Here is a 113,964-nt window from a genome sequence, read left to right as displayed (position 1 = left end):
CAGCGGCGCCCCCATTGGGTTGCAGCAGGAGTTCGACGAGCTCAACTTCGAGATCACCGACGGCAAGGGCAATCCGAAGATCGACATGGCCGCGCATGTGCGTTTGGCCTCACCCGAGCATCTGGGCGGCATCGAGATCCTGCGTCGCGGTTACAACTTCACCGACGGTTCGGATGGCGTCGGCCACCTGGACGCGGGCCTGTTCTTCATCGCATTCGTGCGCAGCCCCGAGAAGCAGTTCATCCCCATGCAGCGGGAACTGGCCCGCAAGGACCTGCTCAACGAATACATCACCCACACCGGGACGGCTGTCTTCGCCTGCCCGCCCGGGCTGCGTGACGGTGACACCTCGGGTTACTGGGGTTCGACACTCTTCGAGTGAGGTACAGATCAGTTGACGCGCAACACCCGAATCCTGCTGACCGCATTGGTCATCGCGTTGATGGCCGTCGGCGTTCTCGTGTACCAGTCAGTTCGCGATCGTGGTACGCCACCGCAAGCTGCGACCGCCGACGCCGGCCAGTTGGTTCGCGATAACAGTCACCGACTGAGCTCCGTGCCGGACAGTGCTGCCACCTTCGTGGAATTCCTCGATTTCGAATGCGAAGGCTGTCGCGCGGTCTACCCGGCGATCGAGCAACTGCGATCCGAGTACGGCGATCGGGTGAACTTCGTCATCCGGTACTTCCCCATGGGCGCGCACTACAACGCCGAACGGGCGGCGCGCGCCGTCGAAGCCGCGGCCCAACAGGGCAGGTTCGAGGCGATGTACAAGAAGATGTTCGAGACCCAAGGCCAGTGGGGCGAGCAACAGACCCCGGCCGACGAGGTATTCCGTGGCTTCGCAGGAGAACTCGGCCTCGATCTGGCGGCATTCGACAAGGTCTACCGCGACCCCGCCACCGCTGCCCGAGTCCAACTCGATGTGGCCGACGGGCGCGCACTGGGTGTGCAGGGAACGCCGACGTTCTTTCTCGACGGCGAGCGCATCCAGCCACACAGCCTTCAAGAGTTGGCCACCGCGTTCGACCGGGCACTGGCCGAATAGCTGTGCCCCGCAGTCTTGATCACCCGGTGGGCCCGAGCAGGATCTGGCTGAGCCGGGTGGTCGTGGCGACCCCGTCGTCGTAGCCGCCCTGCCCGTTGAGCCCGTTCATGATGGCCAGCGTGTAGCGCTGATTGGGTCCGGCGAAGCCGACCGAGTTGACGACCCAACCCCCTTGTTCCTGCGACCACCCGTTCTTGTTGCCGGGACTCATCGACGGCCCGGCACCCCACACGCCCCACTGCTGTTCACTGCCGACCCGTTGCATCTCGGCCGCCACGGCGGCCGCATCGGGCGCATTCAGTTGGGTCAGTGTGTAGTTCATCAACCGGTCGAGATCGTTGGTGGTCGATTTCTGGAAACCCCAGTACGGGAACATGTCACCGAATCCCGGTTGCGGCCGCAGGTCGGTCATGCCGTAGCGCGGGAAGCCCGCATTGAACGCCTTGTGATCCGGGCCGCCGTAACGGGTCCACAGCGAATCTGCCGCATCGTTGTCGGAGTCCCGCAGCATGTTCACCATGAGCTGCCGATCATTACCCGACATGCGCAATGCCCCGGCACGCTCCCGAGTCAACAGGTCGACCACCATCGCCAGCTTGATGGTGGAAGCGGTCCAGATCATCTGGTTGGCATTGGCGTTGGCGTAGCGCGTACCCGCGCCTCGGTCGCGCAGGACGTACCCGACGGTGCCGGGCCGCGACGCCAGGTAGGCGTCCGCCGCCGCGATGCGTGAACGCAGGTCACAGCCCGTGGCCGTGCAGTCCGCAGCGGCTTGCGGAGCAACCATCCCCAGACTGAGAACCAGGACGACGGCAACGACCCGCAGTACCCGCATCGCCTCACCGTAGAGGCGACCGATCCGATCCAGCGGGCGCCACGCCCAACGTTCCCAGTTTCGCCGTGGTCAATATTTTCTAGGTTGCCAGCAAAATCCTCCACCCCTTAGCAACTCCGCATTCAGCCCACTCGATGAAGGGGGTCGACACCGGTCGAAATTCCGATATCGCAAATACGATTGCAGTGATTAAGTTAATTACGCAACCAGAGCTATCTGCACTTATACCGTCATATGTGCTGGTCACAATGCATGCAATTCAAGTCTGCATGCCAGGTACCTATTTTGGTTAATAATAAGATTCGCACCGGCAACTGCAGATAGAGCAATCTCAAATTGTTGCATATGCAACCAATCGGCGCCGTCACCCCATCGACTGACGTCGCAATCGAAGTTTGCCGCCTTAGAGTTCCCCCCTGAGTAGCTGAATTTTTCCTGAGAGGGGCAGGCATGGGGAAGCATCGTCACAACAAGGTCACCAGGGCGGCCGTCGCCGGCACGGCGATCGCCGCGGCAGTCGGGGTGGGGCTGACGCCAACAATCGCGGACGCAGCCACCTATGTGGTGGGGTTGCCGAGTTGGATCCCGTCCACCGGTCTGACGCAATTGCCGTCGGACCCGGACGCGGTGACCGATGCGATCCTCGACGATCGCGAGAACACCGCGGGCCTGGTGGGCTGGGGGCTGGGTACCACGTTCACCGCAGAACAACTGGCCCCGGTGTGGGTGAAGTGGTTCAACCCGCTTGATGTGGGATCGGCGAGTCAGACCACCACCACCGGCGGGAACTGGTCGGGGTTCCCTCCGAAGTTCAACCCGGCATCGGGCACCGTCACCGGACGGGACTGGACCCAGGGGCAGTGGGTATCACCGAGTTCGCTGGACGGAATCGACCTGGGCGCGTTGGCCGCGTACACGGCAGGCGGCGGCGACCTCACCGCGGCGCTCGCCCCGCTGGTGAACTGGACGGCCTACCTGTCGAACACCAATTTCATCGGCTACGGCGACGGTGCCATTGCGGTCGGGGCGGGCTACCAGAACTTCATCGACCAGGCCCGCGCCGGCGATCTGGAAGCCGGCCCCGCCCTGACCGGACCCCGCAAGATCGTCTTCGCCGACCCCAACGATCCCGTCACCAAGGACGTGACGAAGGCGTTCGTCAAGGTGGACGCGGCGACGTACATCGGAATCCAAACCGCACCGGGCGTCTGGCTGCTGCTTCAGCCACTGTCGGCAACCGACTATCCCGAGGCAACCGATCTGCCGACCCTCGACATCACTCCCGGCGGCGTCATCGACGTGACCCTCCTGACGGTGAACCTCCTGCGCAACCCGGGCCGGCCCAACGGCGGACTCTACTCACGGTTTGCGCCGATCTATCAGGAGATCACCGGCGTCAACCCGGTGACGCCCGAGCGCCAGGACGTCCTCCCCGAGGGGATGGAGGGACTCAGTCTCTCCGACCTCAGCTTCGACGACCTGGGCAATCTGGTCGCCGTAGCGGAATCGCTCGACGGCCAGCCCATCGTGTTGACGATCCTCAAGACCGACACCACCTGGGAGTACGACCTGCTTTCAGATGCACCGGTCACGGGAAGCCCGGTCGCATGGGCGAATTCGGCGATGGCGGCGCTGTTGCCGCTCACGCTGGGAGCGTCGCTGCTCGACGGGTCGGGCGTCGGCGCCAAGCTGTACACCGCACCCGACGGCACGATCTACACCACGATCACCCAGGAGCAGTTGCCACTGCTGGCGCCCGCCCGCCTGGTCGCCGGATTGCTCAGCGTCGCAACAGGTGAGGACGTCAACACCCCGGTGGCCGACGCCCTGGAGCCGCTGCTCAAGCTGCTGGTCAACACCAGCTACACCGACGCGGTGCGCAATGAGGACGGCTCCTGGACCCGCACTCTGGACCAGATGCACGTCCCGACGCTGTTCGGCACCCAGACGCTGACCCGCGAGCAGGCCGCCCTGCTGGCCGGCGACCTCCTCGCCGAACTGGGCCGGGGTGTGGGCTCGGAGTACACCGACATCGTCCAACGCGTCACCAACCGCACGGTGACTTTCCTGGAGGACAACGACATTCAGGTACCCACCGAGATCAAGACGGTCGCCGCCAAACTCGCCACCGAGCCCGGCAAGGCGATCCGGACGGTCAGCCGCCAGATCGGCGACGACGTCAGTAAGGTCCTCACCGGAATCGAGGCCAAGCTGCCCGAGGGCCCCGCGCCACTCAGCCAGCAGCAGCTCGACAACCTGCAGCGGCCGGTCGGCAAGGTGTTGGCCGCGGCCAACGACGCGACCGGCGGCGTGGTGTTCGACGGGGCCACTGCCGCTCTCAACGACCCGATCGGCGTGGTGACCAAGACCGGCAAGGACGTTGAGACCACGGTCACCAAACAGGTCACCAAGACCCAGAAGAGCCTCACCCACGCGCAGGAACGGGCCAACAAGGTCGCCGACAAAGTCAAGCAGGGTGACCTCAAGGGTGCGGTCAAGCAGGTCGGCGAGAACGTCAAGAACCGGGTCGACCGGGTGAAGAAAGACATCAGCAACGGCGTCAAGAAGGTGAGCGGCAAGGACAAGAACGACAGCTAGTCGGACCGTCAAAGTTTTTGACGCTCAGGCAGATGCGCCCCTCCACCAGGAGGGGCGCATCGGTCTGTGTTACGAGCTCGGCAGACGGAGTCGGAACGCCGTCAATCGCCGGGGTGACCCTCCTCGTCGGGTTCCGACGCTGACTCGTCCTGCTCGGCTGAATTGTCCTCGGCTGAATCCTCGACCACCGCACCCGGCCAATAGGACCGCCACTCATCCTCGGTGATCGACCCCAACTGCGCCACGTCGAGTTCCTCGGGAACGTCTTCACCCCGGCGGCCGGCGGCAACGTCGGACTCCACCAACCGCACGGTGTCCATGAACTCCAAAACCGCACTGCGCAGGTCATTCTCAGCGTCAGTATCCGCCGCGATCACCACCGACGTCAGCGCCGCGGGCACCAGGTCGGCGGGCAGACCGGCCTGGGCCACCCGGGCCAGCACCTTCTGTGTCAGCGCCAGCGCCGGCTGCCCGGTGGGCACGTCGTCCATGGAGGACGCACGGGCCTTCACCTTCTGCTCCTGGGCCTTGCGTTCCTCCCACTGGGCCAGCTGCTCGTCCAGCGAAATCGATTCTCCGGCAAGCACTGCCGGCACCCGATTACCGAGCTTGCGGACAAGCGAATCGGCAACATCATCGATGTTGAACGGATGCACGGGCGCATCCTCGGCGATGCGGGCATGGAACAGCACCTGCAGCAGCACATCGCCGAGCTCTTCGCGCAGCTCGTCGGCGTTGCCGCCGCGGACCGCGTCGAACACCTCGTAGGTCTCCTCCAACAGGTAGCGACGCAACGAATCGTGGGTCTGTTCGCTCTCCCACGGCCCGTCGGTGCGCAGCCGGTCCATCATCGCCACGGCATCCACGAGCCGCTCCCCCGCCTGCGCCTGCGGGGCCGCGATCAACCGGTCCCCCGCCGCCAAGCGGGCCTTGACCGCCGGATGCTCGGGATCCGAAGACAACAGCACCGGCGCCGGGTCGCCCTCGTCGTCGCCGTAGATGGGCCGGGCCGCGGGCAACGTCCACGGCACCTTGATCGGCATCTCCTCGGTGTACTGCACGTCGCCGGTCAGGAATTCGATCGCTTCGACCGGGACCAGCGACGGGCGGCGGGGATCAACCAGAACGACAGTCACGGTCACACCTCCCCAGTTACCTGCGAGAACTTCGTTATATCAACATCTGACTGGCCTTTGCCATGGAGAACCAGCACCAGACCGGCAACCATTTGGACAATGTCGAGGTCGCGTATCCGCGGCGAGCCGATGCTGTCGCTCTCGCGTGGGATCGGCACCTGAACCACCGAGGTGGTGGCGCGGTAGTGCGCCCCCGGGTACATCCGCTTGAGCCGCAACTGCGCGGAATCGGGCAGCACCAGCGGTGACAGCTTGATCGTCGACGCCGACACCGCGCCGATCTCGGTGATGCCGTACTCCCGGCACAGCAACCGTAGCCGCGCCACCGCGACCAGGCGCTGCACCTCGACCGGAAGCGGACCGTACCTGTCGACGAGTTCGTCCACGACGGCTCGCACCGCGTCTTCATCCGAAGCGGCGGCCAACCGCCGGTAGCCCTCGAGCCGCAACCGGTCACTGCCGATGTATTCCGGCGGCAGGTGCGCATCGACCGGCAGGTCGACCCGTACTTCTTTCGTTTCTTGTGGCGTGGCAACGGTTTTTCCGTCCGCGACGGCCCGGTAGGCCTCTACGGCCTCTCCGACCAGCCGCACGTAGAGGTCGAAACCCACCCCCGCCACATGGCCGGACTGCTCGGCGCCCAGTACGTTGCCCGCACCGCGGATCTCCAGGTCCTTCATGGCCACGGCCATACCGGCACCCAGCTCGTTGTTCTGGGCGATCGTGGCCAGCCGGTCGTAGGCGGTCTCGGTCAGCGGCGAATTGGGTGGATAGAGCATGTAGGCGTATCCGCGTTCACGGCTGCGCCCCACCCGGCCCCGCAGCTGATGCAGCTGCGACAACCCGAAGGTGTCGGCCCGCTCGACGATCAGCGTGTTGGCGTTCGAGATGTCCAGGCCGGTCTCGACGATCGTGGTGCAGACCAGGATGTCGTACTCACGGTTCCAGAAGCCCTCGACGGTCTTCTCCAGCGCCTCCTCGTTCATCTGCCCGTGCGCCACAACGACCCTGGCTTCGGGCACCATCTGACGAATCCGCGCCGCGGCCTGGTCGATCGTGCGGACCCGGTTGTGGATGTAGAACACCTGCCCGTCGCGCAGCAACTCGCGGCGCAACGCCGCGGCCACCTGCTTGTCGTCGTGCGGCCCGACATAGGTCAGCACCGGGTGACGCTCCTCGGGCGGGGTGAGGATCGTCGACATCTCGCGGATACCGGCCAGGCTCATCTCCAGGGTGCGCGGGATCGGCGTGGCACTCATGGTGAGCACGTCGACGTGGGTGCGCATCGACTTGATGTGCTCTTTGTGCTCGACGCCGAACCGCTGTTCCTCGTCAACGATGATGAGGCCCAGGTCTTTCCAGGTCACACCGGTCTGCAATAGCCGGTGCGTCCCGATCACCACGTCGACCGACCCGTCCTTCATGCCCGCCAACGTGGTGCGTGACTCCGCGGGATCGGTGAACCGCGACAACCCCTTGACCGTCACCGGGAAACCCGCCATCCGGTTGGTGAAGGTCTGCAGATGCTGATCGGCCAGCAGCGTCGTCGGCACCAGCACCGCGACCTGTTTGCCGTCTTGGACGGCCTTGAACGCCGCCCGCACCGCGATCTCGGTCTTGCCGTAGCCCACGTCACCACAGATCACCCGGTCCATCGGAACCGGTTTCTCCATATCGGATTTGACCTCGGTGATGGCGGTCATCTGGTCGATGGTCTCGGTGAAACCGAACGCATCTTCCATCTCGTTCTGCCATGGAGTGTCGGGGCCGAACGCATGCCCGGGCGCCGACTGACGTTTGGCGTACAGCGCCACCAGTTCGCTGGCGATCTCCCGAACTGCCTTGCGTGCCTTGGTTTTCGTGTTGGCCCAATCGCTACCGCCGAGCTTGGAGAGCGATGGCGCTTCGCCGCCCACGTACCGCGACAGCTGGTCCAGCGAATCCATCGGCACGTAGAGGCGATCCGATCCGCCGCCCCGCTTGGCCGAGGCGTACTCCAGAACCAGGTACTCGCGGCGCGCTCCGCCGACCACCCGCTCGGTCATCTCGACGAACTTGCCGATGCCGTGCTGATCGTGCACCACGAGATCGCCGGCGGTCAGCGCCAGCGGGTCGACGACGTTACGCCGCTTGGCCGCAAGCCTTTTGCCTTCCGAGGACGTCACCCGGTTGCCGGTCAGATCGGTCTCGGTGATGATGACGAGGTTGGCCCCCGGCAGCACCACACCGTCGTGCATCGGACCCTTGAGCACGCCGACCACACCGGCTTTGGGCGCGACTCCCGGATCCAATACTGCTGCGGGCGTGTCTGATTCGCCGAGCTGCTCCACCACGCGTTGCGCAGTTCCGGCACCCGGGGTGACCACCGCAGCGTATCCACCGGTGGCCACGTGGGCACGCAGCATCGCGAAGATCTCGTCGAGGCTCTGCTGACTACGCGCCGAGGGCGACGGCCGCAGGTCGAGTTCGGTGGCCTTGCCGTCGGGCAGCTGGCTCAGGGTCCACCACGGGTGTCCGCCGGCGACGGCGTCTTCTCGCGCCTGCGCGAACGGGACGAACCCGGATGCCCCCAGCGCCTCGATGTCGATGGGGGCATCCCCGCCGACCGCGGCCGTCGACCACGAGGCCTCCAGGAATTCCCGCCCGGTCTTGATCAGGTCGCCCGCCCGGGTGCGCACCTTCTCCGGATCGCACAACAACACCGGGGCGCCCTCGGGCAGGTGGTGTGTCAGCGTCGTGGGCTGCACCGAATGCAACAGCGGTAGCAGCGCCTCCATGCCGTCGACCGGGATTCCCTCGGCGAGCTTGGCCAGCATCTCGGGCACGCTGCCCGGCACGCTGTTCTCGTGGGTGGGGTGTTCTTGAGAGAGCACCGCGGCGCGCTCACGCACCTCGGCGGTCATCAATAGTTCACGGCACGGCACAGCGACCACGTTCTGCACCGGAATCTCGGGGATCGAACGCTGGTCGGCGATCGCGAACATCCGTATCTCGGAGATCTCGTCGCCCCAGAACTCCACGCGTACCGGGTGCTCCGCAGTGGGCGGGAAGATGTCGAGGATGCCGCCGCGGACGGCGAACTCCCCGCGTTTACCGACCATGTCGACGCGGGTGTACGCGAGGTCGACCAGGCGCGCGACCACGCCCTCGAACTCGGCCTCCGCGCCGACTGCGAGGGTGACCGGTTCGGTACTCACCACGTCGGGGGCCATCGGTTGCAAAAGGGATCGGGTGGTGGTGACCACCACCCGCAGTGGCGGGCCCAGCGTCTCGTCGTCGGGATGAGCGAGCCGGCGCAACAGCAACAACCGGGCGCCGACCGTTTCCACGCCCGGCGACAGGCGCTCGTGCGGCAGCGTCTCCCAGGACGGGAACAGCGCGACCGCGTCACCGAAGACGCCGCGCAACTCGGCGGTCAGATCGTCGGCTTCCCGGCCGGTGGCGGTGACCACCAGCAACGGCCCCTGCTGGGCCAGTCCGGCGGCGACCAGCACGCGGGCGCTGGCCGGGCCGACGAGTGCGAGATCTGCGGGCCGGTCGACGGCACGGCGAAAAACGTCCTGCAGCGACGGATCGGTTAATGCCAGCTCAACGAGACCCGCAATCGGGGTCTGGACATGGTTGTACCCCGGTGCGGTCATGATGTCGCCATTCTACGGGGCCGGGAATTCGGCTCCGTCCCGATCTGCCCCGGGCGATCATGGAGCGATGGTGCGTGTGGCGGTGGCGGTCGTATCGGTCCTGACGGCAGTGCTGGCCGGGTTGTGGCTCGCCACCCGGGAGGCCCCGCACACCGCGATTGCGACGCACCTGGGGCCTGACGGTGTGCCCGACTTCGCCGCTTACCCCGCCGTGGATCCGGCGCACTACGTCCTGCGTGAGGGTCAAGGTTTTCCGATGCAGGGGTTTCGCACCCCCGACGGCTTCGTCTGTATGACCACCCAGCACCGGGCGATGTACGCCCTGGACTGCCGTGGGCCGTTCGTCGGGGCGCCCGATGACGCCAACCTCGCGCATCTGTTCAGCTACGGCACCGTCAACGGCGCGATCCCGATGAGCTTCACCCACACCGATGCTCCGCTCAGCCCCGTCGACGGCCTGCGCGAGGACGAGGCGCCGATGCTGCCCGCCGGTCAGCGCTTCGAGGTGGGCAACGCCACCTGCATCCACACCGACGACATCTTGTTGGCCTGCCGGATGGCCGATCCCGTCAAGGGCAACGGGTTCGTCGCCACCGGTACCGGTACGACGACGTTCGGCCGGTCCTGATTTTGGCGCGTCGAGCCGCCTCCGGCTGCTGCTAGCGTTTTCACGGCAATCTTCCAGACAGGAGCAATGATGGGCGGAAACCGCCGATGACCGTCACCATCCCGGTGGTCACCGCCAGCAATCCGACCGCATTGTCTGATGGCGCAAACCAGTTACAGGGCAAGATCGCTCCGCTCGACGGGCTGATCAACACCCAACGCAATACCCTCACCGATCTGAGCGGCAGCTGGAAAGGCACCGCGGCCACCGCGGCGCAGGCGCGCGGCAACAAGAATCTGGGAGAGCAGGAAGGTCTCCGTACCCGCCTGCAGAACATCCAGGCCGCACTGCGATCCGGCGGCACCAACCTGACGCCGCTGCGCACCGAGATCCTCGACGTCGCCAAACAGGCGATGAGTCTCGGCGCAAACGTCGGCAACGACGGCAATGTCACGGCTGCGGGATCGAGCAAGCTGATGACACCCAAGCTGGCCGCCGCGTACACCTCGACACTCAAAGCCCTTCTGCAGCAGTTCGATTCCGTCGACAAAGCGACTGCGAAAGCAGTCGAACAAGGTGCGTCGAGCAGTGAACCGCGGGCGGGCAACATCATGGACGATGCGGCGGCGTCACCGTTCAAGCGTGACCTCGACAGCCTCAAACCGCCCGACGGCGCCACCGACACCGAGGTGAATCAGTGGTGGGATTCGCTCAGCGAAGACGAGCAGAACCGGATCATCACCGAACGGCCGGAATGGGTCGGAAACCTTGACGGGGTGCCCGGCACCGCTCGTGACGCGGCCAACCGGAACCGGTTGGCGACCTTGCGCAACGATCCGGACCTCACCAATAAGGAAAAGGACACCATCGCCGCGATCGACGAAGCCCTGTCCAAGGACGACCGACAGCTGCTGGTGCTCGATTTCGACGGCGACGAACCCAAGGTTGCGGTGGCGATCGGCAATGTCGACACGGCCGACCACGTCAGCGTGTACGTGCCCGGAACCGGTTCGGTGACCTATGACAAACCCGACGAGGGCAACGATCTTCCCACCTACGTCGAGCAGTCCGAATGGCTGAAGAGCGAGACCGAGCGGGTGCTGGACAAGGCGGGCAAGGGCAACGAGACCGTCGCCACCGTGGCATGGCTTGGCTACGAACCGCCGTCCAATGTCGCCCAGGCCGGCAACGCCCACTACGCCGACGACAACGCGCCCGAACTGGCGTCGTTCATCAACGGTCTGGACAGCTCCCGCGACACCGATCCACATCTCACCGTGCTCGGGCATTCCTATGGTTCGACCCTCGCGAGCGAGGCACTGCAGCGCGGCACCGCCACCGACGATGTCGTGTTCATGGGCTCGCCGGGACTGGAAACCGACGTGTGGCAGTTCGCCAGCCAGACCACACCGTCGGATCTGCATCTGACCGAAGGGCACGTATTCGTCGAGCACGCCAAGGACGATGCCGTCGCCAACCTGCGCCGATACGGTGCCACGATCCCGTCAAGCCTGCCCGGGTTCACCGACCTGTCCACCAACTCCGAGACCACGGCGCTGGGCCCACGCGAGGAGTCGACCGGGCACAGCCAGTACTCCTTCCTGAACACCACCGCTCTCTACAACCAGGCTGTGGTCGTGGCAGGGTTGGGACAGGACGACAACTACGTGAAGGTGGAGGATTGATGTGGCGTCTGGTGATCACGCTCTTACTGGCCGTCGCGTTGACCGGCTGTGGTGCGATGTTTGAGTCCGAGTACACAGGTCCCGCCGAGGGCGACTACGGCTTCGGCACGCCAAAGGAACTCGGCGCCTTGCTGTCCCGCCGCGACGCCGAAGAAGTCCTCGCCGACCGTGACCGGATGATCACCGAGGTCACCACCGAACTATCGCGGATCGTGCCGGGCTCGACCTGGCTACCGAACCGCGATGAACGCAGCAGTGAATGTGGTGAATTCGGATCCACCGACGGCGAACGCTATTTCGGCCGCAACTGGGTCTCGAAAGTCCCCGTGCCGGCGGCGCTCTGGGACCGGGCATCGCAGGCCGTCATCGACATCGCCGCCAGGCACGGCTACACCGACGTCACCGGGCGCACCGAAAACCCCGTGGGCGACGAGTCGACCGATCTGACCATCGCCGACAGCGAGGGTGGCCGGTTGTCGTTCGGCTCACAGGTCAATGCCGTTCTGCAGGTCGTGACGGGCTGCTATCTCACCGCCGAAAACAAGCGACTCGCTCGCGAGGCCGCGCCGAAGTAACCGGTCACCGTCAAGATTGAGCGGATCGGTGTCAAGGGATCGTCAAGCCCACTGACAACCCGGCCGGCGCGGTCCACGTTGGAGTCATGACCCTGCTGGACATCCTGCCTTCGCTGCGCTGCAGCATCCGACCACGACTCGATCCGAACATCTGGCCGCTGACCACGGGTGTCGACGAACTGGGCCGGATCACCGTCGGTCGGGTGGCACTGACCGACATCGCCGACGAGTACCGCACCCCGGCCTACGTGCTGGACGAGAACGATTTCCGGACCCGCGCCAGGCGCTACCGGGCGGCGCTGCCCCAGGCCGCTGTGGTCTATGCCGGCAAGTCGCTGCTGACCACCGCCGTGGCCCGCTGGGTTGCCGAGGAAGGTCTCGGTCTGGATGTGTGCTCGGCGGCCGAACTCGCCACTGCGTTGGCCGGCGGGGTCGACCCGGCGCGCATCGTGCTGCACGGCAACGCCAAATCCTGTGACGAACTGCGCAATGCGATCGACGTCGGTGTCGGCCGCATCGTGATCGACTCCCCGATGGAGATCACCTACCTGGCCGGGTTGGTCCGTCGGCCCCAGCAGGTACTGATCCGGGTCACCCCCGACATCGACATCCACGGGCATCGAGCGGTCACCACCGGGGTGACCGATCAGAAGTTCGGCTTCGCCCTGGCCGACCGCCGGGCCGCCCGCGCCGCCGCCCGCATTCTGGCCACTCCGAACCTCGAACTGGTCGGTTTGCACTGCCACATCGGTTCGCAGATCAGCGATCCCGCGCCCTACGGCGAGGCTGTGCACCGGCTGATCGGCGCGATGGCCGATATCCGTACCGAACACGGCGTACTGCTGACCGAGCTCAACATCGGTGGCGGCCATGGGGTTCCGTATGTCCGCGGGGACGCGGCCCTCGATGTGAGCGCATTCGCCACGGTCGTCGACGACGCATTGACCACAGCCTGTGCGGCCGAGCGATTTCCACGACCGCGGCTGGTCGTCGAACCCGGTCGGGCCCTCAGCGCCCGGGCGGGCGTGACGTTGTACCGGGTGTGCGGGGTGAAGTCCCAGCCGGGCGGGCGCACGTTCGTCGCGGTCGACGGCGGCATGAGCGACAACCCTCGGGTCGCGCTGTATGGAGCGAAATACACTGTCGCCCTGGCAAATCGTCATCCGCTGGGCCCGACCACCGTGGCCACTGTGGTCGGCCGGCATTGCGAGGCCGGTGACGAGATCGTGCGCGATGCCGAGCTGCCCGCCGACATCCATGCCGGCGATCTGCTGGCAGTGGCCTGCACCGGGGCCTACCAACACAGCATGGCTTCGAGCTACAACATGGTGGGCCGCCCACCCGTGGTGGCGGTGCGCGACGGCGCTTCGCGAGTGTTGGTACGTCGTGAGACGACCGCCGACCTGCTCTCGCGGGATCAGGATTGAGCGCTTGCGCGAAGACCCGTCAGTTACGTTGGCCCGCCCCGCTCGGCAGCATCCTTGATCCGGGCAAGCCGACGTTCCCAACCCGCCGCGATTCCGTCGAGTCGGCGTGCCAGCTCGCTGAGCCGAGCTCCCACCGCCTCGTATTTGATCTCCCTCCCGGCCCGGGTGGCGACCACCAGGCCGACCTCGGTGAGCACTTTCAGATGTTTGGCGATGGCCTGGCGGCTGATCGGCAGCTCGTCGGCCAGTGCCGACGCGGACGCGGGCCGACGCCCGAGTGCCACGAGAACCTGCCAGCGGCTGTCGTCGGCAAGCGCAGCGAAAACCTGTACCGGCGAGGCATTCTCATGCATCGGCGGCGGCCCCCACCAGATACTTCCGGGCGAGGCCCAGCTCGACCGGCCAGCCGCCACTGTGATCGTCGAACCGGGATCGGCGGTCGGCCTCAGGCTCGTCGAGCGAGGCGAACCCACTCTCGACGACACGAAGCACCACGCCGGTCGCCGCCGGGGTGATCCAGAATTCGACGAGGGTGGATGAGCTGCCCACGTCGTCGGCGTCGATGTGCCACCGGAAGGCCGCATAGCGCGGCTCATCGAGTGTGACGGTTCGCAAGGCGAACCTGCCGTGTGTGGGGTCGGTGACGATGGCGACGTCGCCGTCACGTTCGATGCGGTGTTCGGTGATCCGCTCCTCGTTGATGTACCAACCGGGTTCGCTCACCAGATCCCAGACGCGTTGCGCCGGCGCGTCGATGGCGATCTCATGCTCGATGCGGTCGTAGTCGGTGGTCATGTCGCGTTCCTCTCGGCCGAATTATTGCAACCCGAGGGTTGCACATGACTGCCCGATATTGCAACCCTTAGGTTGCAGTTACCCGGGCTACTCCTCGTGCAGGACCGGATCGGACTCGAGATGCGTCAGCCCGTTCCAGGCCAGGTTGACCACGTGCGCGGCCACCACTTCTTTCTTGGGCTCGCGCACGTCGAGCCACCACTGCGCGGTCATCGACACCGAACCGACCAGCGCCTGGGCATACAGCGGCGCCAGGTCCGGGTCGAGTCCGCGGCGGGAGAAATCCCCGGCCAGGATGGAGGACACCTGATTGACCGCATCGTTGAGCAACGTGGCGTAGGTCCCCGAGGTGATGGCCGCCGGCGAGTCGCGGATCAGGATGCGGAAACCGTCGGTGCGTTCCTCGACGTAGGTCAGCAGGGCCAGCGCCACCCGTTCGACCCGCACCCGGGACCGGTTGTTGGTCAGCGACGAGGTGATCCCGTCCAGCAAGGCCGACATCTCCCGGTCGACAACAACGGCGTAGAGGCCTTCTTTACCGCCGAAATGCTCGTAGACCACGGGTTTGGAGACGTTCGCGCGCTGGGCGATCTCCTCGATCGAGGTCCCCTCGTAGCCTCGTTCGGCGAACAGCGACTTGGCGATCTCGATGAGTTGTTGTCGTCGTTCGCTACCGGTCATCCGGGCCCGGGGGGCCCGCACTTCCTTCTCGGGTGCTGCCACGTATATCAGGCTAGACCGTTCGACTAGAGTCTCTCCCGGACATTCCGTCGTGGTGTAATCGGCAGCACCTCTGATTTTGGTTCAGATAGTTCAGGTTCGAGTCCTGGCGACGGAGCTCAAACTTCCGCGAGCGACCGCAATTTGACACTAGGGACGGCGTGTCGGCGTACAGACCCGGTCGCTCGCCGGAGAGGAGAACATGACCGCACCGATCGAGTCCGCAGTCGTCGTACTGGCGGCAGGCGCCGGAACCCGGATGCGCTCGGACACCCCCAAGGTGCTGCACACCCTGGCCGGCCGCAGCATGCTCAGCCACGCCGTGCACACCGTGGCCAATGCCACCGCCCGACATCTGGTGGTCGTCCTCGGCCACGACCGTGAGCGCATCGCCCCCGCCATCGACGAACTGGCCGACAAGCTGGGCCGCACCATCGACGTCGCGATCCAGGATCAACAGCTCGGCACCGGCCACGCCGTGGCCTGCGGCCTGAGCGCACTGCCCGACGAGTTCACCGGCACCGTCGTCGTGACCTCCGGTGACGTCCCCCTGCTCGACGCCGACACCCTGGCCGGGCTCATCGAATCCCACAGCGCGCAACCGGCCGCGGTCACCGTCGTCACCACCACCGTGCCCGACCCCACCGGTTACGGCCGCATCCTGCGCACCCAGGACAACGAGGTCATCGGCATCGTCGAGCAGGCCGACGCCACCGAATCGCAACGGGCCATCCGCGAGGTCAACGCCGGCGTGTACGCCTTCGACATCGTCGACCTGCGCTCGGCGTTGAGCCGGCTGAGCTCGAACAACGCCCAGCAGGAGCTCTACCTCACCGATGTCATCGCGATCGTGCGCCAGGACGGCCGGACGGTGCGGGCCATGCACGTCGACGACAGTGCGCTGGTTGCCGGCGTCAACGACCGGGTGCAACTCGCCGACCTCGGCGCCGAGCTCAACCGCCGCATCGTGGCCCGCCATCAACGCGCCGGTGTGACGATCGTCGACCCGGCCACCACGTGGATCGACGTCGACGTCACCATCGGCCGCGACACCGTCGTGCGCCCCGGCACCCAGCTGCTGGGGACCACCGAGATCGGCGCCGGCTGCGAGATCGGTCCGGATTCCACGCTGACCGACGTCGAGGTCGGTGACGGCGCATCCGTGGTGCGCACGCACGGCCAGCTCGCCGTGATCGGCGCGGGCGCGACCGTCGGTCCGTTCACCTACCTGCGGCCGGGAACGATCCTCGGGGCCGAGGCCAAGCTCGGCGCGTTCGTCGAGACGAAGAACTCCACGATCGGTACCGGCACCAAGGTGCCGCACCTGACCTACGTCGGCGACGCCGACATCGGCGATCACAGCAACATCGGGGCCTCCAGCGTGTTCGTCAACTACGACGGCGAGAACAAGCACCGCACCACCATCGGCTCCCACGTGCGGACCGGTTCCGACACCATGTTCATCGCCCCGGTGTCCGTCGGCGACGGCGCGTACACCGGCGCGGGCACCGTACTGCGCGACGACGTCCCACCCGGCGCGCTGGCGGTTTCGGACAACGCCCAGCGCACCTTCGAGGGCTGGGTGGAGCGCAAGCGTCCGGGCTCTGCCGCCGCCGAAGCTGCCCGCAAAGCCCGCGGCGAGGGCGACTGAGCCGAAGCCGCCGAGCAGGAAGACACGCCCCGGCCTCGACAACCCGTCAACGCCTCGGCGTGCAGGGATCGGAGGGTTCCGACTCCCCCGGTCGGCGGCAGGACAGCCTGGCAATCCGACGTTTCACGTTGGCAATCTGGTAACCCGGCTACGAACTACCGGAAACGCTACGTACGATTGCCCCGTATCGATCCCCAACCGCGAAGGCAGCCAAGTGGCCACGGACTGGACCGACAATCGAAAAAACCTGATGCTGTTCTCGGGGCGTGCGCACCCCGAGTTGGCGGAGCAAGTGGCCAAGGAACTGGGTACCGAGGTCACGGCGCAGACCGCCCGCGACTTTGCCAACGGCGAGATCTTCGTCCGGTTCGACGAGTCCGTGCGCGGGTGCGACGCGTTCGTACTGCAGAGCCATCCTGCGCCACTGAACCAGTGGCTCATGGAGCAGCTCATCATGATCGATGCGCTCAAGCGCGGTAGCGCCAAGCGGATCACCGCGATCCTGCCGTTCTACCCGTACGCGCGGCAGGACAAGAAGCACCGCGGCCGCGAGCCCATCTCGGCCCGCCTGGTCGCCGACCTGCTCAAGACCGCCGGCGCCGACCGCATCGTCTCGGTCGACCTGCACACCGACCAGATCCAGGGCTTCTTCGACGGCCCCGTGGACCACATGCGCGCCCAGTCGCTGCTGTGCGGCTACATCGCCGACAAATACAACGACTCCGACGTGGTCGTGGTGTCACCGGACTCGGGCCGCGTGCGTGTCGCCGAGAAGTGGGCCGACTCGCTGGGCGGCGTGCCGCTGGCCTTCATCCACAAGACCCGCGACCCGCTGGTACCCAACCAGGTCGTGTCCAACCGGGTGGTCGGCGACGTCAAGGGCAAGACCTGCATCCTCACCGACGACATGATCGACACCGGCGGCACCATCGCCGGCGCGGTCAAGCTGCTCAAGGAGGACGGCGCCAAGGACGTGGTGATCGCCGCGACCCACGGCGTGCTGTCCGACCCGGCCGCCCAGCGCCTGGCCGATTGCGGCGCCCGCGAGGTGATCGTCACCAACACGCTGCCGATCACCGACGACAAGCGGTTCCCACAGCTGACCGAACTGTCCATCGCGCCGCTGTTGGCCAGCACCATCCGCGCGGTGTTCGAGAACGGTTCGGTGACCGGGCTGTTCGACGGGTCGGCCTGATGGCTGAGCCCGATGGGCGGCCCGCCGCCGTGATCTACCACAATCCGAAGTGCTCCACCTCGCGCAAGACACTGGATCTGTTGCGCGAGAACGGGATCGAGCCTGAGGTTGTGCAGTACCTGAAGACACCGCCGACGCGCGACGAGATCGCCGCGCTGATCGAAGCTGCGGGAATCGATGTCCGCACCGCGGTACGCAAGCGTGAATCCCTTTATGCCGAACTGGGTTTGGCCGATGCCTCCGACGATGAACTGCTCGATGCGATGGCTGAGAACCCGATCCTGATCGAGCGGCCGTTCGTCGTCACCGACAAGGGCACCAGGTTGGCCCGGCCGATCGATTCGGTGCGCGAGATTCTGTGAAACAGCTGCTCGCCACGGCCGGCGCACTGGCGGTGCTGGTCACCGGTTGCGGCGCCGAAACGCCTGACTACAAGTCGCTCTGGACCACGAGCTCGACGACTCCGGCCGCCGCCCCCGACAAGCAGCCGGTGCCGCTGTGGAAATTCCTGGAGGAATCCGGTGTCGTCGGCGAGTCCATCGCACCCGAGAAGATCCCCCGTCTGACGGTGACCATGCCGAGCCCACCGGGATGGCATACCTACAACAATCCGAACCTGGCCCCAGGCACCCGGATGATCGCCAAGGGGGACACCTACCCCACCGCGATGATGCTGGCGTTCGCCCTGCACGGTGACTTCGACATCCCCAAGGCCCTTGCCGACCACGGCTACGCCGATGCCCAACTGTCGGAAAACTTCAAGCAGCTCAACGCATCCACCGCGGACTGGAAGGGCTTCCCGTCGGCGATGATCGAGGGCAGCTACGACCTCAACGGCAAGCGCATGCAGAGCTACAACCGTGTCGTCATCGCGAATGACGGGCTGCAGCCCCCGCAGCGGTATCTCATCCAGCTGACCGTGACGACCTACGCCGATGAGGCTGCGGCACAGGGGCCGGACATCGAGTCGATCATCGCGGGCTTCAACATCGCCAAGAAGTGACGGAGCCACCCGTAGGGTGGTCAGCATGAGTGGATGGACCAGCGCCGACCTGCCCTCGTTTTCCGGCCGCCGGGTGATCGTCACCGGCGCCAACAGCGGGCTGGGCCTCGTCACCGCGCGTGAGCTGGCCCGCGTCGGCGCCAAGGTCACCGTCGCGGTGCGCAACCTGGAGAAGGGCACCGCAGCCGCCGAGACGATGACCGGTGGGCAGGTCGAGGTCCGCAAACTCGACCTGCAGGATCTGGCCTCGGTGCGCGAGTTCGCCGACACCGTCGAGAGCGTCGACGTACTGGTCAACAACGCCGGAATCATGGCGGTCCCGCTGAGCCGGACCGTCGACGGCTTCGAGAGCCAGATCGGCACCAACCATCTCGGGCATTTCGCGCTGACGAATCTGCTGCTGCCCAAGATCACCGATCGGGTGGTGACGGTGTCCTCGTTGATGCACATGTTCGGGAAGGTCAGCCTGCAGGACCTGAACTGGAAGGCGCGGCCGTATTCGGCGTGGCTGGCTTACGGTCAGTCCAAGCTGGCCAACCTGATGTTCACCTCCGAGTTGCAGCGCCGGCTGACGGCCTCGGGGTCGCAGGTGCGCGCGCTGGCCGCCCACCCCGGCTATTCGGCCACCAACCTGCAGGGCCAGACCGGCAACAAGTTCGGCACGCGGATGATCGCGACCGCCAACCGGGTTTTCGCCAGCGATGCGTCCTTCGGCGCCCGGCAGACGCTGTTCGCGGCGTCCCAGGACGTTCCCGGAGACAGCTTCATCGGGCCGCGGTTCGGCCAGTTCGGCCCCAGCCAACCGGTCGGGCGCAGTCCGCTGGCCCGGCGGGCGGACACCCAGAAGGCGCTCTGGGAGCTGTCCGAAGGACTCACCGAGACGGCATATCCGCTGTAGGGGCGGCTGGGCGATCTCAACCGGATTTTGGGGCGACCTGCGTCGTTTGCTACCCTGACCTGGCGTCACGGCGAGGGTGGACCTTCTGGACCACCGTTATCGGCGGGAACTTCTGTAAGTGTTGTGACCCTTGCCGTGCTGACGATCTGACCGCAGTACCGCAACTAGAGGAGCAACACCATGGCCAAGGCCGCATCATCCAAGAACGTCCCCAACAAACTGACCGCCGCCGTGCGTACCCGCACCGGCAAGGGCGCCTCGCGCCAGGCCCGCCGCGACGGCAACGTGCCCACCGTGCTCTATGGCCACGGCAGCGACCCCCAGCACCTGGAGATCAACGCCCGTGAGTTCGCTGCCGTGCTGCGCAACTCGGGCACCAACGCCGTGCTGACCCTCGACATCGAGGGCAAGGAGCAGCTCGCCCTGACCAAGGCGCTGGACATCCACCCGATCCGCCGCAACATCCAGCACGCCGACCTGCTCGTCGTGCGCCGTGGCGAGAAGGTCCACGTCGAGGTCACCATCGTCATCGAGGGTGACGCCGTCCCGGGCGCCCTGGTCACCCAGGACACCAACACCATCGAGATCGAGGCCGAGGCTCTGTCGATCCCCGAGCACCTGACTGTGTCGATCGAGGGCGTCGAGGCCGGCACCCAGATCCTGGCCGGCCAGGTCGAGCTGCCCGAGGGCGTTTCGCTGGTGTCGGATCCCGAGCTCCTGGTGGTCAACATCGTCGAGGCTCCGAGCGCTGAGGAGCTCGACTCCGAGGGCTCCGGCGAGGCTGCCGCGGCCCCCGCCGAGGAGCCGGCCGCCGAGGCTCCCGAAGCCTCCGAGTAAGCACCCTTTCGATGGCCGAGCCGCTGCTGGTGGTGGGCCTGGGAAATCCCGGGCCCGCCTACGCCAAGACCCGGCACAATGTCGGGTTCATGGTGGCCGATGTGCTGGCCGCCCGCATCGGCTCGGCCTTCAAGGTGCACAAGAAGTCCGGCGCCGAGGTGCTCACCGGTCGGCTCGCAGGAGCCCCGGTGATACTGGCCAAACCTCGGTGCTACATGAACGAGTCCGGCCGCCAGGTCGGACCGTTGGCCAAGTTCTATTCGGTGCCGCCGGGCCGGCTCGTGGTCGTCCACGACGAGCTCGACATCGACTTCGGACGAATCCGGCTCAAGGTCGGCGGCGGCGAGGGTGGTCACAACGGGCTGCGTTCGATCGCATCAGCATTGAGCAGCAAGGACTTTCAGCGAGTCCGCATCGGAGTGGGCCGCCCGCCGGGGCGTAAGGATCCGGCGGCGTACGTGTTGGAGGCATTTTCTGCCGCCGAACGGGCCGAGGTGCCAACGATCTGCGAGCAGGCCGCCGATGCCACCGAGCTGCTGATCGCCGAGGGCCTCGAGCCGGCCCAGAACACCGTCCACGCCTGGTGATGCAGCGAGACCGACCACGGCGAATCGCACCCGGGGTGCAAGGATTTCCCTCTCGGTCGTAAAGAAACCGTTCAGGTCCGACACGAGCGTGTGCGCAGCAGGTACACCCGAAGTATGAGATCGGACATGCTCGAAGTGTTGTCGATGATGGCGGCGCCGGTCGCGATTCTGTTGATGTTGCGCGGCTACGTCATTCGGCAGAACCGGATCGCCGACGCGGCCGAACGCATTGCGCGCCCGACTGCTCCATAACCACCACGAGCGGGCGTGTCAGGTAGGACACGCCCGCTCGCGGGTGCTGGTGGTGCTGCTGCGACGATTCGCTAGCGGCGACGGCCTCCGGGCATTCCGAGCCACGGGATCACCGGCTGATTGGCCGGTGGCGCGACGGTGCCAGGCCGCGCCTTGATCGATGTGCTGCCGTTGGTCGTGCAGATGGTCTTGGTGGCCGTGTCCTGGCACGTCGGCCGAGCGGCCGCCGTCGGCGCCGAAATCACCGACGCTGCAGCCAAACCCACCATCACGAAGGCCAACTTGCCGCGACCTGTCATCATGGCCCTCCCCTTCCGGGCTACCACCGCGATACCAGAATGGTCATGCGCTGAGCCGCTCATCAGGGGCAGGCCGATACGACGACGGGGGAATCCGCATCGAGCGGGGTGTTGTTCGCCGCCGCACGATTGAAGGCGTCCTCACGGGCCGCCTCGACGGTGGCGCCGGCACCACCGGCGACCGCCCAGTTGCTGTCGCTCGCGACCGACACGATGCAGAGGTTGTCGTTGGTCACCTCATCAGCGGTGCAGTCCAAACCGCCCGCGTTCTCACAGGCCGCGATCACCGCCGCCGAAGCTTCCTCGCTGGTGTCACCGGTTGCGGTGAAACCAGCCAGGGCGCCGTCGAATTCGCCCGTGCCGACAGCGGCGAATATGTCTTCGGGATCTTCGACGTATCCGCCGGGACCACCCGCCCACGCGGTGCCCGCGGTAATCCCGGCAGCGATGACACTCGCACCCAGGATCGCCGAAACCCATCGGGATTTGACCATGCCGGTCCTCTCGTCAAATTAGTTTCGGCGTCAGAATACAACGGTCGGACGCCATTCACCGGCCGAGAAACAGATGATTTAGTGCCGTTCTACGACGCTGAACGGCAAAAGGAACCCGTCGCGTTGCGGCAGAACACAACCCGACCCGTTTCGGCGACGCACGCGCGCGGCGCCGCAGACGGCTACGTGACCAGGGAAACCGAGTTGGCGCGACGCAGCTTGCCCGAGGGAGTCTTCGGGATACTTCCGGGCCCGAGCACCACGACGTTGCGCGGACGCATATCGACCTCGGACACCACCTCGTGCGCCACCTGATGCTCGATCCGGCGCACCTCGGCCGGATCCTGCCAGGCGTTGGACTCCACTGCGACAGCGAAGGTCTCACGCGAGTGCCCGGCGTCCAGGCGCACCGCCACCGCGCAGCCGGGACGGACGCCGTCCACTCGGCCCGCCGCTCGTTCAATGTCCGTCGGGTAGATGTTGCGCCCGGCCATGATGATCACGTCCTTGACGCGACCGCACACGACGACGTTGCCCTCCTCGGTGATGTAACCGAGGTCGCCGGTGTCGTACCAGCCGTGCTCATCCTGGGCCGGCAGGAAGCCGCCCATAGTGAGGTAGCCGGGGGTCAGCGATTCGCCGCGCAGCTCGATGACGCCGACGCCGCGGGCCAGCATGACGTCGCCGTGCTCGTCGACGACGCGGGCCTCCAGGTCCTTCAGCAGCGGACCCAGTGAGGCCAGTCGGCGGGTGTTGCCCTTGGTGGCGGGCACGGCTTGCCGCAGTGCGGCCAGCAGGTCGGCATCGACCTCGTCGACCACCAGGCCCGCGTTGCACGGGGAGAACGACACCGCCAGGCAGGTCTCGGCCATGCCATAGGCCGGCAGGATCGCCGAGGACGGCAGCCCGAACGGCTTGCCCGCGTCCAGCAGGTCCTCGACGTCGGCCGGCTCCACGGGCTCGGCACCCGAGAGCGCGAACCGCAGCGTGGACAGGTCGAAATCACCGGGCTTGGCCTGGCGGCGCAACCGCTTGGCAAACAACGCGTAGGCGAAGTTCGGCGCCGCGGTCATGGTGCCCTTGTACTTGTCGATGAGCTTGGCCCACAGCAGCGTGTCGCGCAGGAAGTCCATCGGCGTGACCTTGACGAGCTCGGCGCCGAAGTACATCGGGATGGTCAGGAAGCCGACCATGCCCATGTCATGGAAGCAGGGCAGCCAGCTCACCATGACGTCCTTGTCGACGTCGTACTCGGCACCGATGAACATCGCCTCGGCATTGGAGTGGATGTTGCGGTGGGTGATCTGCACTGCCTTGGGCGACCCGGTGGAACCGGAAGTCAGCTGCATCAGCGCCAGATCGTCCTCGCCGGTTTCCACCGGGTCGATCGGGTCGGCCGCCAGCAGGTCGGCGACCTTGACCACCTTGATGCCCTTTTCCTCCAGCACCGGGATGGCGACGAGGAACGGCTCGGAGACGACGACGGCGTCGGCCTCGATCATGCCGATCACGTTCATGGTGTCTTCGGCCCACACCGCCAGGTCGGTGCGCGGGGTCGGCTGGTGGAGCATCGTCAGGCTCGCGCCGCGCATCCACACGCCCTGCGCCGTCGGCGCGATCTCGACGGGGAAGCCGGCCAGCACGCCGACGGCGTCGCCGTGACCGATACCTGCGGCGGCGAGGCCGCCTGCGATACGTCGGGCCCGCTCATGAACCTCGCCCCAGGTGTGGCGAACCGGCTCGTGCGGTTCACCTGTCACCATGCCGCGCTTGCTCTCACGAGCGTTGCGGTACATCTTCTCGGTGAATCTGCTCACGACGACCTCCTTGGCTTCCGCGGCCCCGACACCGGCGGCAGTGCGCCAGGTGCAGTTGCCCGGTTATCCATGCTCCGCCCGCTGTGCACCGCTTGTGGGTAGGCGCGCGCACACGATTGGGGAGCAGTTATGTCTCGAAAAGGTGATGCTCCAGGACGTGCTGTACGTCTGGGCGACCACCCACCGTCGTAGACGGCGGGCGTACAAGTCGCATTCGATGCAAGATCGCTAGCATTCACCGTCGATCATCTTAAGAGACCCTTAAGTAACTGCCAAACCCTCGCGTTAATTGAGGTCTGCGTCACACTCTCAGGCCGACGTCGACGGCGTGGACCGCACCGTTTTCCACTCAAGGGCGGTTCCGGCACAAATCCGCAGCCCTGGGATAGAAAACGGCGAACGAAGGCGATGCAGGCTCGCGTCAGGGCGACGTCGACGGCTCCGGAACAACCCGGGCACCGCTGACGGGGCCGCTGGCCACCCGCACCGTCCGGCACACGCCGGCACCGGCCAATTCCGTACCCACGTCCACCGCAGACGTCGACGATGAGCACAGGAACGCACACGTCGGGCCCGAACCGGACACGATGCCGGCCAGGGCGCCGGCGTCCACTCCCGCCCGCAAGGTCCGGCGCAGGTCCGGGTACAGGCTGAGCGCGGCCGACTGCAGGTCGTTGCCCAGCAGTGGGGCCAGTTCGGCCGGATCACCGGATGCCAACGCGGCCAGCACGGGCTCGGGCTCCTCGGTCCGAGGCGGGCCGCCCGTCGAGGTGTCCGCGCGCAGCCGATCCAGCTCGCCGAACACCTTCGGGGTGGACAGGCCTTTGCGTGCGAACGCCAGCACCCAGTGGAAGGTGTTGCGGGCCAGCACCGTGGCCAACTCCTCACCGCGGCCGGTACCCAGCGCGGTACCGCCGTGCAGCGCAAACGGGACGTCACTGCCCAACCGGGCGGCCAGAGCGTGCAGATCGCGTCTGGGAACCCCGAGCTCCCACAGCGTGTTCATGGCCACCAGCACCGCGGCCGCGTCGGCGCTTCCCCCGGCCATGCCGCCGGCCACCGGGATCGACTTGTCGATGCTGATCGCCACGTCCGGTGCCCGGCCCACATGCTCGGCCAGCAGTTCGGCGGCACGCCAGGCCAGATTGCGCTCGTCGGCGGGCACCGACTCCACGCCCTCACCCTCGACCGTCAGCGACAGCATGTCGGCATTGCGCACCGTCACCTCGTCGAGCAGCGACACGGCGTGGAAGACCGTGGTGAGGTCGTGGTAGCCGTCGTCGCGCACGTCGCCGACGGCCAGGTAGAGATTCACCTTGCCGGGAACGCGCACGGTCACCGAACCGGTGGGGACCCACTCGGAGGCGGTACTGCCGTCGGATGCTGACACGGCCACGACACTATCGCCGTCCACCCACGGTTGTCGGTGAACTTAGGCTGAGACGGTGCCCTCACCCGAGGTGGAAATAGCGGGATACACCGCGACGAAGGTCGTGGGGTACGGCGGCTCAGCCGTCGTGTATCAGGCACGCGATCCCGACGGGGCCATCGTCGCGCTCAAGATTCTCGATGACCGGCACCGCAAGCCCGCCCAGTTGGCCCGGCTGCAACGCGAGTTCGATTTCGCCCGTCAGCTCACCCATCCGAACGTCATCGCGGTGCACGCGGCGGGTCCGGGCTGGCTGGCGATGGAACTCCTCGGCGGCGGCACGGTGAACAACCTGCCCGGCATCCCCGAACGGCTCACCGCACTGACCCAGATCGCCGGGGCACTCGATCACACCCACCGATGCGGCATCGTGCACTGTGACGTCAAACCCGCCAATATCCTTGTCGATCAACCATTTTCGAGAGCAGTGCTGATCGATTTCGGAGTGGCACACTCGATGGCCGCAGACGTGGCCGCCAAGCTGGCCCACGACCATTCCCGGATGAGCCTCGACCCGGCCCGCCGCATCACCCGCCAGGTGCACCGTCCGCCCCCGGATATCCAGGCGTCACTACCCTATTCGGCACCCGAGCTACTCAGTGGCCGGACCCCGTTGAGGGCAACGGACCAGTACGCACTCGCCTGCACGACGGTCGAGTTGCTGACCGGATCGCCGCCGTTCTCCGCGGATACCGCAACAGCCCTGATCGATCATCAGCTGTACAGTCAACCGCCACGAATATCGCAGCGGTGCAACTGGATTCCACCTTCGGCAGACTCGATCATCACCAGGGCGATGGCGAAGGACCCGGAACGGCGACACGACTCATGTTCGGAGTTCGTCAGCCTGATCACCGAGGCGCTCACGCCCCCAACGTGAAGAAGATCGCGAGATTATCGGATAATCTCGCGATCTTCTTCACATTCGGCGTTCCTCAGACGTGCCGTGCGGCCTCGACCTCGGCCGCACCCTCGCCCTCGGCTTCCTTGGCCCGCTGCAGCAGCCGGACGAAGTCGGCGATGCCGAGCGTCTCACCACGGCGCGACGGGTCGATGCTGGCGGCCAGCAGCCGCTTCGCCGACTCGTTGCCCGAACCCGCCCAGTCGGCGAACGCATTACGAGAGGTCTTGCGCCGCTGCGCGAATCCGACGTCGATGAGCTTGAACACCTCATCACGGAACTCGGCGTCGGTCGGCCAAGGCGATGTCTCGTACCGGTCGATGCGGACCAGCCCGGAGTACACCCGCGGGATCGGCCAGAACACCGTCGGCGACACCATCCCGTGCCTGCGCACGTTTCCGTAGAAACGCGCCTTGGCACTGGGCACGCCGTAATCCTTGCCACCGGGGTCGGCCGCCAGACGCTCGGCCACCTCGGCCTGCACCATGACCATCACCGTGCGGATCGACGGGAACTCGGCCAGCAGGTGCAGCAGTGCGGGCACCGCCACGTTGTAGGGCAGGTTCGCCACCAGCGCCGTCGGCTGATCGGTCAGATCGGACGGCATCAGCGTCAGGATGTCCTGGTTGATCACCGTGAGCCGGTTGATCTCGCTGTGGGAATGATCGGCGATGGTGGCCGGCAACTGCTTGGCCAGCACCGGGTCGATCTCCACTGCGGTCACCCTGGCGCCACGGTCCAACAGGGGCAGAGTCAGCGACCCGAGACCGGGTCCGACTTCGAGCACATGGTCGTTCCGGTGGATCCCGGACGCCGACACGATGCGTCGAACGGTGTTGGCATCATGAACGAAGTTCTGGCCAAAGGCCTTGCGTGGTCGAAAGTCGATTTCTTTCGCCAAGCGTCGTATCTCGGTCCGCCCGAGCAATCGAATAGTCAGCGCGCCCCAATCCTCCCACTACACGTAGGCCAAGCTCCCCATCCCTGCCGGGCCTGCGTCACCGTAGCAATCGCAATCTGCTCTTCTCTTGTCGCCAGATCGGCCCTCGGAGCATACCGCAGACCACCCTGTCGCTCCCAGGTGTTTTGGTCGAATTGGACGCCACCGTAAAATCCGTTACCAGTGTTAATGGCCCAGTTACCACCTGCTTCGCACTGCGAAAGCGCGTCCCAGGTACCGCCGTTGGAAACCGGGGGAACTTCGGTTCCGGGCTTTGCTCCGACCCGCAGGACGCCGTCCCGCGCCGGGTCGATCACGACATTGGCTACTGGCAGCCTGCCGGTCTCCACGCCGTTCACCTTGGCCACCGCGAAGGTCACGTCCTGGGTGCCCGGGGCGCCCGGATCCTCGACGACCTGGCGGCTCATGTTCATGGTGACGTCTTCGATGCGCTGATTGCCGGGGGTCAGCGGAACCCGCTCGGTGACCTTCTCGATGCGCATGCGGGTCACTTCGACCTGCATACCCTCGGTGACCGGGGTCGATGGGGCCGGAACGACAGTGTCGTTCTGCTCCAGCGGCGCCCCCGCGGCGGCCAGCAGACCGGCCACGTTGGGCGCAGCCAGATGCACTGTCTGCACGGTGCCGCCGTCGTCGATCCGGACGGTCTTGGCGCTCACCACCGGCAGTGCCATACCCCCGAGGGGCACCCGGCTGCCGCGGGACGCCGCGGCCGGTGCCTTGTCGGTCAGCTTCAGCTGTGCCAGGGCCTCGTCCACGGTCGAGGCGGTGGTCCACACCTGCTTGCTGTCATTGCCGTCCAACGACAACTGCAGGGGCCGGCTGCGGCGCAGAACGATGGTGTCGGCCTGGTGCACGGACTCGTCGGCCGAGGGGTAGAGATCATCGCGATCGCCCACCGAGAAACCGTTCTCCTCGACCACATCGATCACCCGCGACTTCATGGTCGTCACGGTCATCGGCGCACCGTCCACGCTCAGGGTGACGGTCTTGTGCGATCCGACGGCGTAGCCGCCGGCCGCGGTCAGCGTGACCAGCAGGGCTCCCACCACGCCTCGCAACAGCGGCGATCGGGATTCATGAAGTTTGTTGAGCGCGTCCATACCATCCGCTTTCGGCCAGGACGGCATGGTTCACCGCCGGCGGTTGAGCTTTGATCACAAGACGGTAACGAAAAGGTCTAGCTCCGGCAACTAGGCCGGGCCACTCCCGTTAAGTCCGTACACCCGCGCCGCAGTGGCTGCGGTCTCGGACGCGACCTCTTCGGCGGGCCGCTCCAGCAACTCTGCGAGTGCCCGCACAGTGTATGGCAGGCAGTACGGCTCGTTCGGTGCGCCGCGAAACGGATGCGGGGTCAGAAACGGCGCGTCGGTCTCGACCAACAGCTGGCCCGGCGGGATCAGTCGAGCGGCTTCCCGCAGCTCAGCGGCGTTACGGAAGCTGACCGTGCCGGAAAGGCTCAACACCCAGCCCGCCTCGATGCAGGTGTGAGCCATCTCCGGTCCCGACGAAAAACAGTGGAAGATCACTTTCTCGGGCGCCCCTTCGGCGCGCAGCACGTCGAGCACCTCGGCATCGGCATCCCGGTTGTGGATCATCAACGGCTTCCCCATGCGCTTGGCCAGGTCGATGTGCCAGGCGAATCCCTCGCGCTGCTCGGCCGGCGTCGCACAGCCGTCCAACCGGCCCGGCCAGTACAGGTCCATCCCGGTCTCCCCGACCGCCACCACACGGGGATGGGCGGCCAACCGCTCCAACTCGGCCCTGGCCGCGTCGGTGAGCACATTGGCCCGGGTGGGATGCAACGCGACCGCCCCGAACACCCGTTCATCGGCCTCGACGGCCGTGGTCACCCAGCGTGCCGAGGCCAGATCGTCGGCGATGGTGACCGCCTGGCCCACCCCGACGGCGGCGGCGCGATCCATGATCGCGCGCACGTCTTCAGCAGTCTGCGCGCCGCAGGCATCGAGGTGTGTGTGCGCGTCGACCAGCGGAGCCAACGGCTCCGGAACCGGCGGCTTTTCCCTGGCTGAGCGTTTGGACCCCACCGCCACACAATAAGGTGGAGTCCAAATGAGTGAGCCTTTCTACATAACTACGGCGATCGCGTATCCCAACGGTGCGCCGCACATCGGGCACGCCTACGAGTACATCGCCACCGATGCGATCGCCCGGTTCAAGCGACTCGACGGCTTCGACGTGCGCTATCTGACCGGCACCGATGTGCACGGCCAGAAGATGGCCGAGACCGCGGCTACCGAGGGCATCTCGGCGGCTGAGCTGGCCAACCGCAACTCCGATGTGTTCCAGCGGCTGCAGGAAAAGCTCAACATCTCCTTCGACCGGTTCATCCGTACCTCCGACGCCGACCACTACGAGGCGTCCAAGGAGATCTGGCGCCGGATGAACGAGGCCGGCGACATCTACCTGGGCGCCTACTCCGGTTGGTACTCGATCCGCGACGAGCGGTTCTTCGCCGAGGACGAGACCACCGTGGGACCCGACGGCACCCGCACCGCGATCGAGACGGGCACGCCGGTCACCTGGACCGAGGAGCAGACCTACTTCTTCCGGCTGTCGGACTACGCCGAACGACTGCTGGCGCACTACCAGGCCCACCCCGAGTTCATCGGCCCCGACGTGCGGCGGAACGAGATCGTCAGCTTCGTCTCGGGCGGGTTGAAGGATCTGTCGATCTCGCGGACCACGTTCGACTGGGGGGTTCCGGTCCCCGACCACGCCGACCACGTGATGTACGTGTGGGTCGACGCGCTGACCAACTACCTCACGGGGGTGGGGTTCCCCGACACGTCAGCCGAGGCGTTCCAAAAGTACTGGCCCGCCAAGCTGCACATGATCGGCAAGGACATCATCCGGTTCCACAGCGTGTACTGGCCGGCATTCCTGATGTCGGCCGGGATCGCCCTTCCCGAGCGGGTCTTCGCGCACGGCTTCATCAACGTCAAAGGCGAGAAGATGAGCAAGTCGCTGGGGAATGTGGTCGACCCGATTGCCCTGGTCGATACCTTCGGCCTCGACCAGGTGCGCTTCTTCTTCCTGCGTGAGGTGTCCTTCGGCCAGGACGGCAGCTACAGCGAGGAAGCCATCATCGGGCGGATCAACGCCGACCTGGCCAACGAACTGGGCAACCTGGCCCAGCGCTCGTTGTCGATGGTGGCCAAGAACCTCGGCGGCCTGGTTCCCGACCCTGGCACGTTCAACGACGATGACACCGCCCTGCTGAGTGCGGCCGACCGGCTCCTAGAGCAGGTGCGGACGCACTACGATGTGCCGGCGATGCACCTCGCACTTGAATCGATCTGGTCCGTCCTCGGCGCGGCGAACCGCTATTTCTCCGCCCAGGAACCGTGGGTGCTGCGCAAGTCCGACGATTCGGCTGACCAACAACGGTTCGGTACGGTGCTATACACGACGCTTGAGGTAGTGCGGATCGCAACGCTGCTCACGCAGCCGGTGATGCCGGACTCGACGGCCAAGCTGCTCGACCTGCTCGGCCAGCCGTCCGACGCACGCGACTTCGACTCCATCGGTACCCGGATCAAGCCCGGTACCGAATTGCCCGCTCCGACAGGGGTTTTTCCCCGCTACCAGATGGACTGACATGGCTGTACTACACGAGAAACTGCAGACGATCTACGAAGAGGTTGCGCAACGCAACCCTGGTGAGAAGGAGTTCCACCAGGCCGTCATCGAGGTGCTGGACAGCCTCGGACCGGTGGTGGACAAGCACCCGGACTACGCCGACGGGGCCATCATCCGCCGGCTGTGCGAGCCCGAGCGCCAGATCATCTTCCGGGTCCCCTGGGCCGACGACTCCGGTACCACGCAGATCAACCGGGGTTTCCGCGTCGAATTCAACTCGGCGCTGGGACCGTTCAAAGGCGGCCTGCGGTTCCACCCGTCGGTCTACCTGGGCATCGTGAAGTTCCTCGGCTTCGAGCAGATCTTCAAGAACTCGCTCACCGGCCTGCCGATCGGCGGCGGCAAGGGTGGGTCGGACTTCGACCCCAAGGGCCGCTCGGACGCCGAGGTGATGCGGTTCTGCCAGTCCTTCATGACCGAGCTGTACCGCCACATCGGCGAGTACACCGACGTCCCGGCCGGCGATACCGGAGTCGGGACGCGTGAGATCGGTTACCTGTTCGGCCAGTACAAGCGGATCACCAACCGCTATGAATCCGGCGTCCTCACCGGCAAGGGTCTGACCTGGGGCGGGTCCCAGGTCCGCACCGAGGCCACCGGATACGGCACGGTGTTCTTCCTCAACGAGATGCTCAAGGCCGCCAGCGACACGGTCGAAGGCAAGCGGGTGGTGGTGTCCGGCTCGGGCAATGTCGCGATCTACGCCATCGAGCAGATCCACGAACTCGGTGGCATCGTGGTCGCGTGTTCGGATTCCAGCGGCTACATCGTCGACGAGAAGGGCATCGACGTCGGGCTGCTCAAGGAGATCAAAGAGGTCCAGCGCGGCCGGATCGCCGACTACGTCGAGGCCAGGGCGGGCGCGGCCCGGTTCGTTGAAGGCGGCAGCGTGTGGGAGGTGCCGTGTGACATCGCGGTCCCGTGTGCCACGCAGAACGAGATCAACGGTGACGAGTCCGGCTACCTGATCAAGAACGGCTGCCGTTTCGTCGCCGAGGGCGCCAACATGCCGTGTTCACCGGATGCGATCAAGAACTTCGCCGACGCCGGAGTGATCTTCGCCCCGGGCAAGGCCGCCAACGCCGGCGGTGTGGCCACCAGCGCCCTGGAGATGCAGCAGAACGCCTCCCGGGACTCCTGGACGTTCGTCGACACCGAGAAGCGGCTGGAAGAGATCATGCGCCGGATCCACAACCGGGTCCTGTCGACCGCTGAAGAGTACGGCCAGCCGGGCAACTACGTGGCCGGCGCCAACATCGCCGGGTTCATCCGGGTGGCCGACGCGATGCTCGCCCTGGGCCTGGTGTAGTGATCTAGACCACACTCCCGGGGTGGCTGTCACAACGGCAGCCCGCGCGGTGTCTTGAGGGCACAAGCCTTTCGAGAGGAAACACCATGAACGCGCAGAACACACACGTCGTCGTGATCGGCGGCGGTTACGCCGGGGTACTGGCGGCCAACCGGCTGCAGGGCACACCGGGGGTGGCTGTCACGCTGGTCAATCCGCGGCCCGAGTTCGTCGAGCGGATCCGCCTGCATCAACTGGTCGCCGGCAATCACGACGCCACAGCGGCCTACGACACGTTGTTGGGCGCCGGGGTGCGGCTGCTGGTCGACGGCGCCGAGCGCATCGACGCCGACATCCGGCAGGTACAGCTGACGTCCGGCGAGGTGCTCGATTACGACTATCTGGTCTACGCCGTCGGCAGCACCGGCGGAGTGCCGGCCTCGGTGCCCGGAGCCGCGGAGTTCGCTTATCCGCTTTCGGAACTGGAACAGGCTCGGCGCCTGCGCACCCGACTGCAGGATGTGCCGATGTCGGCACCGGTGGTCGTGGTCGGAGGTGGGCTGACCGGCATCGAGGCAGCCGGTGAGCTCGCCGAGGCGGGCCGCCAGGTCACGCTCGTCACCGATGTGGTCGGTGCCTCGGTGGGTACAGGCGCCCGTCGCTCGATCGTCAAGGCGCTGACCGAGCTCGGTGTCTCGATCATCGACGGACCCGAGATCCTGGTGTCCGGCGTCGAAGCGGATGCCATCACGCTGGCCGACGGCAACCGGCTGCCCAGCACGGTGACGGTGTGGACCACCGGCTTCGGGGTCCCCGGCCTGGCTGCCGCGAGCGGACTGCGTACCGATGAGCTGGGCCGGTTGCTCACCGACGAAACCCTGACCAGCATCGACGACGCGCGCATCGTGGCCGCCGGCGATGCGGCCTCACCGTCGGGAGTTCCCCTGCGAATGAGCTGCCAGTCGGCAGGCCCGTTGGGCGTCCAGGCGGCCAACACCGTGCTGGCCCGGATCGCGGGCGCCCCGGCACAGCCCATCAATCAGGCGTTCGCCGGGCAGTGCGTAAGCGTCGGCCGCAAGGCCGGGACGGTGCAGCTGTGCCACTCCGACGACAGCCCGCGCCGGGTCTTCATCGGTGGGCGGACCGGCGCGTACTTGAAGGAACAGGTCTGCCGGGCGACGCTGACGTTCCTGGGCAAGGAGGGCGTGAAGCCAGGCTCGTACTTCTGGTTCAAGGGTGGCAACCGAGCGCGCCAGCTGGCCGAGGCGCAGAGCGAGACACTGGTCCGATGAACACCCCCGGCGCAGGCAACTCGAACGAACACGCCGAACGGTTCACCCTGCTACGACCGTTGTTGTTCACCATCGCCTACGAGATCCTCGGTACGGCAACAGAATCCGATGATGTCCTGCAGGAGAGTTACCTGCGCTGGGCCGAGGTCGATCTGGACACGGTCCGCGACACCAAGGCATACCTGGCCCAGCTCGTCACCCGCCAGGCCCTCAATGCCCTGCGCGCCTCCTCGCGGCGCCGCGAGGACTACGTGGGCCCCTGGCTGCCCGAGCCGTTACTGCTGGACGAGCGTGACGCAGCAGCCGATGTGGTGCTGGCCGAGTCGGTTTCGATGGCCATGCTGGTGGTGCTCGAGACACTGACCCCGGATGAGCGTGCGGTGTTCGTGCTGCGCGAGGTGTTCGGATTCAGTCATGACGAAATCGCTTCGGCGATCGGCAAATCCAGTGCCTCGGTGCGTCAGATGGCACACCGGGCCCGCAACCATGTGCAATCGCGACGCAAGCGGTTCGACCCGGTCGACCCACAGGTCTCGACAGAGATCACCGAGCGGTTCTTCGCCGCCACCACCACCGGCGACATGAACGTGCTGTTGGAGTTGCTCGCGCCGGACGTGGTGTGGACGGCCGACAGCGACGGTAAGCGCAGCGCCGCGCGGAGACCGGTGATCGGGGCCCAGTCGGTGGCCAAGCTGGTGATCGGTCTCATGCGGTTCACCGAGCAGGGCGGCCGCTTCGAGCCGACGACATACAACAACGCCCCCGCGTTCAAGCTGTACCTCGAAGACAGCTTCGAGGGCGTGATCACGGTCGAAGTCGCCGACGGCAGGATCACCCACTTCTACGCGATGCGCAATCCGGACAAGCTGACCGGTATCGACATCCCGCGGGTGATCAGCCGCTGAGGTTCTGCCACGCTGATGGCATGCGGATCGAGCGACTCGGCGCGCTGGGCGACGCCTCGGCGGTGCTGTGTGGCGTCGCCGAGGCAGGCCGGGCCGCGGGCCTGGCCCCGCCGGCCGCGCTGATCGGTGACTGGTTCTCCTCACGGGCGGTGATCGCACCGTCGGTGGCGGCTACCCCCGTCGTGCCGGCCGCCGCGTTCGAGGTGGCACACGATGCCTCGGGGCCGGCCGGCTCGGTCGGGGGCGGGTGGTTCGGTTATCTCTCCTACCCCGATCCCGGGGCCGACGGCACCCCGCCGCGCATCCCGGAGGCCGCCGGCGGCTGGTCGGACTGCGTGCTGCGCCAGGACTCCGAGGGTGTCTGGTGGTTCGAAAGCCTCAGTGGTGCAAGCCTTCCCGAGTGGCTCACAGCCCTGCGGCTGACGACTCCGTCGGCCTGCGCCATCGCCTGGACGGCGCCCGACCGCGACGATCACCGCCGCGGCGTGCTGGCCTGCCTGGAGGCCATCGCGGCCGGCGAGGTGTACCAGGCCTGTGTCTGCACCCGCTTCATCGGCCACCTCGACGGCGAGCCGATCGACTTCTTCGGCGAGGCGGTGGCCCGGACCGCACCGGCGCGGGCCGCCTATGTGGCCGGCGACTGGGGTGCGGTGGCCTCACTGTCGCCGGAGTTGTTCCTGCGCCGGTCCGGTACGGCCGTGGCCTCCAGCCCGATCAAGGGCACGCTGCCGTCCTCGGCCGACCCGGCGGACCTGCTGGCCTCGGTCAAGGATGTCGCCGAGAACGTCATGATCGTCGATCTGGTCCGCAATGACCTGGGCCGGGTGGCGACGACGGGCAGCGTGACGGTGCCCGAGTTGCTCGCAGTACATCCGGCTCCCGGGGTATGGCACCTGGTGTCGACCGTCACCGGTGAGGTGCCCGCGCAGGTGCCGATGAGCGCACTGCTGGACGCCACGTTCCCGCCCGCCTCGGTGACCGGCACCCCGAAGCGAAGGGCCCGCGAACTGCTCCGGCAGTGGGAGCCGACCCGGCGCGGAGTGTATTGCGGCACAGTCGGATTGGCGTCACCGGTGGCCGGTTGCGAGCTGAACGTGGCGATCCGCACCGTCGAATTCGACGCCGGCGGGGCGGCAGTCCTCGGCGTGGGTGGCGGTATCACCGCCGATTCCGACGTCGACGCGGAATGGGATGAATGCCTGCACAAGGCATCGAGCATTGTGGCCCGGTCCGAACACCGTCAGTCCCGGGCGCGCAGCACCGCGTCGTAAAGCTCCCGTCGGGACGGTGACCCCGGGTTCGCGGCGATCACCTGGGCGCAGGCATCCTTGACGCGGGCGCCGTCGGCCACGAGCTCCTCGACCTCGGCCACCAGGTCGGGCAGTTCGACGGTCGGGGTGCCTCCGGCCAGCACCACGGTGATCTCCCCCAGCACGCCTTCGGCGGCCCATTCCGCCAGTTCGGCCAGGCTGCCGCGGCGGATCTCCTCATGTGTCTTGGTCAGCTCACGGCACACCACCGCACGCCGCTGTGGTCCCAGGACCTCGACCGCGTCACGCAGGGTCTCGTCCAGTCGTCGCGGGGATTCGAAGAACACGGTGGTGCGCGGTTCGGCGGCCAGCGTCTGCAGCCAGGCCAGCCGCGCCACGTGTTTGCGCGGCGCGAAGCCCTCGAAGCAGAACCGATCCGAGGCCAGTCCGGACACCGCGAGCGCCGTCGTCACCGCGCTCGGGCCGGGCAGGCAGGACACCGGCAGATCCGCCTGGGCGCAGGCCGCGACCAGGCGGTAGCCGGGGTCGTTGATCAGCGGCATGCCGGCGTCGCTGACCACGAGTACCGTCGCCCCCGCCTCGATCTCGGAGACCAGACCGAGCACGCGGCTGGCCTCGTTCTGGTCGAAGAAGCTCAGGATCCGGCCGGACGGTTGCACGCCCAGCGATTGGGCCAGCGCACGCACACGCCTGGTGTCTTCGGCCGCCACGATGTCGGCCGTCGCCAACGCCTCGATGAGACGCGCAGAGGCATCCGAGGGCTGGCCCAGTGGCGTGGCGCCGATCAGTAGTTTGCCGGGTGTCACGACCGACAGCCTACGATCGCTTGCGTGACCGCCACCGCCACCGCTACGCCGACGGCTGGTCGCCCGGTCCCGCTGATCAGCCCCGCGCCGCTGATCCCGGCCGCGGATTTCGGTCCGACCGACCGGCTGCAGGGCTGGTTGATGACGGCCGTCATCACCGGGATGGCCGCGATAAGCCGGTTCCTGAATCTGGGCTCGCCGACCGATGCCGGCACCCCGGTGTTCGACGAGAAGCACTACGCGCCGCAGGCCTGGCAGATGCTCCACAACCACGGCGTTGAGGACAACCCGGGCTACGGGCTCGTGGTGCACCCGCCCGTGGGCAAGCAACTGATCTCGATCGGCGAGGCACTGTTCGGCTACAACGGGCTGGGCTGGCGGTTCTCCGGGGCCGTGTGCGGTGTTCTGATCGTGCTGCTGGTGGTGCGGATCGCGCGCCGGATCAGCCGCTCCACCCTCGTCGGCGGGATCGCCGGACTGCTGCTGATCGCCGACGGGGTCAGCTTTGTCTCGGCCCGCACGGCGCTGCTGGACGTGTTCCTGGTGGTGTTCGTGGTGGCCGCGTTCGCGTGCCTGATGGTGGACCGCGACGACGTCCGCGAGCGCATGTACAACGCGTTCATGGAGGGCCGGATCGCCGAGACACCGTGGGGCCCTCGGCTGGGCGTGCGGTGGTGGCGGTTCGGTGCGGGGGTACTACTCGGCCTGGCCTGCGCGACGAAGTGGTCGGGGCTGTACTTCGTGGCGTTCTTCGGCGTGATGACGCTCGTGCTCGACGCGGTGGCGCGCAAGCAATACCACGTGCAGGCGCCGTGGCGGGGCATGCTGCGCCGCGATGTGGGGCCGGCCGCCTACGTGTTCGGGCTGATCCCGATCGCGGTGTACCTGGCGTCGTACGGACCGTGGTTCGCCTCGGAGACGGGCATCAACCGGTACGAGGCCGGCCAGTCCATCGGTGAGAACGGCATCATCCCGCTACCCGATGCGCTGCGCTCGCTGTGGCATTACACCTATGCCGCCTACCATTTCCACTCCGGGCTGACCAACGCCGACGGCAACCATCACCCGTGGGAATCCAAACCCTGGACCTGGCCGATGTCGTTGCGGCCCGTGCTCTATGCGATCGACAACCAGGATGTGGCCGGCTGCGGCACGCAGTCGTGTGTGAAAGCCGTGATGCTGGTGGGCACTCCGGCGATGTGGTTCATCGCGGTGCCGGTGCTCGGGTGGGCGCTGTGGCGGGCCGTGGTGCGGCGCGACTGGCGCTACGGCGTGGTCCTGGTCGGCTACTCCGCCGGTTTCCTGCCCTGGTTCTTCGATATCGACCGGCAGATGTACTTCTTCTACGCCACTGTGATGGCACCGTTCCTGATCTTGGCGATCGCGCTGATCCTCGGCGACATCCTGTATCAGCCAAGGCAGAACCCCGAGCGTAAAACGTTGGGGCTGCTGGTGGTCTGCTTCTACGTGGCGCTCGTGATCGCGAACTTCGCGTGGCTGTACCCGGTTCTGACGGGTATTCCGATCTCACAGTCGACCTGGAATCTGGAGATCTGGCTGCCCAGTTGGCGATAGTTCGCGGGGGTGTGGCGGCCCGGCGCCGTGGCGGCCCGGCGCGGTGGCGGGGCGGCGCCGCTTTCTACCTGTGGGCTGCAAAACCCTGCGCAGAACAACCCCCAGGTCGAAAACGACGAGCAAGGGTGGGTGGGCGGCAACCCTCAGGTCGAAAACGACGAGCAAGGGTGGGTGGGCGGCGACCCTCAGGTAGGAAACGACGAGCAGGAGTGCGCCGGCCGCGACCATGGCGTAGAAAACGGCGAGCAAGCAAGCCCTAGAGCAGGTCCCGCGCGGCCGGGCAGGACATACACCGCGGCCCGCCGCGCCCCGTGCCCAACTCCGAAGCCTCGATCGGCAGTACCTCGATTCCCGAATCCGCCAGCCGTGCGTTGGTTTCCACGTTGCGCTCATAGGCCACGACCACACCCGGCGCCAGGGCCAGGGTGTTGTTGCCGTCGTCCCATTGCTCGCGCTCGGCGGTGACCGGGTCGAGTCCGGTGTCGATCACGCGCAGTTGCTCGATTCCCATCGCATCGGCGGCCGCCTGGACGAAGGGTATTTCGTCGTCGATCCGGATCCCGGCCTCGGTGCGGTGGATGGTGAACGCCGACAACGAGTCCACGATGTTGGGATACATCACCACCGCGTCGACGTCGACCATCGTGCACACGGTGTCCAGGTGCATCTGGGCCCGCTCCTGCTGGATCGGCACCGCAAGCACCGTATGAGCCAGGTCGTCATCGAACAGGCTGCGCGCCAACGCTTCGGCCCCGGCCGGTGTGGTCCGCTCCCCCACCCCGACCGCCACCACGCCGGGTCCCAGCAGCAGCACGTCGCCGCCTTCGACGGGCGCCGAACGCGACTCATAGGCCCGCCGGACCCCGAGGAAGCGCGGATGATGGGCGTAGATCAGATCGGTCAGCGAGGTCTCGCGCACCCGGGCCGGCAGGGCAAGCGAGGTGATGGCCACCCGCGGCCCGATCCAGAACGACGAATCCCGGGTGAACAGAAGATTGGGCAGCGGCTCGATCACGAAATCGCCGTCGTGGTGCATGCGGCGCACGAGCGACAGTTCGGCACCGTGGAAGGGCACCTCGTTGAAGGTCATGCCTGCCATCAGGATGTGTGCCAGATCGGCCGGCGCCAGGGCCCGCAGGTAGGCCGAAAGTTCTTGAGCCAGTGGCACACCGAGACGCCGGGCATCGACGGCAGCGGATATACCGTGCATGCGCGCGGCTCCGCTGTCCAGCGCTTCGGTCAGCAGATCGGCCAGCAGCATCACCTCGACCCCGCGCGAACGCAGCACGTCGGCGAAGGCGTCGTGCTCACGTTGCGCCCTGGCCACCCAGGGCAGGCCGTCGAACAGCAGGGCGTCGTTGTTGCGTGGCGTCAGCCGTTGCAACTCCGGCCCCGGCCGGTGCAGGATCACGGCGCGCAGGGTGCCGACCTCGGAATTGGAACCGAACGCCGCAGTGTCCACCCCATGACGTTAACTCAACTATGGTTGAGGTGTATGGAGACGCACGAGTTAACTCCTGGCGAGATGGCCCAGCGCAGCGGCGTGGCGGTGTCCGCACTCCACTTCTATGAGCGCGAGGGCCTGATCGCCAGTCGCCGGACCTCGGGAAACCAGCGGCGCTACGCACGCGAGACGCTGCGCCGCGTGGCATTCATCCGGATGTCGCAACGCCTGGGCATTCCACTGGCCCGGATCCGCGAGGCACTGGCCGGCCTGCCCCCCGACCGGGTCCCGACCAGCAAGGACTGGGCCAAGCTGTCGGCCGGCTGGCGCCAGGACCTCGATGACCGCATCCTGCACCTACAACGGTTGCGCGACAACCTGACCGGCTGCATCGGCTGCGGCTGCCTGAGCCTCAAAACATGCCTGCTGACCAACCCCGGCGATGTGCTCGCCGAACGTGGCCCCGGGGCCTCCCGCCTCTAACCCAGTCGAACGTCTGTGCGATACACTCGCGCGCATGGAGCTGGCGTTGCAAGGCTCACTGTTCGAGCACGCGGAGCGTCGTCGACTCGGCAATGATGCCTGGGTGGAGCTGCGCTCGGGCTGGTTGCCCGATGCCGACTCGCTGTTCGAGGAGTTGATGGACGGGATCCCGTGGCAGTCCGAGGAACGCGAGATGTACGACCGCGTGGTGGCGGTACCGCGGCTGGTCAGCTTCCACCATCTGATCAACGAGGCGGTGCCGCACCCCCGGCTCAAGCAGATCCGGCGCAGGCTCAACGACACCTTCGGCGGGGAACTCGGCGAACCGTTCACCACCGCGGGCCTGTGTCTGTACCGCGACGGCAATGACAGCGTCGCCTGGCACGGCGACACCATCGGCCGCAGCCGCACCGAGGACACCATGGTGGCCATCATCGGGCTCGGTGCGACAAGGGTTTTCGCGCTGCGTCCCCGCGGCGGCGGTCACGCGCTGCGGTTACAGCACCGCCACGGCGACCTGCTGGTGATGGGTGGGTCGTGTCAGCGCACCTGGGAGCATTCGATACCGAAGACCACCAGCCTGGTCGGACCGCGCATCAGCATCCAGTTCCGCCCGCACGACGTGCGCTGAGGGGCGGTCGGCCACCGGGCTAGCCTCTGACGCTGGCGACCGCGGCGCTCAGCAGGTCGCGGGCCCGCTTGTCGTCCACCGGAGCAACCGGCTTGTTCGGCTCCACCAGCGGGTTGGCCGTGACGATCACCGTGAACGTGTCGAAACTGGCGACGTAGTTGTACAACTCACCGGTGCGTTGCTGGCCACCCATCGCGGTCTGCACGATGCGGTGCGTTCCCGTCGTGCGTGCCCCGTCGATCTGCGGCGCCTCGACCACATCCACCTGTCCACGAATCCCGGGGCCCAGGAACTTCACCTGCTTGCACTCATCGCCGGGAACGTTCAGCGGGACCGGCTCCGAGGTCTCCAGTGCCATCACGATGAACCGGTTACCCGCGCCTTCGGCCGTGGTGGCCGCCACGTTGCCTTGCAGCCCCTCGGGCAGGGACTGGCCCTCGGCGAACTTCGCGCAATCGGCGGGTTCGACCTTCACCCCGGGTGGCATCTTGTGCGGCGCCAGCTTTTTCGGGTCGATGCCGGCCGGGGCGACGTCGGTGACCTTGAATTCCGGCCCGAAGCTGGAGCGCACCTTGGCGACGTTGGCGATGTCCGCGTCAGCGGAGGTCGACTGGTCCGATTGACCGCAGGCGACCAATCCGGTGGCGCAGGCAACGACGACACCTGCGGTGGCGAGTAAGACGTTACGGTTCTCCATCGCTGGTTAACATACCTGGGACGACCGACTCAGCCGCGTAGCGCCGAAACCGATTTCACCAACAGGTCGGCGGCGAATGCGGGATCGAGGGCGGGATTCGGTGAGCCGGGATCGGTGACGACGCTGACGAACACGTGATACCCGCCGACCAGATCCGCCGTGAATGTGTCGGCGTGGGATCGGGTCTCGGTGCCGCCTTCGACGACCGTGGTGACAGCGGTGGACGTGCCGTCGGTCACCGCATCGTCGATCGGCGGGGCCATGACGGCGGTGACGGTCCCGACGGAATGCCCGCCCGACACACTCCACTGCTCACACCGTGGTTCGCTGCGATCCGCGGGTACACCCGGCCCGAGCTTGACCACGCCGGCGTACACGATGCCGCCCGGCCCCGACGCCGACCAACCTCGGGTCGGCTCGACCTCGCGGGCGGCCAATGCAGCGCAGGCCGCGGGGTCGGCCCGCCAGTCCGGCCCGAATCCCCACAGCGACACCGGGGTCGCACGAGGGTCGATGGCCACCACTTCATAGCCGGGCGGCAGGTCCTGGCGCACCCGGTCGATCCGGGCCGGGTTCACCGTGGCGACATTGCGGGAGGCCTGGGGCCCCGACGATGTCGGTGTCGGTTCGGGCGCGGGCTGCAGCCCGCAGGCCACCCCGCAGGCCAGCGTGCACACCAGGAGAACCGTCGCGACGGCGAAAAGGCGCACGGCGTGTTGATACCACAGCCCTGGTTTGCTGTCGAGGGTCGTCGCAGGGAATACGACAAGTGTTGCGATACAGCGGAATTTAATCGAGGCAGGAGTGGTTGGCACCAGCATGTACGGACTGACGGGAGCTGTGCTCGCCGGTGCCGCATTGTCGGCCCTCGCCCTGAATTTTCCCGCCCCGACCCTGGCCGCCCCGTCAGGGGTCGGGTCCGCGCAGGACACCGCCGACGACTTGGAGCGTCAGGGTTTCGACGTCGTCATCTACCGGGCCGGCACGGAAGCGCTCGATCGCTGCACCGTCTCATCGGTACGGCCGGCGCAGGTTCTGCGGCAGACGGTGTATCTGTCCGCAATCTGCTGAGATTGTCCCTTCCGGCAACATCGCCGAACACTTCCCTGCGCAAAGAGATGGCATCCCGGGAGCGGGGCATCTGCCAGCTAATATCCAGAAAAGCGTTTATCGTGCAGATGAGTTGCGCCTCGCCGGGGCGTCCAACCGATTGGAGACCGATGACCACCTCTATGCGGGCCGGTGGGATCGCTGTCGCTGTCGTCTCACTCGGGGTCGCACTCGCCGGCTGCGGTGACAAGACGGTATCCGGCACCGCCACCGAGGCGACCGGGAGCAGCGAGACAAGCACCGCGCCAACCAAGACCGAGGACACGCGCACACCCACGGCCGGGCACCAGTACACGATCGTGGACTACATCCGCGACAACAAAATCACTGAAGCCCCGGTGCACCGGGGCGATCCGGGCACCCCCACAATGGACCTGCCGATTCCCGACGGCTGGGCGGACGCGACCTCGTCAGCTCCCGAATGGGCTTGGGGTGCAATCGTATCCACCGATCCAGCGTTCGCAGACGACCCGCCGTCGATCATCGCGTTGATGTCCAGACTCACCGGAGATGTCGACCCGGCCAAGATCCTGGAGTACGCACCGAACGAGATCCGGAACCTGCCGGGTTACCAGAACCAGGGTGACGGCTCAGCAGGAGAGTTGAGCGGGTTCGACTCCTACCAGATCGGTGGCACCTACGTGAAGGACGGCGCCACCCGGTTGATCGCCCAGAAGACCGTGGTGATCCCCGGGTCGGACGGGCTGTTTGTGTTGCAGTTCAACGCCGATGGCACCGAGGATCAGATGGGTCCACTGATGGATGCCACCTCGGCGATCGACGACCAGACGGTCATCACACCGTAGGCGCCTGCCGCGAGAAGGCCGACGCCGCAGCCACCTGCTCAGGCGCCGGGCGCACTCCCGTGTAACGCTCGAATTGTTCGGCGGCTTGCAGTGCGATCACCTCGGCGCCGGTGATGACCGGCAGCCCCGCCGCCCGGGCCGCGGTGATCAACGGGGTTTCGGCCGGCATCGCCACGACGTCGACGACTGCGCGGGCTGCCTCGATGGTCGCGGGCTCGAATGCGCTCCGATGCTCGTCGGGACCATCGGCCATCCCGATCGGGGTGACGTTGACCAGGATGGGTGCGGTCAACGCGCCGACCTGCGGCGCAAAGCCGTAGCCGAGCATCCCGGCCAGTTCACGCCCGGCTTCCATATTGCGCGCGATGACAGTTCCGTTACGGAAACCCTTGTCCCGCAAGGCTGCACCGACGGCCTTGGCCATGCCGCCACTGCCGCGGATCAGCACCGCATCACTCGGGTCCAACCGATCGACGAGTTCCTGCACCGCCAGGTAGTCGGTGTTGGAGGCGACCAGGCGACCGCCGGGCACCGACAGGTCGTTGACGATTGTGTTGACCGCATCGATGGCCAGTGCCGACGGTTCGACCTCGTCGACGAGGTCCATGACGGCCTTCTTGAACGGCATCGACACCGAACAACCACGGATGCCCAACGCCCGCACCCCGCCGATGGCCGCGGCGATATCGGTTGTGGTGAAAGCCTTGTAGAGGAAATCCAGGCCGAGTTGATCGTAGAGATAGTTGTGGAACCGGGTGCCGATGTTGCTGGGCCGTGCCGCCAGCGAGATGCACACGAGCGTGTCTTTGGTCAATGGCGGCCGGCGGCCACTTATCGGTGACCTCACTGGTTCACCGACCGGATCACCTGCCGGGTCACGTCCTTGATCTTCGCCGCCAGTTCAGGGTCCAGGCTCAGCGTGTCGACGGCGGGCACCGGGACGTCGGTGAGCACCACGCCGAGATCCTCGCGCTCCCACACCGCACCGAGCCGGTCCAGGATGCGCCGCATCGCATAGTTCTCACTCAGCACCCGTGCGGTAAAACGTTCAATCCCAAGGTAATCCGCAGATACCACCAGGGCATCCAGCAGAAAGGTCCCGATACCACGGCCCTGATAGTCGTCGCCGACGGTGAATGCCACCTCGGCGGTCGTCGCATGGTGACCCTCGCGGACCACACGGGCGTCGGCGACGACCGGGCCCAACTCGCCCTCGGTCATCACCCAGACGAAGTGATCGGCGTAGTCAACCTCGAAGAGATACTCCAACAGCGCCTTCGTCGGCTTACGCACGGATTGGAAACGCCGGTAGAGGGTTTCACTGGAGAACTCGACCGGCCCGTTCATGGTGCGCTCGACGTCGCCGGGCAGTACCGGGCGCAGATAGAACCAGTCGCCGTTTTTCACCTGCACCGGGATCGGCGTGATGGCCGAGGCCAGCCGCTGGCGCGCGATGCGCACCAGACGATCGAACATCCCGGGCATTTGCAGGAGGAACTCGAAGGCCGCGCGGTCACCGACCCAGCCCGTCACCGGCTCGATGGCCGTCACGGTGGCCGTGCGCGGCGCATCGCGTAGCAACGCGATCTCCCCGACGATCATCCCGGGCTCCAACTCGGCGACGACGTCCGGGCCGTCGGGCCCATCGTGGGTCACCTGGGTGCGCCCGGAGGCGATCAGCATGAACTTCAGGGCCGTGTCGTCCTGATGGATCAGGACCTCACCTGCCGGGGCCGACAACGGCCGCAGCAGGGCGGTCAACGGCGCCAGCGCCGACGGACGGCATCCGGCGAAGAATTCCAGTGCCGCCAGGTCGTCGGCACTGATCTCGCTCGGATCGGCCACGCCATCAGGCTACGGCGCTACCGCAGGCCCGGTCAGGGCTTGGCGAATCCCGCTTTCGCGAGCGCCTTTTGGCCGGCCTCACCGGTGACCAGGTCGACGAAGCGGTGCGCCAACTCGGCCTTCTCGGAGTCTTTGAGCACCGCGATGGGATAGGTGTTGACGGCCTGCGAGGCCTCGGGGAACGCCACGGCAGTGACCTTGTCCCCGGCTCCGGCGGCGTCGGTGACATAGACCAGGCCGGCGTCGGCCTGCCCGCTGGTCACCTTGCCGAGCACGTCGGTGACCGAGGGCTCCTCACTCACCGGGGACAGTGTGACCCCGGTGGCCTTCTCGACCTTTTCGGTGGCACCACCACACGGCACCGGTGGTGCGCACACCACGACGCTGGTTCCCGGCTTGGCCAGATCGGCGAAAGTCCTGATTTCCTTGGGGTTTCCGGGGGCGACGGCAATGGTCAGGGTGTTGGTGGCGAAGTTGACCGGGCCGCCCTCGACGAGACCCGCGACCACCGCCTTGTCCATGTTCCGGGTATCGGCCGAGGCGAATACGTCGGCGTCGGCGCCCTGCGTGAGCTGGGTGACCAGGTCCGAGGATCCGGCGAACGAGAACTCCACCGTGCTGCCCGGGTTGTCGGTCTCGAACTGCCCGCCGATCTCGGTGAATGCCGATTTCAGGGAGGCCGCGGCGAACACCGTGATCGAGCCGCCCTGGGCTGCACTCGAGGGTTCCGGGGTGTTCTCGGCCGAGGTGCAGCCACCGATCAAGGCTGTGGCGGCGAACGCACCGATGGCCAGGGCGCACATCCGGGCTCGGGTCATGACTGTCCTTTCGGAGTTTCCACGATGACGGTCGTGGCCTTGACCACCGCGACCGCGATGCTTCCGGGGGCCAGGCCGAGCTCACGTACCGACTGGCTGCTCATCAGCGACACCACGGTGAACGGGCCGCATTGCATCTCCACCTGGGCCATCACCTCGTCGGCGACGACGTTGGTGACCAGCCCGGCGAAGCGATTGCGGGCCGAACTGCCGATTCCGAGCGGATCCTTGGGCGCCGCAGCGGCGTTGGCGCGTGCGAACGCCGCCAGCGCCGCCCCGTCGACCACCTTGCGGCCGGAGCCGTCGAGATGGGCCGGCAGCGATCCGTCGTCGATCCAGCGCCGCACGGTGTCGTCACTGACCCCGAGCAGTTCGGCGGCCTCGCGGACCCGGATATCTGGCATCGCGTCAGCGTATCGACACCGCAGGCGTCCAACAACCGCAAATACCGAGTGATTGCGACATTGCATCCGCAGGTGCGGGTCTTGACCGCCAGCCCGCCAAATGCTAAGCAAGTGCTCAGCATTTGTGACGACGAAGGGAACCGCATGGCGCTGCAGACAGTTCTGGACGACCTCCGCAACCGACCCGGTACCGGCGAGGTGATTCCGGTCATCGACCCGGCGACCGAGGAGCAGGTCACCGAGTTCCGCGACTGCGGACCCGAGGCGGTCGACACTGCCGTCGCCGCCGCGAAAGCCGCCTACCAGTCCGGGGTCTGGACTGACATCCCGGCCCGCCAGCGTGCCAAGGTGCTGTGGAAGCTCGGCGATCTGATCGATGAGCACGCCAAGGAATTCGCCGAGCTGGAATCGCTGGACGCCGGGATGCCGCCGATGCAGGCCGAGATGATCGTCTCGACCTGTGCGGAGTTCTTCCGCTACTACGCGGGCTGGTGTACCAAGCTCAACGGCAGCAGCTACCAGGTGCAGATGGAAGGGGGCGTCAACAGCAATTACTCCAACCTGCACGCCTACACCACCAAAGAGCCGTACGGCGTGGTGGGCCTGATCTATCCGTGGAACGGCCCGCTGTTCAATGCCTGCGCCAAGATCGCCCCGGCTCTCGCCGCCGGCTGCTCCAGTGTCGTCAAGCCGGCCGAGGAGACCCCGTTGTCGGCCGTCTTGCTGGAGCGGCTCATCGGCGAGGCCGGCGTCCCCGACGGGGTGGCCAACTTCGTGATCGGTTACGGCGCCACCGCGGGCGCCGCGATCACCGCGCACCCCGATGTCGAGAAGGTCGCCTTCACCGGCTCCACCGAGGTCGGCAAGCAGATCATGCGGGACTCGGCGGACAACTTGAAGAAGGTGACCCTGGAGCTGGGCGGTAAGTCCCCGGTGCTGATCTATTCCGATGCCGACCTCGACATGGCAATCATGATGGCCTCGATGGGCATCTTCGTGCACTCCGGGCAGGGCTGCGTGTGCGGATCACGAATCTTCGTGCAGCGCAGCGTCTATGAGCGTGTCGTCCAAGGCATCTCGATGATCGGCGAGAACCTGGTGCTCGGCGGCCCCAAGGACGAGGGCGCCATGATCAGCCCGCTGGTCAGCCAGAAGCAGCTCGACCGCGTGCTGGGATACATCGACCAGGGCAAGCGCGACGGTGCCGAAATCGTTTCCGGTGGTTACCGATTGGACCGTAAGGGCTACTTCGTCAAGCCCACCGTGGTCACCAACGTCGACCCCGCCACCAGCCGCCTGTACAAGGAGGAGATCTTCGGACCCGTCGTCACCATCCTGCCGTTCGACGACGACGACGAGGCCATCGCGATGGCCAACGACACCGGCTACGGCCTGGCCGCCACGGTCTGGACCACCAACCTGGCCCGCGCACACAGCCTGGGCAAGCGCCTGCAGGCCGGCATGGTGGGGCTGAACTGCCAGTTGACGTTCGACCACAACGTGCCGTTCGGCGGCTACAAGCAGTCGGGCATCGGCAAGGAGTTCGGTTACGAGGGCATCGACGCCTATCTGAAGACCAAGTCGATCTGGGCCCAGCTGTAGCCGAACAACCCTACGGTCACACCGAGAACCGGATGGCGGCGAGCTCGAGGGCCTTGCCCTCGAGCCGCTGCCCCAGGTAGATCTCGGCCTGCATGAGCCGCTCGCAGTGCCACCGGATGTCCTCGGCGTGCTCTCGCGACGCCACGTAGCGCGTCGCCATGGTCGTCACGTCGATGCGGCGGGTGTCGCGCACCTTCAGATCCTCGGAAACCCGGAAATCCTCCTCTTCGGCGGCGGCGATGGCGTCGAGCACCTGCTCCACGGCCAGCCGGATGTCCCGGCAGCCGTTCTCGGCGATCTCAGAGGCCTCCCGCTGAATGTCGCCCTGCCTGCGGACCACCACGGCATCTGCGCTGACCCGCTCCCCCGCGGCTTCACTGGCGTCCCCGGACCACTCGGCACCACCCGGCGCGTGCACGTTCTGCCGGTGCCACTCGAACAGTGCTTCCGACTCGGCAGCCAATTGTCGCCAGCGCGCGGCAGCGTCTGCGAGATATGTTGTGTCCCAGTCTTCTAGCTGAGACCGGGTCAGCGCTCCACCAGGCTGACCCGCGTCGGGCAGATCATTCACATCAACTCCGCCAGGCCCCCGGCGTGTTGGTCGTCGACGGCGGCGTATTGCAGCGCAGCCGCAGACAGGTGTCCCGCCTGCGCGCTGACGCGCCCCGACTGGGAGGTTCGCGCGGTGATCACCGCGTCGTCCATCGCCGAGACGCCGGTGCTACTCGGGTAGCCCCCGGCATCGGGACGGGCATGCGATACCCCCAATTCGGCAGCGATCATCTCGCTGCTAGTGGCCCCCGCCCGAAGCGCCCCCGGGTCCACTCTCAGATCGTTTGCCATAGCAATCCCCCAACTGGCCAATCTGCTCCCCGAGGCTAACCGAACTGGCTGGGTTGAGCCCAGGGGCTGAGCAAGTATGCCACTGCGAACTGGCATCGACCAAGGGCGGGTTCCACGTGCGTCGGTCACCGATTGGTCATCAGCCGGCCATCGTCAAGCCCCCACTGACACTGAGGACTTGGCCAGTAATGAAGCTGGCATCGTCGGATGCGAAGAAGAGCACGGCCTTGGCGACCTCCTCCGGTTCCGCGAGCCGGCGGAACGGGATGGCCCTGATCAGCCCCTCACGGACCTTGTCGGGAAGCGAATGGAACAGCGGCGTGTCTGTCGGTCCAGGGCAAACACAGTTGACGTTGATCTGATGACGGGCCATCTCGCGTGCCAGCGACTTGGTGAAGGCGATCACCCCACCCTTGGTGCCGGCGTACACCGTCTCCCCCAGACTGCCCACCCGCCCTGCATCACTGGCAATGTTGACGATCTTTGCCGTATCTCCCGCGGCGAGGATCGCTTCGAGAAACGCGTGGGTGAGCCGGACGGGTCCGAGGAAGTTGACTGCGACCAACGACTGCCAGAGTGCGTCGTCGTTGGACATGAACGGCTCGACCCGGTCGAAGCCGGCGGCATTGACGATGACGCCGGGCGGTCCGTGTGCCGCCACTACCTCGTCGCGCAGTGTGCTCACCGCCTTCGGGTCGGCGAGATCGACCACGTAGGCGGTCGCCGTCGCACAGTTCTGCACGGTCTGCGCCAGGCCCGCTTCGTTGCGGTCGATTGCCGCCACGGTGGCGCCGTCCTCGGCCAGGGCGATCGCGATGGCCCGGCCGATCCCCGAGGCCGCACCCGTCACAACGGCCACTTTGTTCTCGAATCGCACTATCCGACCTCCCGATCTGCGGTGATGTGGACGCTACGGCCACTATCGGCCGACAGATCCAGAAAATCAACCGTTCGGTCGATAATTGACTTATGTGGTCGGAAAACCGTAGCTTCGGTTGAACCGCTAGCGCGCAACAGGAGGGACGCCCCCCATGGATTTCTCTGAGTACCAGCAGCTGACACTGACCCGCCGGGACAACGGTGTCCTACTGATCACGCTGAACCGGCCGGAGAAGTACAACGCCGCCGACGAGGGCATGCACACCGAACTGACCAACATCTGGAAGGACGTCGCCGCCGACCCGCAGACCCGGGTCGCGGTGATCACCGGGGCCGGCAAGGCCTTCAGCGCGGGCGGCGATCTGGCCATGGTCGAACGGATGGCCGGTGACTACGACCGGGTGTCTCACATGCTCGGCGAAATGGGCGATCTGGTCTACAACATGATCAACTGCGACAAGCCGATCGTGTCCGCGATCAACGGCGTCGCAGTCGGAGCCGGAGCCGTGGCCGCGCTGCTGGCAGACATCGCGATCATCGCCGAGGACGCCCGGATCGGCGACGGACACGTCAAACTCGGCGTGGCCGCAGGCGACCATGCCGCCATCATCTGGCCACTGCTGGCCGGCACGGCCAAGGCGAAGTACTACCTGATGACCGGCGAGATGATCGGCGGCCTCGAGGCCGAGCGTATCGGAATGGTCGCCAAAGCCCTTCCGCGCGAGGAAGTTCTGAACGAGGCGCTGCGGGTCGCCGACAATCTGGCGATCGGCGCCCAGCAGGCGATCCGGCTGACCAAGCGGGCGCTCAACAACTGGCTGCGCAATGCGGGACCGATCTTCGACCAGTCCGCTGCCTACGAGATGCTGACCTTCCTCGGACCGGACGTGGTGGAGGGCTATACCGCTCTGCGGGAAAAGCGCGCGCCGCGCTTCCCGTCGGCGCAGCCGCAGCAGGGCGGCTGACCGCAGCCGGATAGCGGTCAGTAGAACAGGCACAGGGCACGGTCGACGATCGCGGCACGCAGTTGCGCGCGGTCGTCGTCGTGCATCCCCGGTCCGATCCAGATCGAGGACTGGTTGAGAATGCCGTGCAGGCACTGCAAAGCGACATTGATGTCGGGACAGGTGAATTCACCCTCGGCCACACCGCGCTGCACCACCTTGCGGAATACCGCGTCGTGGCGGCGCCGCATGTCCTTCATCGGCTCGTCGAAAACCGACGGCCAGCCCCGCGGCCAGGAGAACACCGCGGCCACCTCGGGCGCGGTCTCGGTGAGGATGCGGATCTGCTCATCGATCAGGGCCGCCAGGTGATCACGAGCACCGACTTTTCCGAGGGCGTCCGCACGGGCCTCTAGCCGCTGCAACACTTCCTCGGTCAGGGTCTCCAGCGCAGCGGCAACCAGGGCATCCTTGGACGAAAAGTAGTGGTAGAGCGTGGCCTTGGCGATGTCGGTCCGCTCGGCGACATCTTCCAGGCTCATGCCCTGATAGCCGGATTCGGTGAGGATGCGGGTGGCCGTCTTGACGATCTCGGCCTTGCGTCGGTCGCGACGGCGCGCCACCCGACTGGAGCCCGCGGCCCGATCCTCCACGGCCTCATCCTAGCCCGGCGCGGTCGGCTACTCGACCGCATGGACGAACTGCACGTCGACACCCCGGGCGCCAATTTCGCTGACACTCGTCATTGACGACTGTCAGCAAAGGCGCGTACGGTGACCGCCATGAAGTCACCACCGGCGCCAGCCGTGGCTGAATCACCGGCCGGTGGCGTCCGGGAGGCGCGCCGGCTCGAAACCCGAGCGCGCCTGTTCGACGCTGCGCTGGCAGAGATTTCGCACCGCGGGTTGGCCGCGGCCGACGTCAGCGCGATCGCGGCCGCGGCGGGTGTCGCAAGGGGAACGTTCTACTTCCATTTCCCCACGAAAGAGCACGTTCTCATCGAGGCGGAGCGCAACGAGGAGACCCGGATCGTCCGCGAACTCGGTAACCCCAAGGGCGATCTCGAGTCGGTACTCACGCAGGTCGTCCGTCACGTCCTCACTGCTGAACGCCGATTGGGCGGAGCGGTTTTCCGGGACATGCTCGGACTGCATTTCTCCTCGACGCGTCCGGTCGAAGACGAGTTGGCGCAGCATCCGCTCGCGGAGTTTCTGATCGGGGTGATCAGCCGGGCCCAAAGAGCAGGGCAGGTGTCGCCTGACCGCGACGCGGGCGAACTCGCGACGTTCTTCCTCACCGGGCTGTTCGCCTTGCTGGCCACCGGGGTTTTCGACGCTGCACTGCTGAGCCGTTATGTCACAACGATTGTCAAAGGGATGGAGAACCGATGAATCGCACAGGCATCGAGGGCTACCGGGATTTCCTGGCCAGGCGTGACGGCGAAGCGGACCTGCTCAACAGGAAGTTGGCGAATCGGGAGCGATTCTTCGCCGAACTGGAGGAAAATCCCGTCCGCTCAGTCCATCCCGCCGACCGGACGGTCTTCCTTCGCAATCTCCGCCGCCGACGGCCGGAACCTGGCCTGGACCGCAAGATGCTGTTTCTGCTGGCGACCGCCAAACTCAATCAGGCAGAACGGTTCGGCGTGGGGCTCGGCGAAACTTACGGACGCAACAGCGACGAGAATCTGCCGCCTGAGAACGTCTACCTCGAACTCGAAGAGCACTATCACACCCGGCTGCTGGCATACGCGCTCGACGTCTTCGACCTGACCTTCCAGGTGGTCCCGCCGCCATTCGTGATGCGCCAGTTCGTCAAGACCGGCGTATTCCTCCCCCAACGGCTCGGCTTCATGTTCGTCGGGGCCGCAGAAATGGCCGGCTGCATCATGTTTGACGAACTGCGCCGTGCCGGCGCCGAACTCTTCGCCGACGAACCTCAAGTGGCCGAACGGATCGAACTGCTCTACAGCGAAATCCTCACCGATGAGATCGGCCATGTCGGCTACTGCGCGTCCCGCTGTACATCGGCCGAACGGGCGGTCATGCGCCGGGTTTACCCGCTCATCGGACGGCTCTTCGCCCGCCAAACCGCCGAAATCAGTCTGCTGATCGACCCCAAGGCGTTGCACGCACGCCTGGATCGGCCCTTCGATGTCGAGGAACTGACGGCCGGGCTCGACAACGAGACGTACCTCGTCACGCACCCGTGAGGCGAGGACTTGCCATCCAGCGCCTAAGACGGAGCGATCCGGGCACGGGCCACCTGCGCGGCCCCGTTTCCGGTGATCAACCAGAGAGTGGCGAGCTGCGCGATGAAATCGTCGAGGGACAGGTCGACTCCGCCGTTGACGAACTCCAGGATGGCATCCGCCGTCCCACCGACGATGAACGCCGGTGTCACCTTGGCCAGGGGGTCTCGCTCCAGCTCGACGCCGTGCACTGTGCGCCCGTGGTCGATGAGTACGTCGGTCAGCCGGTGCATGACCGTGGTGCGGTGCGTATCGAGCTCGGGCGAAGCCGCCACCCCGCCGAGTAGGACGCGGGCGCGGCGCGGGTCGTCCACGAGAGCCCGCACTGCAGCAGAGACGCTCGCGAGGGCCTGAACCTCCAGTGGCTGCTGTGCGGCCGCGTCGGCCGCCTCAACGGTGGCGACGCGGACATTCTCGGCAATGTCGTCGACGACGGCGGCGGACAGCTCACCGAGGTCGGTGAAGCTCTCGTAGAAGTAACGCTTGTTGAGACCTGCTGCGGCACAGAGTTTCTCGACCGTCGCGCCGCGCCACTCTTTGCGCGTCATCAGGTCCATCGCAACATCCAGCAGACGCTCGCGCCGTTGCCGACGGCGAGCGTCCGCCGACTGGCCTCCGTAGGCGCGATTCGTCGTTGACACCACCTCGACAGTCTGGCACAGTCCCGTACCAGATATTAGGCACGATTCCGTACCAGATGCTTCCACCAGGAGAACCATGACAACCGCAGCCAAGGACACCGGCATCGACAATCAGGCACCGGACACGGCCCGCACCTCGGTGTTGAACGACTTGCGCGAGTTGGCCCAGACCGCACCAGCCCTGGCGCAGCGCCAGGGCTGGGACTACCTACAGGAACTCGGCACCGCGGGTCGCCGCGATCAACTCGCCGCGCTGTTCGAGCGGGGACACGCACCCGACGGACCGCACGGAGCCATGGAAGGTCTGATCGTCGGCAACCTCTTCGGCATTCCCGAGGCGTCCCTGGCGAATCCGCTGTTGAAAATCGACCCGACCTGGCGGGGAAAGACATTCGACACTGATACCGGCTTCAACCGCCTCGCGCCGATCGCCAAGTACGCGATGCGCGTCATCGCGCCCCTGTACCGCGGACTGCGCCGGGCCGGATCCGAGATGGTGGGATTCGAGTTCACCCACCGCATCGACACCGCGGCTATCCCGCCCTACATCAAGGTTCGGGCACTGGACTACAGCCCGGATGAGTACCGGAACCCCAGCGTGCGCACCTTCCCCATCAAACGGACCCGCGACGAAATCGTCGAACTGCTGCCCGGCCTCTATCTCGGGCGGGCCCTGCTGAACATGAACAGCGGCGAAGTGCGACCCATCGCATACTTCGCGCTGCGGGAGTTCACCGACGAGAGCGCGGGCCGATGATCGACCTCGACGGGGCCGTCGCATGCGTCACCGGCGGTGCGCGCGGTATCGGTCGCGCCACCGCGACGGCGCTCGTACAGCGGGGCGCAACGGTATGGATCGGCGACCTAGACACCGACGAGGCCGCACGCACCGCACGCGAAATCGGCGCGAAAGCAACCCATCTGGACGTCACCGACGAGTCGAGCGTCGCGGCGTTTCACCGTGCGGCATCCGCTGACGGACCGGTGGCGATGTTGGTGAACAACGCAGGCATTCAGCATATGGGCCCTTTCGTGGACCAGAAGCTCGCGGCGTACCACCAAGAGATCGCCGTCAATCTGACCGGCGTCGTCAACGGCATGCACGAGTTTCTTCCCGGCATGCTCGATCGCAATCACGGCCACATCGTGAACGTCGCATCGATGGCGGCCAAGGCGACCACTCCGGGCATGTCGGTGTACTGCGCCACGAAGTACGCGGTGGCGGCGTTGTCACGAGCCGTCCGCGCCGAAATCGCCCACACCGACGTCACCATCACTACGGTCATGCCTACCGCAGTCCACACCGACCTGACCGCAGGAGTCACTCTCGACCTTCTCCCCACCCGGCAACCCGAGCAGATCGGAACCGTCATCGCCGACAGCGCACGCAACCCCGGACGCGAGGTCACCGTCCCGAAATGGTTGTCGCCATTCGGACTGCTGGAGGAAGCCACGCCGGAACCGGTGATGCAATTGTTCAAACGACTCGCCACCCGCAACGAGCCACCCGGCCATTTCGACGAAAACCGTCGCCGCGACTATCTCAATCGGATCGACGGATGACGACATTGTCCACATGCCTCGCGTCGCCGGCGAACAAACACCGCCTGCAAGCGTTCGGCGCCGCTGTCACGTCACGGTTTCCCAGCGGAGATCACCCGCTCGCCATGCCGCCGCGGGGATCGAACCTCAAGCCCGTCATGGGCAATTACGGATTCCCGTTCCTCGGCCATGTGTTGAGCTCGCTGGCCGACCCCCTGACCTTCGCCCGGGACCGGTACGAGCGCTACGGGCCGGTGTCGTGGGCCGGAGGCGTCGGCTTCCGCGTCGTCGGCCTGATGGGCCCCGATGCCCTCGAGACCGCATGGGTCAACCGGGACAAGGTGTTCTCCAGCACGCGCGGCTGGGCACCGGTCATCGGACCGTTCTTTCACCGCGGAATGATGTTGCTGGATTTCGACGAACACCGCGACCACCGCCGCATCATGCAGGCGGCCTTCACCCGCAGCGCGTTGGACGGCTACCTGGAACTGATGCGGCCGAGTATCGATCGCACGCTGCGTAATTGGCCCTCGACACCGGATTTTCCGTTCTACCCGTCCATCAAGCACCTGCTGCTCGAACAGGCCGCGGAGGTGTTCGTCGGTACCCACCTCGGTCCCGAAGCCGACCAGTTGTCGGCGGATTTCCGCGACACCGTCCGCGGAGGGCAGGCGCTGGTACGCGCGGATGTGCCCGGCGGGGTGTGGGCCAAGGGGCTACGTGCCCGGGAGCGGCTCGAACGCTACTTCGCCGAGCAGGTTCCCGACCGCCAGCGCGGCGACGGCGCGGATCTGTTCTCGATGTTGTGCCGCAGCGAGGATGAAGACGGCGCCCGCTTCACCCAAGCCGACATCGTGAACCACATGATCTTCCTGCTGATGGCCGCGCACGACACCACCGCCATCGCGCTGTCCATGCTGACCTATGAACTGGGCCGAAACCGGCAGTGGCAAGACGCGCTTCGCGAAGAGGCCCTCGCTCACCCGAATGACACCCCGACCGTGCTCGACCTCGACACCTATCCCCTGCTCGATGCCGCATTCAAGGAGATCCTTCGGATGTACGCTCCGGCCGGCGCGCTCTTCCGGCAGACCGTCCGCGACACCGAGATCCTCGGACACTTCGTCCCGCGCAAAACCCAGGTGGCCATCAATGTCTATGCCTCCATGCGGCTTTCCGACTGGTGGCCCGACCCCGACACGTTCAATCCGGAACGGTTCGTGAACAATTCCGAGTCCCGCGCCACGGTGAGCCGCTACGTGTTCGCACCGTTCGGAGGCGGGGCGCACAAGTGCATCGGCCAGCAGTTCGCCGATATGACGGTCAAGACGACCATGCACCAGATGCTGAGACAGTTCGAATGGAGCGTGCCTGACGACTACCGCCCTCAGCTGACCTGGGGCACCGGGCCGACACCTGCCGACGACCTACCGATCACCCTGCGATCGCGCGCGCTGACGTAGGCAACGTCTTCGACGCGAATCATGTCGCGTAGCGGTCGTGCAACTTGGTCAACGTGGACTCGATGCCCTTCGCGTTGCCCTTGGCGAAGCCCATTCGCTCGTAATACTTCAGCGTGTCCTTGATCGGCCCGGTGTCGCGGTAATCGAATGTCTCTGTCACGCGCGTGAGCGTGGGGGTGAGTGCGGTGAACTCCCAGCGCCAACGGTGCCCCGCCGGATGTCGCCATTCAAAGAGTTCGTTGGGTGTCACCGCGGTGACGACGCTGGTGATCCGGTAGGGCACCCCGTACATCCGCATCCCAGTCGTGAACTTCGCACCAGGGGCGATGTCATCCGGGCACGACACGTTGTCGCGGACGGTGCCCGAACCGTCGATCTCGTGGTGACGACGCGGGTCGGCGATCATGGCGAACAGTTCGGCTGCAGGGGCATTGACCTCCACGGAGCGGCTGACCTGATTCGGACCCGCGTCAACGATGCTGACGGTCATGGTGTGCCCTTCGATTCGCATTCACTGTTCGAGGACCAGTATGCGACGGTTCATCCTCGCTGAGGGATAAGAGAAAGACCCGCCGTCTCCGGCGGGTCTTTTGTATTCACACTTTGTGGAGCTAAGGGGAATCGAACCCCTGACCTTCTCGATGCGAACGAGACGCGCTACCAACTGCGCTATAGCCCCTGATACCGGAACGCAAGGCTACCAGCCACCGGCCCGGAACCGGAAACCGGCTGCGCTACTGCCCGGAAGCCCGCGGAAGATCGTATTCGCGGGCCGTCGACGCATACGACGTGTACGCCAGGTGCTCGAAGATCGGGTCCTCGTCATCGATGTCGAGCACCACCGCGCCGGGCCTACGCAGCCGCGCCGGCACCACGTCGAGCTTGTGGTCATCGGTGCTCTCCACGCCGAGCCGGGACCGCGCCATCCGTTGCGCGCGACGACGTCGCAGCTGTTCCTCGATGCGGGTCTGGCGGCGCAGGTAGGCCAGATAGAGCACGGTCAGTGTGGCCGCGCCGCCACACATCCACCAGGCCGACGGCGTCACCAGCAAGGCGGCGCCCGCCGAGAACAGGATCGTGGCGGCCAGCACGGCCAGCACGCGCTTGCGGAACTGGAACTTGCGGGCGGTGACCTCCGCGGAGGTCTTGGACTCGAACCGGCGCTGCCGGCTGGCACTCAGCGACGCGACGGGCGTCTCGGCCTGTTCCTCGTCGACCGGTTCGTCCTCGGCCTCGGGTTCCAGGCCCGACGAGTCGTCGACGTACTCGTACTCGTCGTCGGAAAGGGCGTCGGAATCCTCGGCCTCCTCGACATCCTCGAGATCCAGTGCGATGCGCTCGGTCTGGGCCTCCGACTCGACAGAATCGAACTCCGGCTCGGCTTCGACCTCAGGCTCGGTCTCGAACTCCAACTCGAGTTCGGGTTCGGACTCTTCCTCGGGCACGGCAACCGGTTCGGCTGTCTCGGCCATCGAACCGACGGGCAGTGCACCGGAATCCTCGTCGACGACGTCGACATCGAGGTAGTCGGGCTCGGGGGTCTCGACGCTCACCACCGCCGCGGCCACCACCACGGTGCGCTGCATGGTCGCGTGTACGTGCACCTCGACCGGTTCTTCATCCTCTTCGAAGTCTTCATCGAGCTTCTCGTCGAGGTGGTCAGCCGTGTGCTGCCAGTACGGATCGCTGTGATGCCCGGCGGCCGGGCCGCGTCGTAACCGTTGCGCGTTGCGGCCGCTGTTGAGCACTCGAGTCGCCAGGGCGACATCGCTGGTGCGACGCACCGAGTCGCGCTTGCTGATCAACATCGGAACGAGCACGAAAAGCCAGAGAACGACGAGGGAAATCCACAGCAGTGACTGGGGGATGCTTGGCATGACGCCTGCTCCTTTCCCCGTTCAGGCTAGGTCTGCGACCAGCGCATCCATGGGTGGCGCGCCGACACAATTACACACCTGTAATTCGATCGATACAAGCACCAACAGTCACATTTGCCACATTAGTAACAGCTGACGGAACCGAATTCGTCGAGATTGCTTCCAGGGCTGTGAATCCGGCGAAATCGCGACCGTGGGCGCAGCTTCAATGCGGCTTCAATGCGGCGCGTCGCGGCCGGGCATCCTCGCCGGTCGGCTCAGCACCAACTGGCGCGTCCGGCCGAAACCAGGGCCTGGGACGCCGAGTGCTTCAGCTCCTCCAACGTGACCGCCACCAGGAGATGGTCCCGCCAGGCACCGTCGACCTCGAGGTAGCGGCGCAGTAGGCCCTCCTCGCGGAACCCGACCCGGGCCAGCACGGCCCGGCTCGCGGCGTTCTCCGGACGCACTGTGGCCTCGACTCGGTGCAACTGCACCGCAGTGAAGGCGTGGTCGAGCCCCAGCGCCAGCGCACCCGTCGCCACCCCGCCGCCGGTCTTGTCACTGGCCACCCAGTAACCGATCCAGGCTGACCGCAGTGCGCCGTGGGTGACGTTGCCGATCGTGAGCTGGCCGGCGAACTCCCCGTCGAGCTCGATCACATATGGCAGCATCCGTCCGAGCCGGGCCTCGGCGCGTAAACCCGAGCAGATCGCTGGCCATGACGAAACCCCATGGCGGAGACTCCAATCCACACCGCTGACCGGCTCCCAGGGCTCAAGGTGAGCCTGGTCGGCCAACCGGATCCGGCTCCACACCGCGGCATCGCGCAGCCGCACCGGGCGTAGCCGCACCACGCCGGCCCGCACCCGCAACGGCCCGATCGGAACGGGCCAGCCCGGGTGAAAAGCACTGGAGCGCAGCCAGCTCATCCACATTGTCGATTCGTCACACCGTCATTCATCGAATGAAGTCTTATCAGCCGCGCTGAGCCAGGAATGCCACATCCACGGTTTCGCCGGTGCGGACCTCGTCGACCTCGCTCGGAATCACCACCAGACAGTTCGCTTCGGCGAGTGTGGCCAGCAAATGCGTCGACGCGCCGGGCGCCCCGCCCAGTGCCTGCACCAGGTATTCGCCGGTGTCCTGGTCGCGCATCAACTGCCCCCGCAGGTATCCCGTGCGCCCGGCCACCGAACTGATCGGCGCCAGCGTGCGGGCCTGCACCACGCGCCGCATCGGTGCGCGCTTGCCCAGTGACAACCGGATCAGCGGGCGCACCATCACTTCGAACACCACCAGCGCGCTGACCGGGTTCGCCGGCAGCAGGAAGACCGGCACGCGGTCGCGGCCGAGCTGCCCGAAGCCCTGCACCGACCCCGGATGCATCGCGATCCGGGCCACCTCCATCTCGCCGAGTTCGGCGAGGACGGTGCGCACCGATTCCGCGGCAGCCCCGCCCACCGCACCGGCGATGACCACGATCTCGTTGCGATTGACTTGGCCTTCAACGGTTTCCCGCAGTTCCGCCGGGTCGGTGCTGATGATGCCGACGCGGTTGACCTCGGCACCCGCATCCCGGCCCGCCGCGGCCAGTGCGTAGGAGTTCACGTCGTACACCTGCCCGGTTCCGGGGCTGCGGGACACGTCGACGAGTTCGCCGCCCACGCACATCACCGACAGCCTGGGCCGTGGATGCACCAGCACCCGGTCGCGTCCGACTGCGGCAAGCAGGCCCACCTGGGCCGGACCGATGATGGTGCCCGACCGCACCGCGACGTCACCGGGTTGCACGTCGTCGCCGGTGCGCCGGACATAGGCGCCCGAGCGCACGCTGCGCAGGATCCGGACCCGGCTCTCGCCGCCGTCGGTCCACCGCAGGGGAAGTACCGCGTCGGCCAGCGTCGGCATCGGCGCGCCGGTCTGCACGCGCGCAGCCTGCCGGGGCTGCAAGCGACTCGGGGTCCGTGCCCCCGCCTCGATCGACCCCATCACCGGCAGGCTGATCTCCCCGGCACCGTCGCCCACGGACAACACGTCGACGCTGCGCACCGCGTAGCCGTCGATCGCGGCCTGGTCGAATCCCGGCATCGGCCGTTCGGTGACGACCTCTTCGGCACACATCAGGCCTTGCGACTCGGCGATGGCCACTCGCACCGGCCGGGGCGCCACCGCGGCAGCCGCTACCCGAGCCTGCTGTTCCTCGACCGAACGCACAACACGCCTTCCTATCTACGGGCCGACGTGCCAGGGACCGGGCCAGCTCGTTGCTAGCCGTCCTGTCCGGTCAGACCCAACCGTTCGACCAACCACCGCCGCAAATCTGGGCCGTAGTCGTCACGTTCCAACGCAAAGTCAACCGCAGCCTTCAGGTAGCCGCCGGGATTTCCCAGGTCGTGTCTGGCTCCGCGGTGCACAACCACATGTACCGGATGCCCCTCTTCGATCAGGAGTGCGATGGCGTCGGTCAGCTGGATCTCCCCACCCACCCCGCGCGAAACGCGACGTAGTGCATCGAAGATCGCCCGGTCCAGCAAGTAGCGGCCGGCCGCCGCGTACGGGGACGGCGCATCTTCGGACTTGGGCTTTTCCACCATGCCCTTGACCCGCAGCACGTTCGGATTGGCTGCGTCGGGCACCGTCTCGACATCGAAGACGCCGTAGGCGCTGATCTCGTCCTCGGGGACCTCGATCGCGCACAGCACCGTTCCGCCGCGCTTGGCCCGCACCTTCGACATGGTCACCAGTACACCGGTGGGCAGCACCAGATCATCGGGCAGCAGGACGGCAACCGCATCCTCGTCGGGAGCCAGCGCACTCTCGACGCAGCCGACGGCATGTCCGAGGCCGAGCGGCTCGGCCTGCACCACCGACTCGACCTTGATCAGTGCGGGGGCGCGGCGGACCTTCTCCAACATCGTCTTCTTGCCGCGCGCCTCCAGCGTGCCCTCGAGCACCAGGTCCTCGACGAAATGCGCGACGACGCCGTCTTTGCCTTCCGAGGTGATGATGATCAGCCGTTCGGCACCGGCCTCGGCGGCCTCGGCAGCGACCAATTCGATACCCGGGGTGTCGACCACCGGCAGCAGTTCTTTGGGGACCGTCTTGGTCGCAGGCAGGAACCGCGTACCCAGACCGGCCGCGGGAACCACCGCCGTATAGGGAAACGGCACCTCAGGCGCCTTGTGAGACGTGCTCATCATTCACACACTAACGTCCGTTCTGAAAAGGTGGATGGCGTGACCCCGCCGACCAAGACCGAGTTGCGAGCTGGCGTTCTCCGTGCACGACGGGCCGTACCGGCCGACCTCCGCGACCGCGAAACGCTGGCCCTTTGCCGCTGGCTGCCCACCTTCGTCCGCGACGGGCAGACGGTGTGCGCCTACGTTCCGGTGGGTTCCGAACCGGGGTCGCCGGCCCTTCTGGACACCCTGTCGGAACTCAGTGTGCGCGTGCTGCTTCCGGTAGCCCGCAACGACGAGGACGGCCGCGGACTGCCGATGCAATGGGGCGCCTATCAGCCCGGCACGCTGGTGCCCGCCGAGTTCGGCCTGCGTGAGCCCCCGCCGCCGTGGTTGCCGGCCGGATCGATCGCCGACGCCGAGGTGGTGCTGGTGCCCGCCCTTGCCGTCGACCGCGACGGCAACCGGTTGGGCCGGGGCGCCGGCTTCTACGACCGCAGCCTGATCTACGCCTCACCCCTTGCGCGACTGGTCGCGGTGGTGCGGGACGACGAATTGGTCGACGCATTGCCCGCCGACGCGCACGACGTGCGGATGACGCATGCGCTGACGCCGTCGGGCGGGGTCGTGCAACTGGGCGCCCCCACCGGGAACTGAGCAGGACTCGTCGTCCGAATTGCCGCCCGGAGTTTCGTCGTCGGGCATAGCGTCAACCTTCTGACGTGATGTGAGCCACGTCACGCACACGCGAGAAGGGGGAGCGACATGGGCGAGACTCCGGTGCTGAACAAGGCGCTCAGTCAACGACAGCTGACGATGATCGCGATCGGCGGCGTGATCGGCGCCGGTCTGTTCGTCGGATCCGGCGTGGTGATCGGCGCGACCGGACCAGGCTCGTTCATCACGTATGCCCTGTCGGGCGTGTTGATCATCATGGTGATGCGCATGCTGGCCGAAATGGCGGTGGCCAATCCGTCGACCGGCTCGTTCGCCGACTATGCGCGCAATGCCCTGGGCAACTGGGCCGGTTTCTCGGTGGGCTGGCTGTACTGGTACTTCTGGGTGATCGTGGTGGGCTTCGAGGCCATCGCCGGCGCCAAGATCATTCAGTACTGGGTGCACGTCCCGATCTGGTTGACGGCGCTGCTGCTGTTGGTCGCGATGACTGCCACCAATCTGTTCTCGGTCTCGTCATTCGGTGAATTCGAATACTGGTTCGCCGGCATCAAGGTCGTGGCGATCCTGGCGTTCATCGGACTGGGCATGTGCTTCATCCTCGGACTGTGGCCGCACAAGGAGATGGACTTCTCCAATCTGACCGCGCACGGCGGGTTCTTCCCGTTCGGACCGATGGCCGTCACCGTCGGCGTCGTGACGGTGATCTTCTCGATGGTCGGCGCGGAGATCGCCACCATCGCGGCCGCGGAGTCTGCCGATCCCGAACGCGCTGTGGCCAGGGCCGCGAACTCGGTGATCCTGCGTATCGCGGTGTTCTTCGTGGGCTCGGCGTTCGTGCTCGTCACGATCCTGCCGTGGAACAGTGAGAACCTCGCCGCATCGCCGTTCGTCTCCGCATTCACCGAGATGGGTATCCCCTACGCCGACCACATCATGAACGCCGTGGTGCTCACCGCGGTGTTGAGCTGCCTGAACTCGGGCATGTACACCGCGTCGCGGATGCTGTTCGTGCTGGCCGCCCGCCGTGAGGCACCGCCGCAACTGGTCAGCGTCACCCGCCGCGGGGTTCCTGCGGCGGCGATCCTGACGTCCTCGGTGGTCGGCTTCCTGTGCGTGATCGCGGCGGCGTTCGCCGAGAAGACGATCTTCGCGTTCCTGCTGAACTCCAGCGGCGCCATCATCCTGTTCGTCTACCTGCTCATCTGCATCTCGCAGATCGTGCTGCGCTACCGAACCTCCCCGGGCCAGCTCAAGGTGAAGATGTGGTTGTTCCCGGTGGCGTCGATCCTCACCGCGGCGGCCATCGCGGCAATCCTGGTGCAGATGTACCTGCAGGAGGACGTGCGTTCGCAGCTGGTCCTGAGCTTGGCGTCGTGGGCCGTGGTGATCCTGCTGTTCCTGGCCAACCGCTGGTTCGTCGGGCGCCGGCCCGAAACACCCGAGCCTGAGCGGGCGGCCGGGGCCCCGCGTCCGCACCGGGTGTTGGTGCTGGCCAACGAGACCGTCGAATCCGATGAACTGCTCGACGAGTTGCGCCGCATCGGCGCGGACCGCGATGCGGTCTATCAGGTGGTGGTGCCGGCCAGTCCGATCGACACCGGGGCGGCCGCCACTCACGGCCCGCTCGACATCGCCGAAGCCACCACCCGCGCGGCCCAGCGCCGCCTCGATCACACGCTGGACACGCTGCACTCCGAGCATTTGCAGGCCGACGGGGAATTGGGTGACTACCGTCCGCTGCGAGCCCTGGCCAATGCCGTCGAGGGATTCCGGCCCGACCAGATCGTGATAGCGACTCTGCCGCCGGAGGATTCGGTGTGGCACCGGTTCGACGTCGTCGACCGGGCCCGCGCCGATTACCAGATCCCGGTGACCCACGTGGTGGCACGGGTGCGCACCCAGGAGCACGCGTCGTGACGATCCTCGCGGCATTCAGTGCGAGCCGGCACAGCGGCGCACCCCTGAATCTGGCCATCCAGCTCGCCCGCACCACCGGCGAGCGGGTGATCGCCGCGGCGGTGGTGGAGAGGGCTTGGCCGCCCCGGGACGACCCTGTCGAGGTCGAGTACCTGTCCTACGTTCGCGCCCAAGCCACCCAGGCGTTGCACCGCGCGGCAGCGGCGCTTCCCGCCGATGTCGGCGTCACCCAGGTGGTACATGAATCCACTTCGATCCCAACGGGTTTGATGGAGCTCGCCGATGCTCACCGGGTCACGCTGGTGACGGTCGGCTCGTCGTCGTCGGGCATGCTCGGGCGCGTCACGCTGGGAAGCGTCACCGAGCGCCTGGTGCACACTGCACGGGTGCCGGTGGCATTCGCGCCGCGCGGGTACCTGGAGACCGAGGGGCGGGTGCGCCGGCTCACCGCGGCTTACGGCGGAGAAGCCGACGTCAACGGGCTCATCCCGGCCACCGCTGAGTTGGCCGCGGCGTGGAACGCCACGCTGCGCATCGTCTCGTTCACGGTCCGCAACACCGCAGCGTTCGCCGGAACCATCGAAACCTCGGCCGAGGAGTTGGTGGTCCAGCAGTGGTCACGGCGAACCATCGCCGAGATCACCAAGCAGCTCAACGCTATTCGTGACCGGATGGCTGTTCCCGATGTCGACGTGGTGGTCGGTGCGGGTCACGACTGGAATGCCGCGGTCGAGAGCATCGGGTGGAATGCCGGAGACATGCTGGTGATGGGTTCGGGTGCGGCCGCGCCGAGCGCCCAGGTGTTCCTTGGCTCGGCGGCCGGCAAGATCCTGCGCCACTCACCGGTCCCGCTGATGATCGCGCCGAGCTACCGCCGCAGTTAGCAGTTGCCGAGCACCGCCTCCATGGCGGATTTCTCCTTCTCCGAAACCCACAGCTGGTAGGCAGCTTTCACCTCGACCTGACGGGCCACGAACTCACACCGGAACGCCACGTTGGGCGGCAGCCAACTGGCCGCATCGCGGAACGCCTTGTCGAAGTTGGGTTGCGCGGCCACCGCGATCAGGTTGCGTGGATCGTTCGCGAAGTCCATGCGCCGCTGCGGGTCCCAGGTCCGCGCCCCCTTGTACCAGGCGTCGGACAGCGACACCAGGTGGTCGATCTGCACGGTGCCCGAGGTGTCGGGCCCACGGGTGAAGGCGACCTCGGCTCCGGCGTACGGGTCATGCAGGACACCGGTGGCGGCGTAGCAGGTGCCGGGCCGGACGGTCAGCTGAGCCAGGTCGCGGCGCAGGATGTCGTCGCGTGTGTTGCAGCCGTTGTGGCCGAACTCGACGTTGACGTCGTCACTCCAGGCCGCACCGAAGCGGGATCGGGTGTAGTCGGTGTCGCGATCCCAGCCTTTGATCGGCAGTCCCGCCAACAGTGTGCGGGCGTGGTCGTAGCCGGGGGTCCGCTGCGAGGCGGGAAGCTGGGCCGAGACGGAGGGCTGCGGTTGGGCCATCGGCCGGGATGCCGAACCGGTCTCCCGCATGCGGGCCACCACCAGCACTGTCAGCACCGCCAGGATTACCGCCACCACAAGCACGACCGCTAATCTTCGGGTTCGCCGGCGCCGGCGGCCCGCGGGAATGACATGGCCCACGTAGCGGTTCTAGCACTTGAGCTTGTAGAGTGCTAACAAGTTTGACCAACTCGGAGGGTTTTCGTGCCTACCTATTCCTACGCGTGCACTGAGTGCGACAACCGGTTCGACGCGGTGCAGGCCTTCAGCGATGATGCGCTGACCTCCTGCCCCAAGTGCTCCGGAAAGCTGCGCAAGCTCTTCGGTTCGGTGGGCGTGGTGTTCAAGGGCAGCGGCTTCTACCGCACCGACAACCGCGAGTCGAGCAAGAGTTCATCCAACGGTTCGTCGGCCAAGAGCTCGGAAAGCAGCTCTTCGAGCTCGACTTCCGACTCGTCGTCCTCGTCTTCCACGAGCACTTCGTCTTCCTCGTCGAGCAACTCTGCCGCCGCCCCCGCCGCGGCCGCCTCCAGCTAGCCCGAGTTATCCACAGGGCGGCGAAGACGCCGTTCCCACCCGGCCGTCGCGCGCCTACCGTGGCGCCATGGCCGAATCTCTCAACCCGCCACCCTGGCATCGGTTGACTGCTGCCCGGCCCGATTGGACCCGCACGGTGGCCGCCCGCCGCGCCGCCGCGGCCGGATTGGTGCTTCTGGCGGCCGTCGCCGTCCTGCGCTCCGATCCCCATGGCGAGTACACCGAGATCGCGGTCGCGGCTCATGACCTGTCCCCCGGCGTCGCATTGACTGCCGCCGACGTCCGCCTCGAGCGGCGCAGCACCGCCACCCTGCCCGACGGCGCCCAGCGCGACGTGGCACCGGTGATCGGTGCGACATTGACCGCCCCGGCCCGTCGTGGCGAGGTGATCACCGATGTCCGGTTGCTCGGGTCGCGGCTGGCCGAATCGGCTGCGGGCCCCGATGCTCGGATCGTGCCGCTCAAACTCAGCGACACCGCGCTACTGGATCTGATCCGCGCCGGCGATGTGGTCGACGTGCTGACAGTCACGTCCGATCCGGACGACAGGCAACCGACCCGGCCGGTCGTGGTGGCCTCAGGAGCCGTCGTGGTGCTGGTTTCCGAGAAGCCACGCGGGGCCGGAGCGGGCAGCGATCGCGTGGCACTGGTGGCGCTGCCCGCCCGCTCCGCGAATGAGGTGGCGGCCACCAGCCTGGTGCAGGCCGTCACGCTGACGATTCACTGAATCCAGATTCGGCTGCCGGACAACCATCCAGCGGTTCGGCCAACTCCGTTACTGTTTGCTTGTCGCATCAAACACACACACCGCAGGGAGGGTCCGCAGCATGTTGAAGGGCTTCAAAGAGTTTCTGTCACGCGGCAACGTCATCGATCTTGCCGTTGCTGTGGTCATCGGCGCCGCCTTCACGGGCTTGGTCACCGCCTTCACAGAAAAGGTGGTGCAACCGCTGATCGACCGGATCGGCGCCGGCCCCGGCAACGAGTACGGCGTTCTCAAGATCTCGCTGGGCGGCGATCCCGAGACGTTCATCGACTTCAACGCCGTCGTGTCGGCCTTCATCAACTTCGTCCTGGTAGCGGCGGTCATCTACTTCGTCATCGTCCTGCCGTACAAGAAGCTGCGCGAGCGCGGCGAGGTGGAACAGGCCCAGGACACCGAGCTGAGCCTCCTCACCGAGATTCGCGATCTCCTGACCGAGAACGGCTCGGCCGGCAAGCACGTCACCGGTCCCGGCACGGGCCCCAGCCCGGACACCGCCAGGCACACGAGTGCCGACCGCGGCGACAAGTAGGCGCCCGTACGCAAAAGCAGCCCCTGGATTTCTCCAGGGGCTGCTTTTGTCGGGGCTAGAACGTGACGTTCATGTCCTCAGTTCATGTTCCAGGGCTCGCCGTAGGTGGTGACGCTGTCACCGGTCGAGGCGATCAGGCGGGCGAACGGACGCAGCAGCACGCCACCGGCCGCACCGGTCACCGTGCCGTGCGCGTTGGACACCGCCACACCACCGGCCGGACCCTTGACGTCCACCGAGAAGGTGGCCACCTCCTGGATACCGGGGCCGTTGCCCAGGTCGGCGCTGATCGACACACCCGGGAACAGGTTCGGCGTGATCACGGACTCCAGGCCGAAGGGCGGTCCGGTGATGTCACCGTCGTCGATCAGGATGTTGGGGGTGGTGTAGGAGAAGTTGATCCCCACACCCAGCGACCAGGGGAAGCCGATCTGGTAACCCAGCTCCAGGGTGCCCTCGAACTCATCGGCGCCCGGGCCCTCGACGTGGTACTTGGCCCGGCCGGAGTGGAACCACTCACGGGTCAGCCGGTTGCGGTCCAGGGGGAACACCCCGTTGAGGAAGGTGTCCCACTGCTGAACGGTCAAGGTCCGATCCTGGCCGTCGACCAGGCTCAGCTCATTGTCCAGACCCGCATGAGAAATGCCCGTGCTCGCAAACAGCGCCGCGATGGCTGCGACCATCACGACCAGCACCCGACTGAATGCCTTCATATTCTCCCTAGCTAATTCGCCGGCGATCCTGGAGGCCCACCGTTTGTGGTCGACGTCCCAGCCCGCAGACCGTACCGCCGTGCAAGACCAACACATGGGGTGGATCAGCAACTCCACATGTCGCTCTTACCTAATACACATCGTCGTTGACACGAGGAACATAACGGGAGGGCATTCCGGCGGCAACGCAAGCGCATATCGACATACGTGCATCGGTCCCGCCGATCAAAATTTGCTGACTACCCGCGGGGAGTCCGGCGTACAACACCATGACGCTGCGAGTGGGCCCGCGGGGGCAATGGTGTGGCAGCGTTCACCCAAACCACGCGCTGAGGCCCAGGCCACACCCAGATTTGGGATTCCTGCCCCAACAAGCCGTTCACCGATCACTGATGATGGGGAGGAATGTTGTTCCGCAGCCACCGGTCACGGTCGGCATCGTCGTCCGGCGAATCGGTGTCGCGTTCGTCAGGAGCGATGTCCGGTAGGGCCTCACCAAAGATCTTGTTAACTGCGTGACGGGACGACTTATTCACTTCCGGCATCGCGATTACCCCTTCGTGACGAAGCTCACATTTCAGGTCGGGTGATCTGCAAGCACCCGTTAACCTGCTCTTAACCAGCATGAACGGTGAGAGCCACATTCGCCAAAAAAAGAAACGGCGGCCGGTGGCCGCCGTTTCCTCACTGGGCTCAGATCTCCAAGCTTGACAGCTGGCCTATCACCTGTGCAGCCAGCGGCCCCAGTGTGGCCATACCGTCGCGCACTGCCGCACGCGACCCGGCGATGTTCACCACCAGCGTGCTGCCCGAGACTCCGCACAGGCCGCGGGACAGCCCGGCATCGACGATGCCGGCCGAAAGTCCCGACGCGCGCAACGCCTCGGCGATACCCAGTAGTTCGCGGTCGAGGATGTCGAGGGTGGCCTCCGGCGTCACATCGCGCGGTGTCACCCCGGTCCCGCCTACCGACACCACGAGATCGACGCCGCCGATCACCGCGGTGTTGAGCGCGTTGCGGATCTCGACTTCGTCCGCGGCGACCACCACGACACCGTCGACGACGAATCCGGCCTCACCCAACAACTCTGTGACCAACGGACCGCTGTGGTCCTCCTCGCCGTGTGCAGTGCGGTCATCTACGACGACGACGAGCGCCCGGCCCACCAACTCCCCTGCCTGTTCCATGCCTGCAACCGTATATCCGGCAGCAGACAACGGTGTAGCCAGACGCAGTGTGGCCATCTCGCCGGGTCCGGTCAGCATGCTCACTGTTCGGCCCTGCCGAGGGTGACCTCGATTGTCTGCGGCTTGCCGCCCTCGCCCAGGAAGGTCAGGGTGACCTTGTCGCCGGGGGCCTTGGACCGCACCGCCGCCACGAGCGCGTCAGCACTGCCGATCACCCGGTCATCGACCTTGGTGACCACGACGCCGCTGGGTAGACCTGCTGCCGCCGCGGCCCCGCCATTGGTGACCTCGACGATCTTGGCGCCGTCGCTGGTGGTGTCATTGCTGACCTGCACGCCCAGCGACGCGTGCGAGGCCGTCCCGTTCTGGATCAGCTCATCGGCGATCCGCTTGGCCTGATCCACCGGGATCGCGAAACCCAACCCGATCGAGCCGCTCTGCGCCTGCGGCGAATCCCCGCCCATGGTGGCGATCGCCGAGTTGATACCCACCAGCTCGCCGTTCATGTTGACCAGCGCGCCGCCGGAGTTGCCCGGGTTGATCGCGGCGTCGGTCTGGATGGCGTCGAGGACGGTGTTCTGGTTGCGGGCGTCGCCGCCGGCCGCGACCGGACGGTTCAACGCGCTGACGATGCCGGTGGTGACGGTGCCTTCGAGGCCCAGCGGGGATCCCACGGCCACGACGTCCTGGCCCACCCGCAGGTTGGCCGAGGAGCCGAGCGTGATGGGGGTGAGGCCCGAGACATCCTGCGCCCGCACCACCGCGATGTCACTGCTCGGATCGGTGCCCACCACGGTGAACGACTTGGTGGTGCCGTCGGAGAACGTCACCTTGGTCTGTGCGCCGGCCGGCACCGGTGCCCCGCCCGGTACCGGCGCGGGACCGGGCCCACCCGGCTTGGCGCCCTGCACGACGTGGTTGTTGGTCAGGATCAGGCCGTCGGCGGTGAGGATGATGCCGGACCCCTCCTCGGAGGCGCGGCCCAGGTCGGTCTCGAGCTTGACCACACTCGGCACCACCTTGGCGGCCACTTGCTCCACCGAGCCCGGCGGCAGGGCGGCCGCGGGAACAGTCGGTGCGGCGCCGAGGCCCGGCACGCCCAGGCGCGGGTGGTCGTCGTGCATGAGGCTGCCGACACCGCCACCGATGCTGGCTGAGACCACGGCCACCGCGAACGCCCCGGCCACCAGACCGGTCCTGGACCGCTTCTTCGCCGGCACCGGCTGCGGGTTGGCCGGAATCCGGTACGGGTCATAGGGCGCGCGGTAGGCCTGCTGTGGCGGCTGGTGCTGTTGGCTCTGGTGCTGTTGGTTCTGGGGTTGCTGCGGCGCCGACACCTGTTGCTGCTGCGGTTGTTGACGCGCATATCGCCAGTCGTACTGCTGTTGCTGATACGGATCAGGACGCGCACCGGCGTATCCGGGGGCGCCACCGGGATGCTGCTCCGGCTGCTGGGGGTACCTCGGGTGGTTCGTCATTGTGCTGCGTGCTCTTCTCTTGTAAAAGGTCCGCCGGCCAATCACGCCGACCCGGTCCGACCCGCATGTCCAACCCTCGCGTCCGTCACTTCGTCAAACGAGGTTGTGGCCACTTAGGTTGCCCAGATGGACTGAGAATCCACTTAGAGATTTCTGATCCACCCCTGACTGGTCCCCCGACCGACTTCACTCTCTCACTTTTCCTCCGCGCCGACGCTGCGCCCACCACCCACGCGGTGCAGGTGTGTCGTATCGGCATTGGAGATCGGCTGCCCCGGCAACACCATGTGAAATGAAGCCCCCGGTGGGGTGCCGCCCGGCACGGTCTCGTCGATACGTAGCGCACCGCCGTGCTTGAGCACCACCTGCTGGACGATAGCCAGTCCGAGGCCCGATCCCGGCATCGCCCTGGCTGCATCGGATCGGTAGAACCGCTCGAACACGAGCGCACGTTCCTGCGGCGGGATACCGGGGCCGCGGTCGGAGACCACCAGCTCGGCATGCGTCGGATCGACCTGATGCAACCGGACACCGACGCGTCCGCCGGCCGGACTCCACTTCGCGGCATTGTCGAGCAGGTTGAGCACGGCACGGCCCAGTCCGGGCGCATCGCCGAACACCTGCCAACCGACCACGTCGACCTCGAAGTCGATGTCGTTGCGGCGCCGCCGGACCCGCTCCAGGCTGCGGTCGACCACCTCGGACATGTCGACCGGCTCCGGGTTGATACCGCCCGCATCGTCGCGGGTGAGATCGACGAGATCGCCGACCAGGGTGGACAGCTCCTCGATCTGGGCGACCACGTCTGCCTGCAGCCCGTCCATCTCGTCCTTGGGCAGCGGTGGCGCCCCGGGAGCCTGTGAGGCCATCAACAGTTCGACGTTGGTGCGCAGTGAAGTCAGCGGCGTTCTCAGCTCGTGCCCGGCGTCGGAGACCAGTCGGGACTGGCGTTCGCGCGATTCGGCCAGCGCCCGCAGCATCATGTTGAACGCCTCGGTGAGCCGGGCCAGCTCGTCACTGCCGATCACCGGGATGGGCCGCAGGTCGTCGGTGCGGGCCACCCGCTCGGCGGCTTCGGTGAGTCTGCCCACCGGTCTGAGCCCGGCTCTGGCCACCGCTCCACCGGCCATGGCCGCCACCGCCACGCCGACACCACCGACGATGAGCAGCACCGTGCCCAGACGTCTCAGCACTTGGACCGTGGGCGCCAGGCTCTTGGAGATCAGCAGGGAGCTGCCGTTGGCCAGGTGGACCGCGAGCACCCGCTGATGATTGGCGGTGCGCAGGGACATCAGCAGCTCGCCCGAGATGACGTCCTTTTCGGCCTTGCCCAGCGGCAGCATCTGGCCCTGCTGGTTGGCCGTGTAGATCGAGCGGCCCGGGATCACCAGCATCGCGTTCACGTCGGAGTACGCGGTGCCCTCGATCGCCTTGCCGGGATCGGCGGCCAGCGATCCACTCTCGATGAGCAGCCGGGCACGGCTGTGCAGTTGGTTGTCCAGGTCGTCATAGAGCGCTCGGGAGACCACGGCGTAGACGGCGACAGCCATCAGGACGACCACCATGGCCACCATCGACATCGCGAGCATCATCACGCGCCAGCGCAAGGACAGCGAGCTGGTGTTCCGTAGGTTCACGGCGGCGAGCCGCCCAGAGTCAGTGGCGGTTCGCCAGGTATTTGCGTTGAGCGCCATCAAATCAGGGAGGAGTTTCACGCAGGACGTAGCCGACGCCCCGCACGGTGTGGATCAACCGGATCTCGCCTTCGGCCTCGGTCTTGCGGCGCAGGTAGCCGATGTACACCTCGAGGGCGTTCCCTGACGTCGGGAAGTCGAAACCCCAGACCTCCTCGAGGATCCGGCTACGGGTCAGCACCCGCCGCGGGTTGGCGATCAGCATTTCCAGCAGCGAGAACTCGGTACGGGTGAGGCTGATCTGACGTTGGCCGCGGGTCACCTCGCGGGTCACCGGGTCGAGGGTCAGGTCGGAGAACGACATCTTCTGCGAATCGGAGCCGTCGTCGCTGACGGTCCGGCGCAGCAACGCCCGCATCCGCGCCAGCAGCTCCTCCAGCGCGAACGGCTTGGGCAGGTAATCGTCTGCACCCGCATCCAACCCGGCGACCTTCTCGGAGGTGGTGTCGCGGGCGGTCAGCACCAGGATCGGCAGATCGTCACCGGTGCTGCGTAGCTGCCGGCACACTTCCAGGCCGTCCATTCGCGGCATCATCACATCCAGAACCACAGCGTCAGGCCGGTCATTGGAAATCGCCTCGAGTGCTTCGACCCCATCCTGGGCGAGCTCGACCGAATATCCATTGAAAGAAAGCGACCGGCGCAGAGATTCGCGCACAGCGCGATCGTCATCAACGACAAGTATGCGCACAGGCACAGTTTCAACCCGCTGTCTGAGAGAGGGCTGAGAGGCACGCCGCAAATTCACCGAGCGTTTCTCGAGCCCAAACCGGCTCCGAGCACGACAAAAAGCGCCATCGCGAGTGATGGCGCTTTCTGAAGAAGTGTCTGCGGGTCTAGCGCTTGTCGAGGTCGACCAGGCCGAGACGGGCGGCCTTGAGCAGACGGCGCGGCACCTTGTGCTGCTGACCGGCGACATTGACGCCGACGAGACCGGTGGCCTCGGCCTTCCACTGCGCGCGCCGGCTACGGGTGTTCGCGCGCGACATTCTGCGCTTGGGCACAGCCATGACGTGCATCTCCTTGCTTAGGGTTGTTACCGCGCGAACCGAATGAGCCCGCCGGCGGCGACGATTGGTTACAGAGTAACGGTTGACCTGGCGCTGCTCCAAAACGGTGGCCGCAGACCTACCGAGCCTGAGCTGGGACATACCGGCCACCTATTGACGCGAGACCAGCGGTACCCGATAACCTACCGGTTGGTTGGTTGGTATCCATTGTCAGCGTCGACAGGAGTACGTGTGCCTTCAGGGCCTGATGCAGTGCGCATCGGTAATTGTTCGGGGTTTTACGGCGACCGGCTGTCCGCGATGCACGACATGCTCACCGGCGGTGAGCTGGACTATCTGACCGGCGATTACCTGGCCGAGCTCACCATGCTGATCCTGGCCCGTGACCGGGCCAAGAATCCCGACCGCGGCTATGCCAAGACCTTCCTCACCCAGCTGGAGCAGTCTCTCGGGCTGGCCCTCGACAAGGGCGTGAAGATCGTGGCCAACGCCGGCGGGCTGAACCCGGCGGGGCTGGCCACCGCGGTCCGGGCCCTGGCCGAGCGCCTCGGCCTCGACGTCAACGTCGCCCATGTCGAGGGCGATGACCTGGTGGGCCGCGCTTCCGAACTCGGGCTGGGCACTCCCCTGGCCGCCAATGCCTACCTGGGCGCGTGGGGCATCGTCGACTGCCTGAATTCCGGCGCCGACGTCGTCGTCACCGGGCGCGTGACCGACGCGTCGGTGATCGTCGGGCCGGCGGCCGCGCACTTCGGCTGGTCGGCCACCGACTACGACGCGCTGGCCGGGGCCGTCGCGGCGGGTCACGTAATCGAATGCGGCACCCAGGCCACCGGCGGCAACTACTCGTTCTTCCGAGACATTCCAGATCTGGCCCGGCCCGGGTTTCCGATCGCCGAGATCTCCGCCGACGGCTCCTCGGTGATCACCAAACACGCCGGCACCGGCGGGCAGGTCAGCGTCGGCACGGTCACCGCGCAGCTGCTCTACGAGATCACCGGCGCCCGGTACGCCAATCCGGATGTGACGCTGCGCGTGGACTCTGTGCAGTTGAGCCAGGACGGCCCCGACCGGGTACGGATCTCCGGGGTGACGGGGGAAGCTCCACCCCCGACACTCAAGGTGTCGTGCAACAGCATCGGTGGCTTCCGCAATTCCGCCACCTTTGTGTTGACCGGCCTGGACATCGAGGCCAAGGCGCAGCTGATACGCAGCCAGCTGGAGGCCGGGATCAAGGTCCGTCCTGCCGAGCTGGAGTGGACGCTGGCCCGCACCGATCATCCCGATGCCGATACCGAGGAAGCCGCCAGTGCGCTGCTGCACTGCGTCGTCCGTGATGCGGATCCCAGCATCGTCGGACGCCAATTCTCCTCGGCGGGTGTGGAACTCGCACTGGCGAGCTATCCGGGGTTCACCACCACAGCACCACCCGGCGACGGTCAGATCTACGGCGTGTTCGTACCCGGTTACGTCGACGCCACCGAGGTGCCACACATCGCCGCGCATGCCGACGGCACCCGGATCGGTATCGCACCGGCAGCCGAAACACTCTCTCTGGCACCAGTTTCCGATCCGGTCCTGCCCGAGGAACTCCCTGCCGGACCCACCCGCCGCACGGCACTCGGCACGATCGCCGGTGCTCGCAGCGGCGACAAGGGCGGGTCGGCCAATGTCGGGGTCTGGGTGCGAACCGACGAGCAGTGGCGCTGGCTGGCCCACGCCCTGACGGTCGAGCGGATTCGTGAATTACTGCCCGAGACAGTCGATCTGCCGGTCACCCGGCATCTGCTGCCCAATCTGCGAGCCGTGAACTTTGTGATCGAAGGCATTCTCGGCCAGGGCGTCGCATACCAGGCCCGGTTCGATCCGCAGGCCAAAGGGCTGGGCGAATGGTTGCGCAGCCGTCATCTCGATATCCCGGAAAGGCTGCTGTGACCGGCATCTGGAATACCCCCGAACGCGAATCACTGCGCAAGACGGTGCGAAGTTTCGCCGAGCGTGAGGTGCTGCCCCACGCCGACGAATGGGAACGCACCGGCGAGCTGCCGCGCGAGCTGCACCACAAGGCCGGCGAAGCGGGACTACTCGGCGCCAACTTCCCCGAGTCGGTCGGCGGTGGCGGCGGCGACGGGGCCGACGCCGTGATCATCGGCGAGGAAATGCACTACTCGGGTTCACCGGGCGGCGTGTTCGCCTCGCTCTTCACCTGTGGCATCGCAGTACCGCACATGATCGCCTCGGGTGATGAACGCCTCATCGAGACCTACGTGAAGCCCACGCTGCGTGGGGATCTCATCGGATCCCTGGCCATCACCGAACCGGGCGGCGGCTCCGACGTCGGGCATCTCACCACGCGCGCGGTGCGAGACGGCGACGACTACATCCTGAACGGCGCCAAAACCTACATCACCTCGGGCGTGCGGGCGGACTACGTCGTCACCGCCTCGCGCACCGGCGGCCCGGGCGCAGCGGGCGTCTCGCTGATCGTGGTCGACAAGACCACGCCGGGATTCGAGGTCACCCGCAAGCTCGACAAGATGGGTTGGCGTTCAAGCGACACCGCTGAGCTGTCCTACAGCGACGTGCGGGTGCCGGTGGCCAACCTGATCGGCGCGGAGAACTCCGGCTTCTTCCAGATCGCCGCGGCATTCGTGTCCGAGCGGGTGGGCCTGGCCGTACAGGCCTACGCCAGTGCCCAGCGCTGTCTGGATCTGACCGTGCAGTGGTGCCGCGACCGCGAGACGTTCGGCAAGCCACTGATCGCCCGGCAGTCGGTGCAGAACACCCTGGCGGAAATGGCCCGGCGGATCGATGTGGCCCGGGTGTACACGCGGCATGTCGTCGAGCGCCAGTTGGCGGGTGAAGAGAATCTGATCACCGAGGTGTGCTTCGCCAAGAACACCGCGGTCGAGACCGGCGAGTGGGTGGCGAATCAAGCCGTGCAGTTGTTCGGCGGGATGGGCTATATGGCCGAATCCGAGGTCGAACGTCAGTACCGTGACATGCGCATCCTGGGTATCGGTGGTGGCACCACCGAAATCCTGACCTCGTTGGCCGCAAAGACATTGGGGTTCCAGTCGTGACCACTCTGAAGTCCACCATCGATCCCCGCTCCCCCGGGTTCACCGAGGCCGCCGAGGCGATGGCGACCAAGCTCACCGAACTCGACACTGAGCACGCCAAGGCCCTGGCCGGTGGCGGGCCCAAGTACGTCGACCGCCATCACGGCCGGGGCAAGCTCACCGCCCGAGAGCGCGTCGAGCTGCTGCTGGATCCGGACGCACCGTTCCTCGAGCTCAGCCCACTGGCCGCCTGGGGCAGTGATTTCACCGTCGGCGCCAGCGTCGTCTGCGGCATCGGTGCCGTCGAGGGTGTCGAGTGCCTGATCGTCGCGAACGATCCGACGGTCAAGGGCGGCACGAGTAACCCGTGGACGCTCAAGAAGATCCTGCGGGCCAACCAGATCGCGATGGAGAACCGGCTTCCGGTGATCTCCCTGGTCGAGTCCGGTGGCGCCGATCTGCCGACGCAGAAGGAGATCTTCATTCCCGGCGGGCAGATGTTCCGCGACCTGACCCGGCTGTCGGCGGCAGGCATCCCGACGATTTCCCTGGTGTTCGGCAACTCGACGGCCGGCGGTGCCTACATCCCCGGCATGTCCGACCACGTGGTGATGATCAAAGACCGTTCCAAGGTGTTCCTGGCCGGGCCGCCACTGGTCAAGATGGCCACCGGAGAGGAGTCCGACGACGAGTCGCTGGGTGGCGCCGAGATGCACTCCCGCACTTCGGGTCTGGGCGATTACCTGGCCAACGACGAGCTCGACGCGATCCGGATCGGGCGTCGCATCGTGGCCCGGCTGAACTGGCGCAAGCAGGGACCTGCGCCCGCCCCGGTAGTCGAGCCGCGGTTCGACCCGGAGGAGCTCATCGGCATCGTGCCCGCCGATCTACGCATCCCGTTCGACCCGCGTGATGTGATCGCCCGCATCGTCGACGGCTCCGACTTCGACGAGTTCAAGCCGCTGTACGGGTCGTCACTGGTAACGGGATGGGCCACGCTGTACGGCTACCCGATCGGGATCCTGGCCAATCACCGCGGCGTGCTGTTCAGCGAGGAATCGCAGAAGGCCACCCAGTTCATCCAGCTGGCCAACCGGTCCAACACCCCACTTCTGTTCCTGCACAACACCACCGGCTACATGGTGGGTAAGCAGTACGAAGAGGGCGGCATGATCAAGCACGGCTCGATGATGATCAATGCAGTGTCCAACTCCACCGTGCCGCACATCTCGCTGCTGCTCGGCGCCTCCTACGGCGCGGGCCACTACGGTATGTGCGGGCGCGCGTACGATCCGCGCTTCCTGTTCGCGTGGCCGTCGTCCAAGTCCGCGGTGATGGGCGGCACCCAGCTTGCCGGGGTGCTCTCGATCGTCAGTCGCGCTGCCGCCGAGGCCCGTGGACAGGCGGTCGACGAGGCCGCCGACGCGGCACTGCGGGCTGCGGTCGAGGCTCAGATCGAGGCCGAGTCGCTGCCGATGTTCCTCTCCGGCCGGTTGTACGACGACGGGGTGATCGACCCGCGCGACACCCGAACCGTGCTGGGAATGTGCCTGTCCGCCATCGCGAATGGCCCGATCGAGGGGACGTCGAACTTCGGCGTCTTCAGGATGTGAGCGCTTATGCCTACCTTGCGCGTCGAATCTGAGCTTGTGTGCGAGATTTCGACGATTCTTCGACCACAAGCTCAGGTTGGGTGACAATGATTACGAGAGTGCTCGTCGCGAACCGCGGGGAGATCGCCCGCCGGGTGTTCGAGACCTGCCGGCGCCTCGGCATCGGCACCGTCGCGGTGTACACCGACCCCGACGCCGGGTCCGCACACGTCGCAGAGGCCGACGCCCGGGTTCGCCTGGAAGGCAACAACGGCTACCTCGACTCCGCCCAGATCATCACCGCCGCCCGGGCTTCGGGCGCCGACGCCGTTCACCCCGGCTACGGGTTTCTCTCCGAGAACCCGGATTTCGCCGCCGCGGTGATCGACGCCGGGCTGACCTGGATCGGTCCGCCGGTGAATGCCGTTGCTGCCATGGGCTCCAAGATCGAGGCCAAGAAGATGATGGCCGCGGCCGGCGTTCCGGTGCTGGCCAAACTCGATCCGTCCACCGTGACGGCCGATCAGCTGCCGGTGCTGGTGAAGGCATCTGCCGGCGGCGGCGGCCGCGGCATGCGCGTCGTCCGTGAATTGTCCGATCTACCCGACGAAGTGGCCGCCGCACAGCGTGAGGCACAGTCGGCGTTCGGCGACCCGACGGTGTTCTGCGAGCGCTACCTGGCGGCCGGCCATCACGTCGAGGTGCAGGTGCTGGCCGACCAGCACGGCACGGTGTGGGCGGTCGGTGAGCGCGAGTGCTCGATCCAGCGGCGTCATCAGAAGGTCATCGAGGAAGCCCCGTCGCCTCTGGTGGAACGCACTCCGGGAATGCGGGAGAAGTTGTTCGACGCGGCCCGGCTGGCTGCCGAGGCGATCGGCTACGCCGGCGCGGGCACCGTCGAGTTCATGGCGGACGAGATGGGTGACTTCTTCTTCCTGGAGATGAACACCCGCCTGCAGGTGGAGCATCCAGTCACCGAGGCCACCACGGGGCTCGATCTGGTCGAGCTGCAGATCCTGGTCGCCGACGGCGGCCGACTCGACGCCGAGCCGCCAGCCTCTCGTGGTTCGGCCATCGAGGCCCGCCTGTATGCCGAGGATCCGGCCAAGGGCTGGCAGCCGCAGGCCGGCACGGTGCACCGGTTCGACGTGCCCGGGCAGGTGCGCGTCGACACCGGTATCGAGGACGGCTCGGTGGTGTCGATCTTCTACGACCCCATGCTCGCCAAGGTCATCTCCTACGCACCCACCCGGCGCCAGGCCGCGACCGTACTGGCCGATGCGCTGGCCCGCACCCGCATTCACGGACTGCGCACCAACCGGGATCTTCTGGTGAACGTACTGCGGCATCCGGCGTTCCTGGACGGGGAGACGGATACCGCGTTCTTCGACACGCACGGTCTCGACACCCTGGCCGCTGCGCTGGCCGATGCCGGGGTGGTGACGCTCTCGGCGATCGCGGCTGCACTTGCCGACGCCGCGTGCAACCGCAGCAGCGCAAAGGTTTTCGGTGCCGCGCCGAGCGGATGGCGCAATCTGGCCTCGGGATACCAGTCCCGGACCTACCGCGATGCCGCGGGCGACGACGTCCCGGTGCGCTACCGATTCACCCGTACCGGAGTTGAATTGCCCGACGACGAAGGGGTTTCCCTGGTGTCGGCGACACCGGGCCGGGTGGTGCTCACCGTCAACGGAGTGGATCGCGCGTTCGACGTGGCGGGGTATGGCGATCAGGTGTTCGTCGACTCCCCGCTCGGACCCGTGCAGCTCACCGCGCTGCCCCGCTTCCCCGATCCGGACGACGCGGTGGCGCACGGTTCGCTGCTGGCGCCGATGCCCGGTTCGGTCGTCCGGGTCGGGGCCGCCGTCGGCGATACCGTCAGTGCCGGACAGCCGTTGATCTGGCTGGAAGCCATGAAGATGGAGCACACCATCGCCGCCCCCGAGGACGGGGTGCTGGCCGAACTCAATGTCGCCGCGGGCCAACAGGTCGAGGTCGGCGCCGTACTTGCCCGCGTGCACAACCCTGAAGGAGAACAGTCATGAGCTTCATCGAGACCGAAGAGCAGAAAGCCCTGCGCCAGGCGGTGGCCGCGATGGCCGCCAACTACGGACAGGACTACTACCTGGAGAAGGCCCGCTCCGGACAGCACACCACCGAATTGTGGAACGAAGCGGGCAAACTCGGCTTCATCGGGGTCAACCTGCCCGAGGAGTACGGCGGCGGCGGCGCCGGCATGTACGAGCTGTCCACGGTGATGGAGGAGATGTCGGCCGCCGGGTCTGCGCTGCTGATGATGGTGGTCTCCCCCGCGATCAACGGCACGATCATCTCCAAGTTCGGGACCGAGGAGCAGAAGAAGCGCTGGATCCCCGGCATCGCCGACGGCTCGATCACGATGGCCTTCGCGATCACCGAGCCTGATGCGGGTTCCAACAGTCACCGCATCACCACCACCGCACGCCGCGACGGCAGCGACTGGATCCTCAAGGGCCAGAAGACGTTCATCTCGGGGGTGGATCAGGCGCAGGCCATCCTCGTCGTCGGCCGCACCGAGGACCACAAGACCGGAAACCTCAAGCCGGCACTGTTCGTCGTCCCCACCGACACCCCGGGGCTGAACTGGACCAAGATCGAGATGGAGATCGTCAGCCCGGAGAGCCAGTTCCAGGTGTTCCTCGACGACGTCCGGTTACCTGCCGATGCATTGGTGGGTTCGGAGGACGCCGCGATCGCGCAGCTGTTCGCCGGGCTGAATCCCGAACGCATCATGGGCGCGGCCAGCGCGGTGGGTGTGGGCCGGTTCGCGATCAACAAGGCGGTCGACTACGTGAAGACCCGCCAGGTATGGAAAGTGCCGATCGGGTCGCACCAAGGTATCTCGCATCCGTTGGCGCAGAACCATATCGAGGTGGAGCTCGCCAAGCTGATGATGCAGAAGGCCGCAACGCTGTATGACGCCGGCGACGATTTCGGCGCGGCGGAAGCTGCCAACATGGCCAAGTACGCGGCGGGCGAGGCGTCGGTGCGGGCGGTCGATCAGGCCGTGCAGTCCCTCGGCGGCAACGGCCTGACCAAGGAGTACGGCATTGCCGCCGCAGTGACCGCGTCGAAGCTCGCCCGCATCGCGCCGGTGAGCCGCGAGATGATCCTGAACTTCGTCGCGCAGACGTCGCTCGGCCTGCCTCGGTCCTACTGATGACAGCTTTAGTCCACTACCGGGTCCAGGGCGCCGTCGCACGCCTCACGCTGGATTCCCCGCACAACCGCAACGCGCTGTCGACAGCCCTGGTGGAGCAGTTGCACCAGGGCCTGACCGACGCGGCCGAGGAACCCGGCGTGCGGGTGGTGGTGCTCGGCCACACCGGTGGAACCTTCTGCGCGGGGGCCGATCTGAGCGAGGCCGCCGGGCAGGACCCCGGGGAGATCGCGGTGGACCGGGCCCGGGAGATGACCCGGACGTTGCGGGCCATCCTGGAGCTTCCGGTCCCGGTGATCGGTGCGATCGACGGGCACGTGCGGGCCGGCGGAATGGGGCTGATCGGTGCGTGCGATCTCGTCGTCGCCGGCCCACAGAGCACGTTCGCACTGACCGAAGCGCGCATCGGCGTTGCGCCGTCGATCATTTCACTGACGTTGTTGCCGAAGATGTCGCCGCGGGCGGCGGGTCGCTACTTCGTCACCGGTGAGAAGTTCGGCGCCGCCGAGGCAGCCGAGATCGGGCTGATCACGCAGGCTGCTGACGACGTCGAATCCGCCGTGACCGCGCTGACGGCCGAGATCGCGAAGGGCTCACCACAGGGGTTGGCGACGTCAAAAGCGTTGACGACTGCGGCGATCCTGCGTCGGTTCGACGCAGATGCCGAGGCACTGACCCGGCAGTCGGCGCAACTGTTCGTCTCCGATGAGGCCCGTGAGGGCATGATGGCCTTCCTGCAGAAGCGCCCGCCGAGCTGGGTGGGCTGAGCCGAGCCGGAACGGCGCTTGGACAGGTTGCAGTGCCGTACCGGCTTGTTGCACATTGGACTATCTTCGATTGAAAGCATGATTGCTGCCGCCCGCCTCGGCCGGGACATTTCACCAGGTAACCACGTGCCCAACGGTGATTTCTCAGCATTTGCTCAGGGTTAGCTACCCCTTTCCAGTTTCGTTGTATTCATAGTGCGACGACCTCCCACGTTGCTAGCGTCCCGGTTTCCACGATCCTCCCGGAAGGAAACCTTTGATACACGCAGCATTGCGCTCGTACGCCACCGCGGGCGTGGCACTTGTGGGGGCCGGCGTCATCGCCGTGTCGCCCCTGACGCCACCGCCGGTCGCCCAATCGGCCACTAACACGATCTCGACCGCACAGGTGGCACTGACGTCCACGGTCGACCCGCTCACCCGCTGGAGCCAGATCGCGTCCAATACCGGCGAGGACATCGGCGAACTCGGCGCGTACTGGATGGAAGATCCGATGCCGTTGGCGCGCCAAGTCGTCACCAACGTGTCGACCTACGCCGAGTGGTACGTCTCGGGTCTCCAACAGGCCATTCCCGCCCTGCAGAACTGGGCGGAGCTGGTGATGGCCCCCGCAATCAACCAGGCCGTCGGACTGATCCAAGCCGGCCAACCCGAGCAGGCCGGAACCGTCCTGGTAAACGCACTCGGCTACATCATGTGGGCCGGGTTCCCGATGATGAAGCTGGTGAGCATCCCCGGATTGATGACTGATCATTTCAGCACCCTGGTGAAGGGAGTCTTGTCGGTGCCGACGGCGAGCACCCTCGTCGGCTTGGCTCTTGGAGTGCCGTCCGACCTGATCACCTCGGTCACTGCGGCCGCCCAGGACGCGCTCGACGCGACCAACTCCGGGGATCTGATGGGGGCGGCATTCGCGATCGCCAACGCCCCGGCTGATATTGCCGAGAAGCAGCTCAAGCGAATCTTCGAATTTCGGAAGTGGGGCGGCTGCGGCTGCCTGATCAGCGGCGGGCTGGTCCTCAATCAGCTCATCAAGCTGCCGAGGCAACTTGCCAAGGCGATCGCACTGCCCGCCCCGGCCGCGGCGACCGCGGGCACGCTGGCGGTCACGGCGCCGAAAACAGCTGAGCTGCCCGCTGCCACCGATATCACGGTCGAGGCCGACCCGGAACCGGAGGTCGCACCCGAACCCACCAAGGCCGAAGCCCCCGCCGCCGTCAAAGCCAGTTCCGCTGGCGCCACTGACCTTTCGTCGGGCAACAAAGCGGTTCCAGGCAGAGCCGGCACCACGCCGACTCGGAGCGCTGATCGCATCCGCACCTCGCTGCAGAGCACCGCGCAACAGGTCGGCAACGGCATCAACGACGCACGAGATGGCGTCAAGAAGTCCATCAAGAACCTGAGCGACAACGTCGCCAAGGCGGTCAAGAAGCCGGCGAAGAAGAAGGCGACAAGCTCGGCTGACAGCGACAGCTGACCCCAGCAACGACTCCGGCCCCACTTCAGCGCCAACGAAGTGGGGCCGTTGTCATCGGAGCCAGAACAGGTTGCGACCGGCCTCCTTCGATTGTTTCGCATTGAAATAACATCACAGATTTTTCCAGTAGCTATCGGGCTTCCAGATGACAACAACACACAGCTGGCTCCTGCATCCGCCCCGACATGAATAGTTCGCTGCCACACCAGCTTTGCAGTGCGATTTTCGGATGTTTCGACCTTGACCGGCTCCAGCGTCGCTACGGTTCGCATTCCGCACTACTGACAGGAATGAACCATCCATGCAGAAAACAATGCGGCCGGTCGCCACGGCCGGGTTCGCACTTGTTGGGGCAAGCGTGATCGCCGTATCCCCACTGGCAGCCCCACCAAACACAGCCTCGGCCACCACCACGATCTCGACCGCCGCGGTCCAGCTGACGTCGACCGTCGACCCGCTGACCCGCTGGAGCCAGGTGGCGACGAACACCGGCGAGAACCTCGGCGAGCTCGGCGCGTACTGGATGAACAATCCGATGCCGATCACCCGCCAGCTCATCACTAACGTGCAGACCTACGCCGACTGGATCAGTTCCGGCGTGCAGGACACGATTCCGAACCTGCAGTACTGGGCCGAGAATCAGGTAGCGCCGGCATTTGAGTTGGCCGTGACCCAGTTCCAGGCCGGGAATATCCAGCAGGCGGTCAAGACGATGACGACCGTACTGGCTTTCAACAGGGTGATGTTCGCCCTGATGCCCATGATGAACCTGCTGAACATCCCCACCTCCGTCGGCGACCGCGCCGCTGCGGTGGTCCGGGAAATCTTCAGCATCAACACCATGTCGCCACTGTTCAACGGTGTCTCGAACGTCGTGATGAAGACCGCCGATTCGATGGCCACCTCAGCCCAGGCGGCCATCGATGCCATCGAAGCAGGCGATGTCCCAACGGCATTGACCGCCGTTGCCAACTCACCCGCCAACGCCATCGACTCGGTTCTCAACTCGCCGGGCGGCCTACTCGACTTTCGGGTGGTCGGGGGCTGCGGTTGCATCGTCACCGGCGGCACCGTGCTGAATCTGGTGCTCAGGAAGTCCGAGTTCATCGCCAAGGCCATCGCCCTACCGACTCCTGAGTCCGCGTCCGTCCAGTCCGCACCGGCACCTGCCCACGAGCCTGCGCCCATCACCGAGACGACAACCAAGTCCGAGGACGAGTCCGCCCCGGCCGATACCGCCGCGGTCAAGGCCAGCTCCACTGGCACAAAGGATCTTTCGACCGGCGACAAGGTCGGACCCGGTAAGCCGGCCACCGCCACCAGCCGAACCGGGCAACGGCTGCGCACCTCGCTGCAGAGCGCGGCCGGCCAGGTCGACAGGACCGCCAGGAACGTCCGCGACGACATCAAACAGCGGGCCAAGTCTCTGGCCAAGGGCCCCAAGAAAGCCGCGGCTTCCGAGTCCGGGGAGAAAGACAAGAGCGACTCCGGCAGCACCGACAAATAGCAGGCAGAACGTTGGCGCCTTGCCCCGCCGCCCCGGGGAGAGGCGCCAACGTCTCTGGTCGAAGCGACGCCATCAGGCGGTGGCGGCATTGCGGATAGCGCAGGTCAGCCGGTACACGCGGGACGACTGGTAATTGCCTGTGGCAGCACACACTGCGACGCGTCTGTCGGATCAACGACCACAGTTCTACCGTTTTCTGTGCGGACGTTATCTGCCGTGCGGCGATCTCCTGAAAGGCCGGAATCATGGCCAATGATCAGAATAAGGCGATTTCCCGACGCATATGGGAGGTATTCGCCTCCGGCGACCTCAGCGAGCTGGACGATCTCGTCGCTCCGGGGGCCGCCTTCCACGACACACAGGATCCGTTCGGCGATCAGCGGGGTCCCGAACATATGAGAAGCCTGATGGACATGTATCGGACGTCGTTCTCCAACATGCGATTTGACATCAAGAATCAGCTCGCCGACGGCGACTACGTCTGCACGATGATCGAGGCCCAGGGCGACAACACCGGCGAGATCATGGGTCGGCCCGCCACCGGCAAGCACAGCCGGATCAACCTGACCAATGTCGACCGGATCGAAGACGGCAAGATCGCCGAGAGCTGGGTTACCTGGGACACCCTCGGCATGCTGCAGCAGCTCGGCCTGATCCCCTCGGGCGCACAACAAAAGGCGCCCGCCTGAGCTGCTGCCTAATGGGTCCGGGGCCGGCCGCGGCCCCGGACCCCCACGGATGTCTGCATCCGTGGCGATATCAGACCATGGTGTCGGCCGGGGGCAGGCCGAACTCGTTGTTGCCGAAGATCAGGTAGGCACGCTCGGGATCGTTGGCCGCGTGCACCCGGCCGGCGTGCGCGTCACGCCAGAACCGCTGCACCGGAGCATCATTGGACAGCGCGGTGGCACCCGAGGCCTCGAACAGCCGGTCGATCGAGGCGATCGCACGGCCGGTGGCACGCACCTGATCGCGCCGCGCCCGGGCCCGCAACTCGAAGGGGATCTCCTCACCGGCGACCAGCAGCGCGTACTCGTCGGCGACATTGCCCGACAGCTGACGCCAGGCGGCGTCGATGTCGCTGGCAGCCTCGGCGATCCGGATCTTGGCGAACGGATCGTCCTTGGCCTTCTCACCGGCGAACGCTGCGCGCACCCGCTTGCCCTGATGCTCGACGTGAGCCTCGTAGGCGCCGTAGGCCATGCCGACGATCGGAGCCGAGATGGTGGTGGGATGGATTGTGCCCCAAGGCATCTTGTACACCGGAGCGGTGTTGGTCTGGTAGCCGCCGGCGGTGCCGTCGTTCATCGCCTTGTAGGACAGGAAGCGGTGCTTGGGCACGAACACATCCTTGACCACGACGGTGTTACTGCCGGTACCACGCAGGCCGACCACGTGCCACACGTCATCGATCTCGTACTCGGTGCGCGGGATCAGGAAGCTGCCGAAGTCGACCGGCCGGCCGTCCTTGATCACCGGGCCGCCGACGAAGGCCCAGGTGGCGTGCGAACTTCCGGACGACCACTGCCACGAACCGGACACCAGGTAGCCCCCGTCGACGGCGTGTCCGGCGCCCATCGGCGCATAGGACGACGAGACCCGCGCGGACGGGTCATCGCCCCAGACGTCTTCCTGGGCCTGCTGATCGAACAGGGCCAGGTGCCAGTTGTGCACAGCCAGCACTCCCGCCACCCAACCGGTGGAACCGCAGGCGCTGGCCAACCGGCGGACGGCCTCGCAGTAGACGGTCGGATCGCACTGCAGGCCACCCCACTGCTCGGGCTGCAGCAGCTTGAAGAAACCGATCTCGTCGAGCGCCGACAATGTTTCCTCGGGGATCGCACGCCGATCCTCGGTCGCCTGGGCGCGCTCACGCAGCACTGGCAACAACTCGTCGATGCCCGCCAGAACTGCCTGCGGGTCGCGCGCTGCCTGAATACGGTCGATCTGAATAGTGGTCACTGGACTGCCCTTTCAGGGTTGGGCTGGGTGCGGCCGAGGCCGCTGACGGCCGGAGTCGGTGGTTCCTGCAGTCGAAGATTCTCGGCGACTTCACTGCGCCAATATTCATTGGCGGCAGTGGTATCCACTTCGTACTCGAAGCGATCGGTCATGTCCGCGGTAACGTCGGCGACGTCAACGTAGAACTGCTCGTACCACCGTCGCAGCTGATAGACCGGGCCGTCTTCCTCGACCAGAAGTGGGTTGTCGATCCGGGTCTTGTTCTTCCAGATCTCCACGTCCTGCAGGAACCCGCGGCTGACACCGTCGGTGAAGGCATGCAGCAGCATGTCGGTCGCCTCGGCGGTCAGCCCTTGCGGCCGACGCACCATGATGCCCCATTGCAGCACAAAGGAATCCGGTGCAACCGGGTAATGGCAGTTGACCAGGATCGCTTCGACGGCGTATCCGCTGTAGCTGTTGTGCAGCCGGTTGATCATGAACGACGGCCCAAAGTAGGACGCTTCGGAATCGAGGACCTGTTCACCGGCGTAGTGCGATCCACCCAGGTTGACGTCGGGCCTGCCGATCGTCTGGAGGTACTGGGATGCCACCTGGCCTTCGAACACGTTCTTGAAGTAGGTCGGAAACCCGAAATGGATGTAGTAGAAATGCGCCATGTCGACGATGTTGTCGACGATCTCGCGACAGTTCGAGCCGATGAGCTCAGTACGCCAAGACCATCCGGTCCAGCCCTCGTCACGAAACTCCGGAATGTCGGGGATGTCGAGATGCGGCGGCGGTGTACTGCCCTCGGGGTCATGCCAGACGAATAGGAGACCCGCACGGACACGTGATATCCACACACGTGTACGTGCAAGTCGAGGAGCGCGCCTGGCATAGGGCACCTGTGTGCAGCGGCCACTCCCGGACCACCTCCAGTCGTGGAACGGACACGCAACGGCATCGTCTTTGACCTCACCTTGAGACAAGTCACCGCCGAGATGGCGGCAGTAGGCGTCGAGAATGTGCAATTCGCCCTGACTGTCGGCGAAGACGACCAGCTTCGTCCCGAATGCCTGGATCGAATGGGGTTTGCCGTCAAGAAACTCCGACACCATGCCCAGGCAGTGCCAGCCGCGAGCGAACCGCGTCGGCGTCGTCCCGACGTCGATCTCACGCACCGCAGTGCCAGTCGAATCGTTACTCAACCCGTCACCTCCTGCCGCGAACGGCAAACTAGAACACGTTCCTGTAGTTACTGGATCGAAACGCTAAGCCGAGGCCATACAGACTCAATAGGGACTAATGGCCCTAGTTGCATCGCGACCGAGCGCAAGGCGATGGGTGACATCGACGGCAAGAAGCCTCGGATTCGGCGGCAACCGGAGGGCGCAACACCCCGCGCTGAGATTCTGGCAACGAATCTAGACAGAAGACTTCGGATTCCGCATACGCCAAACCCTGAGCATGCTGACGGTGAACTACCCTGCCCTAGCTGGCATCCCCGTGGATCGACGACTGATTTCGCAGCGCCGCCACCCGTCAATTACCCGCAAGGACGCTATTTGGGCAAATTTGCCAGCCGACAAATAGGTGTTGTTACAGTGTGCAAACAGTTTGTCGGTCACATCACAGAAACGAAGGCGGAGAGCTTGATGTCACAGCCCACCCCACCCCGTCTCCACAAGGCCAAGGCAGCGGCCACCGCTGCCGCGGTCGTCGCGACCGCAGCGGCATTGACCGCAGGCGTCGCGTCATCCGCGCCGGAGGCGCTGGCCGCCCACAACCGCAGTGTGCAGGCAGACATCGAGCTGACCGCAGCTACCGTTCCGAATCTGCCCCAGGTTCCCGATCTGATCGGGATATATGGCGTCGGACCGGTCTTCTGGGCCGCGCAACTTCTGGGCCTCACGCCCGACAACGTGATCAAGGCCGCCGCCGGCCTGCTCGGCGGCAGCGAGATGGCCGCGACCGTCACGCAGCTGCTGAACATCCTCGACGCTGTTTCCCCGGTCGACGCCGGCATCAAAGGCCCGCTGCCCAGCGACGTCTACAACGCGGTGAACGACCTGGACTACACCTTCACCGGCCTCGGCGACTTGCTCGGCCTGGGCAACCAGCCGGTGTTTCAAAAGATCTCCGATTTCCTGTTGAACCACGCATCCATCGTGAACCAGCGACGCGCCATCATCTTCTCCGAGAGTCTTGGCGGGCTGACCACCTCGCTCGCCTACCGCGACGTGATCAGCGCGGTCCAGTCCAATGACCCGGACTGGGGGGTCGGCGTCACCGGGCAGTGGCTGATCTTCGTCAACAACCCGAGCCGTCCCGGCGGTGGATTGTTCGCACTCGCAACACCTTTCACCAACCTCTTCGGGGTCAATCTGACGACGCCGGACGCCGGTAGCTATACGAATGCCGATGCCAACGACGGCAAGATCACCAAGGTTCTCAATACCTCGATCCTCGACATCACCTGGGCCTACAACCCGCTCTCCGACGTGCCCACCACGCTGAACCCGCTGTCCTGGGCCAACTCGGCGGCCGCCGGGGTGTTCCTCACCTACCTGCTGCCCGACGAGGGCAACAACATCGGCAGCCACGTCCTGCCGCAGTTGGCCATCGGGATCCTCGACGGCGTCAAGGTGATGGTCGATCCGACCGGTGGCCAGGGCCTACACATGGTTCCGGGTTGGGATAACTTCGTCAAAGGCCTCAATTGGGTCCCCATCCTCGGTGACTGGCTGGACGACATCACCGACGCCACCAAGTTCCCCGGCAACGCCACCTACATCACCTACGACTCCGGCAATCTCCCGCTGCTCGAGCCATTCCGGATGGCCCCGCGTCTGGTCAGTCTCGTTCCGGGCGTTGATATCCCGACACCGCTGACCGACAGCGTCGAGGATGCGCTGCGGAAGATGGTGAACATGGGCTACCAGGACGTGAACCCTCTGAACCTGGAGCGCACCTTCGGCGAGGCGGGCGAGCAGGCCTACCTGTGGCACTCCCCGCTCACCCCGACGCAGCAGTTGGCCGCCAACGAGACCATCTTCGACGCGCTGATCGACGGCATTCAGGCCAACGCCCTCGACCCGGAGGCCTGGACGCCGTCACTGCCGGGGGTGGACTTCAAGCCGATCGTGCAGAACGCCGTGTCGGTGGCGGTCGCCAAGGCGATGAGGGACGCACTGCAACTCGTCCAGGACGGTGCAGACCCGGTCTTCGACGGCATCGAGAAGGGTCTGGCCCCGGTCACCACCGCCCTCGACGGCGTGAACGCGCAGGTCGAGACGGCCATCGACAACATGCTGAAGGTCAATGGCTCCACGGCCAATAAGCAGTCCAACAAGCAGGCCATCACCTCGATCCCATCGGTCGACAGCCAGCTGCAGACACTCAGTCTCGACGCCCCGGACACGACGGCTACCGACACCGAAGACGCAGGAGCCAAGCCCACCCCGGTCAAGGACACCCTCAAAGGACTCGGTGTAGAGAAGGACTCGCTGAAGGTCGCCAAGGCCAAGCCGAAGGCCCGCCACGCAGCCGACCCGAGCAATCCCGCCAAGAAGTCGGTCAAGGAGACGGTCGACAAGGTGCGTAGCGCGGTCGACAATGCCGCCAAGGACGTCAAGGACGCCTCCAAGAGCCTGACGAAGACGAAGAATGCCAAGGCCGAGAAGAAAGAGAAGTCGGACAACGCGGCCGCGTAATCGCTGACGGCCCCGGGGACGCGTCGGTAGCGTGGCCACCATGCCACGCACTGTGCTCGTCACCGGGGCGACCGGCACTCTCGGCCACCATGTGGTGCCGGAGGCGATCGACGCCGGTCATCATGTCCGCGCGCTGAGCCGCCGGGAGCGGATCGGCTACACCGGCGTGCACTGGCACCAGGCCGACCTGCTCTCACCCGACGGTCTGGATGCCGCGCTCGACGGCGTGGACGTCGTCGTCCATTGCGCTACGCAAGCGACCGGTAGTAAGGACGTCAAGGCCGCCCGGAACCTGATCGAGGCCGCCCGACGCAAGGGCGTCGGGCACCTCATCTATATCTCGATCGTCGGCATCGACGACATCCCGCTGCCTTACTACAAGACCAAGTTGCGGGTCGAGCAGGCGCTCGAGACCTCCGGGATCGGGCACACGATCCTGCGCGCGACGCAGTTCCACGAGCTAATCGAAAAGACGTTTTCGGCGCAGCGATTCTCGCCGGTTTTATGGGCCCTGCGCGACGTCCGATTCCAGCCGATCGACACCCGGGATGTGGCCCCCCGACTGGTCGCACTGATCGATTCCGAGCCCGCCGGGCGGGTGTCCGACATCGGCGGCCCCACGGTCCACAGCCACCCGGAATTGGGACAGATGTATCTATCGGCCCACAACAGCGTGCGCCGGGTAATCAGATTCACCATCCCCGGCCGCACCGTCGCGGGTTACAGGTCGGGGGCCAATCTGGCCCCGAAGAATGCGGTCGACGGCACCTCGTTCCAGGACTATCTGGGTAAGGCCGGGTAGATCGTCGACGCCGAGTGGGGTTCACCCTCGCAACCTTGGCAACACAGTTCGGCCACCGGTCTTGCATGTGACAGCGATCGCCGTAGGCTCGACACCGATGAGCACTTCAGCGCCTCAGGGCAAGTCGATGCGTGCGACCGACACCGACCGCATTCAGGTGGCGCATCTGCTCACTGATGCTGCCGCCGCGGGCCGGCTGCCGATGGCCGAGTACGAGGACCGGCTGGCAAAGGCCTACGCGGCTCAGACGTATGACGATCTGGCCCGGTTGAGCCGGGACCTTCCGGGGGCCGTCAACTGTTCGGCAGGCCAATGTCGCCCCGCCCCCTCGACACTGCTGCTGGCGATCATGAGCGGGTTCGAGCGCCGCGGCCGGTGGAACGTGCCCAAGAAGCTGACAACGTTTGCCCTCTTCGGTGGCGGCGTGGTTGATCTGCGCTATGCCGATTTCACCGCACCCGACGTCGATGTCCGCACGTATTCGATCTTCGGCGGGCAGACCATCCTGGTGCCGCCGGAGGTGAACGTAGATGTCGACGGCGTGGGCGTGATGGGGAACTTCGACCAGAACGTCGACGGAGCCGGCACGTCCGGGGCGCCGCGGGTCCACATCCGCGGTTTCTCGCTATGGGGCAGCGTCAGCGTCAAGCGCAAGAAGCGCCGCAACCAGACCGACTGAGACAAAGCGGGCGGGCCCGAAGGCCCGCCCGTTTTGCTATCCGAAAGAACGGCAGCAACTGGCTGCCTGTGCACTGACCTTCATGCCGCCCGCCGCAACGCAGTTCGACGGCTTGGAGGCCGCCGTGACCAGAGGTGATAGGTACTGGCGACGTTGTTCATCTGCTGTTCGGCACCCGATCATGGGGACTCACAGGCCTAACACAGATGCCGCTCAAGAGCGTGGAAACGCAACGACCCCCTCCATTTTGGAGGGGGTCGTTGCGTTGAGTCAGGTGCTACTTGTCGTTCTTGTCCTTGTCGCCGGAGTCGGAGTCGGCCTTGGCCTTGGCCTTCTCGTCGGCACCGGCCTTGGTCTTGGGCTTGAACGCCTTCTCAAGGTTCTTCGTGGCTTTCTCGACGAACTTCTCACCGGCCGATTTCTTGCGCTCGGTGGTCTTCGGCTCGGGCTTGGCCACCAGGCTGTCGCGGACCAGCGAGGTGCCGGTGCCGGCTTTGGTCTCGGTGCGAGACTTGGTCTCGGTACCGGACTCCGTCGAAGCCGCGGCCTCATTGGTGTCGGCATCCACGGACTCGATCTCGCGTTGCGGCAGCTTGATTTCGGGCAGCTTGAGCTCAGGACGCTTGGGCGCCTTGACTTCTGGGGTCTCGGCCTCAGCGACCTCGGCGATGGGTACGACCGCTTCGGCGCTGTCGTCGGCGGTCTCATCGACCTTGATCGCGTCGACCTTGGTCTCGTCGGTCTTGAGGTCGAGCGTCGTGACGAGCTTGGAGTCCGCGGGCGCTTCGAGCTTCTCCACAAGCTTCTTGAACGGCGACTCGACATTCGTCGGCAGGCTCAGCAGTTTGCTGACATTGGGCAAGCTCGTGGAACTGACGCCGGACGTGGATTCCGACTCTGCTTCGGTCTCTTCGTGCGTCGACAGCAGGTTGGTGCTATTGGCTTCCTCCGGATCCGGCGCGATCAGCATTTTCACGGTTTCAACCATGTAGTCGACGACGCCCAGGATGCCGTCGACGTAGAAGGTGCCGTTGAGCCCCTTGGCCCATTCGCCGACCGCGTCGTCCGGCAGGTTGTCGTTGATGATGCTGTAGGCCAGGTAAGCCGCGCCACCGGCGAAGAATTCATCCACCCGCTTCGACAACTGGAGGCGTTGGGTCGGGTCGAATGCGTCGACGATCGAGGTGCCGATCACTGAACCGAGATAGGCGAACCCGTCGCTGAACCCGGCCTCGAAGAAGATGTTGTCGACGATGTCCAGCGGAAGAATGTTGTCGCTGAGGTAGTACGCGAGGCCGGTGAACCCGTCGTGGCACATTGCGCCGGATGCGGAGCAGTTGCCGGGGTCCCAGTAGTTTTCGTTGACCTTATTGCCGGACGCGTTATAAAACTGGACGTTGTCGCCCATGTCGCCGACAGTCGCGGGGGTCTTGCCCTCCGTGTCGAGGTAAAGACGCTTTCCATCCGGGCCGTAGAGAGGCGTGGACTCTGGAGTGTCGTCCTTCGGATCTTCCAGCTGGTTCCCGTTGAGGACGTAGCCGGCGGTGGGCAGGGAAACCGTGCCCTGGTAGTAGTGACCGCCGTAGCCGCCGTTGAATGCCTCCAACACGCCTTCGAGCGAGAGCGCGACGAGGTTGATCTGTTCGGCCGTCAACGTCCGGTGCGCCGGAGCTTCCGCAGCGGACGATGCCACCGTGATCTCGTCGCGGGGAACGAACAGTGCAGGGGTTCCGGCAACAATCGCGCCGGCGCTGAGCAGTGCCACCCCAGTGGTGACGAGTGGACGGACTGCCATGCGGGTGAGGCCCCTTAATCTCGAGCGCAGGACGGATTCCTGAGAATCCGTCCCGTTGTCTGCGTACTTCCTTGAAAGTCCTTGAGAAGGGTAATTCCCGTCACTATCTCCCGCAACCTACCTCGACGCGGGACATCAGCCTCCGGCACCCCGCCGCAGCACTGTTTTTGCGGGACAAACCCCGAAAAATATTTCGGTGACGGACGGCAACATTCCCGATCGACTGACATCCAGCTAACTTCGAATACCGCTGCCTATGCACTCACCGGGCATAAATATGCGGGTTACCGCCTACGGAATCCGTGGCTTATCCACCGGAGGTTCCGGCCCGGCACACTCGGGCGGCCATGCCTGCACTGGGAATCACGGGGCAGGACTTACTTGTCGCCGCTGCCCGCGTCCTTACCGGATTCGGTGGCATTCTTGACGGCCTCGCCAAGCTTCTTCAGGAACTTGCTGCCGTTGGACTCCCCTTTCGGCTTGCCGTCGCCGAAGAGGATGGGGGGAGTGACCTTGTTGCCGTTCCTGGTGTCGGTGCCCGTCGCCGGTTCGTCTTCGGTCGCGGGTTCTTTGTCCTTGACCCTGATCTTGGGCGTGATATCGGGCTTCGACTCCGGCGCCGTGACCTCGGGCGCCTTCGGCTCGGGAACTTGAACCTCGGGAACCTTCAGCTCCGGCGCCTTGAACTCAGGCAGCTTCAGCACGGGCGCCTTTACGTCGGGCGCCTTGACCTCCGGCACCTTGGGCGTCTCGATCGTCGGGGGTTCTGGCGCCGTCGGCAGCTTGATGTTCACCGGGATGAGTCCGGTGCCGCCTTCGACCGGGTTCTCGATGCCCTGGTCCACGTTCTGTTCAATCGCGTCAAGATTCTTGACGAGGTTGCTCTCGTCTACCGCAGGTGTCTTGAAGGACAACTTCACCAGATTGTTCAGCGGCGACTGCGTCGACAACTTCAGCAGCGACGTGGGTCCCGGCAGACCGGTGGAGGTCGGGTCGGTCGACTTCTGGGCCAGCAGCATGGTGTCGCTGCTCTGTTCCTGCGTCGAGAACGTGGACGGGCCCGAGTCGAGCGGGTTGATCAGGTTCGGGTTGGGTGTCGGCGTGCCCTGCACGATGGCGTCCACCACGTAGGTGAACGCGGCGTAGATGCCGGTGTTGGTGCCGTATCCGAAGAAGAAGGAGTTGGTCAGGCCGTAGGCATAGCCGTCCTGAGGAAGGTTGTCGAGCAGCAGGTTGCCGACGAGTTGCGTTGCACCGCCCTCGAAGAAGTCATCGACGCGTTTGGTCAGATCCAGCCGGCCGGTCGGATCGACCGCATCGATAACCAGCGCAACCGTCCGGATGGCCTGATGGGCCAGCTCGGTGAAGCCGCCCTCGAAGAAGATGTTGTCCACATCGCCGAGAGGCAAGATGTTGTCGCTGAGGTAGTACGCCAAACCCGTGAAGCCCTTTTGGCATACGGCTCCGGGGGCGGCGCAGTTGCCGGGATCGTCTTCCAGCACGATCTGGCCACCCGCGTCGAGCTCGTAGTCCGGCTTCCCGTTCACGTAGTAGTACTGAGCGCCCGGTTCGAGATCGGCCGTCGTGGCGCGGGACCCATCGGCGTTGTAGAGCTCGCTGCCGTTCGCGTCGAAGAGGAACCCGCCCGTATCGAATGCTTCGGCAGGTTTGGGGCGTTGGCCCGGGAACCAGAGACCGCCATACCCCTGGGTAAACGACTGCCACGCCCCCTGTAACGAGAGCGCGAGCAGATTGATCTGCTCCTGGGTCAACGTGGCTGGGGCGATCGCGCCCGTCGGGGCAGCGACGGTGATCTGTTCACGGGGGACGAACAGCGCCGGAGTCGCAGCAACAATCGCGCCTGCACTCAGGACTGCGGCAGCAGTGGTGACAAGCGGACGTACTGCCATGTAGTCAGCCCCTTATCTAGAGGACGAATGGACGTTTCCGGGAATCCGCGCCTGCTCCGGCGGCATCTTAGAAACTGCTGTGAATGCTAAGGCTCGACTTGCCCTCCTGCAACCGATATCAGCCCATCAATAATTAACGAATACCGTCGTCGCAGTCACCACGATCCATCCGGATGCCCGCTGAATGTAGTGGCACAAAACCGTTGCCGCGAGATCCGTGGCCCACAGCCGACTCACCGACCTATCATCCCAGTTCAGACCGGTATCTCACGGTTTGGAATCGATCTTGAAAGATCGCGATCGGAATGCGCACCACCGATGACCGAATACTCGGCACATCGCCAATTCATTTCATTTTCAATGAATTAGCCACGGCAAGCTACACCCTTGCCAACGCAATTAATTCCAGTCGCCGGTTACCGACACAAGAATTGGTCCGAAATCCGCCCGGACTGCGCAATTCCTCGACCGTCGGGATCAGCGCGGCAGCGCGATCCGCAACCCCGCCAGCATCACCTGCGCGTCAGCCATGAAGGTGGAATTATTGGGCGCCGTGCTCTGCGCCAGCGCCACAATGTTCCAGAACTTCGCGCCCAGCGGCACCATCACCGACACGGCGGTCACGTAGCTCGTCTTGCTGATCTGGTCGTCGGGCGGGGTCGTGTAGTTGACCATCAACGCCGGGAACCCGCAGATCTCCGACGGCACCTGGGTGATGTTCTGCGCGCCGACGGCTTGGAAGCCCTTGATGGTCTCGCTCAGCAGGTCCTCGGGCGACCGGTTCCCATCCGTCGCGTCGCCGATCGACACCGTAACGGCCGGATTCGTCACTCCGTCGCTGAGGGATTCATTGCGTAACACCAATTTGACTGGGCCCTTGGCGAACTCAGGCGCGGGCACCCAGCCCGGCGGTTGCGCCACCCGCACCCGCGGCTGGTCGGACCCGATCCCGGGAACCTCGATCCAGGCATCCGAGTGCAACTGCTCGCAGGTACGGGCCTTGTACCCGGACTCTCCCGACGTTGCATCCGACAACCCGCCGGGCGGTCCGAACCCGGCCGTCACGGTGCCGTCCGTCATCTGCGTGCAACCGCTGAGAACCAACCCGGACGTCAACAGGACCACACCGGCAACGCGCTTTGAGACCCCCATCGGTTCCAGACATTACGCGAGCCGGCGGCGGCGCCGAGGGCACTACCGCCGACGTGAGTGCAGGTAGTCGCCGACGACGGCGGCGCCCAGGCCGTCGAGATCGGGCACCACCACCCGGCCCTGCACCCGACGGGCCACCTGGTCGATGAACCGGGCCAGGCCGGGATCCGAGCCCAACCGGAAGATCGTCACCTGGGCGCCGAGGCGGGCCACCTCGTCAAAACCCCGCACGGTGTGGGCGATGGTTCGCGGGTGGGGCGGGTAATCGAAGAATACGGACGACCCCTCCCCGTCCCCGAAATCCTCGAGATGCGCGGTGGGCTCGCCGTCGGTCACCACGAGCACCACCGGCTGGGCATTGGGATGACGACGCAGATGCCGCGACGCCAGGGCCAGCGCGTGGTGCAGGTTGGTGCCCTGCTCGTACACGCCCTCCAGTCCGGTCAGCTCACCCGCGGTCACCGTGCGTGCATACCGGCCAAAGGCGATGATCTGCAACTCATCTGACCGGAACCGGGTACTCACAAGATGATTGAGTGCCAGCGCCGTGCGCTTCATCGGCAGCCAGCGGTTCTCCATCACCATCGAGAACGAGGTGTCCACCAGCAGCGCCACACAGGCCTGGGTACGGGTCTCGGTCTCGGAGATCTCCACATCCTCGACGGCGAACCGAATCGGCCGCTCGGCGATCCCGGTACCGGCCTGGCGCAGCACCGCATTGGTGACCGTGCGGGTGACGTTCCACGGCTCGGTATCGCCGAACTGCCAGGGCCGGGTGGCCCCGGTCAACTCCCCGGCCGCGCCGGCGCGACGGGTGTCCCGCTCGCCGTGCCGACCCGAAAGCCGTTGCGCCACATCACGCAGTGCGGTCTGACCGAGCTGACGCATGGCCTTGGGCGACAGCCGCCACTGCCCGTCGGAGCCACGGTCGATGAAACCCTGATTGACCAGGGCCTTCTCCAGCTCGGCCAGGGTGCGCGCATCGATGGCCGCGTCGTCACCCAACTGGCGGGCCAACGATTCGAGGTCGACGTCATCCATCGACGCCCCGGAGTAACTCTGTGACAACGCGTCGGCCAGCTGCTCCAACTCGGCGATGTCGGACAGCGCCTGGGCGCCCTCCCCCATGCCCAGCGGATCGCCACCGGAGAACCGCTCCGAACCGTTCCAGTCCTCGCCGGGGCGGGCAGCCTGCAGGTGCGAGTCGAGCCGATCCAGCGCGTTCATCAACGACGGCGAACCGAAAGCCTGCTGCGCCAGGGAATCCAGCTCGGCACGCTGCTCGGCCGACAGGCTGTTGCGGAACCGCTGCGCGGCGGCGGCCCGCTTGGCCAGCGAGTCCAGCAGCTCGTCGATGTTCTGCGGGCCCTCCGGGAAGAACTCGCCGTGTTTGTCCATGAAGTCTTGAAAGTCCTGCGGCGAATCATTCCCCTGGGCGTGCTTGTCCAGCAGCTCGTTGAGGTCATCGAGCATGTCGTTGACCCGCTGCCGGTCCTCATCGGTGGCGTTCTCCAACGCCTCCTTCATGCCCGCGAAACGCTGATCCAGCATCTCGCGGCCCAGCAGGTCCTTGATCTGCTCGTACTTCTGCCGCGCCTCGGGGCTGCGCCAGTCGTAATCGGTGAGCTCCTGCACGGCCTTGGCCGGTGACGGCGAGAGCGCCTCCATCTGCAGTTCGCCGAACCGCGCATCGTCGTCGAGCGCGCGGGCCAGCTCCTTGCGCTCGGCCAGCACGGCCTCGTCGAGCAGCTTCTTGATCTCCTGCAAGGTGCCGTCAAGGTTGTGTCGCTGCAACAACTCCCGGCGTTTGCGGTTAGCCTCGGCGGCGAGCCGGTCGGTGCCCCGCATGCCCTCGGTGCCGCGACGCATCAACTCCGAGAGCGCACGGCGCGGCGAACTGCCCTCCATGACGCTCTGACCGATCTGCTCGAGCGCGTCGCGCAGATCGATCGGCGGCGCCAGCGGGTCAGGGCCTCCGGTGTACCGCGAATACCGCGAGGTGTGCCCGTGCGCCCGACCGGGATCAGCCATAGACCGTCTCGCCCTCCCCTGTCACCTTGTCCACACGCTTGGCCAGATACAGTGCCTCCAAAGCCAATTCGATGGCTGCGGCCCGTTGACCGACCGACACCGCGCCCACCCGGTCGGCGAGCGCGTCGACCACGGCCAGATCGGGCAGAGCGGCCAGGACGTCCTTGGCCGATACCCGCTCACCGGTGGTCACCGGCGAGCCTTCCTCGACCGCGGCCACCAACGGGGCGACGTCGATGCCGCCCAGCAGTCGTTGCGCGGTGTCGGCGGTGGCGCGTCGCAGCAGATGCTCCAGCACTGCCTGCTCACGTCCCTCCTCACCGCTCTCGAACTCCAGTTTGCCGCGCAGCACGTCGATCACGGTGGCCAGATCGACCACCCGAGCCACCGGATCGTCCTCACCGAGAATGGCGGAGCGGTGTCGTGCCGAGGCCGCCACCGTCTCGGCGGCAGCGATCGCGAACCGGGCCGACACACCCGAACGCTGATCGATCGAGCTCGATTCACGCAGATTGCGGGCAAATCGGGCCAGCACACCGATCAGGTACTCCGGTACCTCCGCGGCCAACTGGGCCTCCTGGCGGATCACCCCGACCTCGTCGTCGATCTCCAGCGGGTAGTGCGTGCGGATCTCGGCGCCGAACCTGTCTTTGAGCGGGGTGATGATCCGACCGCGGTTCGTGTAGTCCTCGGGATTGGCGCTCGCGACGACGAGGACGTCGAGCGGCAGCCGCAACGTGTAGCCGCGGACCTGAATGTCGCGCTCCTCCATCACGTTGAGCATCGACACCTGGATCCGCTCGGCCAGGTCCGGCAGCTCGTTGACGGCCACGATGCCGCGGTGGGCCCGCGGGATCAGCCCGTAGGCGATCGTTTCCGGGTCGCCCAGGCTGCGCCCCTCGGCCACCTTGATCGGATCGATGTCGCCGACGAGATCGGCCACGCTGGTGTCCGGGGTGGCCAACTTCTCGGTGTAGCGCTCACTGCGGTGGCGCCAATCGATCGGCAGATCGTCGCCGGAATCGGCGGCCCGGCGGATCGACTCCGGTGTGATCGGGCTGTAGGGGTGCTCACCCAACTCCGACCCGGCGATCACGGGCGTCCACTCGTCGAGCAGCCCCGTCAGCGCGCGCAACAGCCGCGTCTTGCCCTGACCGCGCTCACCCAGAAGCACCACGTCGTGCCCGGCGATCAAAGCCCGTTCCAGCTGCGGGATCACGGTGTCCTCGAATCCCAGGATTCCCGGCCACACGTCGCGGCGGTCGGCCAATGCGGACAGCAGATTCTCCCGAATTTCGGCTTTGACGCCCCGTTCACGATGGCCGGATGCGCGCAGCTCACCGACGGTACGAGGCAGATCCTTGGGTTGGCTCACCACTCCACGCTACGACTGAACCCGCCCGCGCACATCGGCACCCGGCAGAACTAGCACCCGCCGCGCGCGAGCCACACCCCCGGCATAGTCGTTCCCCGAGCGTGGGTACCGGTAGTCTGCGCTCCATGCCGTTGGCTAGCGGTCAGGAATTCGCAGGGTTCACCATCGTCCGGTTGGTGGGCACTGGTGGCATGGGCGAGGTCTATTTGGCCTCGCATCCGCGGTTACCCCGCGAGGACGCTCTCAAAGTGCTGCCCATCAGCGTCAGCTCGGACAATGAATTCCGGCAGCGGTTCATCCGCGAGGCCGACATGGCGGCCACGCTGTGGCATCCGCACATCGTCGGCGTGCACGACCGCGGCGAGTTCGAGGACCGGTTGTGGATCTCGATGGACTACGTCGACGGGCACGACGCCGCCAAGCTGCTGCACGACCAGTTCCCCAAGGGGATGCCGGCCGAGGACGTCATCGAGATCGTCACCGCCGTCGGCGACGCCTTGGACTACGCGCATCAGCGCAACCTGTGGCACCGCGACGTCAAACCGGCCAACATCCTGGTCACCAGCAAACAGGGCGGCAAGCGCCGCATCATGCTGACCGACTTCGGCATCGCGCGGCGTGCCGACGAGGTCAACGGGCTCACCTCGACCAACATCACCGTGGGCTCGATGTCCTACACCGCACCCGAACAGCTGATGGGCCAGCCCCTCGACGGCCGGGCCGACCAGTACTCGCTGGCCGCCACCGCCTACCGCCTCTTCACCGGCACCCCACCATTCGCCCACAGCAACCCGGCCGTCGTGATCAGCCATCATCTGAACTCCCCGCCGCCCAAGCTCGCCGACACGAAACCTGAACTGGCCGTGTTTGATTCGGTGATGGCCAAGGCGCTCTCCAAGGACCCCAAGGACCGCTACGACACGTGCCACGACTTCGCCGTCGCACTGGCCGAGGCGGCCACCGGAACCACCCCCGAGGTGCGCACCCCGGCACCGGTCCACGAGCCGGCGCCGCCCACCACCCCACTGATCATCCCGAAGCCGGTGAACCCGCCGCCGCTCCCGCCGCCGAGCCCCCGGCAGACGGCCCCGTCGGAACCGCCGGTGTTCACCTCGTCATGGACAGGTAGCGAGACCTCGACCCACAAACCCGCGACGAGCCAGCCGGCGGGTGGCATGCAAGGCCTCGGCGGTCCGTCGGGGCCGCCTGGACCGGTTGGGCCGCCACAGACCAACTTCGGACCGCCCCCGCTGCCGCACAACCCCACTCCGCAGAAGCCCGACGACCGGCGCAAGCTCGTCGTCGCCGCGGCCGCGATCGGTGGGGTGCTCCTGCTGGTCGCCGGCATCACGTTCGCGGTCACCTCGGGAGGCGAGGAGACCAACGGCGGCGAAACGACATCGGCGGCCGCCACCGATACCTCCGGCGAGACCACGAGCCCACCCAAGCCTGTCCACGCCTTCACCATCGCCGACTACATCAAGCAGAGCGGCGCCATCGAAACACCGGTCCATCGCGGCGATCCGGGAGCGCCGGTGTTCAACTGGCCGACCCCGCCCGGCTGGACCGACGCCGGCACCCGCACACCGGCATGGGCCTACTCGGCGATGATCAACGACTCGGTCAACCCGGCCGATGCGCCGTCGGTCGTCTCGTTGATCTCCAAGCTGACCGGTAACGTCGATGCCAACAAGCTGCTGGAGTACGCCCCCAGCGAGCTGCAGAACCTGGCGGACTACAAGCCGAACGGTGATGTGACCCGTGCGGAGATCAGCGGGTTCCCCTCGGTCCACCTGGGCGGCACCTACGCCAAGGGCGACCAACGCCGCGCAATCACCCAGACCACCATCGTGATCCAGGCACCCGGCGCGGTGTACGTGCTGCAGGTCAACGCCGACGCACCGGAACGCGACAAGGGCGTGCTCACCGAGGTCAACAAGGCCATCGAGGCTCAGGCCACCGTCGCCCTGCCCTGAGCGACGGGTCTAGATCACGCCGGAGATTTCGGCCTCGAGCGGGATATTGCAGCGGTTGCGCAGATCAAGCGCTGGTGCGCGGATCGCGTCGAGTTCGGCGCGCACCTGCGGATTGTCGTTGAGGTATGCCTTCGTCTTGTCCGCGGTCGTCTTCTTGCCCTGTCCTTGCAGCCCGCTGAAGAACGCGTTGACGTCGGGGTGAGCGAACAAGTAGTCGCTCATCTCCGTCGAGACGCCTCCCATCACCGCGGTGACGTCGGCAGTGGTGCAGTTCGGCGGTTCGGCGGACGCGGTTGCCGATGTGCCGAGGAGCATCGCGCCGGCCCCAAGTACCGCTACGGCGCAGCTACGTGAACGCGTGACAAGTTTCATGGGGCTCCTCGATCGTCGGATCAGCTTGCGAGCGATGGTCTATCGTTTGCCGTAACCATAACTTGCGCGACAATATCGCGTGCAGGGTCGACGCAACGTCAACCCGGACGGAAGGACTAGCCGCCATGTCGCACATGCGAAATCTTGTGATCTTCGGTGCTGCCGGGTTCGGCCTAGCGGCCGCGATTCTGTGCGCGCCGACGGCCGCGGCCGATCCTTCGCTACTGCCGCAGTGCGAGGTGACGGGCGGAAGCTCAATCGCCGGTGGGCAGACCACCGACTGCGCCTCCGAGGGCAACGTCCAGATCGACGCGACTCCCCCGGTGTACCCGGGCGAGGAAGAGTTCTACGGCTTCCCAGGCTTCGGCTTCATCTGACGGTCGGCGGGCCGGTCGGCTCTCCGGCGCGAGGTACCCGGTACCCTGGGTACCGTGAATTCGCTAGATTGGCGTAGCCGGCCGACTACCGTGCACTTCGGCCCTGCATCTCTGCAGTCCAGAGCACTCGGCTGGATTACTGCGATTTTTGTCCGCCCATTGCTGGGTCTGCTGACCCTGATCGGGCTGGGCATCAACCGTGTCGCCCCGGCACTGCTGCAGCGCGCGCGCCTCGACGTGATCGACCGGCCCCTGCGGTTCGTCAAACCGCTGCCCGGCACCGAGGTGACGCCGGTGGCGCTGCCGAACTGCCCGGCCGAATGGGTGATCGCGCCCGAAGCCCGCGACTCCGATCGCGTGATCGTCTACCTGCACGGCTCGGCGCTGGTGACCCTCGGCCTGAACTCGCACCGGCGCTTTGTGTCGAAGCTGTCCGCGGCCACCGGGGCACGCATCCTCAACGTCGGCTACCGACTGGCCCCACAGGCCGACATCGACGACGCCGTCGCCGATGGGCTCGATAGCTACCGACTGGCCCTTTCACTCGGCTTCGCACCTGATCGGATCGTGCTGGCCGGCGATTCAGCGGGCGGGTTGATGGCCGCCGACACTGCTCTGGCAGCACGTGACGCGGGGCTACCGGTGCCGGCCGGGCAGGTCCTGCTCTCACCACTGACCTCGTCCGACATGGATCTCAAATACCGTGCCCTGCAAGAGCATCGCGACGTGCTGTTCCCGTTCATGACGGTGAAGTTCATCTACGACGTGTTCGCCACCGTCAACGGCACCCGGCCCACACCGGTGATGCCGCCAGAAGCAGACCTGCATGGGCTCGGCCCCTTCCTGCTACAGGTCGGCACCCACGAGATGCTGCTCAACGACACCTTCGCCTTGGCCGACCGACTGCAGGCGACCGGTGTGCCCGTATGGGTTCAGGTGTGGGACAGGGCAATGCACATGTTCCAGTTGAGTTTCGACGTCAACCCCGATGCACGCCACGCGGTTGACGAGATCGCCTCATTCATCGCGTATGCGACCACCGATGTCGAGGATGAAGTGAGCGCGTAGCTGGACGTTGGGCCTCGCGTCAGCCGTTCCCGCGTCAGCCGTTCCCGCCGAGGCCGTTCCCGCGTCAGCCGTTCCCGCCAATTTCCACCCCAGGGCTGCCGATCGCGTGGCACAGCAACCCTCAGGTAGGAAACGGCGAAGCACCGCGTCAGCCGTTCCCGCCGATTTCTACCCCAGGGCTGTCGATCGCGTGGCACAGCGACCCTCAGGTAGGAAACGGCGAAGCACCGCGTCGAGCGAACGCCTCTCCCACTCGGTGCAGGACAAATGCCTTGCTGTGTTCGACCACGACGTGGATGTTGATCCACCCTTCGCGTTCGATGAGCTCGTTGCGGCCTATGTCGTGAACATAACGCGGTCGATCCGTGGCGTGGTGTTTACCCAGGTAATCCAGGCCCACTTTGACGTCGTCATAGCCCATGTCGATGAACGCCTCGGTGAAACCATCAGTCACCTGGATCTGCGTGCGCGGGCGTCGGTATCCCGCATCGATGAGGAGCAGTCGCAGCCAGGTCTCCTTCGGAGATTGGCCGCCGGGATCCATCAAATCGAGTGCTGTTCGGGCACTTCGTATTCCACGCAGCCCGCGGTATCGGGCGGCCAGTTCGAGCACCGGCGCTGCTTCGACACCTGTCGCGATGGCGAGCGCGTCGAGGTGGACGACCGCGGCGTCGCGAGGAAGAAAACGCGCAAGATCGAGCGCCGTGCGGAGCGGTGTGGTGACTCTGAACTCGCCGACCCGGCAGATCTCGTCGGGCCTGATACGTTCCTCACGCACGATGACACCGGGCCGACGACGCCCGTGCTCGGCGATCAACTCGACGGGAATGTCGTCGTTGACCCATTGCGCACCGTGCAACGCCGCCGCAGCCCGGCCGGCAATGATCCCGCGGCGACCGGTCCACAGCCATGCGGCCATGGTGTTGTCTGCCAGCGTTGGGACCGAGCCCTTCGGTAGGTAGACGCGCGGATGAGCCGCGGCGTAACGCCATCGCAGCTGCCCCCGCGTGAGGACGCCTGCTTCAAGCGCTTCGGGTCCGATAAGTGGCGCGTTCATGGGCACCGATGGTCGGCAGCATGGCCGACGGATTGACGGCGCCCACGCCCGCTTCAGCCAAAGCTGGGGATGAATCCCGCGCTGTGGATCGAGCTGGCACGCCATTTTCTACCGCACGGTCGTCACACCTCGGCGGCCACGACCCTTGGGTGGAAATCGGCGACGCAGCACGCCGCGAGCGGTGAGGCAGACGCACCGAACGGCACGCCGTTTTCTACCGCAGGGTCGTCACACCTCGCCGCCCACGGCCCCTGGGTAGAAATCGGCGCAGGCCCGGCGCAGGGCCGGCGCAGGCCCGGCGCAACGGAACTAGTGCGCGAAATGCCTTGCGCCGGTGAGGTACAGCGTGATCCCCGCAGCCTCGGCAGCTGCGGTCACTTCGGCGTCACGGACCGATCCGCCCGGGTGCACGATCGCCTTGACGCCGGCATTCGTCAGCGTCTCCAAACCGTCGGGGAACGGGAAGAACGCATCGGAGGCGCCGACCGAACCGGGCACGCGGTCGCCCGCGCGCTGCACGGCCAGTCCGGCCGCGTCGACCCGATTCACCTGTCCCATGCCGACACCCACGGTGGCGCCGTCCTTGGCGATCACGATCGCGTTGGACTTCACCGCGCGGCAGGCCCGCCAGGCGAACACCAGATCGCTCAGCGTCTGCGGATCGGCCGGCTCACCGGTGGCCAGTGTCCAGTTCGCCGGATTGTCGCCCTCGGCGTCGAGCGCGTCACGCTGCTGCAGCAGCACCCCGCCACTGATCTGGCGCAGCTCGATGCCACCGACCAGCGGCTCCGACGCCACCAGGATGCGGATGTTCTTCTTACGCGCCAGGATTTCCACTGCACCGGCCTCGTACGCCGGGGCGATGATGACCTCGGTGAAGATGTCGGCGACGGTCTCGGCCATCTCGACACTGACCTCGGTGTTGGAGGCGATGACGCCGCCGAACGCACTCAGCGGATCGCACTCGTGCGCCTTGCGGTGCGCGTCGGCGACGGACTCCGAGGAGATCGCGATGCCACACGGGTTGGCGTGTTTGATGATCGCCACGCAGATCTCTTCGTGGTCGAACGCCGCCCGCCACGCCGCATCGGCGTCGGTGTAGTTGTTGTAGGACATCTCCTTGCCGTGCAGCTGCTCGGCCTGGGCCAGTCCGGGCCACGCGGAGTCGTCGCGGTAGACCGCGGCCTGCTGATGCGGGTTCTCGCCATAGCGCAGGACCGCGCTGCGGTGCCAGGTGCCGGCGAACCACTGGGGCAAGGACGCAGGCACCGAATCTTCCGCAGGAGCCAGCGTCGACCCCATCCAGCCCGCAACGGCCACGTCGTACTCGGCGGTGTGCCGGAATGCCAACGATGCCAGCTTCTTCCGCTCTTCAAGGGTGAACCCGCCGGCCCGAACCGCGGCCAGCACGCCGTCGTAGCCCCGCGGATCCACCACCACAGCCACGCTCGGATGGTTCTTGGCAGCCGCACGCACCATCGACGGCCCGCCGATGTCGATCTGCTCGACACACTCGTCCACCGATGCGCCGGACTCGACGGTCTCGGAGAACGGGTACAGGTTCACCACCACGAGTTCGAAGGCCTCGACCTCAAGCTCCTGCAGTGCCGCAACGTGTTCGGGCTTGCGGGTGTCGGCCAGCAGGCCAGCGTGCACACGCGGGTGCAGCGTCTTGACCCGACCGTCGAGCACCTCGGGGAAGCCCGTCACCTCTTCCACCGGGGTGACCGGAACACCAGCGGCAGCAATGGTTTTGGCGGTCGACCCGGTGGAGACGATGGTCACGCCCGCCTCATGCAGACCACGGGCCAGATCGGCCAGGCCGGTCTTGTCATAGACACTGACCAGCGCTCGCCGGATCGGTTTCTTCTCGCTCACCCTATGGTCGCCTTTCGTCCAGTCCAGGTCACGCCGCGGGTTGCCAGCGCGGCCAGCACATCCACCAGCAGTCGTCGTTCGACCACCTTGATGCGCTCATGCAAAGTCTGTTCGGTGTCATCATCGAGCACGTCGACGGCCTGCTGGGCCAGAATCGGCCCGGTATCCATGCCGGAGTCCACCAGATGCACCGTGCAGCCCGTCACCCGCACGCCGTACGCCAATGCGTCGGGTACCGCGTGCGCCCCTGGGAACGCCGGCAGCAATGCCGGATGGGTGTTGACCACCCGGCCCGGGAAACGGGAAAGGAATTGGCCGCCCAGAATTTTCATGAAACCGGCCGAGACCACCAGGTCCGGTTCATGTTCGGCGGTGGCTTCGATGAGCGCAGCATCCCAGGCGTCGCGATCGTCGTAGTCACCCAACCGCACGGTGTAGGACGGCACCCCCGCCTCTGCCGCGATGTCCACCGCGGCACATTTGCGGTCGGTTCCGACCGCGACCACCCGCGCCGGATAATCGTCGACAGCGGCGGCCAGTAGCGAGGCGAGCAGCGACCCTGTCCCCGAAGCCAGCACTACCAGCCGTGCCGGTGCACTCGGAGGCACTTGTAACGGTTGCTGCACGCGCAGCAGCCTAGTCGCCCGCACGGCGCGGCTGATCGCCGGTCAGGTCGTCGTCGGGGATATCGTCGACGATGAAGTGGTCCTCGGGATCGTCATCGAAGTCTTCATAGCTCCGGGGGCCCGGTTCGTAGCCGGTTTCCTGCACGTCGTCGTAGTCCTCGTACTCGTCCTGAGGGCTCTCCGAGTCGTCGCCGGGCTCCTCGGCCGACCACGACACCAGCGGCTCGTCGGGTTCGAACTCGGGCGCTGCCTCGACAACGTCGACGTCGTCTTCGGGCTCGGGCTCGGGCTCGGGCTCGCCTTCAGGCTCGGGCTCAGCTGGGGGTGGGGGCGGGGATGGCGCCACGGGCCGCGGCTTGCGGGTCAGGCCACCGGACATCGCCACCGTGAGCCCGCCGATCCCGACGAACCACAGGAAAACCGCCGGCCCGAACGTCGCCTGATCCACCCCGACTGAACCGAAATTACCCAACCGGCCACCACCGGCGAATCCGGCCAGCGCCATCGTCACCGCGGCCAGCGCCGACGCCGCCACCAACTTCCCGGTGGCCGCCCCGATCGGGAGCGGGCGTCGTGCGCATTGCTGACCTACCGCGACCGCCGAGGCCGCTCCCACGATCAGGAGCGCCACCCAGATCGGGCCCAGCGGCGGCGTCGGTACCGCGGCCAGCACCGGCACCGCGGGGATATCGCCGCCGAACACGGTGAACGAACTGAACGCGGCCAACCCGACATGGGCACTGGATCCGACCGCGATGGCCGAGGCCCCCACGATCACGTTCGGGATATAGAGGATCGACAACAAAGTGAGGCTGAGCTGGCCGAACAGACTGTCGGTGATCGCGAACAGATCGTGCATCGTGCCCCAATGCACCACCAGGGACACCGCGGTCACCACACCGGAAAGCCCGAACAGGGCGAGTACACCGGCCGCGGCTGCCCGAAACGCATCGGGCAGCCAGACCGGGAGCGGAAGGACCGCCAGGGTGCGCCGGCCGACCTTCGAGCCGACGCCGATCAACGCACCGATCGCATGCACCACCAGCACGCTGCAGAACGCGCGCAAGGCACTGGGGGTCTGCAGTTCGCTGATCACCGAGGCGGCGTCATGGATGACGGCCAGCAGGATGGCCGCGATCAGAATGGGCCCGCCCAGCGCCGAGGCGACGACCCAGCGCGTGACGAACCAGGAGGAATTCGGGGCGGTGGCCGCGGCCGTCGTGCGTGCGGTGCCCCAGATCATCGCCATCACCGGCAGCAGCGGCATCACGCCCAGCTCGCGGCCGCCGATCGAGACCGGCACCTGGTGCACGCCCAGCCACATGCTGGCGGTCGCACCGAGCGCGCCCGTCATGTCGCTATTGGCGATCAGGAGCTGCAGCAACACAACCGCGGCGATGACCACCAGGGCGACGACGGACGGCCCGAACGCGACCCGGAGCAACTCGCGTGCCTGGCGGGTGCCGACTGGCCGGTTACTCACTTGGTGGGCTGCTCCTCGCGATGATCGGCGCGTACGCGGGAAGCGCACGCGCCGATCAGCTTACGACGGCGCAGGGCCAGATTGCTGTGAAGGCGGCTGCTGTGCCGGACCAGCAGAGGGCGCCGAGGAGCCCGAATGCTGCGGCTGGCCATACGTGGGGTAGCCGGTCGGAGGCGTCGGCGGGCCGCTGGGCTGCTGCCCCTGCGGGGGCTGCACCGGGAAACCACCGGTGTTCTGACCGCCGGCATAGCCGCCGTACTGCGAGGGGTAGCCGGGCTGCTGCGACTGAGCCTGCTGGTAGGACTGACCACCGTGCTGCTGCGGCTGGTGCTGCTGCCCGTAGTACTGCGACGGGCCGCCGTACTGGCCGTACTGAGGCTGCGGGTCGAACTGCGGCTTGGGCGCCGGCGGAGTGAGGATGCCGGCGTCGAACAGAAGTGCGGCGATACCGGCACCGGCCTGGACCAGCGTGAGAACAAGGAGAACCCAGATCGTCCAATCGGCGTCGCTACCCGCAGCTACCGAGAGGGTGATGGCCAGCAGCAACCCGAGGGTGGACAGCACTGCCGCCGGCGCGACACGGCTCTTCTGCTTCGGCAGGACGCTGACGCCCGCCAGGAGACCGGCCAACAGCGGAACCGCGATGATCAGCGAACCGATCACGGCCTGGATCTCGAAGGCGAAGCTCACGAAATAGATGAGCAGGCCGGTGACGGCCACCACGCCCAGCAGGATCTCGGGCAGCTTGTTCTCACCGGGCTCTGACGCGGCCGGGGCCGCGGGCGGGGCCGCCGGAGCGGGGACCGCCTTGGCGAACTGCTGGGTCGCATCGAACTGCGAACCCGATTGTGGCGGGTATCCGGGGTTACTGGGCGGGTAGGTCATGACCTCTCCTGTGCTATCAAGCTTCGCGACGTGTGTTCACGCAGGCATGAATACCGACCACGTGAGCGATTCGAGCTTCCACGCTAGCGCACCCGACTGGGTGCCGGGTGCGCGTGTTTGGTGTCGGAGCGGTTCTACGCCCTTACCAGAACGGGCGTCTCGGCGGAATCCGTTTCGGCTGCCTCGATTTCGCGGACCAGTGGCAGCACGTTGGCGCCGAAATACTCGATTTCCTCTTGGAAATGCAGGAATCCGCCGAGGATCAGGTCGACGCCGCGTTTGCGGTAGGCGGCGATGCGTTCGGCGATCTGCTCGGGTGTGCCGATCAACTGGGTGCGGAAGCCGTCGTTGTACTGCACCAGATCCTCGAAACTGGAATCGGCCCACATCCCCTTCTTGTCCCCGGTGGAATTGCCGGCCTGCTGCACCGCGCTACGGAAACCTTCGACGGCGGGCCTGTTGGCCTTGGCGATGATCTCTCTCAACGTCTCCTTCGCTTCTTTCTCCGTGTCGCGGGCGATGATGAACCCGTTGAGACCGAACTTCACCTCTCTGTCGGCGTTGCGGGCGTGGTGACGTACCTCGACGACCTGTTCGGTGAGCCCGTCGAAGTCTTTGCCGTTGGAGAAGTACCAATCGGCATAACGGCCGCCGTTGCGGCGGGCCGCGGTGGAGTTGCCCCCCTGGAACAACTCGGGGTTGGGACGCTCGGATGTGTTCAGCGGCTTGGGCTTGAGGGTGAAATCGTGGATGCGGTAGAAGTCGCCGCGGAATTCAACCGGGTCGTCGTTCGTCCAAATTTCGCGCAACACCTGGAGGAACTCCGCGCTACGGCGGTAGCGCTCGTCATGTTCGAGCCACGGTTCGCCCAGGTGTGTGAACTCGTCCTTGAACCAACCGGACACGACGTTGACCGCGAACCGGCCACCTGACAGGTGATCGGCAGTGGCGCCGAGTTTGGCCAACACGGCCGGTTGCCACAGGCCCGGATGCACGGCCGCGATGACCTTGAGTCTCTCGGTCGCCAACAACAGGGCGAGGCTGAAGCTGGTCGACTCGTGCTGGTATTCCGCGCCGTAGCTGGCCTCATAGCGAACCTGCGACAGGGCATATTCGAAGCCGTTGTTCTCCGCGGTCTGCGCGAGTTTCTTGTTGTATTCGTAGTTCCAGTCGGTGCGCTGTTCGATATCGCTGGTGACCAGACCGCCACTGACATTGGGCACCCAGTACGCGAACTTGACGTGGTCGGCGATGCGTTCGGTCGTCATGCCGATGATCCCAGCAAATCATCGGGGGCCCGTCGCGGGTATCGCTCGCGATGAAGTTTTCTCCGGCCCGACCCGCCTAACGAGACGGTGCGTCTTGCTACTGCGACTGAAACACGTTCTAATTCTGCGTATGGACTATGGGCTTGTTCTCTTCACCAGTGACCGCGGCATCGCCCCGGCCAAGGCCGCCAAACTCGCCGACGATCACGGCTTCACGACGTTCTACGTCCCCGAACACACCCACATCCCGATCAAGCGCGAGGCGGCTCACCCGACCACCGGTGACGAGTCCCTGCCCGACGACCGCTACATGCGCACCCTCGATCCGTGGGTATCGCTGGGCACCGCGTGTGCGGTGACGTCGCGGGTGCGGTTGTCGACGGCCGTCGCGTTGCCGGTCGAGCACGACCCGATCACCCTGGCCAAATCGATCGCCACCCTCGACCACCTGTCCGGTGGACGCGTGTCATTGGGGGTCGGATTCGGTTGGAACACTGATGAACTCGCCGATCACAAGGTCCCCCCGGGCCGCCGACGCACCATGCTGCGCGAGTACCTGGAAGCCATGCGTGCGCTGTGGACCGAGGAAGAAGCCTCCTATGACGGCGAATTCGTGAACTTCGGGCCGTCCTGGGCCTGGCCCAAGCCCGTGCAGTCACACATCCCGATCCTGGTCGGCGCCGCCGGCAACGAGAAGAACTTCAAGTGGATCGCCAAGTCGGCCGACGGCTGGATCACCACTCCCCGCGATTTCAACATCGACGAGCCCGTCAAGCTGCTGCAGGACACCTGGGCCGCTGCCGGACGCGACGGGGCACCGCAGATCGTGGCGCTGGACTTCAAGCCCGACCCCGAAAAGCTCGCCCACTGGCGCGAACTGGGCGTCACCGAAGTTCTGTTCGGGCTGCCGGACAAGTCCGAGGCCGAGGTATCGGCGTACGTCGAGCGGCTTGCGGGCAAGCTGGCCGCGCTCGACTAGTTCTTGACGCCGAGATCAACGCTATGGTCGTGAAAGTTCGCGCGTAACGACCATGGCGTTGATCTCGCGGTTACGCTGACGCGGGTGCGCACCGCTGGACGCCTCGTCGTCTGCCTCATCGCGCTCCTTGCCGCCTGCGCGCCCGCTACCCGCCCCAGCGACGGCAAGGGGTTTCCCGATTTCAGCGGATACGCCCCCGCTGACCATGACACCTATTTCTCTGCCGGGCAGAGATATTCGGGTTACAGCTTCCGGACGCCGAGCGGCCTGACGTGTGACTCCAACGACTATCCCGATCCCGAGTCCGCGCGGATCCAATGCTGGGGTCCGCGGCCAGACAAAGGGCCGGGGCTCTGGTTGGTGGCCGCCGAACGACGGTCTGCCGCCACCATTCGTCAGCTCGCCGACCCAGATGATCCCCAGGCCACTCCACCTCCGTTGCTGCCCGCCCAACACGTGGTGCGGTACCCGAAAGATGACCTTGTCTGCGGGGTCGGCAGCCACATAACGGCCTGTCGTATCGGCAGGCACGGGTTTGTGCTGGGTCCTCAATGGTCGAGGCTCTTCTGAGATGGCGGCGTGAAAGCCGCGCGACGCTGTTCTGAGCATGTCGGATGTTCTCGGCGACATGTGATCTCGAAACCCGGTATCGCATGCGGTACCAGGTTTCCAGGCAGAGTGCCGCGACCAAAGAGCCGCGCTACGCCAGCGTCGCGGTGTTCCGCTTCTCACCAGATTGCACGATGATCGATGCGCCCAGCGGCTCGCCATCGGTGAGCAACTCCACCAGTGCCTCGTCCGTGGTCGTCGCCAGGAATCGGCTGCCATCGGCATCCAGGCGTCCGATGATGATGCCGGTGAGCGGCGTCCAGTCATAGCGGACGGTGTAGGTCTCGATTGTGGCTGGGCCATCGGCCTTTTCGGCGATGACTACGCGCTCCTGGATGTTGAACGCATCCTGCAAGGCGGCGCTGCCGTCGGCCACCCAGTCGGCCGGCTCGGTCGAGTAGATACCGACCGAGTACTTGCTGGCGATACCGCCGTTGCCGCCGACTAGAGCGAACTGCCCTGGCTTGTCGCGCATTTCATTGACTGCCTCGGCGATACCGTGCATCGAGTAGTTGTTCCCCGGGCCGCCGAAGAAGGGCAGACCGCCGGTGAGCGTCAGTCCGCGCTCGTCGTCGGGCGCCAGGCCGGTGCCGTCGCAGATGTTGAACACCGGGAACGGGAAGCAGCTGTACAGATCGAAGGCCGCGATGTCGTCGAGGGTGATGTCTGCGACCCGCAGCGCCTCGTTCACTGCGATGTTCGCGGCATCGCTGTAGCCGAGTTCAGCGCGCTCCA

At 66.1% G+C, this 113,964-nt stretch carries 109 protein-coding genes and 2 tRNA genes (2 of these 111 running past the window's edge); 57 read left to right on the top strand and 54 right to left on the bottom strand.

Annotated features, from left to right (window positions below; all coding sequences use genetic code 11):
• Together efeB and G6N44_RS23395 are read left to right on the top strand one after the other, a co-directional pair.
• Positions 1-382: the end of an iron uptake transporter deferrochelatase/peroxidase subunit gene (gene efeB, locus G6N44_RS23400; RefSeq protein ID WP_163668176.1), read on the top strand. It extends 941 nt beyond the left edge of the window; the window shows 382 of its 1,323 coding nt (coding positions 942-1,323); the start codon falls outside the window, past its left edge; it ends in the stop codon at positions 380-382.
• Positions 383-394: 12 nt separating this feature from the next.
• Positions 395-1,048: a DsbA family protein gene (locus G6N44_RS23395; RefSeq protein ID WP_163668175.1), complete on the top strand. Its 654-nt coding sequence runs from the start codon at positions 395-397 to the stop codon at positions 1,046-1,048.
• Between the two features lie 19 nt (positions 1,049-1,067).
• Here G6N44_RS23395 and G6N44_RS23390 read toward each other — a convergent pair whose 3' ends face one another.
• Positions 1,068-1,883, bottom strand: coding sequence for a serine hydrolase (locus G6N44_RS23390; RefSeq protein WP_163668173.1), 816 nt, complete (start codon positions 1,881-1,883; stop codon positions 1,068-1,070).
• Between the two features lie 450 nt (positions 1,884-2,333).
• On the opposite strand from G6N44_RS23390, the gene G6N44_RS23385 reads away from it, so the two are divergent.
• The gene (locus G6N44_RS23385) at positions 2,334-4,481 is read left to right on the top strand and encodes a PE-PPE domain-containing protein (protein ID WP_163668172.1); all 2,148 of its coding nucleotides are present in this window, start codon (positions 2,334-2,336) and stop codon (positions 4,479-4,481) included.
• 101 nt (positions 4,482-4,582) lie between these two features.
• Here the strand turns inward: G6N44_RS23385 and G6N44_RS23380 are convergent, their stop codons facing one another.
• Both G6N44_RS23380 and mfd read right to left on the bottom strand, forming a co-directional pair.
• A complete protein-coding gene (locus G6N44_RS23380) occupies positions 4,583-5,617 on the bottom strand; it encodes a nucleoside triphosphate pyrophosphohydrolase (protein ID WP_163668170.1) in 1,035 nt (344 codons plus the stop codon).
• A gap of 2 nt (positions 5,618-5,619) precedes the next feature.
• Complete coding sequence (mfd, locus tag G6N44_RS23375) at positions 5,620-9,258, bottom strand: transcription-repair coupling factor (protein WP_163668168.1); 3,639 nt, start codon at positions 9,256-9,258, stop codon at positions 5,620-5,622.
• A 67-nt stretch (positions 9,259-9,325) separates the two neighbouring features.
• Here mfd and G6N44_RS23370 point away from each other — a divergent pair, with 67 nt between their 5' ends.
• The 4 genes from G6N44_RS23370 (at position 9,326) to lysA (ending at position 13,552) form a co-directional block, all read left to right on the top strand.
• The gene (locus G6N44_RS23370; protein WP_163668166.1) at positions 9,326-9,886 is read left to right on the top strand and encodes a hypothetical protein; all 561 of its coding nucleotides are present in this window, start codon (positions 9,326-9,328) and stop codon (positions 9,884-9,886) included.
• An 86-nt stretch (positions 9,887-9,972) separates the two neighbouring features.
• Positions 9,973-11,550: an alpha/beta hydrolase gene (locus G6N44_RS23365; protein WP_163668164.1), complete on the top strand. Its 1,578-nt coding sequence runs from the start codon at positions 9,973-9,975 to the stop codon at positions 11,548-11,550.
• Positions 11,550-12,125, top strand: a complete 576-nt coding sequence (locus tag G6N44_RS23360; protein ID WP_163668162.1) for an LppA family lipoprotein — start codon at positions 11,550-11,552, stop codon at positions 12,123-12,125. The genes G6N44_RS23365 and G6N44_RS23360 overlap by 1 nt, the downstream gene beginning before the upstream one ends.
• A gap of 86 nt (positions 12,126-12,211) precedes the next feature.
• Positions 12,212-13,552 (top strand): diaminopimelate decarboxylase, encoded by a 1,341-nt coding sequence (gene lysA, locus G6N44_RS23355; RefSeq protein WP_163668160.1) that lies wholly within the window; start codon positions 12,212-12,214, stop codon positions 13,550-13,552.
• Positions 13,553-13,575: 23 nt separating this feature from the next.
• Here the strand turns inward: lysA and G6N44_RS23350 are convergent, their stop codons facing one another.
• The 3 genes from G6N44_RS23350 to G6N44_RS23340 form a co-directional block, all read right to left on the bottom strand.
• Complete coding sequence (locus G6N44_RS23350; RefSeq protein ID WP_163668158.1) at positions 13,576-13,905, bottom strand: ArsR/SmtB family transcription factor; 330 nt, start codon at positions 13,903-13,905, stop codon at positions 13,576-13,578.
• A complete protein-coding gene (locus G6N44_RS23345; protein WP_163668156.1) occupies positions 13,898-14,347 on the bottom strand; it encodes an SRPBCC domain-containing protein in 450 nt (149 codons plus the stop codon). Before G6N44_RS23345 ends, G6N44_RS23350 begins: the two co-directional genes overlap by 8 nt.
• 87 nt (positions 14,348-14,434) lie before the next feature.
• Positions 14,435-15,028: a TetR/AcrR family transcriptional regulator gene (locus G6N44_RS23340; RefSeq protein WP_163670289.1), complete on the bottom strand. Its 594-nt coding sequence runs from the start codon at positions 15,026-15,028 to the stop codon at positions 14,435-14,437.
• Between the two features lie 85 nt (positions 15,029-15,113).
• Here G6N44_RS23340 and G6N44_RS23335 point away from each other — a divergent pair.
• The 9 genes from G6N44_RS23335 (at position 15,114) to G6N44_RS23295 (ending at position 21,490) form a co-directional block, all read left to right on the top strand.
• Positions 15,114-15,185 (top strand) — tRNA-Gln (locus G6N44_RS23335).
• Between the two features lie 84 nt (positions 15,186-15,269).
• Positions 15,270-16,718 (top strand): bifunctional UDP-N-acetylglucosamine diphosphorylase/glucosamine-1-phosphate N-acetyltransferase GlmU, encoded by a 1,449-nt coding sequence (gene glmU / locus G6N44_RS23330; RefSeq protein ID WP_163668154.1) that lies wholly within the window; start codon positions 15,270-15,272, stop codon positions 16,716-16,718.
• Positions 16,719-16,932: 214 nt separating this feature from the next.
• Positions 16,933-17,913: a ribose-phosphate diphosphokinase gene (locus G6N44_RS23325; protein WP_163668152.1), complete on the top strand. Its 981-nt coding sequence runs from the start codon at positions 16,933-16,935 to the stop codon at positions 17,911-17,913.
• On the top strand, positions 17,913-18,275 hold the full coding sequence (gene arsC / locus G6N44_RS23320; protein ID WP_163668150.1) for an arsenate reductase (glutaredoxin): 363 nt from the start codon (positions 17,913-17,915) through the stop codon (positions 18,273-18,275). The genes G6N44_RS23325 and arsC overlap by 1 nt, the downstream gene beginning before the upstream one ends.
• Positions 18,272-18,916 (top strand): LpqN/LpqT family lipoprotein, encoded by a 645-nt coding sequence (locus tag G6N44_RS23315; protein WP_163668148.1) that lies wholly within the window; start codon positions 18,272-18,274, stop codon positions 18,914-18,916. Before arsC ends, G6N44_RS23315 begins: the two co-directional genes overlap by 4 nt.
• Before the next feature lie 25 nt (positions 18,917-18,941).
• Positions 18,942-19,814 (top strand): oxidoreductase, encoded by an 873-nt coding sequence (locus tag G6N44_RS23310; RefSeq protein WP_163668146.1) that lies wholly within the window; start codon positions 18,942-18,944, stop codon positions 19,812-19,814.
• A 180-nt stretch (positions 19,815-19,994) separates the two neighbouring features.
• Positions 19,995-20,651, top strand: coding sequence for a 50S ribosomal protein L25/general stress protein Ctc (locus G6N44_RS23305; protein WP_163668144.1), 657 nt, complete (start codon positions 19,995-19,997; stop codon positions 20,649-20,651).
• An 11-nt stretch (positions 20,652-20,662) separates the two neighbouring features.
• Positions 20,663-21,238, top strand: a complete 576-nt coding sequence (pth, locus tag G6N44_RS23300) for an aminoacyl-tRNA hydrolase (RefSeq protein WP_163668142.1) — start codon at positions 20,663-20,665, stop codon at positions 21,236-21,238.
• A 114-nt stretch (positions 21,239-21,352) separates the two neighbouring features.
• The gene (locus tag G6N44_RS23295; RefSeq protein WP_163668140.1) at positions 21,353-21,490 is read left to right on the top strand and encodes a hypothetical protein; all 138 of its coding nucleotides are present in this window, start codon (positions 21,353-21,355) and stop codon (positions 21,488-21,490) included.
• A 71-nt stretch (positions 21,491-21,561) separates the two neighbouring features.
• On the opposite strand, the gene G6N44_RS23290 is transcribed toward G6N44_RS23295, so the two are convergent.
• The 4 genes from G6N44_RS23290 to G6N44_RS23275 form a co-directional block, all read right to left on the bottom strand.
• Positions 21,562-21,792 carry a hypothetical protein gene (locus G6N44_RS23290; RefSeq protein WP_235682855.1) on the bottom strand — a complete coding sequence of 77 codons (231 nt, stop codon included), beginning with the start codon at positions 21,790-21,792 and terminating at the stop codon, positions 21,562-21,564.
• A gap of 59 nt (positions 21,793-21,851) precedes the next feature.
• Entirely contained in the window at positions 21,852-22,283 is a 432-nt protein-coding gene (locus G6N44_RS23285) for a DUF4189 domain-containing protein (RefSeq protein WP_163668138.1), read from the bottom strand.
• A gap of 182 nt (positions 22,284-22,465) precedes the next feature.
• Positions 22,466-24,100, bottom strand: a complete 1,635-nt coding sequence (locus G6N44_RS23280) for a fatty acyl-AMP ligase (protein WP_163668136.1) — start codon at positions 24,098-24,100, stop codon at positions 22,466-22,468.
• A 421-nt stretch (positions 24,101-24,521) separates the two neighbouring features.
• Complete coding sequence (locus G6N44_RS23275) at positions 24,522-25,490, bottom strand: 4-(cytidine 5'-diphospho)-2-C-methyl-D-erythritol kinase (protein WP_179964431.1); 969 nt, start codon at positions 25,488-25,490, stop codon at positions 24,522-24,524.
• 55 nt (positions 25,491-25,545) lie between these two features.
• On the opposite strand from G6N44_RS23275, the gene G6N44_RS23270 reads away from it, so the two are divergent.
• Entirely contained in the window at positions 25,546-26,409 is an 864-nt protein-coding gene (locus G6N44_RS23270) for a serine/threonine-protein kinase (protein ID WP_163668132.1), read from the top strand.
• Positions 26,410-26,464: 55 nt separating this feature from the next.
• Here the strand turns inward: G6N44_RS23270 and rsmA are convergent, their stop codons facing one another.
• The 3 genes from rsmA to G6N44_RS23255 form a co-directional block, all read right to left on the bottom strand.
• Positions 26,465-27,370, bottom strand: coding sequence for a 16S rRNA (adenine(1518)-N(6)/adenine(1519)-N(6))-dimethyltransferase RsmA (gene rsmA, locus G6N44_RS23265; protein WP_163670287.1), 906 nt, complete (start codon positions 27,368-27,370; stop codon positions 26,465-26,467).
• Positions 27,367-28,494 (bottom strand): resuscitation-promoting factor, encoded by a 1,128-nt coding sequence (locus G6N44_RS23260; protein WP_163668130.1) that lies wholly within the window; start codon positions 28,492-28,494, stop codon positions 27,367-27,369. The genes rsmA and G6N44_RS23260 overlap by 4 nt, the downstream gene beginning before the upstream one ends.
• A 90-nt stretch (positions 28,495-28,584) precedes the next feature.
• Positions 28,585-29,439 (bottom strand): TatD family hydrolase, encoded by an 855-nt coding sequence (locus G6N44_RS23255; RefSeq protein ID WP_163668128.1) that lies wholly within the window; start codon positions 29,437-29,439, stop codon positions 28,585-28,587.
• Between the two features lie 25 nt (positions 29,440-29,464).
• Here G6N44_RS23255 and metG point away from each other — a divergent pair, with 25 nt between their 5' ends.
• The 5 genes from metG (at position 29,465) to G6N44_RS23230 (ending at position 35,810) form a co-directional block, all read left to right on the top strand.
• Positions 29,465-31,012 (top strand): methionine--tRNA ligase, encoded by a 1,548-nt coding sequence (gene metG, locus G6N44_RS23250; RefSeq protein ID WP_163668126.1) that lies wholly within the window; start codon positions 29,465-29,467, stop codon positions 31,010-31,012.
• Position 31,013: 1 nt separating this feature from the next.
• Complete coding sequence (gene gdhA, locus G6N44_RS23245) at positions 31,014-32,363, top strand: NADP-specific glutamate dehydrogenase (protein WP_163668124.1); 1,350 nt, start codon at positions 31,014-31,016, stop codon at positions 32,361-32,363.
• An 86-nt stretch (positions 32,364-32,449) separates the two neighbouring features.
• Positions 32,450-33,634 (top strand): NAD(P)/FAD-dependent oxidoreductase, encoded by a 1,185-nt coding sequence (locus tag G6N44_RS23240; protein ID WP_163668122.1) that lies wholly within the window; start codon positions 32,450-32,452, stop codon positions 33,632-33,634.
• Positions 33,631-34,539 carry an RNA polymerase sigma-70 factor gene (locus tag G6N44_RS23235; RefSeq protein WP_163668120.1) on the top strand — a complete coding sequence of 303 codons (909 nt, stop codon included), beginning with the start codon at positions 33,631-33,633 and terminating at the stop codon, positions 34,537-34,539. Before G6N44_RS23240 ends, G6N44_RS23235 begins: the two co-directional genes overlap by 4 nt.
• A gap of 20 nt (positions 34,540-34,559) precedes the next feature.
• On the top strand, positions 34,560-35,810 hold the full coding sequence (locus G6N44_RS23230) for an aminodeoxychorismate synthase component I (protein ID WP_163668118.1): 1,251 nt from the start codon (positions 34,560-34,562) through the stop codon (positions 35,808-35,810).
• Here G6N44_RS23230 and rsmI read toward each other — a convergent pair.
• A complete protein-coding gene (gene rsmI, locus G6N44_RS23225) occupies positions 35,780-36,616 on the bottom strand; it encodes a 16S rRNA (cytidine(1402)-2'-O)-methyltransferase (RefSeq protein ID WP_163668116.1) in 837 nt (278 codons plus the stop codon). The genes G6N44_RS23230 and rsmI overlap by 31 nt on opposite strands.
• Positions 36,617-36,640: 24 nt before the next feature.
• Between rsmI and G6N44_RS23220 the strand changes: the two genes are divergently transcribed.
• Positions 36,641-38,191, top strand: a complete 1,551-nt coding sequence (locus tag G6N44_RS23220) for a dolichyl-phosphate-mannose--protein mannosyltransferase (protein WP_163668114.1) — start codon at positions 36,641-36,643, stop codon at positions 38,189-38,191.
• A gap of 256 nt (positions 38,192-38,447) precedes the next feature.
• Here the strand turns inward: G6N44_RS23220 and arcA are convergent, their stop codons facing one another.
• Positions 38,448-39,653, bottom strand: coding sequence for an arginine deiminase (arcA, locus tag G6N44_RS23215; protein WP_163668112.1), 1,206 nt, complete (start codon positions 39,651-39,653; stop codon positions 38,448-38,450).
• Between the two features lie 33 nt (positions 39,654-39,686).
• Here arcA and soxR point away from each other — a divergent pair, with 33 nt between their 5' ends.
• Positions 39,687-40,118, top strand: coding sequence for a redox-sensitive transcriptional activator SoxR (soxR, locus tag G6N44_RS23210; protein WP_163668110.1), 432 nt, complete (start codon positions 39,687-39,689; stop codon positions 40,116-40,118).
• A 34-nt stretch (positions 40,119-40,152) separates the two neighbouring features.
• Positions 40,153-40,749, top strand: a complete 597-nt coding sequence (locus G6N44_RS23205) for an alpha-ketoglutarate-dependent dioxygenase AlkB (protein WP_163668108.1) — start codon at positions 40,153-40,155, stop codon at positions 40,747-40,749.
• A gap of 19 nt (positions 40,750-40,768) precedes the next feature.
• On the opposite strand, the gene G6N44_RS23200 is transcribed toward G6N44_RS23205, so the two are convergent.
• Both G6N44_RS23200 and G6N44_RS23195 read right to left on the bottom strand, forming a co-directional pair.
• On the bottom strand, positions 40,769-41,446 hold the full coding sequence (locus tag G6N44_RS23200; RefSeq protein WP_163668106.1) for a DUF5642 family protein: 678 nt from the start codon (positions 41,444-41,446) through the stop codon (positions 40,769-40,771).
• Positions 41,447-41,475: 29 nt separating this feature from the next.
• On the bottom strand, positions 41,476-42,156 hold the full coding sequence (locus tag G6N44_RS23195) for a DUF5642 family protein (protein ID WP_235682854.1): 681 nt from the start codon (positions 42,154-42,156) through the stop codon (positions 41,476-41,478).
• A gap of 109 nt (positions 42,157-42,265) precedes the next feature.
• Here G6N44_RS23195 and G6N44_RS23190 point away from each other — a divergent pair, with 109 nt between their 5' ends.
• Together G6N44_RS23190 and G6N44_RS23185 are read left to right on the top strand one after the other, a co-directional pair.
• On the top strand, positions 42,266-42,517 hold the full coding sequence (locus G6N44_RS23190) for a hypothetical protein (protein ID WP_235682853.1): 252 nt from the start codon (positions 42,266-42,268) through the stop codon (positions 42,515-42,517).
• 149 nt (positions 42,518-42,666) lie between these two features.
• Positions 42,667-43,362 (top strand): envelope biogenesis lipoprotein LpqN, encoded by a 696-nt coding sequence (locus tag G6N44_RS23185; protein ID WP_163668102.1) that lies wholly within the window; start codon positions 42,667-42,669, stop codon positions 43,360-43,362.
• On the opposite strand, the gene G6N44_RS23180 is transcribed toward G6N44_RS23185, so the two are convergent.
• Genes G6N44_RS23180 through G6N44_RS23165 form a run of 4 tightly spaced genes read right to left on the bottom strand, consistent with a single transcriptional unit; the run spans position 43,352 to position 46,429 of the window.
• Positions 43,352-44,158 carry a shikimate 5-dehydrogenase gene (locus G6N44_RS23180; RefSeq protein ID WP_235682852.1) on the bottom strand — a complete coding sequence of 269 codons (807 nt, stop codon included), beginning with the start codon at positions 44,156-44,158 and terminating at the stop codon, positions 43,352-43,354. The genes G6N44_RS23185 and G6N44_RS23180 overlap by 11 nt on opposite strands.
• A gap of 47 nt (positions 44,159-44,205) precedes the next feature.
• The gene (locus G6N44_RS23175) at positions 44,206-45,207 is read right to left on the bottom strand and encodes an acetyltransferase Pat (RefSeq protein WP_163668100.1); all 1,002 of its coding nucleotides are present in this window, start codon (positions 45,205-45,207) and stop codon (positions 44,206-44,208) included.
• A gap of 32 nt (positions 45,208-45,239) precedes the next feature.
• The gene (gene modA, locus G6N44_RS23170) at positions 45,240-46,025 is read right to left on the bottom strand and encodes a molybdate ABC transporter substrate-binding protein (protein WP_163668098.1); all 786 of its coding nucleotides are present in this window, start codon (positions 46,023-46,025) and stop codon (positions 45,240-45,242) included.
• Complete coding sequence (locus G6N44_RS23165; protein WP_163668096.1) at positions 46,022-46,429, bottom strand: TOBE domain-containing protein; 408 nt, start codon at positions 46,427-46,429, stop codon at positions 46,022-46,024. The genes modA and G6N44_RS23165 overlap by 4 nt, the downstream gene beginning before the upstream one ends.
• A gap of 144 nt (positions 46,430-46,573) precedes the next feature.
• On the opposite strand from G6N44_RS23165, the gene G6N44_RS23160 reads away from it, so the two are divergent.
• Positions 46,574-48,031 carry an aldehyde dehydrogenase family protein gene (locus G6N44_RS23160; RefSeq protein WP_163668094.1) on the top strand — a complete coding sequence of 486 codons (1,458 nt, stop codon included), beginning with the start codon at positions 46,574-46,576 and terminating at the stop codon, positions 48,029-48,031.
• Positions 48,032-48,047: 16 nt separating this feature from the next.
• Here the strand turns inward: G6N44_RS23160 and G6N44_RS23155 are convergent, their stop codons facing one another.
• The 3 genes from G6N44_RS23155 to G6N44_RS23145 form a co-directional block, all read right to left on the bottom strand.
• Positions 48,048-48,602, bottom strand: coding sequence for a hypothetical protein (locus G6N44_RS23155; protein WP_163668092.1), 555 nt, complete (start codon positions 48,600-48,602; stop codon positions 48,048-48,050).
• Positions 48,599-48,814, bottom strand: coding sequence for a hypothetical protein (locus G6N44_RS23150; protein WP_235682851.1), 216 nt, complete (start codon positions 48,812-48,814; stop codon positions 48,599-48,601). Before G6N44_RS23150 ends, G6N44_RS23155 begins: the two co-directional genes overlap by 4 nt.
• 199 nt (positions 48,815-49,013) lie before the next feature.
• Complete coding sequence (locus G6N44_RS23145) at positions 49,014-49,751, bottom strand: SDR family NAD(P)-dependent oxidoreductase (RefSeq protein ID WP_163668088.1); 738 nt, start codon at positions 49,749-49,751, stop codon at positions 49,014-49,016.
• 154 nt (positions 49,752-49,905) lie between these two features.
• On the opposite strand from G6N44_RS23145, the gene G6N44_RS23140 reads away from it, so the two are divergent.
• The gene (locus tag G6N44_RS23140; protein ID WP_163668086.1) at positions 49,906-50,718 is read left to right on the top strand and encodes an enoyl-CoA hydratase/isomerase family protein; all 813 of its coding nucleotides are present in this window, start codon (positions 49,906-49,908) and stop codon (positions 50,716-50,718) included.
• Between the two features lie 17 nt (positions 50,719-50,735).
• Here the strand turns inward: G6N44_RS23140 and G6N44_RS23135 are convergent, their stop codons facing one another.
• Positions 50,736-51,350, bottom strand: a complete 615-nt coding sequence (locus G6N44_RS23135) for a TetR/AcrR family transcriptional regulator (protein ID WP_163668084.1) — start codon at positions 51,348-51,350, stop codon at positions 50,736-50,738.
• Positions 51,351-51,479: 129 nt separating this feature from the next.
• On the opposite strand from G6N44_RS23135, the gene G6N44_RS23130 reads away from it, so the two are divergent.
• Positions 51,480-52,088, top strand: a complete 609-nt coding sequence (locus G6N44_RS23130) for a TetR/AcrR family transcriptional regulator (RefSeq protein ID WP_163668082.1) — start codon at positions 51,480-51,482, stop codon at positions 52,086-52,088.
• Positions 52,085-52,909, top strand: a complete 825-nt coding sequence (locus tag G6N44_RS23125; protein ID WP_163668080.1) for a hypothetical protein — start codon at positions 52,085-52,087, stop codon at positions 52,907-52,909. Before G6N44_RS23130 ends, G6N44_RS23125 begins: the two co-directional genes overlap by 4 nt.
• A gap of 23 nt (positions 52,910-52,932) precedes the next feature.
• Here G6N44_RS23125 and G6N44_RS23120 read toward each other — a convergent pair whose 3' ends face one another.
• The gene (locus G6N44_RS23120; RefSeq protein WP_235682850.1) at positions 52,933-53,496 is read right to left on the bottom strand and encodes a TetR/AcrR family transcriptional regulator; all 564 of its coding nucleotides are present in this window, start codon (positions 53,494-53,496) and stop codon (positions 52,933-52,935) included.
• A 169-nt stretch (positions 53,497-53,665) separates the two neighbouring features.
• Here G6N44_RS23120 and G6N44_RS23115 point away from each other — a divergent pair, with 169 nt between their 5' ends.
• From G6N44_RS23115 to G6N44_RS23105, 3 genes are read left to right on the top strand one after another with little or no spacing between them, the layout of a single operon-like run.
• Entirely contained in the window at positions 53,666-54,346 is a 681-nt protein-coding gene (locus G6N44_RS23115; RefSeq protein WP_163668075.1) for a hypothetical protein, read from the top strand.
• The gene (locus G6N44_RS23110) at positions 54,343-55,152 is read left to right on the top strand and encodes an SDR family NAD(P)-dependent oxidoreductase (protein ID WP_163668073.1); all 810 of its coding nucleotides are present in this window, start codon (positions 54,343-54,345) and stop codon (positions 55,150-55,152) included. The genes G6N44_RS23115 and G6N44_RS23110 overlap by 4 nt, the downstream gene beginning before the upstream one ends.
• Positions 55,149-56,594 (top strand): cytochrome P450, encoded by a 1,446-nt coding sequence (locus tag G6N44_RS23105; protein ID WP_163668071.1) that lies wholly within the window; start codon positions 55,149-55,151, stop codon positions 56,592-56,594. Before G6N44_RS23110 ends, G6N44_RS23105 begins: the two co-directional genes overlap by 4 nt.
• A gap of 19 nt (positions 56,595-56,613) precedes the next feature.
• Here G6N44_RS23105 and G6N44_RS23100 read toward each other — a convergent pair whose 3' ends face one another.
• The 6 genes from G6N44_RS23100 to G6N44_RS23075 all read right to left on the bottom strand — a co-directional run bounded on the left by G6N44_RS23100 (position 56,614) and on the right by G6N44_RS23075 (position 61,650).
• Complete coding sequence (locus tag G6N44_RS23100) at positions 56,614-57,084, bottom strand: SRPBCC family protein (protein WP_163668069.1); 471 nt, start codon at positions 57,082-57,084, stop codon at positions 56,614-56,616.
• A 116-nt stretch (positions 57,085-57,200) separates the two neighbouring features.
• Positions 57,201-57,273 (bottom strand) — tRNA-Ala (locus G6N44_RS23095).
• A gap of 55 nt (positions 57,274-57,328) precedes the next feature.
• On the bottom strand, positions 57,329-58,471 hold the full coding sequence (gene sepX / locus G6N44_RS23090) for a divisome protein SepX/GlpR (RefSeq protein ID WP_163668067.1): 1,143 nt from the start codon (positions 58,469-58,471) through the stop codon (positions 57,329-57,331).
• Between the two features lie 257 nt (positions 58,472-58,728).
• Positions 58,729-59,382 carry a GNAT family N-acetyltransferase gene (locus G6N44_RS23085; protein ID WP_163668065.1) on the bottom strand — a complete coding sequence of 218 codons (654 nt, stop codon included), beginning with the start codon at positions 59,380-59,382 and terminating at the stop codon, positions 58,729-58,731.
• A 46-nt stretch (positions 59,383-59,428) separates the two neighbouring features.
• Positions 59,429-60,667 carry a molybdotransferase-like divisome protein Glp gene (gene glp / locus G6N44_RS23080; RefSeq protein ID WP_163668063.1) on the bottom strand — a complete coding sequence of 413 codons (1,239 nt, stop codon included), beginning with the start codon at positions 60,665-60,667 and terminating at the stop codon, positions 59,429-59,431.
• A 53-nt stretch (positions 60,668-60,720) separates the two neighbouring features.
• On the bottom strand, positions 60,721-61,650 hold the full coding sequence (locus tag G6N44_RS23075; protein ID WP_163668062.1) for a UTP--glucose-1-phosphate uridylyltransferase: 930 nt from the start codon (positions 61,648-61,650) through the stop codon (positions 60,721-60,723).
• 39 nt (positions 61,651-61,689) lie between these two features.
• On the opposite strand from G6N44_RS23075, the gene G6N44_RS23070 reads away from it, so the two are divergent.
• From G6N44_RS23070 to G6N44_RS23060, 3 genes are all read left to right on the top strand, one after another.
• Positions 61,690-62,289: a 5-formyltetrahydrofolate cyclo-ligase gene (locus G6N44_RS23070; protein WP_163668060.1), complete on the top strand. Its 600-nt coding sequence runs from the start codon at positions 61,690-61,692 to the stop codon at positions 62,287-62,289.
• Between the two features lie 108 nt (positions 62,290-62,397).
• Positions 62,398-64,227, top strand: coding sequence for an amino acid permease (locus tag G6N44_RS23065; protein WP_163668058.1), 1,830 nt, complete (start codon positions 62,398-62,400; stop codon positions 64,225-64,227).
• Positions 64,224-65,111 carry a universal stress protein gene (locus tag G6N44_RS23060; RefSeq protein WP_163668056.1) on the top strand — a complete coding sequence of 296 codons (888 nt, stop codon included), beginning with the start codon at positions 64,224-64,226 and terminating at the stop codon, positions 65,109-65,111. The genes G6N44_RS23065 and G6N44_RS23060 overlap by 4 nt, the downstream gene beginning before the upstream one ends.
• On the opposite strand, the gene G6N44_RS23055 is transcribed toward G6N44_RS23060, so the two are convergent.
• The gene (locus G6N44_RS23055; protein WP_235682849.1) at positions 65,108-65,815 is read right to left on the bottom strand and encodes an HNH endonuclease family protein; all 708 of its coding nucleotides are present in this window, start codon (positions 65,813-65,815) and stop codon (positions 65,108-65,110) included. The genes G6N44_RS23060 and G6N44_RS23055 overlap by 4 nt on opposite strands.
• Positions 65,816-65,935: 120 nt before the next feature.
• On the opposite strand from G6N44_RS23055, the gene G6N44_RS23050 reads away from it, so the two are divergent.
• The 3 genes from G6N44_RS23050 (at position 65,936) to mscL (ending at position 67,563) form a co-directional block, all read left to right on the top strand.
• On the top strand, positions 65,936-66,268 hold the full coding sequence (locus tag G6N44_RS23050; RefSeq protein WP_163668054.1) for an FmdB family zinc ribbon protein: 333 nt from the start codon (positions 65,936-65,938) through the stop codon (positions 66,266-66,268).
• Positions 66,269-66,335: 67 nt separating this feature from the next.
• Positions 66,336-66,995 (top strand): SAF domain-containing protein, encoded by a 660-nt coding sequence (locus G6N44_RS23045; RefSeq protein WP_163668052.1) that lies wholly within the window; start codon positions 66,336-66,338, stop codon positions 66,993-66,995.
• Positions 66,996-67,095: 100 nt separating this feature from the next.
• Positions 67,096-67,563: a large-conductance mechanosensitive channel protein MscL gene (gene mscL / locus G6N44_RS23040; RefSeq protein ID WP_163668051.1), complete on the top strand. Its 468-nt coding sequence runs from the start codon at positions 67,096-67,098 to the stop codon at positions 67,561-67,563.
• A 77-nt stretch (positions 67,564-67,640) separates the two neighbouring features.
• Here mscL and G6N44_RS23035 read toward each other — a convergent pair whose 3' ends face one another.
• The 6 genes from G6N44_RS23035 to rpmF all read right to left on the bottom strand — a co-directional run bounded on the left by G6N44_RS23035 (position 67,641) and on the right by rpmF (position 73,646).
• Positions 67,641-68,276, bottom strand: coding sequence for a porin MspA (locus G6N44_RS23035; RefSeq protein ID WP_163668049.1), 636 nt, complete (start codon positions 68,274-68,276; stop codon positions 67,641-67,643).
• Between the two features lie 693 nt (positions 68,277-68,969).
• Positions 68,970-69,521, bottom strand: a complete 552-nt coding sequence (locus G6N44_RS23030; protein WP_372508253.1) for a MogA/MoaB family molybdenum cofactor biosynthesis protein — start codon at positions 69,519-69,521, stop codon at positions 68,970-68,972.
• A gap of 23 nt (positions 69,522-69,544) precedes the next feature.
• Positions 69,545-70,942 (bottom strand): S1C family serine protease, encoded by a 1,398-nt coding sequence (locus G6N44_RS23025; RefSeq protein ID WP_163668047.1) that lies wholly within the window; start codon positions 70,940-70,942, stop codon positions 69,545-69,547.
• A gap of 194 nt (positions 70,943-71,136) precedes the next feature.
• Positions 71,137-72,636, bottom strand: a complete 1,500-nt coding sequence (locus tag G6N44_RS23020) for a HAMP domain-containing sensor histidine kinase (RefSeq protein ID WP_163668045.1) — start codon at positions 72,634-72,636, stop codon at positions 71,137-71,139.
• A 4-nt stretch (positions 72,637-72,640) separates the two neighbouring features.
• A complete protein-coding gene (locus tag G6N44_RS23015) occupies positions 72,641-73,327 on the bottom strand; it encodes a response regulator transcription factor (protein WP_163668043.1) in 687 nt (228 codons plus the stop codon).
• Between the two features lie 145 nt (positions 73,328-73,472).
• Positions 73,473-73,646, bottom strand: a complete 174-nt coding sequence (gene rpmF, locus G6N44_RS23010; RefSeq protein WP_003885704.1) for a 50S ribosomal protein L32 — start codon at positions 73,644-73,646, stop codon at positions 73,473-73,475.
• Between the two features lie 300 nt (positions 73,647-73,946).
• Between rpmF and G6N44_RS23005 the strand changes: the two genes are divergently transcribed.
• The 9 genes from G6N44_RS23005 (at position 73,947) to G6N44_RS22965 (ending at position 85,939) form a co-directional block, all read left to right on the top strand.
• Positions 73,947-75,581 (top strand): acyclic terpene utilization AtuA family protein, encoded by a 1,635-nt coding sequence (locus G6N44_RS23005; protein WP_235683118.1) that lies wholly within the window; start codon positions 73,947-73,949, stop codon positions 75,579-75,581.
• 5 nt (positions 75,582-75,586) lie between these two features.
• A complete protein-coding gene (locus G6N44_RS23000) occupies positions 75,587-76,729 on the top strand; it encodes an acyl-CoA dehydrogenase family protein (protein ID WP_235683117.1) in 1,143 nt (380 codons plus the stop codon).
• Positions 76,726-78,321: an acyl-CoA carboxylase subunit beta gene (locus G6N44_RS22995; RefSeq protein ID WP_163668037.1), complete on the top strand. Its 1,596-nt coding sequence runs from the start codon at positions 76,726-76,728 to the stop codon at positions 78,319-78,321. Before G6N44_RS23000 ends, G6N44_RS22995 begins: the two co-directional genes overlap by 4 nt.
• A gap of 86 nt (positions 78,322-78,407) precedes the next feature.
• Positions 78,408-80,345 (top strand): ATP-binding protein, encoded by a 1,938-nt coding sequence (locus tag G6N44_RS22990; RefSeq protein ID WP_163668036.1) that lies wholly within the window; start codon positions 78,408-78,410, stop codon positions 80,343-80,345.
• The gene (locus tag G6N44_RS22985; RefSeq protein WP_163668034.1) at positions 80,342-81,499 is read left to right on the top strand and encodes an acyl-CoA dehydrogenase family protein; all 1,158 of its coding nucleotides are present in this window, start codon (positions 80,342-80,344) and stop codon (positions 81,497-81,499) included. The genes G6N44_RS22990 and G6N44_RS22985 overlap by 4 nt, the downstream gene beginning before the upstream one ends.
• Positions 81,499-82,266 (top strand): enoyl-CoA hydratase family protein, encoded by a 768-nt coding sequence (locus G6N44_RS22980; protein ID WP_163668032.1) that lies wholly within the window; start codon positions 81,499-81,501, stop codon positions 82,264-82,266. Before G6N44_RS22985 ends, G6N44_RS22980 begins: the two co-directional genes overlap by 1 nt.
• Before the next feature lie 295 nt (positions 82,267-82,561).
• Entirely contained in the window at positions 82,562-83,743 is a 1,182-nt protein-coding gene (locus G6N44_RS22975; protein WP_163668030.1) for a hypothetical protein, read from the top strand.
• A gap of 301 nt (positions 83,744-84,044) precedes the next feature.
• A complete protein-coding gene (locus tag G6N44_RS22970; RefSeq protein ID WP_163668028.1) occupies positions 84,045-85,250 on the top strand; it encodes a hypothetical protein in 1,206 nt (401 codons plus the stop codon).
• A 245-nt stretch (positions 85,251-85,495) separates the two neighbouring features.
• Positions 85,496-85,939, top strand: a complete 444-nt coding sequence (locus G6N44_RS22965; protein WP_163668026.1) for an ester cyclase — start codon at positions 85,496-85,498, stop codon at positions 85,937-85,939.
• A 70-nt stretch (positions 85,940-86,009) separates the two neighbouring features.
• On the opposite strand, the gene hsaA is transcribed toward G6N44_RS22965, so the two are convergent.
• On the bottom strand, positions 86,010-87,188 hold the full coding sequence (gene hsaA / locus G6N44_RS22960) for a 3-hydroxy-9,10-secoandrosta-1,3,5(10)-triene-9,17-dione monooxygenase oxygenase subunit (protein ID WP_163670278.1): 1,179 nt from the start codon (positions 87,186-87,188) through the stop codon (positions 86,010-86,012).
• 20 nt (positions 87,189-87,208) lie between these two features.
• The gene (locus tag G6N44_RS22955; RefSeq protein WP_163668024.1) at positions 87,209-88,402 is read right to left on the bottom strand and encodes a 3-ketosteroid-9-alpha-monooxygenase, oxygenase component; all 1,194 of its coding nucleotides are present in this window, start codon (positions 88,400-88,402) and stop codon (positions 87,209-87,211) included.
• 447 nt (positions 88,403-88,849) lie between these two features.
• Here G6N44_RS22955 and G6N44_RS22950 point away from each other — a divergent pair, with 447 nt between their 5' ends.
• The 3 genes from G6N44_RS22950 to G6N44_RS22940 all read left to right on the top strand — a co-directional run bounded on the left by G6N44_RS22950 (position 88,850) and on the right by G6N44_RS22940 (position 92,388).
• Positions 88,850-90,907, top strand: coding sequence for an alpha/beta hydrolase family protein (locus tag G6N44_RS22950; RefSeq protein ID WP_179964430.1), 2,058 nt, complete (start codon positions 88,850-88,852; stop codon positions 90,905-90,907).
• A gap of 40 nt (positions 90,908-90,947) precedes the next feature.
• On the top strand, positions 90,948-91,709 hold the full coding sequence (locus tag G6N44_RS22945) for an SDR family oxidoreductase (RefSeq protein WP_163668022.1): 762 nt from the start codon (positions 90,948-90,950) through the stop codon (positions 91,707-91,709).
• A gap of 97 nt (positions 91,710-91,806) precedes the next feature.
• Positions 91,807-92,388, top strand: coding sequence for a DUF1707 SHOCT-like domain-containing protein (locus G6N44_RS22940; protein ID WP_163668020.1), 582 nt, complete (start codon positions 91,807-91,809; stop codon positions 92,386-92,388).
• A 277-nt stretch (positions 92,389-92,665) separates the two neighbouring features.
• On the opposite strand, the gene G6N44_RS22935 is transcribed toward G6N44_RS22940, so the two are convergent.
• The 5 genes from G6N44_RS22935 to G6N44_RS22915 form a co-directional block, all read right to left on the bottom strand.
• Positions 92,666-94,183, bottom strand: a complete 1,518-nt coding sequence (locus tag G6N44_RS22935) for a hypothetical protein (protein WP_163668018.1) — start codon at positions 94,181-94,183, stop codon at positions 92,666-92,668.
• A 377-nt stretch (positions 94,184-94,560) separates the two neighbouring features.
• Positions 94,561-96,093, bottom strand: a complete 1,533-nt coding sequence (locus tag G6N44_RS22930; RefSeq protein WP_163668016.1) for a hypothetical protein — start codon at positions 96,091-96,093, stop codon at positions 94,561-94,563.
• Positions 96,094-96,570: 477 nt separating this feature from the next.
• The gene (locus G6N44_RS22925) at positions 96,571-97,245 is read right to left on the bottom strand and encodes a hypothetical protein (protein WP_163668014.1); all 675 of its coding nucleotides are present in this window, start codon (positions 97,243-97,245) and stop codon (positions 96,571-96,573) included.
• 42 nt (positions 97,246-97,287) lie between these two features.
• Positions 97,288-99,276, bottom strand: coding sequence for a VWA domain-containing protein (locus tag G6N44_RS22920; protein ID WP_163668012.1), 1,989 nt, complete (start codon positions 99,274-99,276; stop codon positions 97,288-97,290).
• Positions 99,269-100,651, bottom strand: a complete 1,383-nt coding sequence (locus G6N44_RS22915) for a sigma 54-interacting transcriptional regulator (RefSeq protein ID WP_163668010.1) — start codon at positions 100,649-100,651, stop codon at positions 99,269-99,271. Before G6N44_RS22915 ends, G6N44_RS22920 begins: the two co-directional genes overlap by 8 nt.
• A 125-nt stretch (positions 100,652-100,776) precedes the next feature.
• On the opposite strand from G6N44_RS22915, the gene G6N44_RS22910 reads away from it, so the two are divergent.
• Positions 100,777-102,627, top strand: coding sequence for an LpqN/LpqT family lipoprotein (locus tag G6N44_RS22910; protein ID WP_163668008.1), 1,851 nt, complete (start codon positions 100,777-100,779; stop codon positions 102,625-102,627).
• 9 nt (positions 102,628-102,636) lie between these two features.
• Here the strand turns inward: G6N44_RS22910 and G6N44_RS22905 are convergent, their stop codons facing one another.
• Complete coding sequence (locus tag G6N44_RS22905; RefSeq protein WP_163668006.1) at positions 102,637-102,999, bottom strand: heme-binding protein; 363 nt, start codon at positions 102,997-102,999, stop codon at positions 102,637-102,639.
• A 125-nt stretch (positions 103,000-103,124) separates the two neighbouring features.
• Here G6N44_RS22905 and G6N44_RS22900 point away from each other — a divergent pair, with 125 nt between their 5' ends.
• A complete protein-coding gene (locus tag G6N44_RS22900) occupies positions 103,125-103,376 on the top strand; it encodes a hypothetical protein (protein WP_163668004.1) in 252 nt (83 codons plus the stop codon).
• A gap of 54 nt (positions 103,377-103,430) precedes the next feature.
• The gene (locus tag G6N44_RS22895) at positions 103,431-104,444 is read left to right on the top strand and encodes an alpha/beta hydrolase (protein WP_163668002.1); all 1,014 of its coding nucleotides are present in this window, start codon (positions 103,431-103,433) and stop codon (positions 104,442-104,444) included.
• Between the two features lie 205 nt (positions 104,445-104,649).
• Here the strand turns inward: G6N44_RS22895 and G6N44_RS22890 are convergent, their stop codons facing one another.
• The 6 genes from G6N44_RS22890 to sfnG form a co-directional block, all read right to left on the bottom strand.
• Positions 104,650-105,501, bottom strand: a complete 852-nt coding sequence (locus G6N44_RS22890) for a hypothetical protein (RefSeq protein WP_163668000.1) — start codon at positions 105,499-105,501, stop codon at positions 104,650-104,652.
• Between the two features lie 309 nt (positions 105,502-105,810).
• On the bottom strand, positions 105,811-107,379 hold the full coding sequence (gene purH, locus G6N44_RS22885) for a bifunctional phosphoribosylaminoimidazolecarboxamide formyltransferase/IMP cyclohydrolase (protein WP_163667998.1): 1,569 nt from the start codon (positions 107,377-107,379) through the stop codon (positions 105,811-105,813).
• Positions 107,376-108,005 carry a phosphoribosylglycinamide formyltransferase gene (purN, locus tag G6N44_RS22880; RefSeq protein ID WP_163667996.1) on the bottom strand — a complete coding sequence of 210 codons (630 nt, stop codon included), beginning with the start codon at positions 108,003-108,005 and terminating at the stop codon, positions 107,376-107,378. Before purN ends, purH begins: the two co-directional genes overlap by 4 nt.
• Positions 108,006-108,015: 10 nt before the next feature.
• Entirely contained in the window at positions 108,016-109,488 is a 1,473-nt protein-coding gene (locus G6N44_RS22875; RefSeq protein ID WP_163667994.1) for a cell division protein PerM, read from the bottom strand.
• Between the two features lie 60 nt (positions 109,489-109,548).
• On the bottom strand, positions 109,549-110,373 hold the full coding sequence (locus G6N44_RS22870) for a DUF5336 domain-containing protein (RefSeq protein WP_163667992.1): 825 nt from the start codon (positions 110,371-110,373) through the stop codon (positions 109,549-109,551).
• 134 nt (positions 110,374-110,507) lie between these two features.
• Entirely contained in the window at positions 110,508-111,641 is a 1,134-nt protein-coding gene (gene sfnG, locus G6N44_RS22865) for a dimethylsulfone monooxygenase SfnG (RefSeq protein ID WP_163667990.1), read from the bottom strand.
• A gap of 130 nt (positions 111,642-111,771) precedes the next feature.
• Between sfnG and G6N44_RS22860 the strand changes: the two genes are divergently transcribed.
• Together G6N44_RS22860 and G6N44_RS22855 are read left to right on the top strand one after the other, a co-directional pair.
• The gene (locus G6N44_RS22860; protein WP_163667988.1) at positions 111,772-112,620 is read left to right on the top strand and encodes an LLM class F420-dependent oxidoreductase; all 849 of its coding nucleotides are present in this window, start codon (positions 111,772-111,774) and stop codon (positions 112,618-112,620) included.
• 84 nt (positions 112,621-112,704) lie between these two features.
• Positions 112,705-113,190: a hypothetical protein gene (locus tag G6N44_RS22855; RefSeq protein ID WP_163667986.1), complete on the top strand. Its 486-nt coding sequence runs from the start codon at positions 112,705-112,707 to the stop codon at positions 113,188-113,190.
• A 130-nt stretch (positions 113,191-113,320) separates the two neighbouring features.
• Here G6N44_RS22855 and G6N44_RS22850 read toward each other — a convergent pair whose 3' ends face one another.
• Positions 113,321-113,964, bottom strand: the end of a protein-coding gene (locus G6N44_RS22850) for an acetyl-CoA acetyltransferase (RefSeq protein WP_163667984.1). 883 nt of this gene lie beyond the right edge of the window; the window shows 644 of its 1,527 coding nt (coding positions 884-1,527); its start codon lies off the right edge, out of view; its stop codon occupies positions 113,321-113,323.

The sequence above is a fragment of the Mycolicibacterium alvei genome, from assembly GCF_010727325.1.
GTDB classification, from domain to species: domain Bacteria; phylum Actinomycetota; class Actinomycetes; order Mycobacteriales; family Mycobacteriaceae; genus Mycobacterium; species Mycobacterium alvei.
This window is presented reverse-complemented; position numbering and strand designations above follow the sequence as displayed.

Bases quoted from the DNA above. Each gene is read 5' to 3' on its own strand.
- modA (WP_163668098.1), bottom strand. From the start codon at position 46,025: ATGACCCGAGCCCGGATGTGCGCCCTGGCCATCGGTGCGTTCGCCGCC.
- G6N44_RS23290 (WP_235682855.1), bottom strand. From the start codon at position 21,792: ATGATGACAGGTCGCGGCAAGTTGGCCTTCGTGATGGTGGGTTTGGCT.
- G6N44_RS23260 (WP_163668130.1), bottom strand. From the start codon at position 28,494: ATGGACGCGCTCAACAAACTTCATGAATCCCGATCGCCGCTGTTGCGA.
- G6N44_RS22950 (WP_179964430.1), top strand. From the start codon at position 88,850: ATGTCACAGCCCACCCCACCCCGTCTCCACAAGGCCAAGGCAGCGGCC.
- G6N44_RS23370 (WP_163668166.1), top strand. From the start codon at position 9,326: ATGGTGCGTGTGGCGGTGGCGGTCGTATCGGTCCTGACGGCAGTGCTG.
- G6N44_RS22905 (WP_163668006.1), bottom strand. From the start codon at position 102,999: ATGAAACTTGTCACGCGTTCACGTAGCTGCGCCGTAGCGGTACTTGGG.
- mscL (WP_163668051.1), top strand. From the start codon at position 67,096: ATGTTGAAGGGCTTCAAAGAGTTTCTGTCACGCGGCAACGTCATCGAT.
- G6N44_RS23120 (WP_235682850.1), bottom strand. From the start codon at position 53,496: ATGACGCGCAAAGAGTGGCGCGGCGCGACGGTCGAGAAACTCTGTGCC.
- G6N44_RS23020 (WP_163668045.1), bottom strand. From the start codon at position 72,636: ATGGCGCTCAACGCAAATACCTGGCGAACCGCCACTGACTCTGGGCGG.
- G6N44_RS23310 (WP_163668146.1), top strand. From the start codon at position 18,942: ATGAGTGGATGGACCAGCGCCGACCTGCCCTCGTTTTCCGGCCGCCGG.
- G6N44_RS23350 (WP_163668158.1), bottom strand. From the start codon at position 13,905: ATGCATGAGAATGCCTCGCCGGTACAGGTTTTCGCTGCGCTTGCCGAC.
- metG (WP_163668126.1), top strand. From the start codon at position 29,465: ATGAGTGAGCCTTTCTACATAACTACGGCGATCGCGTATCCCAACGGT.
- G6N44_RS23045 (WP_163668052.1), top strand. From the start codon at position 66,336: ATGGCCGAATCTCTCAACCCGCCACCCTGGCATCGGTTGACTGCTGCC.
- G6N44_RS23115 (WP_163668075.1), top strand. From the start codon at position 53,666: ATGACAACCGCAGCCAAGGACACCGGCATCGACAATCAGGCACCGGAC.
- G6N44_RS23200 (WP_163668106.1), bottom strand. From the start codon at position 41,446: ATGGAGAACCGTAACGTCTTACTCGCCACCGCAGGTGTCGTCGTTGCC.
- G6N44_RS22900 (WP_163668004.1), top strand. From the start codon at position 103,125: ATGTCGCACATGCGAAATCTTGTGATCTTCGGTGCTGCCGGGTTCGGC.
- G6N44_RS22925 (WP_163668014.1), bottom strand. From the start codon at position 97,245: ATGGGGGTCTCAAAGCGCGTTGCCGGTGTGGTCCTGTTGACGTCCGGG.
- gdhA (WP_163668124.1), top strand. From the start codon at position 31,014: ATGGCTGTACTACACGAGAAACTGCAGACGATCTACGAAGAGGTTGCG.
- G6N44_RS23125 (WP_163668080.1), top strand. From the start codon at position 52,085: ATGAATCGCACAGGCATCGAGGGCTACCGGGATTTCCTGGCCAGGCGT.
- G6N44_RS22970 (WP_163668028.1), top strand. From the start codon at position 84,045: ATGCAGAAAACAATGCGGCCGGTCGCCACGGCCGGGTTCGCACTTGTT.
- sfnG (WP_163667990.1), bottom strand. From the start codon at position 111,641: ATGACGACCGAACGCATCGCCGACCACGTCAAGTTCGCGTACTGGGTG.
- G6N44_RS23065 (WP_163668058.1), top strand. From the start codon at position 62,398: ATGGGCGAGACTCCGGTGCTGAACAAGGCGCTCAGTCAACGACAGCTG.
- G6N44_RS23285 (WP_163668138.1), bottom strand. From the start codon at position 22,283: ATGGTCAAATCCCGATGGGTTTCGGCGATCCTGGGTGCGAGTGTCATC.
- G6N44_RS23360 (WP_163668162.1), top strand. From the start codon at position 11,550: ATGTGGCGTCTGGTGATCACGCTCTTACTGGCCGTCGCGTTGACCGGC.
- G6N44_RS23205 (WP_163668108.1), top strand. From the start codon at position 40,153: ATGGAGCTGGCGTTGCAAGGCTCACTGTTCGAGCACGCGGAGCGTCGT.
- G6N44_RS23100 (WP_163668069.1), bottom strand. From the start codon at position 57,084: ATGACCGTCAGCATCGTTGACGCGGGTCCGAATCAGGTCAGCCGCTCC.
- rpmF (WP_003885704.1), bottom strand. From the start codon at position 73,646: ATGGCTGTGCCCAAGCGCAGAATGTCGCGCGCGAACACCCGTAGCCGG.
- G6N44_RS22980 (WP_163668032.1), top strand. From the start codon at position 81,499: ATGACAGCTTTAGTCCACTACCGGGTCCAGGGCGCCGTCGCACGCCTC.
- G6N44_RS23160 (WP_163668094.1), top strand. From the start codon at position 46,574: ATGGCGCTGCAGACAGTTCTGGACGACCTCCGCAACCGACCCGGTACC.
- G6N44_RS22860 (WP_163667988.1), top strand. From the start codon at position 111,772: ATGGACTATGGGCTTGTTCTCTTCACCAGTGACCGCGGCATCGCCCCG.
- G6N44_RS23035 (WP_163668049.1), bottom strand. From the start codon at position 68,276: ATGAAGGCATTCAGTCGGGTGCTGGTCGTGATGGTCGCAGCCATCGCG.
- G6N44_RS22930 (WP_163668016.1), bottom strand. From the start codon at position 96,093: ATGGCAGTACGTCCGCTTGTCACCACTGCTGCCGCAGTCCTGAGTGCA.
- G6N44_RS23085 (WP_163668065.1), bottom strand. From the start codon at position 59,382: ATGAGCTGGCTGCGCTCCAGTGCTTTTCACCCGGGCTGGCCCGTTCCG.
- G6N44_RS23385 (WP_163668172.1), top strand. From the start codon at position 2,334: ATGGGGAAGCATCGTCACAACAAGGTCACCAGGGCGGCCGTCGCCGGC.
- G6N44_RS22920 (WP_163668012.1), bottom strand. From the start codon at position 99,276: ATGGCTGATCCCGGTCGGGCGCACGGGCACACCTCGCGGTATTCGCGG.
- G6N44_RS22870 (WP_163667992.1), bottom strand. From the start codon at position 110,373: ATGACCTACCCGCCCAGTAACCCCGGATACCCGCCACAATCGGGTTCG.
- glmU (WP_163668154.1), top strand. From the start codon at position 15,270: ATGACCGCACCGATCGAGTCCGCAGTCGTCGTACTGGCGGCAGGCGCC.
- G6N44_RS23150 (WP_235682851.1), bottom strand. From the start codon at position 48,814: ATGATCGCTGCCGAATTGGGGGTATCGCATGCCCGTCCCGATGCCGGG.
- G6N44_RS23230 (WP_163668118.1), top strand. From the start codon at position 34,560: ATGCGGATCGAGCGACTCGGCGCGCTGGGCGACGCCTCGGCGGTGCTG.
- G6N44_RS23240 (WP_163668122.1), top strand. From the start codon at position 32,450: ATGAACGCGCAGAACACACACGTCGTCGTGATCGGCGGCGGTTACGCC.
- G6N44_RS22945 (WP_163668022.1), top strand. From the start codon at position 90,948: ATGCCACGCACTGTGCTCGTCACCGGGGCGACCGGCACTCTCGGCCAC.
- G6N44_RS23190 (WP_235682853.1), top strand. From the start codon at position 42,266: ATGTACGGACTGACGGGAGCTGTGCTCGCCGGTGCCGCATTGTCGGCC.
- G6N44_RS23235 (WP_163668120.1), top strand. From the start codon at position 33,631: ATGAACACCCCCGGCGCAGGCAACTCGAACGAACACGCCGAACGGTTC.
- arsC (WP_163668150.1), top strand. From the start codon at position 17,913: ATGGCTGAGCCCGATGGGCGGCCCGCCGCCGTGATCTACCACAATCCG.
- G6N44_RS23075 (WP_163668062.1), bottom strand. From the start codon at position 61,650: ATGAGCACGTCTCACAAGGCGCCTGAGGTGCCGTTTCCCTATACGGCG.
- G6N44_RS23185 (WP_163668102.1), top strand. From the start codon at position 42,667: ATGACCACCTCTATGCGGGCCGGTGGGATCGCTGTCGCTGTCGTCTCA.
- G6N44_RS22965 (WP_163668026.1), top strand. From the start codon at position 85,496: ATGGCCAATGATCAGAATAAGGCGATTTCCCGACGCATATGGGAGGTA.
- mfd (WP_163668168.1), bottom strand. From the start codon at position 9,258: ATGACCGCACCGGGGTACAACCATGTCCAGACCCCGATTGCGGGTCTC.
- G6N44_RS22890 (WP_163668000.1), bottom strand. From the start codon at position 105,501: ATGAACGCGCCACTTATCGGACCCGAAGCGCTTGAAGCAGGCGTCCTC.
- G6N44_RS23025 (WP_163668047.1), bottom strand. From the start codon at position 70,942: ATGACGAACCACCCGAGGTACCCCCAGCAGCCGGAGCAGCATCCCGGT.
- G6N44_RS23340 (WP_163670289.1), bottom strand. From the start codon at position 15,028: ATGACCGGTAGCGAACGACGACAACAACTCATCGAGATCGCCAAGTCG.
- G6N44_RS23130 (WP_163668082.1), top strand. From the start codon at position 51,480: ATGAAGTCACCACCGGCGCCAGCCGTGGCTGAATCACCGGCCGGTGGC.
- G6N44_RS23165 (WP_163668096.1), bottom strand. From the start codon at position 46,429: ATGCCAGATATCCGGGTCCGCGAGGCCGCCGAACTGCTCGGGGTCAGT.
- G6N44_RS22935 (WP_163668018.1), bottom strand. From the start codon at position 94,183: ATGGCAGTCCGTCCACTCGTCACCACTGGGGTGGCACTGCTCAGCGCC.
- G6N44_RS22910 (WP_163668008.1), top strand. From the start codon at position 100,777: ATGCCGTTGGCTAGCGGTCAGGAATTCGCAGGGTTCACCATCGTCCGG.
- G6N44_RS23030 (WP_372508253.1), bottom strand. From the start codon at position 69,521: ATGGCCACACTGCGTCTGGCTACACCGTTGTCTGCTGCCGGATATACG.
- G6N44_RS23390 (WP_163668173.1), bottom strand. From the start codon at position 1,883: ATGCGGGTACTGCGGGTCGTTGCCGTCGTCCTGGTTCTCAGTCTGGGG.
- G6N44_RS23295 (WP_163668140.1), top strand. From the start codon at position 21,353: ATGAGATCGGACATGCTCGAAGTGTTGTCGATGATGGCGGCGCCGGTC.
- G6N44_RS23345 (WP_163668156.1), bottom strand. From the start codon at position 14,347: ATGACCACCGACTACGACCGCATCGAGCATGAGATCGCCATCGACGCG.
- G6N44_RS23140 (WP_163668086.1), top strand. From the start codon at position 49,906: ATGGATTTCTCTGAGTACCAGCAGCTGACACTGACCCGCCGGGACAAC.
- lysA (WP_163668160.1), top strand. From the start codon at position 12,212: ATGACCCTGCTGGACATCCTGCCTTCGCTGCGCTGCAGCATCCGACCA.
- G6N44_RS23110 (WP_163668073.1), top strand. From the start codon at position 54,343: ATGATCGACCTCGACGGGGCCGTCGCATGCGTCACCGGCGGTGCGCGC.
- pth (WP_163668142.1), top strand. From the start codon at position 20,663: ATGGCCGAGCCGCTGCTGGTGGTGGGCCTGGGAAATCCCGGGCCCGCC.
- soxR (WP_163668110.1), top strand. From the start codon at position 39,687: ATGGAGACGCACGAGTTAACTCCTGGCGAGATGGCCCAGCGCAGCGGC.
- G6N44_RS23305 (WP_163668144.1), top strand. From the start codon at position 19,995: ATGGCCAAGGCCGCATCATCCAAGAACGTCCCCAACAAACTGACCGCC.
- sepX (WP_163668067.1), bottom strand. From the start codon at position 58,471: ATGCCAAGCATCCCCCAGTCACTGCTGTGGATTTCCCTCGTCGTTCTC.
- G6N44_RS22990 (WP_163668036.1), top strand. From the start codon at position 78,408: ATGATTACGAGAGTGCTCGTCGCGAACCGCGGGGAGATCGCCCGCCGG.
- G6N44_RS22940 (WP_163668020.1), top strand. From the start codon at position 91,807: ATGAGCACTTCAGCGCCTCAGGGCAAGTCGATGCGTGCGACCGACACC.
- G6N44_RS23005 (WP_235683118.1), top strand. From the start codon at position 73,947: ATGCACGACATGCTCACCGGCGGTGAGCTGGACTATCTGACCGGCGAT.
- G6N44_RS23105 (WP_163668071.1), top strand. From the start codon at position 55,149: ATGACGACATTGTCCACATGCCTCGCGTCGCCGGCGAACAAACACCGC.
- G6N44_RS22985 (WP_163668034.1), top strand. From the start codon at position 80,342: ATGAGCTTCATCGAGACCGAAGAGCAGAAAGCCCTGCGCCAGGCGGTG.
- G6N44_RS23365 (WP_163668164.1), top strand. From the start codon at position 9,973: ATGACCGTCACCATCCCGGTGGTCACCGCCAGCAATCCGACCGCATTG.